Here is an 85,800-nt window from a genome sequence, read left to right as displayed (position 1 = left end):
CAGCCGCTTTTTCGCTTCCAGAGCGATCAGTAATCTGTGCCCATGTTGAACGAACAGCCCTTATCTCTCCTACCAACGAAAAGGATTTGAACATGAGCACAGCAACCTACAACCGCCTCAACAAAGACGACGCCCTGGTCCTGCTGGTCGACCACCAGACCGGCCTGATCTCTCTGGTCCAGGATTTCTCGCCCAACGAATTCAAGAACAACGTCCTGGCTCTGGCCGACCTCGCCAGATTCTTCGAGCTGCCGACCATCCTCACCACCAGCTTCGAACAAGGCCCCAACGGCCCGCTGGTCCCGGAGCTCAAGTCCATGTTCCCCGACGCGCCCTACATCGCCCGTCCCGGACAGATCAACGCCTGGGACAACGAAGACTTCGTCAAGGCCATCAAGGCCACCGGCCGCAAGCAGCTGATCATCGCCGGCGTGGTCACCGACGTCTGCGTCGCCTTCCCGACCCTCTCGGCCCTGGCCGAAGGCTTTGAAGTGTTCGTGGTCACCGACGCCTCCGGTACCTTCAACACCACCGTGCAGCAGGCCGCCTGGAACCGCATGACCCAGGCCGGCGCCCAGATGATGAACTGGTTCTCGGTCGCCTGTGAGCTGCACCGCGACTGGCGCAACGACATCGAAGGCCTGGGCAACCTGCTCTCCGAGCGCATCCCCAACTACCGCAACCTGATGAACAGCTACGCGGCGCTGACGTCGCGCTGAGTCCGGCCGGAAAGCAAAAAGCCCGCTTCGAAGCGGGCTTTTTTGATCATGGAGACTGTATTTAACCGCTCGTCGCCATCACCGCTTCACGCGGGAAATTTTCAGCAAGGCACTGGTTCATATCTTGTACACACAAAATGTAAGGCTGTTTTCGACAGCTTCAGATCGGGAAGAGTTGATCATGAGAAAGTTGACCAGAACACCCTTGTTTGTGCCAGGCGCTGCGATCTTCGTATTGGGCTGGGTGATGATTTTCAACAACCTTGTCAGCCTTGCCTGAACCGGACACAAACTCTTCTATCCGGTAAGCGTCTGCTACCGGCCTGTGTTGTATTGACGCTCGCTTGAAGCGAGCGTCATGAGCCGATCAATGACCGAACTTCATTTCGGTCTTGCGCGCAAAACCTGCACTGCCCTGTTCAACCGCTGCCAGCTCACTCTTGAGCTGTGCGACAAGTGAAGCAATGGCCCGGCTGGTTTCCAGACCCTCGACAGGAATGCCTTCGGCAATCACCGCGGCGTGACCTTTCATTGGGTGAAACAGCTCGACGGTCATCAGGCCGTCCGGATTGATCGAACAGACACTTTTCATGGGCAGAAAACCGGATTCAATAATCTGGCGTAATTCTAATTGCGACAGCATGGAGCACTCTCCTGACGCTTGGGCGCCTATTGCTCGGGACAACTTATCGGTGGATGCCCTCTGCACGCAGTCGTTCCCTGAGAATGACCAGGCGGTCGGAAAATTTCCCCAGGCTGCGCAAACGTCCCCGATTTGCTGTCAGGAAGAGTATTTCAGGATGTGACGAGAAATTTCAGCTGCCGCTTGAGGTCTGAATGATCAGGAACTTGCCAAGGTTGAACATCAATGAAGTTTGCGAAATTTGCCCAAGGTCTGTCCCGATGGGCAGGAAGCCCGAAAACATTCATGGCAGCCATTGTGCTCATCTGTCTGTGGGCATCGAGTGGTCCCTGGTTTCATTACAACGATACGTGGCAACTGATCATCAATACGTCAACCACCATCATCACTTTCCTGATGGTGTTTCTGATCCAGAACACCCAGAACCGCGACAATGATGTTCTGCATATCAAGATCGATGAATTGCTGCGTGTCACCAAGGACGCCCAAAACGCTTTGCTGAGCCTGGACAATCTGGATCAGAACGAACTTCGCGAGCTGCGCAAGAAGTACAAGGCTTTGGGCCAGAGCGAAATAGAACTGCCTGAAGAGCGTTAAGGCCTGCGGATATCAGGGGCTGTCCGTCAACAGCCGATCGATTTCTCCCGATACCTTGAGTTGTTCGAACGCGGCGCGAGCCCGGGTCACGACGTCATCCGGCGTATCCAGGCTGAATGCCATATAGATACTGGCTGGCAGCTGATCCAGGGTTCCGACCGCCTCGAGCCGGGTGAAATCCACTCGGGCTTCATCACTCAGCAGACGAGCCTCGCGTTCGGACATCGGCAATAGCTGGACCTGATGGTTGAGCAACTTCTGAAAGCTGTCACGATTGGTGGTCGAGACCACCAGCCGCGCAAAACCCTGGGCCTGAAGGTACAACTGCCTTGAATCGTCGCGTACCACGCCGACGCTGAAACGCCGTGCATCGATCAGGCTGGAAGGCGTTATGTCGCGCTCCTCACGAAGCCGATAAAGGCGGGTTTGCGCCTGCCCGATCTCACCGACCCATTTGAACAGGGATTCACGCGCCGAGGTGCGGATCATTGGGTAGATCAGTACGTTGGGTTCGCGCAGGGCTTTCTCATAAGCACGCGCCCACGGATAAAGCTGAATGCGATAGTCGTCGAATACGGCCTTTTTCAACACGCGCTCGACCACTTGCGTACCAGGCCCCGCGACCCGGCCTCCGCGCAGATACGCATAGGATGAGTCTTCGGTCACCACGATGATGCTGTCGGCGCGGCTGTGCAAAGCCAACAGAGCCAACACCAGGCATAGGCTGAGTTTCAGGCGAAGGTTCATGGGCGTGCTCGCTCGTTCAATTGGCCACCCGATCGCGCCCCTGACGCTTGGCGCGATACAGCGCCTGGTCCGCGCGCTGCAGCAACAGGTCGAAATGGTCCATGGTGTCGGGGTCCAGCTCGGCCACACCGATGCTCAAGGTCACATACGGCGACACCGAAGAGCTGCCATGAGGCAATTCGCGCTCCGCCAGAAAAGTACGCAACCGCTCGGCGGCCGCGTTGGCCTGGAGCAGATCGACGTTGGGCAGCATCACGACGAATTCCTCGCCACCCAGACGAGCCGTAACCTCTCCCGAGCGGCCGAACACACCACGCAAGGCTTCGGCCACCTGCTTGAGGCATTCATCGCCCAGCATGTGGCCGTGGGTGTCGTTGTAGAGCTTGAAGAAATCGACATCGCACATCAGCACCGCAAGCGGTGTCTTGTGGCGAACCGCACGGCGGAATTCGATTTCCTTGAGTTCGTCGAAATGTCGCCGGTTGGCAAGTCCCGTCAGGGGGTCGTGACGCGACAGGGCTTCGAGCGACTGGTTGGCCGCCTGCAATTCCGCAGTCCGGGCCTGGACCTGTTCGGCAAGCTGGTCGCGACTGGCGGCCAGCGCCAGTTCATCGCAGCGCTGGCGCTCCAGATGCGCGTAGAGATTGTCCTGCAACGCATTGACCTGGGTTTCGAGCAGGCTCAATTCGTCCTGGCGCGAGGCTGAGCGTTGCAGTTTCAAAGGCTGCTTGAGCGTCTGGGGAGCCAGTTTGCCCAGGTGCCTGGCAATGTGTTTTACATGCACGGTGACCAGCCGGTTGAACATCGTCATGATCAGTCCGGCCAGCAACAATGACTGGATGACCTGCGTGATGAAAATGCTGCGCGCCTCGCCCCAGAGACGCTCCCAGAGCAGGCCGGCATCGCCTTCGATGGTCAGTTGACCCACGGTCTCGCGCGCCCCGGCATAAGGCTCATTGATCAGTTCACGATGCAGCAATGGCGCGACGCTCGAGGGTTCCAGCCCCGGCCGCTTGATCTCGATCACTTCGGAAGACTGCCCCGGACGCACGATGCTCAACTTCACTCGCCCCACCGGCGCGGCCTGGGCGACACTGGCAAGCTGCTTGCCCAGCGACTCGCGATCCATCTCCCAGATCGCCTCGGACAGCGTGTTCTGAAAGACCTGATCGATCAGCGCCAACTCAGAATTCATCGATCTGAGGTTGCCTTCCCAGGCGAACCAGGTGCGCACGGTGACCATCGCCAGGGTGAAGACCAGGCAGAACAGCAGCGTGACCAATACCAGACGACGCCCCAGCGATCCGGAGGGTTTGGGCACGACAGCGTCCGAGGTCCGGAAACGGTCGTTCATGTCACAACCATTTGCGCGCGATGGCGTCGTACACGCCATTGCGACGAATCGTCTGCAAGCCTTCGCGAAATTTCTCGACCGTTTCGATCGGCGTCTTGCGGCTGAACGCCATGCTCAGTCCTTCTTCGCTGCTCAGTTCGGGCAACGGCAGCGAGCGGATCAGGACTTTGTTGGGGTCTTCACCATTTTGCCGGGTCAAGTACAGCGCGTTGAGTTCGTTGGATATCCAGAGCTCGACGTGATCGACCTTGAGTTTGCGATAGTTATGCTCGTACTTGTTGCTCGATTGAAGTTGCGCGCCAATGCGAAAGCCCTGGGACAACAGATACTGTTCGCCGACGTCCTGATTGACGGTCGCGATCTGATGGTTGCGGGCATCGGCCAGAGAGTCGAGGCGTACCGGACGCTCCGCCAGGGAGTATAGAAACCATTTGGTCGGCGCTATGGCGCCCACCCACTGGAACAACGGTTCGCGCGCCGGCGTGCGCACGATCGAGTAAATCAGTACGTTGCTGTCATTGAGCGCCAGTTCATAGGCGCGCGCCCAAGGCATGACCTGGATGGATGCCTGCAGGCCGACTTCCTTGAGCACCGCTTCGACCACTTCGGTACTCATGCCGGTCACTTTACCGTGACGGGTCATGTTGTAAGGCGGCAACTCTTCGGTGACGATACGCAGCGGCGCGTTTTCCGCGCGGCCCGGCAATGCCCAGAGAGCGGCCATGGCCAGCATAAAGCCCAGCATCAGAACACGACGAAGCGGCAGAACCATCGATGGGCACCTTGAGGCGACAATAAATGAGCGAACTGACTGGCTATCGGCTCATTCGATGTTCCCATGAGTGCTGCACGTCGGAGCACCGTACAGTTTTTTGCGACGGTCCTGCCCCTAATTGTTCATTCATATGGCGATTAAGCAAACAGATAGGGCTAGAATGCCGAATCATGATGCGGGCTCAATAATCGAAGTCGCAGAATTTCATTTTTCATTGTTATCAAGGCAGACCCTTTGGAAGAGCTTAATCGACTTGTAACCGGTATCCCCGGATTGGACGATCTTTTGAGAGGAGGTCTGATCGCAGGCGCTGCCTATATCGTTCAAGGTCGCCCGGGGTCGGGCAAGACGATATTTGCCAACCAACTGGCATTCAATCACGTTCACCGGGGCGGCCGTGCTCTGGTCGCCACATTGCTTGCCGAATCTCACGAGCGACTGTTCAAGTATCTGTCGACTTTCAGTTTTTACGACCCGCAGAAGATCGGGGCTGAAATACAATTCGTCAGCGCTTTCGATACGCTCGAGAACGAAGGTCTGGATGAAGTCGTGAAGCTGCTGCGCAGGGAAATCATGCGCCAGAAGGCTTCGGTGCTGGTCGTGGACGGGCTGCTCAATGCCAGGTCCCAGGCGGGCTCGACCATCGACACCAAGAAATTCATTGCCGAATTGCAAGGTCACGCTGCCTTTGCCGGCTGCACCGTGCTGTTCCTCACCAGCTCGAAGCTGGATGACGGCAGCCCTGAGCACACCATGGTCGACGGTGTCATCGAAATCGGCGAAGAACTGGTCGGTACGCGTTCGGTTCGCCAGATCCAGCTACGCAAGACCCGGGGCAGCGCAGCTCTGTCGGGCCTGCATGAATGCCTGATTGGCGACAACGGGTTTGTTATCCATCCCCGGCTAGAAGCCCTTTACAGTTGCCCGAGTGATACGCAAAGTTCCGACATCTCCGTTTTCAGCAGCGGATCCCCGGATCTGGACAAAGCCTTGGGCGGCGGTCTGATTCAATCCAGTGTCACGTTGGCCATCGGGCCATCAGGCGTCGGAAAAACGACCCTTGGCATCAGTTTTCTTGCTGCTTCGACCCCAGAGGAGCCCGGTCTGCATTTCGGCTTCTACGAGCCGCCGAACCGTTTGAAAATCAAGGCTGGGGTTTTGGGTTATGACTTCCAGAAGCTGGAAGAAAGCGGCGCGCTGCACATTGCCTGGCAACCCACGACATCCGGTCTGCTTGACAGTCTTGGCGCGCAACTGATCGCACTGGTGGACAAGCACAAGATCAAGCGTGTCCTGCTCGACAGTCTGGGGGGCATGGCCAAGCCCTGCAACAATCCTGACCGGTTAAGCGCCTTCTTCACCGCGTTGATGGGCGAAATGCGTGCCCGGGATGTGCTGGTTCTGGCGACCTGGGAAGTGCGCAGTCTGTTCGGTTCGGAGGTCAATGCGCCCAGCTCGGATCTGTCGAGTATTGCGGACAACATTCTGTTGATGCGATTCGTGGAACATGAGGCTGAACTTAAACGCCAGCTGTCCATTCTGAAAGTCAGGGACAGCGTTTATGACGCGTCCGTCATGGAACTCATCCTCAAGGATAATGGCGTGGGCCTCAAGAAAACTCCAAAAAATGCCCGATCAGCATCGTCTGGAAACGCGTCCACGACTATGAAGCCGTGATCAGCGATGGGGATTGAAATGCACACCATCCTGATCGTCGACGATGAGTACCTGATTGCGGATATCCTTGGCATGGCGCTCGAGGACGAAGGTTTCAATGTCGTGACGGCGAACAGTGCGCGCAAGGGACTGGACATTCTGGAAAGGGATCGCCCGTCTCTGGTGATTACCGACTACATGATGCCCGGCATGAACGGCGCGGAATTCGCTCGTGAAATCCTTTCACGCCCGGCATTCCAGGACACGCCGATCATTCTGATGACGGGAGCGCAAGGGCCTGAAGGTCGTTCCGCTCCCGAGCTCTTCAAAAGAGTGGTCGACAAGCCTTTTGAAATCCTCTCGATGCTCGATGTCATCAATGCCGTGCTGGCCGAGGCATACGAATAGACACAGCGCTACAGGGCGAGCCCGAAGGCTCGCCGCGGTCGGATCACTTCAACTGATTGGCGAATCGGCCGACCGCGCCGACCACCTGCTTGGCGCCTTCCTGGATTTCCACGATCACCGCGCCCGCTTCGTTGGCCAGCGCCAGTCCTTGTTCGGCCTGGACACGACTGTTGGCCATGCCACGCACGGCTTCATCGGCCAACGCCTGGTTCTGCTGCACGACATTGACGATCTCTTCGGTCGCGGCGCTGGTTCGACCGGCCAGCTGTCGCACCTCGTCGGCCACTACCGCGAAGCCGCGGCCCTGTTCGCCGGCACGCGCCGCCTCGATGGCAGCATTGAGGGCCAGCAGGTTGGTCTGTTGGGCGATTCCGCCGATGGTCTGCACGATCGAACTGATCAGCAATGACTGCTTGCCCAGCGCTTCGATGCCCGAGGACGCCGACTGCATTTCATCCGAGATCCTGCGCATGGTCTGCACCGTGTTCTGCACCACATCGGCGCCCCGTTGCGCGGTCACATCGGTTTGCTGGGAAATCTCGAAGGCCACGCCGGCCGCCTCGCTGACCTCTTCTTCCCGCGCGACCTGATCGGTGATCACGGTCGCGAACTTGACCACTTTATACAGCCTGCCCTGGGCATCGTGGACCGGGTTATAGGTCGCTTCCAGCCACACCACCCGGCCGTGTGCGTCGATACGCTTGAAGCGGTTGGCCACGAATTCGCCGCGGTTGAGGGTGGCCCAGAAATCCTTGTACTGACTGGATGACACTTCCTGCGGATCGCAGAACAGACTGTGATGCTTGCCCTTGATCTGCGCCAGGCTGTAACCCATGCCTCGCAGGAACTGATCGTTGGCCTTGAGCACATGCCCGCCGAGGTCGAACTCGATGACAGCGGTCGAGCGCAACAGCGCCTGGATGAAGGCGCTGTTCTCAGCCGCCACTTCAACGGATTCGGTAATGTCGGTGCCGTAGCACTTGAGGTTCTGCAGTTTTCCGTGCTCGTCCAGAATCGGCTGCCACATCGCATAGATCCAGGCCAGACTGCCATCGGCGCGCAGGAACCGGTACTTGTCGATCACCGATTCGCCTTTCTGGACGGCTATTCGAAGGTTGCGATAACAATCGAGTTGTTTGACGTAGGCCGGGACCATCTGGTCCATATTGCGGCCTTCCAGCTGCTGCGCGGTATAGCCCAGCATCCGGAGGAAATTGTCATTGGCGTGCACAATGCAGTAATTAGGATCGAGCACCAGCGACACCATCTGCGCGTCCATGCCCTTCTGCATCTGACGGAAAACGGACAGTTCCGCCTCTTGCGCCAGTAATTCCTTTTTCAAGCGGGTGTTGAACATGATGGCACCGAACCTTTAGAGATACCGGGTTATCGGCACGTCCCACCCTGACATGAAGTTCATTCGTCGAAAATCCGGCGGCCGCCGTGCACAGTCCAGGCTTCAACCGTTGACTCGGTTGCCCGGCAATCCCCGGATCGTCAAAGCGCCCCTGATTCGACTGATCGATCCTGGACTTGCAGGCCGTGCAAGGCTGACGTTTTAGAGTACGTCGGCTGGAAACGGTATCGATGAACAATTCATTTGAACACCTCCATGATCTTCGCCGAATGAAGTTATATTCTTGCGGATAGATAAAACCTGTCCGTTATCACTGAAGTTACAAATTCACCGATCTTGCGTACTTTTTTGTCCGTTCTTGCAGTACTTGAACAATAGCTGCCCACCGGACTTGTCTCGCCTTCTCGCTGTCCGCTGTCTATGCTGTAGCCATTCGTTATGATGACGAACCCGTGCACTGACAACCCCTTTCCTGTACCAGACCGTTATCATCTGTTCAATCCGGTCTACCCAACGGAGATCAACGGAGCGTATGAAAGCAATCATCACCGGTATCACGGGTCAAGACGGCGCTTATCTGGCCGAACTTCTGCTTGAAAAAGGCTATACCGTCTACGGCACCTTTCGCCGGACCAGCTCTGTCAATTTCTGGCGCATCGAAGAGCTCGGGATCCACAATCATCCCGATCTGCACCTGGTTGAATATGATCTGACCGATCTGTCCGCCAGTATTCGCCTTCTGCAAAAGACCGAAGCCACCGAGGTGTACAACCTCGCCGCCCAGAGTTTTGTGGGTGTGTCGTTCGACCAGCCCGTGACGACTGCAGAGATCACAGGCTTGGGCGCGGTCAATCTTCTGGAAGCGATCCGCATCGTCAATCCGCACATCCGTTTTTATCAAGCCTCCACGTCGGAAATGTTTGGCAAGGTGCAGGCTATTCCTCAGGTCGAAACTACGCCCTTCTATCCGCGTAGCCCTTATGGCGTCGCCAAGCTTTACGCCCACTGGATGACCATCAATTACCGGGAGTCCTACGGGATATTCGCGGCCAGCGGGATTTTGTTCAATCATGAATCACCCCTTCGCGGACGGGAATTCGTGACTCGCAAGATCACTGACTCGGTAGCCAAGATCAAACTGGGGCTTCTGGACTCATTCGAACTGGGCAACATGGATGCCAAACGAGACTGGGGATTTGCCAAGGAATATGTCGAAGGCATGTGGCGCATGCTGCAGACCGAGCAAGCCGATACCTTTCTTTTGGCCACGAACCGTACCGAAACCGTGCGCAGTTTTGTCAGCATGGCGTTCAAGGCAGTGGGTACCGTTATCGAGTGGGATGGCGAAGCCGAGGCCGAGCGCGGCATCGATGCCGCTACCGGAAAAGTGCTGGTGAGCGTCAATCCAAAGTTCTATCGCCCTACCGAAGTTGAACTCCTTATCGGCAACCCTGCCAAAGCCCGGGAAGTTCTGGGCTGGGAAGCCAAAACCGAACTCGAAGAACTGTGCCGCATTATGGTCCAGGCCGATTTGCGTCGTAATGAAAAGGGCTTTTCCTTCTGATGACTATTGCCGGCAAGCGCGCGCTGATCACAGGTATCCATGGTTTCACGGGCCGCTACATGGCGTCGGAACTTGCCGCCCAGGGCTGCGAAGTCCACGGTCTGGGCAGCCAGCCTTCGCAAGACTCGAACTATCATCAGGTGGATCTGGCAGACGTGGCGGGTCTGCAACGCTTGCTCAAGGAGATTCAACCAGATCTGATTGTGCACCTGGCCGCCGTAGCTTTCGTTGGGCACGGAGCAGCGCAGGCTTTTTACCAGGTCAACCTGATCGGGACACGCAATCTGCTCGAAGCGATCGGATCATGCAGCAAAGTGCCCGATTGCGTATTGCTGGCCAGCAGCGCCAATGTATACGGCAACGCTGCGACGGGCATGCTGGATGAAACCACCATGCCTGCCCCGGCCAACGATTACGCCGTCAGCAAACTGGCCATGGAACACATGGCCAGGCTGTGGCACGAGCGGCTGCCCATCGTCATTACGCGTCCGTTCAATTACACCGGAGTGGGTCAGGCCGATAATTTCCTGTTGCCCAAGATCGTTTCGCATTTTCTTAACAAGGCTGAAACGATCGAACTGGGCAATCTGGATGTCTGGCGAGACTTCAGCGATGTACGCTCCATCGTCAGCGCCTATAGAGGCCTGCTGGAAAGACAGCCTTCGGGACACACTATCAATGTGTGTTCCGGCATCACGCATTCGCTTCGCGAAGTGATCGATATATGTCGGCAGATTACCGGTCAGAATATCGAGGTTCAGGTGAACCCTGCCTTCGTTCGGACCAACGAGGTCAAGACGCTGTGTGGCAACAACGCACGTCTTCGTTCCTGGATACAGGACTGGAGCACTCCCCCGCTTCGGGAAACGCTGGAATGGATGCTGTCGAACGCTTGAAGGATCACTCTGTTTCCAAATGCCTGGAGCCTCAATTGTTTCTATCGACTACAAATTCCGGCTATGCATCAAAAATGAGACGCCGCCAAGATCAGGGCCGGTCGTATAGCTAGCTATATAGCTATCTGGACGTTTCAAAGCCGGATATCGGGACAAATAAGCGACTGCACAGCAGCATGCCTGCAGCTGGAGCCTGGTTGCCGCATCAGAATCCCGCCCCTTCAGCATCCTTTTCCTACGCTTCCAAAGTCTATCGACTACAAATTCCGGCTATCCAGAAATGAATCAAGTAGATATCTAGCTATCTATATAGCTAGATATCTATTAGCCAAGCCATTGATTTTACTAGTCTTTCAGGATTTCTAGTGGATTTTCGACGGGCTCGACCAGACCATCTCCGAGCGAAAGCCGCATTTGCGCGGCTTCATGGAAGCGGAAGATCAGACTTTTCACCGTCTTGCCTTCGGTGATGGTTTCGTAAGTGATGCAGATGCCCGATTTGGCCATGATCTCGTTGATGGAGGGGGCAATCACTCTTTGCCGCAAGTTGTTGAAACGTTTGTAGCTTTCGCCCAGGTCGAGAAGCGTACGCAGTCTCTCGACCTCGATCACCAGTACCCCGGTGCTTTTGAACTGCATCATGAGTTCGAACAACCTGAAACTGTGCATCGAATTCAGATTGGCCACGCGGCGCAGATCGTAAGACGTCAACTTGCTGTTGAGCATGGAGAGGTAGGGGATCACATCCACAGTGAAGTTCAGGGTCACCCGGCCTTCGCCCTCGGCGTAGGCCGCCTTGTAGACCCACCGGATGCGTGTGCGGTTCTTGCCATCGAATGTCTGGATATCCCGCTCGTAAAGCGAGTCTGCCGCTTCCTTGAGGTTGGTGTAGGCAAAGCGGATGGGCACGCCGTAGATATCCGCAAAACTGGCGGCCGTCACTGTGATCTTCGAAGGCATGGGCTTGCGCGGGTCGACCTGGGCGATTGCCGCCAGCAGCAATCGCTGCTCCTGAAGGGTCAAGCGGTATGAAGCACTGATGAGATCGTTGGCTTTGGTCACGAGCAACGATGAGGGTTCTTTGGCGGTCATCGACTATTCCTAGTGCGGCAAGGAGTCGATAGTAACAACGTTGCTCTCCAAGTTCTGCCTGTTTGAACACCCTGAAATGTATTGCTGCTGAGGGGGCAAAGGCTAGCCAGAATTTGTAGTCGATAGCCGAATGCCATAGCCGGAATTTGTAGTCGTTGCTTTTTCGTTGCCAGTGAAGAAGCGTGCAAGCCTCGGCGAGATGGGTAGCCGGAATTTGTAGTCGATGCAATAGCCGTTTGAATGCTTGTAGGAAAGGTATGTCAGAAAGCGGTAGTGGCTGAATGCCTTGTCTGGCAAGGCCTCGAGCCCTGCACTTGAGTTGAAAAGAGCCAGAAATCAGGCAGATGATTGGCTGGCGATCCAGGCAATGCGCCTGGATCGAGCCTATGTCGAAAAAAACGGTTCCAGGACCACAGATCTTCTCCACCAGGCCTGTGGATAACAGCCGGAATCTGTAGTCGTCATAGCTGAAATTTGTAGTCGATACAGCTGAAATTTGTAGTCGTCATAGCTGGAATTTGTAGTCGTATAGCCGGAATCTGTAGTCGATGCACCGCTGGAGGCCACGTAAATCAAGGGCTGCAGAGGTGCTAAAAACAAGCTTTAAAAACAAGCTTTAAAAACAAGAAAAAAAGATTTTAAAAACGCGAGCGAAAAGCAAATTTTCTTTTTCGAAAAAATCAAAAGCGAAAAAGCACCAAAGCGACAGTCTGATTCTCAATCCGGCCTTCTGAGCCGCTCAGGAAAGCCATCTGAATCTACCCCTTGGGGTATCACTACAAATCCCCTAAAAGCTCCACAAGAGACTCTGAGAGCCTTTAAGTGGTATTTACAACGGATATCTGTACATTCCTGTTCATAAAGCGCTTTACATTTGCGCCTGGCAGGCGCTGAAGGTCACCTTGATACTTCAAGCGGCTTTTTGACCCAGTTATCGATTCTGACACCTGTCTCAGGGAAACCCTACATGAGATGGACCACAAGCGCTCTAGGAGCGTTCTTCCATCTTACTTCGGGGTCAGACAGAAACTACTGACAGAGTAGCTCAGCGAAGAGTAAAAATACCTGAAAAATAATAGATAGCTATCTAGATAGATAGCTATAATGCCGTTTGAAGGGGTCCTACCGAATTGCTGGAAAACGGACAAGAGGGGTCAAAGTGACCATATTTGCATGTGTTAACACCAAGGGTGGCGTAGGAAAGACGACTACCGCGGTACATCTGGCAACGATGTTGGCAACTCGCGGTAACACCTTGCTTATCGACGGCGATCCGCAGGCCAGCGCAGCCAGCTGGGCCGCATGGCGTCGTGATAACCCTGAATACAGCCCAAGCCCTACGACTGTTTGCCTTCAGGGAAAAGCCATCAATTCAGAGGGGCGGCAATTGGCGGGGTCATACGCGCATGTCGTCGTGGACGCCGGCGGACGCGATTCTGTAGGTCTGCGTTCCGCTTTGCTGTTGGCAGAGGTCGTTATCGTGCCCGTCGGTGCGAGTTCATTTGACGCGGCCGCAATGACCGATCTGCTGACGGTGGTTGACCTGGCCCGCGACTATAACCCGGCGCTGGAAGTGAAAATGCTGCTGTCCAGAGTCGATGCACGCACCAAAGACACGGGCGAGATGTTGAGTTTCCTTGAAGAACAGTCCTTCTCTGTGTTCAAGACAAAGATCTGCGAGCGTGTGGCATTTCGACGTTGCATCAGCGAAGGAGCGATCGTTCATGAACTCAAGCGTGATCACGCTGCCATCCAGGAAATGAACGCGTTTATCGCCGAGGTATTGGGATGATCAAGGCAAAGCCGGATATCAAAAGCTTCAAGAAAGACCCTAATGAGTTCCTGGAGGGCGGCGAAGCTGATAAAGCAATGTTGAAAGCGAGCTCCGTGGACGCACAGAACAATGCCGACTCCATACAAGCGCAGGCGCAGATCGAAGCCTTGAAACCGGAGCCGACTGTGCAAAAGCTGTTCAGGCTTCGCTGGGACATTGCCAACGCGTTGAAATTGGGCGCTGCTCAGGAATCGGCCAGGACTGGCAAGCGTGTGACCGAGACAGACATCGTCCAACAATTACTGAAACAACACTATAGCTTGAAATAGTTAGCTAGATATCTAGCTATATATCTATCACTTAAAGCGCTGCTGCAGGAAAATCCCCGGCAGCGCGATAAGTCTGCTACGGTAAGTTTGAAGCCGAATCAATACCACCCCACCCATGAGTTAAGGCTTCCTGGCCTTTTCCCTGTACAGCCTGCCGGGGGAGAAGCAAAGCGGCGGCTCATATAGAAATTATATGAAGGGTGGTATTAACAGAGGTAATTAAATGTATAGCGATATCGTCACCACTCACAAGCTCTTGTGCAGCAAAATCCAGGCTTTCGCCAAGGTTTGGCCGGATCTGGTGGTCACAGGCAAAGTCTGGCGACTGCCGTTGCTGACCGAGCAGAAAAGTCTCGACTACATCGAGGTAGAACCTCTGGAGGGCGTCGAGGCAATCAATGCCACGCTTCAAGCCATGAGCGCTTTCGAACGGGCGCCAGGTCAGGCACCGGGGACAGTGATGCGTTTGCCCGGCTATTTCGCCATGCGTGAAAGTGTCTTGCCCTGGATCAGGGACATCAATCAGCTCAAGGACGACCTGATGGCGATGATCGAGCAGACTCGCCTGGAACTGAATCTGGCGCCGACGGCGCGCTCCAAGATTCTGCGTCAGGCGCTGGGACATCAGTTCAGCATGAAACAGCTGGGACGCCACACCCAGGCATTCGATGCCTGTCCTCGTCTGATCGTGTTCACTTGGGCCGGGCATACGACCGGGGGCGAGCGCGTCGAAGTTGGCAAGGTTCGAGAGCAGTTGATTAAAGCCGCCGAACAGCAGGCTCAGAAAGATGAGGTGAGCGAGGGAGAGACCCTTGCGGGCGCCGAGCTGCGCCGCATCGTCAATCTTTCGGATCAGGCGACGTTGATCAAATACAAGAAAGTAGCTCCCCATCCTCGCGCCATGACTTACTTTTCGGCTAGCACCCGTTATGACGCCATGATTCACAGCAACCTGCCAATGTTCGTGCTGGCAGGTTCAGAGCCGATCGACATCCATGAGCTGCGCAATTTCGACCGTCATGCTCGCCAGGCGGAACGGCCAGACAAGAAATCCCGTATCGAGGTCATTCCACGGATGAATCTGTATTTGAATCCGGATGACCTGGTTGGCCGCAAGAAAAGCGCTCAGCCCGCCAGCAAACCTCAGTCAGTGGCATCCACGTATTCAGTCCGGTCGGCCAGACCGTCGGCAACCAAAACGACTGATCAGCTCGGACTCGAATTTCCCGAGGACTGATTGGAGGCAGGACTTTCGCTCTGTAGAAAGCCGTACCAGGCGTCCATCAGGTGCCGCCGCTTCTCCAGCAGGTCGCCGCGGTTGTACGCCGCTTCGACTTTGTCATCCAGGGTGTGGGCCAACGCCATTTCGCACACGTCCCGGGCGAAATGGGTGCGCTCTGCGGCCCAGGTGCGGAAGGTCGAGCGAAAGCCATGAGGGACATAGTCGTCTGCCTGCAGTTCTTCCATGACCCGGCGAATGGCGTTACCCGGCAGGCTGCCGGTTCGCCGGGCGTTAGGGAACACAAAAACAGGATGTTGGCCTTGCTGCTGCTCAAGGACCTGCAAAGCACCGGGGGTCAGGGGGACACGGTGCGCCTTGCCGGCCTTCATACGGGTCGCGTCAATTGTCCATAATCGCGCATCGAGGTCGAACTCCTCCCAACGCGCGTCACAGACTTCGCCGCTGCGGCAGGCACTGTGGACGATCAGTTCGCAAGCCCGGGCAGCAGTGCTGTCGAGACTGTCCAGCTGGTACAGAAATCGTCCGACCTGATCAGCCGGCATGGCAGAGAAAGGGGCGCGACGCCGTATCTGGCGAGGCAGCAACTTGTCCAGGTGGCCACGCCATCGAGCCGGGTTTTCGCCCTCACGCAGTTGTCTGGCCTTGGCCGCATCCAGCACCAGTTCGATCCGATTGCGCAAGCGGAACGCGGTTTCCGGGATGTTGTTCCAGACAGGCATCAGCACGTTCAGTACGTCCTCGGTGTGGATCGTAGCCACCGGAAGATCACCGATCACAGGGTAGACATGATCGCGCAAGGAATGTGACCACTGCTGCGCATGGCGTGCATTTTTCCAGCTCTGTCGATGTGTCTGGATGTACCGCTCGGCTTCCAGCCGGAACGTGATGGTGGCCTCAACTTCGTGCACGGCATCGCGTTGCTCCAGCGGGTCATGCCCTTGGGAGAGCTGAAGACGATGGGTGTCGGCCGCCAGACGGGCAGCCTTGAGCGATAAGGCAGGATAAGGGCCAAGACCCATGTCGCGCCGGCGATGGTTGAACTGATAACGCAGCACCCAGCTTTTACCGCCACTGGCCGTGACACGCAGATGCAGACCACGCTCATCATGATAACGACCGGGCTTTACGACAGTTCGAACAAACGCTTGGGTCAATTTGCCCATTTTCAGTTCAAGCCTTCAGGTGGCAGGGAGCCTGAAATTCTACAACGAAATGTACGCGGAGGGTCCCTCCGCGTACAGTTTGGACTTGGATCAGCATTTACAGGGGATAAAAGAGGCTACCGGATTGTGATCCCACATCATGGCCCACACTTCGATGCCATGTGCCATACCGAGATCCTCGATCAGGATGGCCTGAGCTGGCCTTGGGTACTCATGAGCCAGATTGAACGGCAGGCGAAATATAGTGCTGATAAAAATCCAGTGCTGCCAGGTTCTTGTCTTTGGCTTCGAACATCATGTCGAACCGATCGAGAAACAATAGTGCGTATTCGTTAGTCCAGTGATTCCACATTCGGGCACTGTGTCCATAAAGATCACGTTTGGAAATAACCTGCAGAAGTTCATCCATTTTCAGTTTGCGGTCCGCAGTAAAGCCAAGTTCCTGAAGACGCTCGGGCGGCTGCGAATAATGCATCGCCGGGCGAACTCCGCGCCAGCTTTCCAGAATACGGTCTATGCGCTCATCCTCAGGCGATATGTAGTCATTTTCATTGATCCAGCAGTGATGTATGTCCAGCACTACGGGTGCGAGATCCGCCAGTTTCAGACAGTCATCCACACCATAAACCTTCTCTTCATTTTCAAACGTAATGCAGTTTCTGGCAACTTCGGACAAGCGTGGCCATATAGCCCGAATACCGTCACCGCCCAAGCGTCCGGCAATATGAACATTGCACTTGAAGTCCTGAAACTGGCGACCGTAACCCATCATGCGAATCATGTCGGCGTGGTATTCGAATTCGGCAATACTGTTTTCGACCACAACGGGTTTATCGGAACCCAGAACACAGTACTGCCCTGGATGCAATGAAAGACGTATATCGTTCTGGCGCGCCAGATCGCCAATCGTTTGAAAACACTCGGCAAGTCGCTGCTGGATGGCAGGGTCCTGATAGAAAGCGCTCACCTTGGGGTGGCTGTAGAACGGCAACAGATCGCTGCTCAAGCGCAGCATGCGTAAACCAGGCGGCAAACCGGTGACGTACTCAAGCAAACGCTGTTGCGCCTGCAGGTTGTGCTCGATGACCTGAACCAGCTTGTCTCGCGCCACCTGCGGCGTAACGCTGTCCATCCAGCGCAGTGTCGTGGTCTTGGGATTCAGGGCCGACTCCATCACCTTGAGTTCAGCGGCGGACAAGCTGCGTTCAGGGTGTCGATACTGGCAGGCAAAACCGATACGGCGGTGGGTCATAACACATCCTTCGAGGCTTCAAACGACTTCTCATGAAGCTATGACAACCCGCAAATCAATGTCTCTTCAATTCCTGCCTATCTTAGATTGTCCACTGAGAAGGGACAGTCAAACCCTTTCCAGCCGCTTTTTCGCTTCCAGAGCGATCAGTAATCTGTGCCCATGTTGAACGAACAGCCCTTATCTCTCCTACCAACGAAAAGGATTTGAACATGAGCACAGCAACCTACAACCGCCTCAACAAAGACGACGCCCTGGTCCTGCTGGTCGACCACCAGACCGGCCTGATCTCCCTGGTCCAGGATTTCTCGCCCAACGAATTCAAGAACAACGTCCTGGCTCTGGCCGACCTCGCCAGATTCTTCGAGCTGCCGACCATCCTCACCACCAGCTTCGAACAAGGCCCCAACGGCCCGCTGGTCCCGGAGCTCAAGTCCATGTTCCCCGACGCGCCCTACATCGCCCGTCCCGGACAAATCAACGCCTGGGACAACGAAGACTTCGTCAAGGCCATCAAGGCCACCGGCCGCAAGCAGCTGATCATCGCCGGCGTGGTCACCGACGTCTGCGTCGCCTTCCCGACCCTCTCGGCACTGGCCGAAGGCTTCGAAGTGTTCGTGGTCACCGACGCCTCCGGCACCTTCAACACCACCGTGCAGCAGGCCGCCTGGAACCGCATGACCCAGGCCGGCGCACAGATGATGAACTGGTTCTCCGTCGCCTGTGAGCTGCACCGCGACTGGCGCAACGACATCGAAGGCCTGGGCAACCTGCTCTCCGAGCGCATCCCCAACTACCGCAACCTGATGAACAGCTACGCGGCGCTGACGTCGCGCTGAGTCTGAAGCTGACCGAGAAGCCCGCCTTGAGCGGGCTTCTACGTACTCGCCAAACGCTGGCCTTGTGAAATCTCGTGAAATTTCGCCTTGGGTTGTGAAGCCAACGAACAGTGGCCATTTGCTCATGCTACCGTCGCGCAATTGGGCTGCTTCACTGTGAAGTGCCCTCAAACCGACCCAGGGAAGAGAGCCATGTCTAGCACCGTGACACCTACCAGCGGCAACATCACGCCCCAGAATTCCTCTACTTCCGTGTTCGATGACAAGCTGAACATCGCCAAATCCAGCAAGACCATTGCCGACTACCTGAAGCAGAACGGCAAGTCTTCCATCACCGGACAGGGGCTCAGCGACCTGGCCAACAACAAGTCGGGCAATGTGCCGCCGGACGTTTCCGCCGCTGCGGGCTACATCCAGCGTCACCCGGATGTGTTCACCGCTATCGAAACCCATGACGTGGCCGGTGCCGACAATCTGTCCGGCGTCTGGAATTTCGACTGGGCAGCCAGCGGTGGGCTTGATGGCACACCGACTGGCGCGATCGCACGGATGCAGGACACCTTCGACATGGCCATCGAAAAGTCGGCGAAGATCACCGAAATCAGTACCGGCAAGAAGGCTGAGCTGGACTCCACCAAGCAGCGTCCAAGCAACTGACGGCCTATGTCCGGCTGGCGAAATCAGTGCTCGCTTGCCGGGCAGCCTATGAACTCGGCGCTTTCGACCAGTCGGTCGCTACGCGCAACGGCCCAGCATCTCTCATTGTAATATCACATTAATATCACACTGCTAACGTGCAGGTTTCGATCACGTATCAGACCCGAACATGCAGGCAGAACATTTCACATTCATGCGCCCGACACTGCCCAGGGACCATCGCTGCGCCGGCGATCTGTGCAATGAAGTGCCCGGCATCGACTCGAACAGCAGCAACATACGGGTCATGGAGATCTTCACTGCTCAGAAAGACCTGGTGAGTCTGGCCGTGGTCGAAGGCGAGCGGCCGATAGGGCTCATCAACCGCAACATTTTCATGTCCCAGATGAGCAAGCCCTTTCATCGCGAGCTCTACGACAGAAAAAGCTGCATCGCTTTCATGGACAAAGAGCCACTTATGGTCGATGCCGCCATGAGCATAGAAGAGCTGACGTTCAAGACCGTCGAGTTTGGCGAAAAGGCCCTGGCGGACGGTTTCATCGTGACCCGCAACGGGCGTTTCGTCGGGCTTGGCAATGGCTTGCAGCTGATGGCGGTAGTGGCCGCCTTGCAGGCCGAAAAGAACCGCCAGATGATGCAGAGCATCGAATACGCCAGCGTTATCCAGCGCGCCATGCTACGCGCTTCGCGCGAAGCTCTGGCCTCGACCCTGCAGGACGCCGCGTTGTTGTGGGAACCGCGGGACGTGGTCGGCGGCGACTTCTATCATTTCTGTGCCCGGCCGGACGGCTGGTTCGGCGCCATCGCCGATTGCACTGGACATGGCGTGCCGGGGGCCTTCATGACGCTGATCGCGTCCTCGTCGCTGACCCAGGCCCTGGGCCAGTTCGGGCCCCGGGATCCAGGGCGGCTGCTTTCGGAAGTCAACCGGGGCGTCAAACGTCTGCTGGGACAGCTCGAAGGCTCGCAAGGCGCCTCCGAATCCAACGACGGTCTCGACGCGGCATTTTTCTGGTTTGACAACGCAACTCAGGTTCTGAGCTTCGCCGGCGCGCACTTGTCGCTTCACGTTCTGCAACCGGAGGCCGAGCAGCTCGATACCTTCGCCGGACAACGCACAGGCGTCGGCTACCTCGACAGCGACTTCGACCATGAATGGGGCGTGGCACGCGTCCAGCTGGCTCCTGACAGCATCCTGTTCATCGCCACTGACGGGCTGATCGACCAGATCGGCGGGCCGAAGAACATCGCCTTCGGCAAGCGCAAGGCATTCGCCACGCTCCTGGAACATCGCGCCGGGACTTCGAAAGACATTTGCGAGGCGATCAGAAACGCGCTTGCCCAATGGCAGGGAGACCAGCCCCGACGCGATGACATGACCCTATTCTGCGCCCGCCTTAGGAATGAACATGCCTGACACCTCGACCCAGCACCCGGATGCGACGTTTTTCGATCTGGCCCAGCAACGAAACGTCATCTTCTATCACATGGGTTATTTCTCCCACACCATCATCTCGACGATGGCGGAAGTGGTGAAACTGCAGCTGGAAATCTCCGGCGTCAGCGGGCCGACCCGGCGCAAGCTGTTTTCGTCCTTCGTCGAATTGGCGCAGAACATCATTCACTACTCGTCCGACTCGCTCAGCGCTGCCCAGGCCGAGAAAGCCGTGCTGGGGCAAGGCGCGGTATGCATCAGCGCCGAGGGCGAACGCCATCTGATGTTGTGCGCCAATCCCATTGCCACCACGGCGGTCGAGCGTTTGCGTGAAAAGCTGGAGCCTTTGCGCAGCATGTCGCTGGAAGAGATCAAGCAGGCCTATAAAGTCACGCTGCGCGCCGAGACGCCGCCTGACAGCAAAGGCGCCGGCCTGGGCTTTCTGACCATGGCCCGGGACGCCAGCGCACCCCTGGAGTTCGGCTTTTACCCACGGGCCGATGATCCGGACACGACGCTGTTCTGCATCAAAGCCATCATTTGAATCGAGCGCCGCCACTTATGGACAATCTCTACATCGAAGCCACCGCCACTTCACCGGAAATCGACTTCCGCTTCGACCAGCGCCTGCTGTCGATGAAAGGCGAATCCTATCCCGAGAACGCCGCGGCCTTTTACACGCCCATCGTCGAGCAATTGCGCCAGTTCCTTGCTTCCCAAAACGACGCCACCATCACCACGCACATCGCCCTGGCCTACTTCAACAGCTCCAGCACCAAGATGCTGTTCAGCATCTTCGACGCACTGGATCAGGCGGCGCAGGCCGGCAACAGGATCGAGGTGAACTGGTATCACGACGAAGAAGACGAAACCATTTTCGAGTTCGGCGAAGAGCTGAAAGCCGATTTCACCTCGATCACCTTCAACGACCATCCGGTCACCACCTGAAAAGGACTTCGGCCATGCAGGCTTCAGCGACATCCGGGTGCACGGCCAGCGGCGCGGCTCCAGACCTGTTCCAGAGCGAAACGGATGCGCTGGAACGGGCTCGATCGGTTCTGGAGCTACCTGAGGCGGACGCCCAGAAGTATCGGCAATCGCTGGCAGACCTCGCGACTCATTATGAACGGCTGATGCGTGAGACCCGCAGACTGATCGGTCGAAGCGATCGGGCCGAGCGCGATATGAACAGCCTCAACACCCAGCTTCAGAGCCTGGCGCGCCAGCTCGAATACCGCGCGACCCACGACGCCCTGACCGGGATATTGAATCGCGGAGCTGTCATAGAGCGCACTGTCCAGGCGCTGCGCAGTACAGGCGTGGTGATGATCGTGCTCGACATCGACCACTTCAAGCTCGTCAACGATGAGTTCGGTCATCCCGCGGGGGATGCGGTCATCCAGGGCATCGTCGGCTGCCTGCGCCGAATCGTCGGTGACGCCGGCGCGGTAGGCCGTGTCGGCGGTGAAGAGTTCACGGTGTTGCTGGCGGGCGGACAACTGGAAGAAGGCCTGAAACTGGCCCACACCATGCGTGAAGCCATTGCCGCGCATGTCTTCGAGCACCCGATCAACCGGTGCATCACCGCAAGCTTCGGCGTCAGCGCCAGCCCGCAGGGAACCAGTTTCGATGTCGTCTACGGGCTGGCCGACGCGGCGCTCTACTTGGCCAAGCGCGCGGGGCGCAACCGGGTTGAAGTGGCTGAAGACTCGGCCGGCTGAGCGGCGAGGGCGGTCACTCGAGCAGCTGTATCAAACTCGGCTTGAGCGCGCTTTCGCTTGCCTCCAGCACCACCAGCGTCACCGGCAACTTGAAACGCCGGCGCCCGGCGCTGCCGGGGTTCAGGTAAAGCCGCTCGCCGCGCCATTCGATGAGCGGCTTGTGGGAATGCCCGGTGATAACCAGTCGCACCTGCTCATCGAGCAAGGCCGGAACATCGGCGATGTCATGGACCAGCAGCGTCGACCAGCCTTCAAGATCGAAGCGCAAATGATCGGCCAGGTGGCCGGACCAGGCCAGGTTCAGGTCGTTGTTACCGCGTACCACGCGCAACGGTGCAATCTCTGACAACTGCTCAAGAATGTCGGCCGTGCCGATATCACCCGCGTGGATGATCAGCTCGCAGCCTTGCAGCGCTTCTACGGCCTGCGGCCGGAGCAGACCGTGGGTATCGGAGATGATGCCGATTTTCATGTGAGCCTCTTCAATAGTCTTCAGGCGGTTCGAAGTAGGACCGGCCTGCCAGCCATGGAGTGACTATTTCATGGTCAAGCGTGCGCAAATAGCTCTGGAACTCAGGTGCCCTGTGGGCGTTGGGTCCGAACACATCAAGCATCAAATAATGATTGTTGAGATCATCGGCCGCATACAGGAGCCAAAAATCAAAGTCAGCTTCAGTCTGCTTGACCTTTCGATAGAAGGGATCGCTGATCGTGCTCCATCGAGCAAGAATGAGAGGGCTATTGGTCAACTGGATATGACCAAACGGCCTTTGCCACAGATCAGCGTCCCGGCCCCATTCAGGAGGATGAATGCAGCAAACCTTCAGGTTATAAAAATCAACGTAGAGGTCATGCCAGTCAGGTAATTCCATAAACTCAGGGGTGACAAAAACGCGAGCTGACAACAGGCTTTCTCACTCGGAACGTAGAAGTTTCCCGGTCTCGACATAGTGCTGAAATCGAGCATTTCCGACCCGAGCAGCTTCCTGGACCACAACGATAGCGTCACGCGGAGTTTTCTTGACGCGAGGCTTGGGTTTGACCTGATTGGCTGACGAGGCATTACAGCGGGATACAGTAGGCATTGAAATCCCTCCTTGGTGGGTTTCAGCCTGAATAGTACGCCTTCGGCGGATGGTGGATCAACGAGGCTCATCCCTGAGCTGTTAATCCTCGCGCTGGATCAAGGAATCAACCGCTCCTTGCGCAGCTGTTCGAACACCTTGAAAAACGCATCATCACTGGCCTCGAACACCGTAAAGCCCAGCTTGCGGCTCTTGGACATGTCGGTGACCACCTCGATCGGGCGCCCCAGGTCGGCGTCGGTGTGCCAAGGGGAAACAAGCCGGGAAATATCGCTTTCCTTGAGTTGATGCTCGCTGGCGATCTTCGACCAGGCCTGCTGATCGTTGGCCATCTGGGTTTCCAGCGGCGCGGGCGTTTCGGGGAAGGCAGCGGGTTCCAGGTCGAAGTATTCGGCAATCCGGCCCCACATCCAGCTCCAGCGAAACACATCGCCGTTGGTGATGTTGAAGGCCTGATTGGCCGCCGCTGGCGTGGTCGCGGCCCAGAGTTGCTGCTTGGCCAGCTGGCGCGCGTCGGTCATGTCCGTGAGGCTGTCCCATTGCACGCGCGAGCCGGGGAACACGAAAGGCCGGCCGGTGGCCTTGCATATCGTGGCGTAGACGGCCAGCGTGGTCGCCATGTTCATGGCGTTGCCAACGGCTACGCCGGTGACGGTGTGCGGACGATGAACGCTCCAGGAGAAACCGTCCTTCTGCGCGGCAGCGAACACTTCGTCTTCCTGAGCGTAATAGAAGTTCTCGACGTCCAGGCGCCCCTGATCTTCCCGGAAGGGCGTTTTCGGCAGGGTTCCCTTGCCATATGCCTCGAACGGGCCAAGATAGTGCTTGAGGCCGGTGACCAGCGCGACATGCTGTACGCTTGCGGCAGGGCGCACGGCATCGAGCACGTTGCGCACCATGGCGGCATTGACGCGGATGTTCTCGGCTTCGGTGGCCTGACGCGACCAGGTCGTAATGAACACATGAGTCGGCTTGAGGTCGGCCAGAGCCGCATCGAGCGAAGCGGGGTCCTGCAGATCCGCGGCGACCGCAATGACGCCGGGCAGCGTCGAAGGCTTGCGGGAAAGGGCAGCGACCTGCCAGTTGTTTTCCAGCAGCAGCTGGGTGGTTGCGCTGCCGACGATACCGCTGGCGCCGACGACCAGAGCAGTCTGAGTCATGAGAGTCTCCTGAGAAAGGTTGAACAGGCGGTCATGCTGTTTCTGAACCGCGTGACCGCGCACCGTTCAACCCGATTGCCTGCAAGAGTCCAGGCACCGCACCTGTCCATTGGGAGCAATCGCCGGAACCCGGCTCGCGAGGCGCAGTCGACCGGGGAAGACAAAATCCGCTCCTGCCCAGAGCCTAACCTGACACGGGAATCACCATGACCGAAACCGATAAAGAAAGGGAACTGATGGCCTGGCAACTGTTGCTCGAGGACGATGCCTATCGTCTGGACAAGCCAGACGATTACCACCGCACGCTGATCAAGCGCGCCGACGAGCTGGTCCTGCGCGGCGTCATCGACCTGCCCGAATGGCAGAAACTCAAGGACACGGCGGACTCGGTGCACACCCAGACCACCGAAAGCCTGGCGCAGGATCAACGCGACTGCGTGAACAGAATGCTGATCGAGCTGCAGCACAACAGATAAGCCGCCGGGCCCATTGCAGGCTCGGCGGTCTGTTCGTCAGATCTTGAAGCTGGCGACCAGTTGCTTGAGGCGTCCGGCCTGCTGGGAAAGCGCGGCGCAATCCTTGAGGGTTTCGTTCAGGTTGGCGACGCCCTGCTGATTGAGCGTGTTGATCTGGCTGATATCCACGTTCAGGGTTTCGACCACGGCAGTCTGCTCTTCGGTGGCCGCGGCAACCGACTGGTTCATGCCATCGATGTCGCTGATGCGGCGAGTCACGTCGCGCAGACGCCCGCCCGCCTGATTGGCGACCTCCACGCTGTCCTGGCTGGAGGCCTGGCTCTGGTTCATGTTCTGTACGGCGTCCTGGGAGCCGGTCTGCAACTCGCCGATCATTTTATGGATCTCGTCGGCCGACACCTGGGTGCGGTGTGCCAGGTTGCGCACCTCATCGGCGACCACGGCAAAGCCGCGACCGGCTTCACCAGCCCGGGCCGCTTCGATGGCGGCGTTGAGCGCCAACAGGTTGGTCTGCTGCGAAATGCCTTTGATCACGTCCAGGATGTGCCCGATGTTGTCAGTACTGGCGTTGAGCTGCTCGATCTGGGTGCAGGAAGCGCTGATTTTGGTCGACAGTTCGCTCATGGACTGGATCGTTTTCTCGACCACGACCTGACCGTCCTGGGCTTGCGCCCGGGCTTCGCTGGCCTGGATGGAAGCATCCGACGCATTGCGGGCAATTTCTTGAGTCGCGGCGCCCAGTTGATTGATCGCCGCCGCCACGCTGTTGGTGCGGGCACTCTGCTCATCGAAACCGATGATCGACGAATTGGACGACTCGACGACACGCTGCGACAGGTCATGAACCTGCAAAGTGGCCGAAGAAACTTCCACAATCGAGGCGTGCACGCGCTCCACGAACTGGTTGAACGAGCCGCCCAGCTGGGCGAATTCGTCATTGCCCTGAATGCTCAGGCGACGGGTCAGATCGCCTTCACCCTGAGCGATGTCCTGCATGGCACGACCCATGGCGGTCAGCGGTTGCATCAGCGCACGAATGAGCAGGCTGAGCAGCAAGGCAATCAAGCCTACGGCAATCAGCACCGCCACCATCGCCGAGCTGCGGAACTGGCTCAAAGGCGCATACGCCTTGTTCTTGTCGATCGACAGACCGATGTACCAGTCGGCCGACGGCAGGCCGATGATCGGTGTGAAAGACAGGAACCGCTCTTCGCCATCCAGGGTGACTTCGCGAAGCTTCTTGTCCAGCGTCAGCGTCTGGCCCGGATAGACCTCCTTGAGGTTTTTCATGACCCGTTCCTTGTTCGGGCTGACGATGATCTGTCCGTCGCCGCTGACCAGGAACGCATAGCCGATACCGCCGAAATCTACCGAATTGACGATCTTGACCAGGGTATCGAGGCTCAGATCACCGCCAGCCACACCGGACACCTTGCCGGCGGTCTTGATCGGGCTGGCGACGGTCACCACCAGGCCGCCTACCGAGGCCTGATAAGGCGCGCTCAGGATGGTCTTGCCGGCTTCCACGGTGGATTTGTACCAGGGCCGCTGACGCGGGTCGTAGCCGGCCGGCATCTCGGCGTTGGGGCGCTGGGTGAAGGTACCGTTGCTGTCGCCCACGTAGGTGAACTGGAAGGTGGACGTCAGCGAAGGCTGCGAAACCAGACCGCCAAGATCGCTGCTCACCCCCTGGAAAGCCACATCCTGGGCCAGGTTTTCCAGCACCAGAATGCGCCCGTCCAGCCAGTTCTGGATGCTGCTGGCTGTCAGCTCGCCCGCCTGGGCAACGGACGATTCCAGGTTCTGGCGAATGGTCGTGCGTTGCAGGTAATCGTTATAAAACGTGAATAACGCGAACGCCACGACAACGACAGTCGAGGCGGCCAAGAGGATTTTGTGACGAAACTTCAATGACATTACAACTTATCTCTAAAATGGATCAGCGATGGATCAACCTCGATCCAAGTTGATTAACCAGAAAACTTAACTTGCTCCAGGAATGTGTTTCAAAAACGGTACACGCATTTGGTCACTCGGTCTTACCCAGCGCACACGCGGTAACACGGTGTCAATGTTCATGACGCCGCAGGAATGAGCCAAATCCGTTGGGCGCCTTTATAACCGGGGTCTGCGGCGAATGAAAGCCCCGCGACCGTGTGGAAAAAATTTTCAGTTTTCAGCTGTTTTTTTGTTACAGCTTGGCGAACGGCGGCCGATAGTGTCTGTACTCAAACCCTTGCCGCTGGCCACTACAACAACTCCTCCAGAGGCCGCACTCACATCAGACATTCCTGGAGAACGTCAATGAACAGCTGGTTCGCCAATATCAGCGTGAATATGAAACTGGGCCTCGGATTCGGCCTGGTACTCGTTTTTACTGCCATTCTCGCTCTGACCGGCTGGACCAGCTTGGGCAGCCTTATCGATCGCAGCAACTGGATGAGCGACATCACTTCGCTCAACTCCCAGCTGACCAAGTTGCGCGTGACGCGCCTGCAGTACATGGTCGCCGACGGCGACGACAAGGTTGCCGAAACCGTGCAGGTGTCGCTCGACGGCTTCAAGAGCTACCAGCAAAAGCTGGTCACGACCTTCAAGGCGCCTGAAAACGTCAAAATGCTCGAAGAGCTGGGTCGCGTGATCGCCGACTACCAGAAATCCCTCAACGACATGCGCAACGGCTACCGCAGCAGCAATGCCGCGCGTCAGGAAATGACTGTGCATGCCGCCAAGGGCGAAGCGCTGATCGAAGAGATCCTGGGCGATGTGAACGCTAACCCGATGGACCTGGGCCGTTTCGAGCAATACGAAACCATCGTTGGCGCGCGTGAAGACCTGATGCGTGTTCGCTACGAAGTGCGCGGCTATCTGGCCGACGGCACCGTCGAGAGCGAGCAGAAAGCCACCTCCCAGATCAGCGCTGCCATCAAGGGCATGGATTCGCTGAGAACCGCATTCAGCAGCACCCAAGCGACCCGTATCGGCCAACTGGATACTGCGCTGAACAGCTACAAAACGTCTCTGGAGACCATGCGCAGCGCGAACGCCGCCATCGCTCAGGCTCGCAAGGAAATGACCGTTCAGGGCCAGGACATCGTCAAACTCAGCGAAAACCTCTACCAGTTCCAGCTGGACCGCCGTGACGAAGAAAGTGCACAAGCGCGTACTCTGCAGATCACCTGCACGCTGCTGGCGCTGATTCTGGGCGTACTGGCTGCCGTACTGATCACTCGCCAGATCACCCGCCCTCTGCGTGACACCCTGAACGTGGTGGAGCGTATCGCCTCGGGCGATCTGACCCAGGACGTCATGGTGACCCGTCGCGACGAGCTGGGCGTGCTGCAACAAGGCATCCAGCGCATGGGCGCCACCCTGCGCGACCTGATCACCGGCATTCGCGACGGCGTGACCCAAATCGCCAGCGCGGCCGAAGAGCTGTCGGCGGTGACAGAGCAGACCAGCGCGGGTGTAAACAGTCAGAAGGTGGAGACCGATCAGGTGGCCACCGCCATGCACGAAATGACCGCCACCGTGCAGGAAGTGGCGCGCAATGCCGAGCAGGCTTCCCACGCGGCGTCCAACGCCGACAATGAAGCACGTGACGGAGACCGGGTAGTCGGCGAAGCCATTGCCCAGATCGAGCGTCTGGCCACCGAAGTCGGCCGCTCGGCCGATGCCATGACCCAGCTGGAACAGGAAAGCGACAAGATCGGCAAGGTCATGGATGTGATCAAGGCCGTTGCCGAACAGACCAACCTGCTGGCCCTCAACGCCGCCATCGAAGCTGCACGCGCAGGCGAAGCCGGACGCGGCTTTGCCGTGGTGGCGGACGAAGTCCGCGGTCTGGCGCAACGCACCCAGCAGTCGACCGAAGAGATCGAAAACCTGGTCGCCGGCTTGCAGAACGGTACTCGCCAGGTGTCCAGCATGATGCTCAGCAGTCGTGACCTGACCGCCAGCAGCGTGCAGTTGAGCCGCAAGGCCGGGACCTCGTTGAACAGCATCACCCAGACGGTTTCCAGCATTCAGGCCATGAACCAGCAGATCGCGGCTGCCGCCGAACAGCAAAGCGCCGTGGCCGAGGAAATCAGCCGCAGCATCATCAACGTGCGTGATGTGTCCGAGCAGACCGCTTCGGCCAGCGAAGAAACCGCCGCTTCCAGCGTCGAGCTGGCCCGCCTGGGCGGCCAGTTGCAGATGATGGTCAGCCACTTCCGCGTGTGACCCGAAAGCCCCTGGAGCCGCCCGGCTCCAGGGGCTTTGCGCGTCTCTTCCAACTATCAATTTCAGCGATGTTCGGTACTAACCGCATTGACTTCTTAATACGCACCAGCGGCGTAGCATTGCCCCCATACCGAGTCACCCACGACTCGACCGAACTGGAGCAATGACCATGAAAACTTCCAAACTGATTTTCGGCCTGGCTTTCTCTGTACTGACTTCCAGCGCTTTCGCTCTTCCTGCCGTGACCGACATTCACACCCTGCAAACTCCGGTCATCGCTGCCGATGGGGCCGATCACGTTGGCACAAACCGCGTAGCCGCCGATGGTGCTGATCGCGTTGGTGCAAACCGTGTAGCCGCCGATGGTGCCGATCGCGTTGGCGCAAACCGTGTAGCCGCTGACGGTGCTGACCGCGTTGGCGCAAACCGCGTAGCCGCTGACGGTGCCGATCGCGTTGGTGCAAACCGTGTAGCCGCTGACGGTGCTGACCGCGTTGGTGCAAACCGTGTAGCCGCTGACGGTGCTGACCGCGTTGGTGCAAACCGCCTCGGATAATACCTTATTATCAATTCCCAGCCCGGCTTGTGCCGGGCTTGATCTATTCCAGTGTCAATCCGCTGTACAACAGCTTGTTTATAGCCACCGAACAACTGATACAGTCTGACTGCATCTCCAGAATTACAGCTAGAAAGTGTAACTTCATTGAAACGGCTGCTATTGACTTCAGCGCCCTACTTTATGGGTAAGGCTTTCTACATACTCCGCAACCGCAATCTGGTCGGCTTTACGTTTGCCAGCCACCAAAAAAGCCTTGAGGCATTCGCTTTCAAGTAACCGGTCGATGTCCTGACGGATTGTTTTCTGTGTCGCATAGGAAATAGTCGCTCCAGGATGATGCATTTCGTAGGCACTTTCCAGAACGTCCACCAGTTTGGCGCGAAACTTCTCCATGCCCCGGCCGCTGGCAACGCGCTTGTACGTCGAGAGAAAGAAGGTTTCCCCTCTGCCCGGTCCCTTGCTCGCCACATAAGCCACGGCGCACAGGCCTACGCCGCTGCGCTTGCGCCAATGCGCCGTGGCACTGTCGCTCAGTTGCAGAACATCGTCACGCAGCCAGGCATGGCCGCTATGAATCAGGTGAATGATCGCCGCATCCAGCGCGCGACGCGTACCGCCGAAGCGCAGATCGGTAAAGCGGGCGGACACTTGGACTTGCTTGTTTTTCAGGACCCTGACAATCCAGACGCGCCCCCTGGCCTCACGGGTAATACCTCGAGGAACGCTGTAGGTGACATCATCGACAATCTTGTCGTAACACCTGAGGCCTGAAACATCGATTTCAGACGGTGTATTCATGATGATTAGGTGCTTTCGTTATTGAATGTAAAACGCAAGGGGGGGAGGTAGCCTCCAGACGCTAAAGTCGAGCATCCTTGCGTCGTCGCTTGAGTTGACCCTGTTTCAAAACACGAACTTTCAAACTGTATTGCAAAGTGACACTTGCCAGTCTGGAATATTTCAGTGGCTGTATTGAACTGTAGCGCAGCGTCTGTAGTTCCACCTTGCTTTAAAGTAAGAAAGCATGAATCGTAGGTTATTCTGGATATCGAGCAACTGGCGGTCGTATTTATGCAGCAGACGGGTGCTGCCCCGCAGGTCAGGTTATCAGGTGAGAAATCATTGTCTGGAGCGGCACGCTTTATCTACCGACAGTAGGCAGTCATTACGCTGCCCGTGCGTGAAGAAGAGAGGATTGCAGCGGTGTGAGTCAGGCATGCCTTGTTTCAAAACTGAAACGATGGCATGCCTGAACTCAAAGATGTCTGACACCTACGGCAACGGATTACCGCCCGTTACGCCGAACACTTCGCCGGTGATGTAGCTGGACTCCTGATTGGCGAGCAGCACATAGATCGGGGCGCATTCGGCCGGTTGGCCGGGACGGCCCATGGGCGTTTCCGAGCCAAACGACGGGATCTTTTCCTGAGGCTGGCCGCCGCTGGGTTGCAGCGGGGTCCAGAACGGACCGGGCGCCACGGCGTTGACCCGGATGCCCTTGCCGATCACCTGCTTGGCCAGGGCCTTGGTGAAGGCGACGATGGCCGATTTGGTCGGCGCATAGTCGAGCAGGGTTTCGGAGGGTTGGTAAGCCTGGATCGAGGCGGTGTTGATGATGGTCGCGCCCGGCTTGAGCAGCGGCACCGCAGCCTTGCAGATCCAGAACATCGCGTAGACGTTGGTCTTGAAGGTGGCGTCGAACTGCTCGGTGGTGATGTCGGCGATGTCCATCTGCGCCGTCTGCTTGCCCGCCACGTTGACCAGCACGTCCAGACCACCCAGTGCCTGAGCGGCCTTGCTGACCAGTTCCTGGCAGAAGGTTTCGCGGGTCAGGTCGCCTGGAATGCAGACGGCCTTGCGGCCTTCGGCCTCGATCAGCGCCACGACTTCCTGCGCATCGGCCTCTTCTTCGGGCAAATAATTGAGCACGATATCCGCGCCTTCACGCGCGTAGGCGATGGCCGCGGCACGGCCGATCCCCGAATCGGCACCGGTGATCAGCGCCTTGCGACCGGCCATTCGGCCAAAGCCCTTGTAGCTGGTTTCGCCGTGGTCGGCCTTGGGTTGCAACTCGTGCACGGTGCCCGGCGGCGTCTGCGGCTGTTTGGGGAATTCAGGTTGCGGGTACTGGGTCAGCGGGTTCTGCATCGCATATTGATTTTCGGTCGCCATGTCGGCTTCTCCTGCTCTGGTTCAAGGGTTTGCGGGGTTGCACCCCGCATTCGCAAGTCATGAGTTGGGAGGCCGGAACGATGCGGATCGTTCAGTCTTTTTGACTATTCGTTGGCGCGTGCCTTGGCCATCTGATCGTTGAACTGCTTGAAAAAGCCTGGGTAATCGCCGTTGACCTCGGCAAAGCGCAGCGGCTTGACGCGCTCCACCAGGATCTCTTCGGCATCCGGGGCGCTCCGGAAAATCGCCATGACTTCGTCGATGAATGCCTGCAACGGCATGGCGTGCGGGTCATTGGCCTGGCGTTCGCCCATCAGGCTAGTCTGCACGTAGGGCGGCACCAGTTCGTGGACTTTCACGGCGGTGTCCTTGAGCTGGTAACGCAACGACTGGCTATAGGAGTGCACCGCGGCCTTGGTCGCGCAATAGCTGGGCGTCATCGCCAGCGGCACGAAAGCCAGTCCTGACGAAACCGTGACGATGGCGGCATGGGGCTGCTTGAGCAGATGCGGCAACAGCAAGGCATCCAGGCGGATCGGGCCTGTCAGGTTGGTCGCAATGGTGTCTTCCAGCTCGGATTTCCCAGCCAGCAGCTTCTCGTTACGCATGATCCCGGCGCAATGGATGACGGTGTTGAGCGTCGGGTGATCGACTAGCAGCGCGGCGACCACCTTTTCCATATCGGCGGTATCGGTGGTATCGAGCACCACATGATGCAGGCCAGGATTCTGCTCGCAGACCTCCCGGAGCAGCGCCTCACGCCGGCCGGCGATGATGACCTGATTGCCCAGCGCCAGAAAGGCTTCGGCCAGCCCCCGGCCGATGCCGCTGCCGCCGCCGGTGATCAACAGGGTGTTGTCTGTGCATTGCATCGCGGTTTCCTCATGGTCGGATTGACCGGAGCTACGATAGGATCCTCGGGTGCCTGCGGGAAGTAGGCGCGCAAAAGTGCATGACTTACCCGATGGAAACCATGTGATGAAAAGCCCTCTTCAGCCCGCCGAACGCACACCGCAATGGCCCCATGACGCGCATTCGAGCGATCCGGCGCTGGAACATCTGGTGCGGGAAATCATCGGCCGGGTGGCCGACAAGTGGACCATGCTGGTCATCGAGGCGCTAGCCGAGAACGGCTGTCTGCGCTTCAAGCAACTGGCGACGCAGGTCGGTAATGTCAGCCAGAAAATGCTGACCAAGACTGTTCGCCAGATGGAAGCCGATGGCCTGTTGATCAGAACCGTTTACCCGGTGGTTCCGCCACGGGTCGAATACCGTCTGACCGAAATGGGCATGAGCCTGGGCGAGGCCTTCTGTGGTGTATGGCTATGGGCCGAACGGCATCGCGAGGTCATTGAAACGTCGCGGCGTCGATATCTGGAAGCGCTGAACGCTGCCGGGCACGATCAGCCAGCGGATCATTGAGTCGCCTTGCGAATCGCCTCGGCCTCTTCGTCGGTCAGATCGGCGGCATCGGGGGTTGGCGCAGAGGGGCGGTGCATCGAGCGCGGGCTGTCCGGGTCGGTGGCCGATGTATCGCCATCGTTTTTCCGGTTTTCCTCGGTCTGCTTTGTCATCGGCGCAGGCGCCGTCAGTGACCGGGAGGCATCGTCAGCGTTGTTCTTGCCGTGATTGGAAGATGAGTCCGCAGATGCCGCCAGGCAGACGGAAACCGACAACGCCGCCAACATCGTGCCCAAGCGCCAGGTATTCATGGTCGTACACCTACTTCGAATAGCTACTTCAAGTGTGGCCCCGCAGGCAGGAGGTTGTAACCTTTGCGACCGATGGCGCGGTGTCTCACACTGTGGGAGGGACCTTGGTCGCGACGGCCTTTACACGGTGAATCAGGCCCACCACGTCATCGTTCGTCGCCAGCAAGCTGCCTCCCACGATGCACTTGCGCAGTCGGTAGGAGCCAGCTTGCTGGCGATCTGCCGCGAAGCGGCAGTAAAACCAGGCAACGCGGTATTCCAGATGAACCGCGTCGTTCCCATCGCCAGCAAGCTGGCTCCTACAAATCACACGTGCACCGATCTTGTGGGAGTGAGCTTGCTCGCGATCTGCCGCACAGCGGCAGTAAAACCGGGCAACGCGGTATTCCTGATGAACCGCGTCGTTCCCATCGCCAGCAAGACGGATCGCCGCCCGCTGGCTCCTACAACGCGTTCAACGCCCGGGCGGGCCGTTCATCTGCAAGGTCTGCAGATCGAGGAAGGTGAAATAGCCGCTGCCGTCGGCTTTCCAGCCGCCGGTGTCGATGTGGAACACGTTGCCCAGCACCCGAGCTCGTGGCAGCGGTGTATGCCCCACCACCAGCGCGCGCAGGTCGGGGATGCCTTCGCTGTTCTGGGCTCGCAAGCGCTCGCGGGACCACTGGCAAGGCTCCTGAACACGTGCCAATCCTTCGTAGCGGCCGAGCATCACCGAGCGCAGCAGATCCCAGGTCGCCAGCGGGCAATCGGCATGCAACAGGCCGATCAGACCATGGGCCGTTTCGATCTCCATGGCGATAGGCATGCGCATGAAGCGCTCCGCAAACTGTTGCTGTTGCTCGACAGGCAATTCCAGAAACCAGGCGCCGCCACTGGCGACGTACATCCGGTAATCCACTTGCCGACTGCGCACATGACTGATGGCCAGCGCTTCATGATTACCCTGCACGGCAAAGAACCAGGGCTGGTCCAGCCATTCCAGCGCCTGTCGACTGTCCGGCCCGCGATCCACCAGATCACCGACGCAGAACAGCCGGTCTCGCCCAGGCTCGAAGCCCATCGCGTCCAGGTCACGCTGCAGACGAACGAAATGCCCATGAATGTCGCCTACCGCCAGATCGCGACCCAGTGGGTTGGCGTCGACATGCTGAAAGCTGTTCATGGGCTCGCCCTCTTCGCTTGTCTTTGGTCGCTTGCCTCAGGCTTGTGGCGGCTGCCCATTGGAAGCCGACAGCCCGCCATCGACCGGCAGATTCACGCCGGTGATGAACCGCGCGTCATCGCTGGCCAGAAAGGCGATTACATCGCCGACTTCCTCAGGCTCGGCCGGACGTCCCAGCGCAATACGTTCTCTGAACTTGGCCATCAGCGGCTCGTTGCCGAGCATATCTTCAGTTAGCTCGCTGCGGGTGAGCGACGGGCAGACGGCATTGACCCGCACGCCGTCCGGCCCGTGGTCCATCGCCAGCGCGCGGGTGAAGTTGGTGATTGCGCCCTTGGCGGCATTGTAGAAACTCATGCCCCAGTCGCCGCCCATTCCCGAAACAGAGGACACGTTGATGATGGTGCCCTTGCTGGCGATCAGTGCCGGCATGGCGGTGCGGGTGCAATAGAACACGCCGTCCAGGTCGATGGACATCAGCTCTTTCCAGTCCTTGACCTCAAGTTCGGTGATCTTGCCGGACGTGGCGGTACCGGCATTGTTCACCAGCACGTCGAGGCGACCGAAGCGGCTCGCCACTTCCTTGAACAACTTCTCGACAGCGTCCAGGTCCGCAACATCGGCTGCGTGGACCAGATGCCCTTCGCCCTCCAGTTGCCCGGCCACTCGCGAGAGTTTCTCTTCATTACGCCCTACCAGCACGACTTTCGCGCCTTCGCGAGCGAAGCGTTTGGCCGTGGCTTCGCCGATTCCCGAACCCGCGCCGGTGATGACCACGACTTTCTGGGTGAAACGATTCATTCCCTATTCTCCTTGCACATGACTGAGATACAGGGTGGACGCCGCAGCGTACGTAGCGTTCAGTCGCATTCGCGGGTCGGTCGAGAATGACGTTAGACCTTCGCCTAACTGCGTTGACAAACTTATTGCGGACTGCAAATAATCCGCGCAGTCGTAGGACAACCTATAACGTCCATCAAAATAACAACAACATCGGGGCCTCATCGCATGACCACTCGCGTCCGTGCTGCTACGCGGCAACCCTTGCCGTCCAGACCTCAGTTCCTCATACCACCCGGATACGCCGTACATAGCTGACGCATTCGCCGCCACGGCATTCGGCACTCGCCGGCTGCCGCGCGGGTCATGCCTCGCAAACGAGGCATCTCACATCCTCCTGGGGGTCGGCCGTCGCACAGGCGTGCCAGAGGAGTGGAAGGTTTCGACAAAAGGGAGCACAACAATAATGAAATCTCACAACACTCGTTCACAGATCGTGCTGGGGCTTGGCATCGGCAGCCTTGGCATGGCGTTCCCGCTGCTGGGCATGGCCGAAGGATTCGTCGACGACGCCAAGGCCACGCTCAACCTGCGCAACGCCTATTTCAACCGTAACTTCACCAACCCGTCCTACCCCAGCAGCGCCGCACCGCAGGGCAAGGCAGAGGAATGGACCCAGAACTTCATCCTCGACGCCAAATCCGGTTTCACGCCGGGCCTGGTCGGCTTTGGGGTCGACGTACTGGGTATGTACTCGGTCAAGCTCGATGGCGGCCGTGGCACCGGTGGCACCCAATTGCTGCCGATCCACAGCGACGGCCGTCCGGCCGATGACTTCGGGCGCCTGGGCGTCGCGGGCAAGGCGCTGATTTCCAAGACTGAAGTGAAAGTCGGCGAGTGGATGCCGGTGCTGCCGATCCTGCGCTCTGACGATGGTCGATCCCTGCCGCAGACCTTCCGCGGCGGGCAGGTCACGTCTAAGGAAATCGACGGTCTGACGCTGTATGGCGGCCAGTTCCGTGGCAACAGCCCGCGCAACGACGCGAGCATGGAAGACATGTCGATGAACGGCCGGGGTGCCTTCCTGTCCGACCGCTTCAACTTCGCCGGTGGCGAGTACGTGTTCAATGAAAAACGCACTCAGATCGGCCTGTGGCACGCCGAGCTCAAGGACATCTACCAGCAACACTTCATCAACGTCCTGCATAGCCAGCCCCTGGGTGACTGGACGCTGGGCGCCAACCTGGGCTATTTCACCGGCAAGGAAGACGGCAACAAGCTGGCTGGCGATCTGGACAACAAGACGGCCTACGCCTTGCTGTCGGCCAAATATGGCGGCCATACGTTCTATGTCGGTTTGCAGAAACTCAGCGGCGACAGCGCCTGGATGCGCGTCAACGGCACCAGCGGCGGCACTCTGGCCAACGACAGCTACAACTCCAGCTATGACAATGCCAAGGAAAAATCCTGGCAGCTGCGCCATGACTACAATTTCGTCGCCCTCGGCATCCCGGGTCTGACCCTGATGAACCGCTATATCAGCGGCGACAACGTGCACACCGGCGCAATCACCGACGGCAAGGAGTGGGGCCGCGAGTCGGAACTGGCTTACACAGTGCAGAGCGGCACCTTCAAGAATCTGAACCTGAAATGGCGCAACTCCACCATGCGTCGTGATTTCAGCACCAACGAATTCGATGAAAACCGGATTTTCATCAGCTACCCGATTTCGTTGCTCTGATCACAGATCGCGAGCCCGCCCCGTGGCGGGCTTCTTCGGCGAAAAGGCGCTGTGTACAAGGTTTTCGGCGCGGAAAAACTTTATATCTGGATGCGTTGACAATCCGCCTGACGGATACCAATAATCCAAACAGTCATACGACAACAGATGACAAAATAATAACAATCGGGGCCTTTCCATGACATCGGATCAAATCACCCAAAATCCCTTCAATCGCCTCCTGCTTACAGGTGCGGCAGGGGGTCTGGGCAAAGTACTGCGCAAGACACTGCGCCCTTACGCAACTACGCTGCGGCTGTCCGATATTGCTGAAATGGAACCTGCCGAAAGCGGCGAGGAAGTCCAGGTCTGCGATCTTTCCGACAAGGCTGCCGTGCATCGGCTGGTCGAAGGCGTCGATGCCATCCTGCACTTCGGCGGTGTCTCGGTCGAAAGGCCATTCGAAGAAATCCTTGGCGCCAATATCTGCGGCGTCTTCCATATCTATGAAGCGGCGCGCCGTCACGGTGTGAAGCGCGTCGTGTTCGCCAGCTCCAACCATGTGATCGGCTTCTACAAGCAGGATCAGCACCTGGACGCCCACTCCCCGCGTCGTCCGGATGGTTACTACGGGCTGTCCAAGTCCTACGGCGAAGATATGGCCAGCTTCTATTTCGATCGCTACGGCATCGAAACCGTCAGCATCCGCATCGGCTCATCGTTTCCCGAGCCCCAGAACCGCCGGATGATGAGCACCTGGCTGAGCTATGACGATCTGACCCAACTGATCGAGCGCGCCCTGTACGCGCAGAACGTCGGCCATACCGTGGTCTACGGCATGTCGGACAACAAGAACGTGTGGTGGGACAACCACCTGGCCAGTCACTTGGGCTACACCGCCAAGGACAGTTCGGAAGTGTTCCGCGACAAGGTCGACGCCCAGCCGATGCCGGCGGCCGACGATCCGGCGATGGTTTACCAGGGCGGCGCCTTCGTCGCGGCCGGCCCGTTCGGCGACGAATAAAGACCGCTTCCTGCACCGATAAAAACAACAGAGACGCATGACGCCATGGATGCTGAACTGATTCTCGATGCCCGCAATGCCACCGGCGAAAGCCCTGTCTGGAACACGCGCGAACAAGCGCTGTACTGGGTGGACATTCCTGCGGGCCGCTTGCACCGCTGGACGCTGGATGGCCAGACCCGCAGCTGGCAGGCCCCGCAAATGCTGGCCTGCATTGCCGCGCACGACCAAGGCGGCTGGATTGCCGGCCTGGAAACCGGGCTGTTTCATCTGCAGCCCGGCGATGACGAGCAACTGAGCGCCACACCCTTGATCGACGTGAAGCACGCTCGGGCCGGCATGCGTTTCAACGACGGCCGCTGCGACCGTCAGGGTCGTTTCTGGGCGGGCACCATGTTGCTGGACATGGCCGCCGGCGCGCCGGTCGGAGCCTTGTACCGCTATCAGCGCGGACAACAGGACCTCGACCCGCAACTGGACGGTTTCATCGTGCCCAACGGGTTGGGATTCAGTCCGGACGGCAAAGTCATGTACCTGTCCGATTCGCACCCCAGCGTGCAGAAGATCTGGGCTTTCGATTACGACACCGACACGGGCACGCCGCACAACCGCCGCCTGTTCGTGGACATGAACGAACATCCGGGCCGTCCCGATGGCGCCGCGGTCGATGCCGACGGCTGCTACTGGATCTGTGGCAACGATGCCGGACTGATTCACCGCTTCACCCCTGAAGGCAGACTCGACCGCTCGCTGGCCGTGCCGGTGAAGAAACCGACCATGTGCGCCTTTGGCGGGCCGGACTTGGACACCCTCTTCGTCGCCTCGATCCGTCCGGGCGGCGATCTGGCCGACCAGCCTCTGGCTGGCGGCGTGTTCGCCTTGAAGCCCGGCGTCAAAGGTCTGGAGGAGCCTGTGTTCCGGGGCTGATTGCGCCCACCGCAATGAAATTCCCTGCTGTGAAACCCTTATCGACACCGACCAAGAACAACAACATCGGAGCTACCCATGGATTTCAAACGCAAGTTACTCATCGCCGCGCTTCCGCTGGCCTTCTGTTTCTCCAATGCCGCCTGGGCGGACGTCAAGATCAAGTTTGCCGAGGTTCACCCCAAGGGCTATCCGCCGGTGGTGGCCGAGGAAAACATGGGCAAGAAACTCGAAGAGCAGACCAAGGGCGACATCAGCTTCAAGATGTTCGCCGGCGGCGTGCTGGGCTCGGAAAAGGAAGTCGTCGAACAGGTACAGAGCGGCGCCGTGCAGATGACCCGCGTCAGCCTGGGCATCGTCGGTCCGGTCGTACCGGACGTCAACGTCTTCAACCTGCCATTCATCTTCCGTGATCATGCGCACATGCGCAAAATCATCGACGGCGAGATCGGTCAGGAAATCCTCGACAAGATCACTAACTCCAACTTCAACATGGTCGCTTTGGCCTGGATGGATGGTGGTACCCGCAACCTCTACACCAAGAAGCCGGTGCGTGACATCTCCGACCTCAAGGGCATGAAGATTCGCGTGCAGGGCAACCCGCTGTTCATCGACACCATCAACGCCATGGGCGGCAACGGCATCGCCATGGCCACCGGGGAAATCTTCAGCGCCCTGCAGACCGGCGTGATCGACGGCGCTGAAAACAACCCGCCGACCATGCTGGAGCACAACCACTACCAGAACGCCAAGTTCTACACCCTGACCGAGCACCTGATCCTGCCTGAGCCTGTGGTGATGGCCAAGACCACCTGGGAAAAGCTCACCCCCGAGCAGCAGGCCCTGGTGAAAAAACTGGCCAAGGAAGCCCAGGCCGAAGAGCGCGTGCTGTGGGACAAGAAGTCCGCCGACAGCGAAGCCAAGCTCAAGGCCGGCGGTGTGGAGTTCATCTCTCTCACGCCTGAACAGAAAAAGGCTTTCTACGATGCCACCGCTCCGGTACGCGCCAAGTACGGCGCGCCGTATGCGGACCTGATCAAGCGCATCGAAGCGGTCAATTGATCCTGTAGGAGCGGTCGGGCGGCGTTCCGCTTTAGCCGCGATCGGTTGCACAGACAAGCACTTGAGAGCGATTCAACGCCGTGCTGTCGAGTGCAGCCATTTGTAAACACCTCTCATAACTGGGCGGCGGCAGGCACACCTGTCCGCCGTTGCCTTGGTAGACCTTCATGAAAAACACGGTATTGCGCTTCAACGACATGCTGTATCGGGTCAGCATCGGCATCGCCGGGCTGTCGGTGCTGATCATGACCCTGATCATCCCCTGGGGGATTTTTGCCCGTTACGTCCTGGGTACCGGCTCCAGCTGGCCGGAGCCCACTGCGATTCTGCTGATGGTGGTGTTCACCTTTTTCGGCGCGGCGGCCAGTTATCGGGCCGGCGCGCACATGGCGGTATCCATGGCCGTGGACCGCATGCCCCCGGCCATTCGCCAAGGCGCGGCAGTCCTGGTGCAAATCCTGATGGCGATCGTGTGCATCTTCATGGCCGTCAAAGGCTGGAAACTGTGCATGACCACCTGGAACCAGTTTCTGGGCGAAATGCCGTCGGTGCGGGTGGGTATCTCCTACCTGCCAATTCCCATCGGTGGCGTCATCACCCTGATCTTCGTGCTTGAAAAACTGTTTTTGGGCGATCAAAGCCACCGCCGCGCCGTGCGTTTCGATCTGGTTGAAGAAAGTGAAGGTGCCGCATAAATGGACGCATTCGTACTGTTGGGCAGCTTTATCGCACTGATCCTGATCGGCATGCCCGTGGCCTATGCCCTGGGCCTGGCCGCACTGATCGGTGCCTGGTGGATCGAGATCCCCTTCGATGCACTGATGATTCAGGTCGCGGGCGGCGTGAACAAATTCTCTTTGCTGGCGATCCCGTTCTTCGTGCTGGCCGGCGCAATCATGGCCGAGGGCGGCATGTCGCGCAGGCTGGTGGCCTTTGCCGGGGTGCTGGTGGGCTTCGTGCGCGGCGGGCTGTCGCTGGTGAACATCACCGCGTCGACCTTCTTCGGCGCCATTTCCGGCTCGTCCGTGGCCGACACCGCGTCGGTGGGTTCGGTGCTGATTCCGGAAATGGAACGCAACGGCTACCCGCGCGACTTCTCCACGGCGGTGACCGTCAGCGGATCGGTGCAGGCGCTTCTGACTCCGCCGAGCCACAACTCGGTTCTGTACTCGCTGGCCGCTGGCGGCACCGTGTCCATCGCTTCGCTGTTCATGGCCGGGATCATGCCGGGCCTGCTGCTCAGCGCGGTGATGATGGGCCTGTGCATGATCTTCGCCCGCAAGCGCAACTACCCCAAGGGTGAAGTGATTCCGCTGCGCCAGGCGCTGAAAATCGCCGGCGAGGCGCTCTGGGGCCTGATGGCGATGGTCATCATCCTGGGCGGCATCCTGAGCGGCGTGTTCACCGCGACCGAGTCGGCGGCCATCGCCGTGGTCTGGTCGTTCTTCGTCACCATGTTCATCTACCGCGACTACAAATGGCGCGACCTGCCCAAACTGATGCACCGCACAGTACGCACCATTTCCATCGTGATGATCCTCATCGGCTTCGCCGCCAGCTTCGGTTACATCCTGACGCTGATGGAAATCCCGACCAAGATCACTACTGCGTTCCTGACCCTGTCGGATAACCGCTACGTGATCCTGATGTGCATCAACGTCATGCTGCTGATGCTGGGCACCGTGATGGACATGGCGCCGCTGATCCTGATCCTCACCCCGATCCTGATGCCGGTCATCACCGGTATCGGCGTCGACCCGGTGCACTTCGGCATGATCATGCTGGTCAACCTGGGCATCGGCCTGATCACACCGCCCGTGGGCGCGGTGCTGTTCGTCGGCGCCGCGGTAGGCAAAGTGACCATCGAGGCCACGGTCAAGGCGCTGCTGCCGTTCTACGTGGCGCTGTTCGCGGTGCTGCTGCTGGTGACCTACGTTCCTGCCATTTCCCTGTGGCTGCCAAGCGTCGTGCTGTAAATCGTTCACTGCTCCATGCCATCGCCGCCCTCGTTGGCGGCGATGTCGTTTTCCAGCCAAGGAGGCTGGTCGCTCATGTCTGTTCCTGCACTGTTTCCCCGTCACATCGCGGTATTGATCCTGGCCTTGCTGGCCTGCGCCTTCGCCGGCAATCACATCGCGGCGCGCATCGCCTTCGATAACGACACCGGCTTGCTGCTGGCGATTCTCTGTCGCTCCGGCGTCACCCTGCTGGTGCTCATCGGCCTGGTGGTCTGGCAAGGTGAGAAGCTGCAATTCAGCGGCCGGATCTGGCGCTGGCAGATCGTGCTGGGCCTGCTGATCGCGACCCAGAGTTTCTGCATCTATTCGGCGGTGGCGCGGATTCCCGTCGCCCTCGCCTTGCTGGTGGTCAATGTCGCGCCCATTCTGCTGGCGCTGTTGACCTGGGCCTTGGGCGGCGCGGCGCCGACACGTCGGGCCGCCTTGCTGATGGGCTTCATCCTGTTCGGGCTGGTGTTTGCGCTGGACGTCCCCCATCGCCTGTCGAACCCGGGCAGCAGCGAGCCGCAATGGCTGGAAGGCATCGCCTTCGGCTTCACGGCCGCCGTGGTGTTCGCCTTTGCCTTGTGGATCACCGATAACAAGCTGGCCAGCATGCGCGGCACGGTGCGCAGCATGCTGACCATGGTCGTGGTGTTCAGCGCTGCTGCCCTGGCCGGTATCAGCGGCGTATTGCCCGGCGGGGTGGACCTGCCTGCCACGCCTACGGGCTGGACCGCACTGGCCAGCCTGGTCGTGCTGTATGGGCTGGGCTTCTCGTTGCTGTTCATCTGCATGACGCGCCTGGACATGCCGCGCAATGCGCCGGTAATGAACATCGAGCCGGTCGCCAGCCTGCTGTTCGGCTGGCTGATCCTCGATCAGCTGCTCAGCAGCAGCCAGGTCATCGGCGGGCTGATCGTGGTCAGCGGCATCGTGCTGCTGACCATGCGCCGCAACCCGCCTTCTTCAAGCCCACACAAGAACGCAGCCCATGCCAAACATTCTGACACTTGACGATGGTCTGACCTGCCTGAGCGTGGCGCCGGACATCGGCGGCAGCATCGCCAACTGGAGCGTGTCGAGCAGCGGCCAGCCGCTGTTGCGCGCCAATGACGACGACGCTCTGGCGGCAGGAACGCCGCGGCGATTGGGTTGCTATCCGCTGGCGCCCTGGTCGAACCGCATCGGCCAGGGCGGTTTCGACACGCCGGACGGCTGGCTGGCGCTGGAACCCAACAGCGCCAACGACCCGCTGCCGATCCACGGCAGCGCCTGGCAACAGGTCTGGGATGTCGTCGATCACACAGCGCACGAGATCCGCCTGCAACTCGACTGCCGGATCCCCTTCGCCTATCGCGCGCAACTGCGCTACACCCTGCGCGACGGCCTGCTGAGCATCAAGCTGAGCACCACTCACCTGGACAGCCGCGCGGCCTGGCACGGCCTGGGCTTGCATCCCTACCTGCCACGCACCGCGAACACGCGATTGCACGCCCAGGCCGAACATGTCTGGATGTGCGATGAGAAGGGCTTGCCAACCCACCTCGCGGATCTGCCCGAAGCATGGGATTTCAGCACTTCGCGCGAGCTGCCGGCGACACGCCTGGACAACGGCTTCACTGAATGGAACGGCCGCTGCGTCATCAGCCAGCCCGACCTGGGTTACGAACTGATCGGCCAGGCGACCGGCAGCGAGTACTTTCTGGTCTTCTGCCCGCCGGACCTGCCGTTCTTCTGCTTCGAACCGGTCAGCCACCCGGTCAACGCCCATCACCTGCCGGACAAGCCGGGATTGCGGTTGTTGAGGCAGGGGGAGTGTGTGGAGATGGGGTTTGGTTTGCAGTACAGAGCTATAGATCCTTCCATGCAACGGTAATGCGCTGGGGGTTGGCCAGTCGATCGCGGGCTTTGGCAACCAAGGCCTCATCGTCTTCCGCAATGCAGGATTCGTCGAGCTTTCTCATAGTAGCCTTGTCGATGGCGCCAATCTCCAATAGCGCGCTGGCTGAAGTTTGCATCGACTTGAAAGCCTCACTTTCGGTTTTTTTTACCACCATCCTGCTCCTTGCCCATATCCACAATGACAGGACGCGTGTCTGGCACCAGGCTGCGCTGTATACCACGCTCCCACTCGTTCAGCATTCTGGTGCCAATAAGCTCGAACGATGCATGGTCGCGCAGGTACTCCAGAAGCTCGCCACGGGCTTTGGATATGCCCTCAGCCACTTGTTCCACTAGATCACGACAGCGGTTTTCGCTGATCTGACACGAGCGTCTGCCGAACTCGAACAGCAGTTTATGCTTGGGCCAATTCTTCGATCCGGCGAGAAACATTGCCATGATGTCTTTCGGTTTATAGGGAGTGGTCGACACAATGTCATACGTTGGCGCCATCCAGACCTGCGCGTCCTCGTCGCAATCCTGGTACATGACTCCGAAGTTCTTCAGATGGGCATCGCCATTTCGTACACCTGTAGATAACGCGACAGTGAGAAACAACGACTCCAGACCTTCTTGTATCCGCTCCGGCGACAGAAAGGTCATGAGCTGCTTTGCCGCGCCCTCGGCAGAGCCATCGTATTTTTTGTGTGGCGGCCAGCCATTGAGCACACACAGATCTTCGAAGCCCAGGCAGCCCGAACTTGTTACGTCGAATCGTTCAACGACGAGTAACTTGCCGTTGGCACTGAGGCTGATATTCGGGACCGTCAAGCCGGCGTGTTTTGCTGCTCGCATGCAGAAGAATTCGTTGGCGGCCAGTTCTGGATAGTCTTCTTCCCGCCAGCTTTTTATGATGTGCGTCGAACCTCGGTGGGTGAGCCTGTCCAGCTCGTTGCCCGCTTCATCTCGCACCAGTACCTTGGCCTGCACGCCCGAAATCCCGCTGTACTTTGCATACCGCTGCAACAGATCTTCGAATAGGCCACGCGCCGAATCGTGGATCAGCAGATCATCTACCGATAGATCCGGAAGTTGGTCATCGTTCAAATGTCCTGCCGATACCCGGCCTAGCTGATAAGGACCGACGATTCCAAGCAAATCGATCTCATCAAAGCCTTTTTTTGTCTTTGAGAACATGTTTTGCAGTTCAGACCTGAGTATGCCTTCGGGCATGTTCATCGACAGGACTGGAATCATGCTGTCCCGCCACTCATAGGCGTCCCAACGCACAGGCATGACGAGTGAGATCGCATCGCGAGGGGCCACGTTTTCGCGATATCGAAAACTGGTACCGCCCTTGCGGACGTCGCTACGACCGACGCTTCCGACTGGCTGTCTTCCGACCCTTACGGGGAGCGACCGGGATTTATCATCAGTCATGGAAATTCCGGTCCTTCAAATCATCGAGAGTCGGACGGCGCGATCTGGGCACAACGGCAAGCGTATGACCCAGCAGGTTGAGGATCGCCTCCACTTTGCGAATGCCGATTTCCGACACTGTTCCGTTCTCGATCCCCGAGATCGTGGCGCGGCTCATCCGCAGACGAGCCGCGACGTCAGCCTGGGTATAGCGCTTGGCCTTGCGAAGTTCGCGTATGGTCTTGCCGATGTGATCCATGTCACCCCTGAATGCATCGTATGCAGTGCAAATCGCGTATTAAATTGCAAAAAGCATTATATACAGTGCATTTCAAGCGGCTGCTACAGGGCGTCAGGAAACTCAACGCTGTACCTGCACCCCCAACGACGCCAGCGCATCCCAGTAACCCGGGTACGTCTTGCCCACGCAATCCGGATCGAGAATCCGGATGCCGGCGACCTTGAGGCCCGCCAGGGCGAAGCACATGGCGATGCGATGGTCGGCGTGAGTGTCGATCAGGGCGTCGACGGTGCGACCGGCCAAGTCCGGGTTGGCGTGCACCAACAGGTCGTCGCCCTCTTCCACCGCCAGATCGGCTGCGATGGCGTTCAGACCGTGGGACAGCGCCGAGATGCGGTCGCATTCCTTGACCCGCAGGTTGGCGATGCCGACGAAACGCACTGGCTGGTTGTTGAACGCTGCGAGTACGGCCAAGGTCGGTACCGCATCCTGCATTTGCGAGCCGTCGATGACCGCCGGCATGTCCGGGAAGCGGGCGATGATCTGGCTGGCCAGCGCATCGGGCTGGGTAAAGGCATCGCTGGCCACACCCAGGTCGATGCTGCCTCCGGTCAGGGCCTGGGCGGCCCACAGGTAAGTGGCGGCCGAGGCATCGGGTTCGATGTGGAAGTCGGTGGCTCGGTAGCCGGTGGCTTCGACGCGCCAAGTGGTGTCGTTCAGTTGCTGAACCTGGGCACCGAAGGCGCGCATGGCCGCCAGCGTCAGGTCCACATAGCCACGGGCGCCGATTTCACTGCCGGTCAGGGCCACTTCCAGAGGTCCCTGGCCACAGGCACCGGCCATCAGCAGTGCCGAAACATACTGGCTGGACAGATTGCCGTCGATCTCGATGCGTCCGGCCGCCAGGCCGCCTTTGCCCTTGATCGCCACCGGCGGGCAGCCGGTCGGCGCGCTGACTTCCACGCCCATGCGCTGCAAGGCATCGACCAGCGGACCGATCGGGCGCTTGCGCATGTATTCGTCGCCATCGACCACGAAGTTGCCTTCGAAGTTGGCCAGCGCCGCGGTCAGAAAGCGCGTGGCAGTGCCGGCATTGCCCAGGAACAGGGCCTGCTGCGGAGCCTGCCAGTGGCCGGAACTGGTCACCACAAAGGTGCTGTCATCCGGCTCGTCGACCTGCACGCCCATCAGGCGCAGCGCCTCGGACATCACACGGGTGTCGTCACTCTTGAGCGCGCCGGTCAGGCGGCTGGTGCCCTTCGCCAGTCCGGCCAACAGCAGCGCGCGGTTGGTGATCGACTTGGAACCGGGCGGGCTGACGCGCCCGACCAGTGGACGATCGACAGGCATAACGGTAAGAGTGTCTTGAGGTCGCATGATGTCCCTGGGCGTCAGCGGAAAAATCGCGATCCTAGCACGAGCGGGCGCGGCCCCGCAGGGTCGCGTTCATCCGTGGACGGTCAGCCGGTTGCGACCGGATTTCTTGGACACATACATCGCCTGATCGGCCTGTTCGATCAATTGCTTGTATTCGGTGTTCGTGTCGTCGATGCCGGCCACGCCGAGACTGATCGTGCAGCGGATCGGCAGACCCTCGTGGATGACTTCGCTTTCCTCCACCGCCTTGCGCAAGCGTTCGGCGAAAATTGCAGCACCTTCGCATCCAGTGTCCGGCAGAAGCACAGCGAACTCTTCCCCGTCGTAGCGTCCGGCGATATCCACCGCCCGAATCAGTCCTCGAACCCTGTCGGCGACGGAGCGCAGCACCTTGTCGCCGACCTGATGGCCGTAGGTATCATTGATGTACTTGAAATGATCGATGTCGAACATTACCAGCGAAGCAAAGGAGTCGTAACGTACATGGCGGGCATACTCAGCCTTGATCGCCTCTTCCCAGTGTCCACGGTTGTAGAGCCCGGTCAGGCGGTCGACGCTCGACAATTGCTGGAGTTCGGCGTTGGCGGCCTGTAGTTGATGACTGTGGCTGGCCACGTCCGTGACGTCATAGATGACCAGGCAGATCTGGCTGATCTCGCCATTCGTGGAGCGCAACCCGAACATCGTGGTGTTCTGGTACATGAAGGCTTGCTGGCCGGTGATTGGCTGGTAGCTCTTGAAGCGCACCAGATAGGGCCGCTGCTCCCAGACGGTAAAGGCCGGTGTACCCAGCGTGACCACGTTGTCGACCTTCTTGCTGAACCACTGCCGGTTCACTTCCGGGAACAGTTCGAAAAAACTCCTGCCGATGGCTTCATACGGCACTACGCCCGAGCGGTTCTCCATGAAGGTGTTCCAGACCAGCACCTGATACTGACGGTCCAGCACCACAATGCCCACGTCAATGTTCTGCGTCACGGCCAGTAACCAGTGAAGCTCTTTTATGTCGATCGAGTGGTTCATGGCTCAATTCATCATGTAGGCGAGTTTGCGGGTCAGCCGTTCTACCGAGTCTTCAGTGAACAGCATCAAAAGATCGAAATGAATGGCGTGGCCTTCCACGCTGTAACCGATCTCCACGGCCAATGTCTTTTTCCAATGCTGACGGTTGTCGCGAATCAGCGTTTCGATATCGCTGCGACTGTCGAGCACTTGTGGATGGCTCTGGGAAAACGCGATATCGATCTGCTCGGCAATTCCGCTCAGGCAAGCCCCGATCAGGATCGACGACAGGTCCAGGAGCATTTCCATGTCCGAGCCGTCCGCTGGATCGTGCCCCATCAAACGGGCCATGTCGGTGATTTCCGAGTCATAGAACATCAACAGCGCCTCACCGGCGATCCCGCCGCCGATGTAGCCCTGACAGACCGCCGTAATCTTTTCAGCGCGCTGAGCGTCGGCCAGCGCCATGTGCAATTCGCCGGCTTCGAGCAAGTTCACATTGGGCACCGGCAGCCGCACGAAGACACCCAGCACCTTGGCCAGCAGGGCCGCGGCCTGGCCCATGGCGACGTTGATGGTTTCCCGGAATGCGTCCTGAAAATCGATTGCCTCAGTACGCGTCCGCTGGGCCAGGGTCGGGCTCGCCGATACAGGCGCATCCATGACATCGGGCTGCATCAGCCCCAATCGTGTCAGCGTGCTCGCCAGCTCATCTGGATCGGCCGGCTTCTTCAGGAAAGCCAGCGCGCCCAGTTCCATGACGCGGCGAACGGCCTCCTCCTGAACATCGGCAGACACCACGATCACTTTCGCATCGAGCCGCTCATTGCCGATGGCGGCAAGGGTCTGGTAACCGTCCATGACCGGCATGGTCAGGTCCAGCAGCACCACTTGCCCCAGGCCTGCGCGAATGGCCTCCAGACCTTCCAGGCCATTTGTGGCAAAGGTGACAGACACGTTCCAGGGTGATGGCAAGGCACGTGACATCTGTTTGCGGGCCATATTCGAGTCATCGCAAATCAGTAATGCAATTGGGGACATCGGTACTCTCGCTGCAATTAATAACGTCAATCAGCCTTGAACGAACCGCCCCGCTCACCAGAAAAGAGTGTTGAAGCTATGGGATTTCAGGTTTATCCAGAAAATGACTATAGCTCGCGCCGACACAGCTGTTTCCAGACAACGAAAAATGGCGGCCTCGGGGTTGCCGGGGTCCGCCATTTTACGTGTACGTGAATTCGATTCAGTTCATCGGTACCAGGGCAGTTCGAGCTGCCTGGTCAGGCCGAGAGAATCAGCTGTTGCGGCCACCGCTGCTTGAGCCGCCTTTTTTGCCGGCCTCCGAAGCTTTCTGCCGGTCATTGGCAAAGTTGCCACCCGACCCCGAGCCTTTGCTAGTGGAGCCGCTGGAACCTTTGCTGCTCGAGCCTTGTCCGCTTCCGCTGGATTGTCCGCCTTTCTTGCCGGCTTCCGACGCTTTCTGTGGATCGTTAGCGAAATTGCCAGGGTTTGAATTTCCTGTCTTAGCCATTTCATTCACCTTTATCCAGAATTTAAGACGCGCTCATGTGAGCGTCACTGAGTATGAATAGCGAGCCGCTTGAGAGTTTAAGATTTCATGGCGTTACAGGACGAACGGTCAATTTCGCGGAGTTTCATAGAAGACTTGAATCAAGCATCACCTCTTGAAAATAAGAAATAATTAACCATCTGAAAAGCCCTGATTTTTCAAAGACAAAGCAATACGCCATCAATGCTAATGACTAAAAATAACAAATCGAGATATGCTTATAACTAGGCAAAATATTAATCTATATAAATCATTGGCTTACGCCGTTAACGCCACATGGATAACCCCACAATCATTGGCCTTTCGCCGCTTCGCTTACTCCCGGAATCGCCTTGCAAGATGCCCGAGAGAGCTCATATTCAATATGCGCTACAGGCCCCAGCGGTCCTTGCCTACCGTTCATCGGACAGGGCAGAGAATGCTGAATACATCGCGTCCTTGCTAATCTCCCAATAGTGGACCTGCTTATTAAGCGGCCGGGTTAAAGCTCCATCAGAAGATGGTCGATGCATAGGTGACAGCCGGTTCAATCCCGCTGTCAGCGTTCATCAGTCTAGAGGCGCTTCCATGACTACTCACCTCATCAATTTCACCGCCCCCATCAACTCCGCCACTTGCGGGCAACTCATCGAAAAGTGTTCGCAAGCCGTCCAGCAGGACGCCTCTTGCGTCATCGTCAATATCGCCACCATGGGAGGTGAATGCAGCTACGGCTTCACGATGTACAACTTTCTGCTGACCTTACCCATCCCGGTGCATACCCATAATCTGGGAACGGTGGAATCGATGGGCAATGTCGTGTTTTTGGCCGGCGAACGCCGAACGGCCTGCTCGCACAGCAAGTTTCTGTTCCACCCATTTCACTGGCACCTGAACGGCTCGGTCGATCACGCGCGCATGGCCGAATATGCCATGAGCCTGGATCACGACCTGGAGATGTACGTCCGCATCGTCGCGGAGCGGACCGAGAACGCCGAAGAGACGCTGGAGACGGAGAAATACCTGATTGCCGCGCCGCGCATTCTCGACCCGGCGCAAGCCTTGAGGACCGGGCTGATCCATGCCGTCGAAGAACCCAAGATCGAAACCGGCTTTGTGTTCAGCCACATTCATTCCTGACGCCATGCGCCGGAAAACTATTTGCCGCGCCGATGTCGAATGCGGGTAATCGTCCCAGCTTGAGTCGGTCGGCAGGTAGCCATGAACGAACAGGAAGAATTTGTCAGTCGCAAGTACCCTATCGAGGAGGACATGGATGAGCAGCGCAGGGCCTGGCGCTTCGAGCGCATCGGCATCGGCGCGCTGGTCGTTCTGATCGGGCTGACGCTGGGTGGCCTTTTCTCCAAAGGGCCGCTGAGCCATGTCCAGTTGCAGACCCCTGACGGTCGCCTGAGCGTCGAGTACGAGCGCTTCAGCCGAAACGGCGCTCAGGACGACGTCATCGTGTCGTCGTCCGGCGCGCCGGGCGAGATGCGCTACCTGGTACTCGGCCATGAATGGCTCGAAGGGATGTCCATCGAAAGCCTCAATCCGCAGCCGGCGAACCTGACCAGCGACGAGCGGGATCTGATGATTCCCATGCGGGCGGACGCCCGAGGCACGGCGACGCTCTACCTGAGCCTGCGCAGCAACGGCGTCGGTCTCTACCGGGGCCATATCCGGCTCAAGGACGGACCGCAGCTGGACCTTCCCAAATTCATCTACCCCTGAGAGGGTGTTTACAAAATGGCTGCACCGGCTCGCCTATTTTTGTAAACACCCTCTGACAGGAAAGCCCGACAATGGACTCCGTACTGCGCGCAGCGGTGATGTACCTGATGCTGATGATCCTGTTCAAGATCGCCGGCCGCAGGTCGCTGGCCGATCTGAACACGTTCGATTTCGTGCTGCTGCTGATCATCGGCGAAGCCACCCAGCAAGCCTTGCTGGGCGACGATTTCTCCATCACCAATTCGGTGCTGATCATCGCCACGCTGATCGCCATCGACGTCGGTTTCTCCCAGCTCAAGCAACGCTCCAAACGCCTCGCACTGCTGCTGGATGGCGGTCCGACCATCATCGTCGAGAACGGCCAGCCGCTGCTGCGCCGAATGAAAAAGGCACGCATCACCGAAGCCGACATCATGGAAGCAGCCCGCTCCAATCAGGGCATCGCCAGTATGAGCGACATTCGCTACGCAATCATCGAGCGCAACGGGACGATTTCGATCATTCCCGAGAAGGATTGACTGCAGCTCGTCGCCTACCCCTTGCAAAATCCGCCCTGAAGACGCCCACCCATCAATTTCCTTGAACTCATGGCGCATGTCCCCGTCATCCATTCAAGTGTGTTTGAAACGTTGTTCGAACATGCACGCGAGCTGGCCATGTGCCGCTCGGCGGTTTTCCAAACGAAGGAGTGAATGGCAATGACGAACGACCCAGCCCAAGGCACCCGTACACCGGGAGCATCCGAGGCCACCCAGGAACATCTGCACAAGCTGAGCGAAACGGCGGGCGCTGCGTTGAGTGACGCGAAGCAACAGGGGGCCGAGCAGTACGAACACTATCGTGACCTAGCCGCGGACCAGCTCGACTCACTGGTCGAAGGCGCGCAATCGGCAGCTTCAGCTCTGGAAGGCAAGGATACGCTGGGGATCTCCCAGTACCTGTCGCAACTGGCCAGCGGACTGGGTTCGTTTGCCGATCAGGTACGTGACAAGAGCGCCGAGGACCTGCTGCACAGCGGCGCGCGCCTGGCACGTGAAAACCCGGCGCTGTTTCTGGCCGGCAGTGTCGCCATTGGCGTAGGCCTGTCGCGTTTTCTGCGCGCCAGCCAGGATCACAGCTCTGCCTCGACCGCAACTTCCACCCCGACTTCGACCTCGACGCCGCAGCCTGACTTTGGCGCCCGCGCGCCTTATGAAACCGGTGTTGCGCCGCTTTCCGACGATCTGCCTTCGACTTCATCGGTACAGCGCCCCGCCAGTTCCGGCATCGATCCTTTGGGTGAAGCCGCCATCTATCCCGACCGCGACACGACCGCCCCGCAGGGCAGTGGCGCCACTCACGGCAGTCTGAAAGGAGATCTGTAATGACCACCGATCCGTTCGACACTCAGAAGCCGGCTGAACCCGGCTTGCAGGACAACGCCTCCATTGGCGGTCTGCTGCGTCAGCTGACCCGCGAAGTGCCTGAGCTGTTCACCAAGGAACTGGCGCTGGCCAAGGCCGAGCTGCAGGAAAGCCTCACCACGCTCAAGGCGGGTATCGCAGCCGTGGCCGGTGGCGCCATCGTGTTGCTCGCGGGCCTGATCATTCTGCTGATGGCCGCGGTGTACGGCCTGGGCACCATGATGCAGCTGTGGCTGGCCGCCTTGATCGTCGGCGTCATCACGCTGGTAATCGGCTTCATCATGCTGCAGTCGGGCAAGAAGCAGTTCGAGCCGTCGCACTTCACGCCTGATCGCACCATCAATGCCATGCAACAGGACAAGGACACCCTGAAGAGGAAAATTTCATGAGCACCTCATTCGAAGCTGAATCCCATAAGAGCCCTGAAGAGCTGGAACAGGAAATCGACGCCAAGCGCGCCAGTATCAGCAACATCGTCGACTCGCTGGAAAGCCGCTTCACGCCCGGGCAACTGTTCGACCAGGTGCTGACCTACACCAAAGGTAACGGCGGCGAGTTCTTCCAGAACCTGGGCACCACGCTCAAGAACAACCCGGTACCCACCGTGCTCACCGGTATCGGCCTGACCTGGCTGGCGATGAACCAGAACAAGCCGTTCCCTGGTTACACCGTGACCTCCGGCAGCACCGGCCCGGGCCTTGGCGACAAGCTGAGCAACATGGCCAGTCAGGTGGCCGGCGCCTTCGGCCAGGTCAGTGATCGTGTCAGCAGCGCCACTTCGGCAGTCGGCGACCGCGTCAGCAGCGCCACCTCCGCCGTCAGCGACAAGGCGCACGCCCTGACCGACAAGGCCTATGCCCTGAAGGACAAAGCTAGCGGCATGCACCATAGCGCCAGCGACTCGTTCGGCTCCTCGGCCGATCACGCCAAGCAAATGGCCTACAACGCCAATGAGCAGTTGCATGCTCAAGGCGCTCAGCTCAAGGATCAGTTCAGCACCTTGATGAAGGAGCAGCCTCTGATGCTGGCGGCAATCGGTATCGCGCTGGGCGCGGCACTGGGTGCGGCACTGCCTTCGACCCGCAAGGAAGACGAGCTGATGGGCAGCACCAGCGACAAGCTGGCTTCCACGCTCAAATCCAAAGGCCAGGAGGCTTATACCGGCGTCAAGGAAACCGTCAAACAGACGGCCGAAGACGTGAAGCAGAGCGCGGCAAACGCGGCAAACAAGGACAGCGACAAGAACAAGGACACGCCCGCCAGCGGCACGGATATTTCCCCTGGCGTTGTTTCGGATACGGGTGTCGGCATTGGCATCGGCAGTACCGAGTCCGGCAGCACGTCGGGCACCACCACCGGCGTACCTCCCAAGCCGATCGTATAAGCCTGGGAAGGAACGCACTTGCCCGCGACAGTCACCGACCGTCGCGGGCAAGTGCGTTTATACAAGAGAAAAATGATGTCCGGTCTCTCGTAGGAGCCAACGGGCGGCGATCCGTCTTGCTGGCGATGGAACGACGCGATTCACCTGAAATATCGCGCTGCCTGTTTTTACTGCCGCTATGCGGCAGATCGCGAGCAAGCTCACTCCTACGGGGCAGGACCATCCCGATTTGCACCGTCGCAAGCCAACGCGTTTTGTAGGAGCGGATTTATCCGCGAGGCGTTGGTTGGCCCTGCAAAGATGTGTCGCCTGACCCAAAGCTTCGCGGATGAATCCGCTCCTACTGGTCGTGCGGGGCAAACAGGTTTAGTATCACTTGATAGATGTTTTTAATATCAAGCGATAAACGGAGCCTGTTCATGTCCCTGGCGATTCGTGATTATCACCCTGCCCCTGTCCAGGCTGAAGATTTCTGGCAGCATCTGGGCGTTCCGCCTCGGGGTGCGCGTTTGTATACGGCGCTACGAGAAGGGTTGCCTTATGAGGTGTTCGAACGCTTGGCGCAGTACACCGACCTGAACCGTTCGACCCTGGCCGAATACCTGGGCATCGCCCCGGCCACGCTGCAACGCCGGCTGAAAGTCCGGCAGTTCAATGCCGAGGAAAGCGACCGGCTGTTTCGCTTGGCCGCGGTCTACAAAGGCGCGCTCGACCTGTTCGAAGACGATGCACAAGCCACGCGACGCTGGCTGGCCAACCCGGTATATGGCCTGGGCAATCGCAAACCGCTGGAGATGCTCACCACCTCGGCCGAGGCCCAGGCGGTGCTGGATCTGATCGGCCGGCTTGAGCATGGTGTCGTGGCGTGATTGCTGTCTACCGTCTGGTCAAGCGCAAATGGCTTGCCCAGGCTTTCGACGGCGAAGGCGCCAGGCTCTACGGCGGACGCTGGAACAGCAAAGGCAATGCCTGCGTGTATTGCGCCGGCAGCGAATCGCTGGCCCTGCTGGAAGTACTGGTGCACGTGAGCGATGCCGGGCTGGCCCGGCATTTCGTCATGCTCGAATTGCAGATACCCGAAGAACACATTCTCAATGCGCAGCCCGGCACGCTGCCTGCCGACTGGCGCGACGAGCCGGCGCCGCCCTCGACCGCCTCGTTCGGGGATGCATGGCTGACGTCGGGCCAGAGCCTGGCGCTGGCGGTGCCCAGCGTGATCATTCCGCGTGAAGCCAATTACCTGCTCAACGTGCAGCATCCGGCCTTCCATGCCGTCGTAGCGCTGGCAAAGGAGCTGGAATTCGCTGTCGACCCACGCCTTGGCTAGCTAGATATACAGCTAGCACCAAGAGCCTGGGCTGGAATACGCCCATTGTGGGAGGGAGCTTGCTCGCGACCCGAACGGCGCGGTGTTTCAGACGCAGCGCGTGAGGGCCGTCGCGAGCAAGGTCCCTCCCACTAAAAGCCTTTCCGCTCTCGATCACTTTATTGCTAGATAGATATCTATATATCTAGCTAAATAGCTAGAAACTCGTCTTGAATCGATCGGCATAGGGCGTCTGTAGATCGCGCTCCGGAATTTCCCAGATCACCAGCGCAGGTGGCGTCTGCTTGAATGCGGGGTTATCGAAATAACTCTTAGCCGCGCCGGAAAACTCGCCGCCGTCCTTGGCGAAGTTGCCAATGGGCGCACCCAGCGCGCGTTGCAGGAAGCCCGCGAAATTCGAGTTGCGCGAGAACGATGTGCCGATCAGCGCGACATTGGGCAGGTTGCTGTCGCCGAACAGATCATCGAGGCTGTCGCCGCCTGCGGGTGCCGCCTGCGCCTGCTCGGTGATCTGCGTGGCGGCCACGCGTTCCGCTGGCGGCTGCAGCGAGAGCGGCAACCAGTCGATGCCGGCAAGCCGCACCAGGTCACCCGGGCGCATAGCTTCCGGGGTCGATTGCGTGTCGAACGGCCGGGCCGGTGTCGCCTCGATACCCATCTGTCGAACGCGCGCCGCCACTGCCCTGGCCGCTGCATCGGCGCCGGACTCGCTCCAATGGGTATCAGTGCGCAGATAAGCCTGCGCGCCCAGCGGCTGCAAGGTGGAGGTCAAATCCAGTGCCTTAACACCCGCATTCGTCAGTGCTTGCGTCCAGTCGGCCACTCTTCCTTGCAAACCGGCCGGGCGATACACCGGGCACAGCTCGGCCGATGCAATCCGGCTCTTGTCCGGCACCACCGCCACCAGCAGCTCGATGCCCCGCTTGCGCAAGCTCTGTTGCAGTTCGATAACGGCCTGCGCCTTGGTGTCTGCATGGGCCTGGGCATGACGATTGAGCCGCAGCTCGTCCGTCAGAAACAGCCAGCCCGGACAGCCCTGGCGTACACGCGGGCCGGTGTCGGCGAGTATCAGCCAGCTGGCGCCCCGCTCCAGATCGGCCATCTGTTTTGCCAGAAAGCTGTCCGAGAGCTGTTTGGCCAAGGCATGGGTCACCTCGCCATGCAGCACGCTGTCGAGCGTGGTATCGGCCGGTAGCCACTGGACCTTGCCGCTGGCCATCAAGGCGCCGGTGGCGACCAGTCCCGCGGCCATGAACACGGCCAGCGTCAGTCCCGCGGCCTTGCTGACCCGAACGGCCAGCGCGGAGGGCGGCGGCGGAAAACCGGAGGAAGAAGTCATCGGGCGTCGTCCTCAGAACTGGAAGTACAGGAAGGGAACCGTCTCGCGGCTGGCGATCAGCGCAAAGGACAGCAGGAAACCGGCGACCGGCCACAGCGCCGCGCCCGCCACGTACAGCGGCCGTGCGCCGAAGCGCTGTTCCCAGCGGGCGAGAAACACCGGCGCGACCACACACACCACGCCCAACAGCGCTGCAATGCCGTGGGCCGGACGCAAGGTCACGGCCAGCGCATCGCCCAGACCCAGGCCGTGCAGGCCGAACTGGCCGGCGTACATGGTCATCGCGGTGTGGAAGTCCGGGGCGCGGAACAGCGTCCAGGCCAGGCACACGAACAACAGGGTCAGCGCATGCGCCAGCGGCCTGGGCACTGCGGGCAGGCTTGAGCGCGACCAGGCCCGGTCGACGCACAACGCCACCCCGTGAGCCGCGCCCCACAGCAGGTAGTTCCAGCTGTCGCCGCCATGCCAGAGACCGGCGATGGCCATGGTCAGGAACAGGTTGCGGTAGGTATTCCACACCCCGCGACGGTTACCGCCCAGGGCGATGTACAGGTAATCGCGCAGCCAGCTGGACAACGACAAGTGCCAGCGCCGCCAGAAGTCCTGGATGCTGCTGGCCAGATACGGCCGATTGAAGTTTTCTGGAAAGTGGAAGCCCAGCATCAGGCCCAGGCCGATGGCCATGGCGCTGTAGCCGGCGAAGTCGAAGAACAGTTGCAGCGAGTAGGCCAGGCAACCGATCCAGGCGTCCACCAGCGAAGGGTTTTCCAGATGGAACGCCACATCCACCAACGGCGACAGGGTGTCGGCCACCAACACTTTCATGCTCATGCCGACCATGAAGCGCCGCGCGCCCAGCGCAAAGTTCTCACGGTTGAAATGCCGCTCGACCAGCTCGCGCCTTACCCAGTCGTAACGGATGATGGGCCCTGCGATCGAATGGCCGAACATCGAAATGTAAGTCGCGTAATTGATGAAGCTGCGCTCCACCGGCACGGTATGGCGATGCACATCCACCAGATAGGAAATGGCCTGTAGCACGATGAACGACAGGCCGGCCGGCAGGGCCACGCGCTGCCACTCCATCGGCATCGCGCCGTACCAGGTGATCAGCTCGTTCCAGTTGGTGGCCAGGATATTGGCGTACTTGTACCAGCACAGCACCGCGGTATTGAGCACGATCAGGCCGATCAGCAGACGCACCCGCCCGCTTGAGCCTTCCCGGGCGCGATCCACCAGCAGGCCGCCGACCCAGGCGACGATCGTCAGCACCACGTGCAGCGCCAGAAAGGTCGGGCTCAGCCAGCCGTAGAACAGCCAGCTGCCGATCAGCAGAATGACGTTGCGCCAGGCCGGCCGCGCCAGGGCGTAGATCGCCAGGAACGCGGGCAGGAACAACATCAAAAACTCAAGGGACGCAAATACCATAACGACGACTACGCCATTCGATCAGTTGGACAAGGTATCCGTCGCCGACAACAGGGTCGGTCCGCCGGCGGACGGCACCAGCAGCACGCTGTAGCGCTCGCCGGCCTTGAGTTCGCCCAGATCCAGAGGCGCGCCGACATTGGCGCCGCCGCACACCAGTTGCACCGACAGGCTCACCGGGTTGATCGCGCGACGCTGCAGGCTGCCGGTCGGCACGGCCTTGAACAGGTCCGCGTTGCGCCCGGCCGGACGCAGCGAGGCATCGGCGCAGCCGGCATCGACGCTGTAGAACGCCAGCGACGCTTTCAGGCCATTGAAGTCATCCGGTTGCTCACGCACCGTGACCTGCTTGAGCGCGCCATCGGCTTGTGGCAGGGCCACGACCGTGACGAACTCGCCCGGCTCGATACCTACATCCACCGCCAGCCTGTGTTCACCGCTGCTCAGCGTGCCCTTGATCGAAGGGCTGGCCTGCACAGGGAAATACAGCGACGCCGGCTGTTTTGCATCCAGACGCAGCGGCTGGCCCTGGGCTGCGCTCACGTCCAGTGGCGCGGCAGTGGCGTTGACGAAGCGGATGAATGCCGAATCCTGGGCGGGACCTGTGGGGTACAGCGCAAAATCGGCGGCCTGCGCCTGCGCGCTCGCCAACAGTGCCGCGCAGCTGCCCGCGGCCAGGCGCCAGGCCGTCATGGCTTGGCTCCGTTGGCGCTGACGCTGGTCACCGGCAGTTTGCCCAGCGCATCGCCGATCGCCGTGCCCCAGGATTTATACCCGGCCACGGTGAAATGCTGGCCGTCGGTGGTGATCCACTGGCCTGGCTTGGAAAAGCTCAGCGAATCGATGTAGGTGCAGGGCGCGACGTTGCTGGCCAGAAATTGCGACATCAGCTGAGTGCGGGCGTCGTTCTTCTGGTACATGCCGCCGGCCTTGCCCCAGGCCGGTCCCACCCAGGCGCATTTGGTGCCGGTGGCGGCGATGGCCTTGGTCAGGCCGGTGACGCTCTGCCAGGCCCAGGCCTTGGGAAACGCAGGCTTGTCGTAGGACGCCATGGTGTCGCCGATGACGATCACCACCAGATCCGGCTTGTCGGCGGCGATCAGCTCACCGATAGGCGTGGTGGTCGCGTCGCGGCCCTTGATTTCGATCTTGCCCTTGCCTTTCTGCTCGGCGCCGCAATCGACTTTCTTGGTAATCAGCCAGTCGCCGGCGCTGGCGCCGCAGGCGCCGATCGAGTGGACGATGGCGCCTTGCTTGGTCAGGTTGTCGTGCAGCGGCTCCATCAAGTGGTCCGCAAGGCTCATGTGGCTTTCGCCCAGAACCAGAAGGGTCATGCCGGCGAGAACGGAAGACATCGGATTCTCCAGAAATCAGTTGGAATAAGGGGAACGGTAAGGGCTGACCGGCAACGCCATCGGGCCGGTCATGTCCTCGAACATGTAACGCAAATAAAGCGCGCCGCTGAACTGGCGATAGTCCCGGGCGTTGTCCAGGCCCAGATTGGCGCCCATGAACAGGCTCGAGCCGAGCTTGTATTCGCCCGCCGCGCTCAGGTTGTAGCCAATGCCGGTCTTGCTCTGTCCGGCATGGCGCTGCCCGGAGGCGGCCTGCAGGGCTTTGTCGTCGGGGAAGTAATCGGCGCCGTCCTGCTCGAAGTGCTGAACGCCCACCGAAGACTTGATCTGGTAGCTGAAGCGCTCGGTGCGCTGCGACCACATGACCGGAATACCCAGCGCGTAGAACGTTTGTGGGCTGAAGTAGCCGCCATGGCCGTAGGTGAAATAGCTCTGGTCGTTGTCGTAGCTCATGCCCATGGCGCTCAAGCCGGCGGTGAGCTGGGTGTCGTCTTCGTTTTTCAGGTACCAGTAGATGCCGCCGCCCACTTCGCCGCGGGTGTTGGACTTGACGTTGTTGCCCACCAGCTTGTGCCACGAGCCGTAGCCGTAGCCGCCGATGGTCTGGTCGTCATAACTGATCTGCCCGCGCCCGCCGTTGGCGGTCACGCCGCCCCAGGACCTGCCGGTGCGATCGTCGGTGGACCCGGCGAACGAGGTCACGCTGTCGGTGACCGGACGACGCGAGACGTTCAGGCCGTAACGCAGGTTGGGGTTATCGTTCAGCGGCCGGTCGACGCTCACGCCGCCCGCGACCGTGCTGTACTTGAAGCCCATGGGCGTGGTGCCGATGTCGGCTTTCAGGCCTTCTTCGGGACGTTCGAACGCCAGCGCCAGACCGACGCCCTGCTCGCGCTGCGAGCCGGCCGAACCCGTGCCGCCGGTGCCGAAGCGCGCACCGGCCTCGGACTTCACGCTACCGGCATTGAGCGATACCGGCGTGACCTGCACCGCGACGCGGTTGTCGCCGGCCGGAATATTGATCTGCAACGGCGCTTCCACCGCCGTCATCTTGCCCAGGCCCGATTCGCTGTTGTTGCTGCGTATCGACAGGCCCTGGCTGACGTAGCCGCTGCGCTGTTCGAGGATGCGGTTCAAGGCACGCTGGGCATTGCTCTGCTGCTCCCGCGCCGAGGCGGCCGCGAACGGATTGTCACGCACTGTCGGCGCACGTCCGGCCGCCAGTGGCTGCTGCGCCAGGTTCTGTCCCGGATTCTGCCCAGGATAGGCGTCGCTGAACGGATTGCCGGCCGGCTCGCCGCCCGCCAGCGCAATCTGTGCAGGCGTCGGGATCGCGGCGTCGGTACTGGCCGCCAGGCTGCGTGGGCCGCTGGCGGCGAACGGGTTGGACGAAGGGGTGCCCGGCACGGCCTGCGCCGCCGCGAAGCGCTGCTTCTCGCTCTGCTCGATGCCGACTGCCTTGCGCAACAGCTCGGTCGCGGTGCCGGTCTTGCCCATGCTCTGGTAGATACGCGCGGCTTCGGTCAGCGACTGCGGATCGTAACGTTCAAGCTTGAGGAACTGCCCCAGCGCCTTGTCGGCGAACGCGTGGTCGTGCGCCTTGACCGCCGCATCGGCCGCGCCCAGCAACACTTGTGGGTCGTCGGGCTGGCGTTGCAGCAACGGCTTGTAGAGTTCGAAAGCCTTGGCCGCGTCGCCATTGGCCGTGTACATCCGGGCGAACGCCGACACCGCCTGAACGTCGCCCGGCCGCTGGGCCAGCGCCGGTGCCAGCGTGTCGTAGGCGCCGGCCAGGTCGCCGCCTTCACGCAAGAGGTCGGCCTGACGGATGCGGTACTGGTAGACCAGGTCGTCGAAACGCTTGCGGGTCTGGATGCTCATCGGCTGGCCTTGCGCATTGCGCAGGATCGAGCTGACCTGCACGTCGTCGCCCGCCGCCAGCAGCAGGCCGGCGTATTGCAGCATCAGGTCGACCGACGGCGTGGAAGTCTGCGCCATCGCGCTCTGGGCCAAGGCCTTGCCGCGCTCGGCGTCGCCAGCATCGAGATAGGCGCTGGCCAGCGTCAGTTGCCGCTCCGGGCTGCCGCTGGCGACCGGTTGCAGGCGATCGAGCAGCACCAGCGCTTCCTGACGCTGGCCACGCAAGGCCATGCGGGTCGCCAGGTTGATCTGCACGGTCATGGTGACTTCGTCGGCCAGCGCGTTCATGTCCGCCGTGCGCCGGTCGACCGGGATACGCGCGAAGGTCGCCTGCGCGTCCTGCCAGCGGCCCATTTCCACCGCCAGCAGCGCGCTGGTGTAGAGCGCATCGATGTCGTTGGGATGGGTCTTGAGCAGATCGTCGATCAGGGCGCGGGCCTTGGGCGCCTCGTCGGTCTTGAGGTACAGCCGCGCCAGGTCGAAGCGTGTCCAGACGCTGTCCGGATCGGCTTTCACCGCATCCTTCAAGGCGTTCTGGGCCGCGCGCACGTCGCCGCGCGACTCGGCCAGACGCGCAACCTGGGTGGCGCGCAGCGCCTTGAAACGACCGCTGTCGCCCAGCTTGGCCTGTTCGGCGGCAGACAAGGTGTCGAGCAGGCGCAGGGCTTCGTCGGCCTGACCGCTCTGGGCCAGCACATTGACCAGCCCGCGAATCGCTTGCGGGTTGTTGCGCTGGGTTGCCAGCACCTGGCGGTAGCCGGCCTGGGCGGCATCGAGCTGGCCGGCCTGGGCCTGAAGGTCGGCGCGGGTCAGACGCACGTCGACACTGGACGGGCTGCGGCGCTCGGCCTGGGCCAACATGTCCTGGGCTTTGGCGGTCTGGCCTTTGTCCTGCAGGTCACGCGCCTGTTGCAAAAGACTCCAGAGCTGCACGCTGTCCAGCGCGCTTTTCCAGCGTGCACCGCCGTTCTGGCGAGTGGCGCGGGTCAACAGTTGTTCGGCTTCGGCGAGACGGTTCTGCTGTTGACGCACCACACCCAGGCCGCCCAGGGCGTCGGCATCGTCGGCCTTGATGTTCAAACGCGCGGAAAACGCCTGCTCGGCGTCCGCAGTGTCACCCTTGTCCAGCGCCTTGAGGCCGCGGGCCACCAGCGGATCCTGCTGCCAGCCTGCGCCTTTGGCGCCGGCCTGCTGCTGGCGTCCCTTGTTCAGCTGGTCGCGGATTTCCTGATCGTCGGGGTGAGCCTTGAGGAAATCTTCGAACAACGGGGCCTGCGCGGCATTCGGCGGGCCGAGCCAGACCAGCGCCATGCGCCAGCTCTGATCGGCGTCACCGGCGATATCGACCCGCTGGGTCAGGCGCTCGAGCGCCTTGATGCCTTCGACCCGGCTGTCTTCACGACGGGCCAGGTGCTTGGCGAAGAACAGCGCCAGGATCGAGTCGTCCGGGTTCTGCCGGATCAGCCGTTCGAAGCCCTTGCGCGCCTCGGGCCAGTCCGCGCTGTTGAAGCCCAGGTTGGTGTAGTACTCGCGACCGATGCTGCCTTCGGGCGAACGACCGGCGAAGAACTGGCGAAACACTGCCGTGGCTTTGTCGCGCTCGCCGGCATCGGCCAGCCGCCGGGCTTCGTCGAGCAGGGCCTGGTTCTGCGGCTGGGCGAGGGCGATGTCCTGTTCGAGCTGCACCGCCAGCCAGGGCACCGGCGAAAGCGCTTTGAGGCGGGCCAGATAGGTCTGCGCCTGCTGCGGCTTGTTCTGCTTCACGCCGATCAGGCCCATGCCATACAGCGCGTCGACCTGGTTGGGGTCGATCTGCAGCACTTTCTGCCAGACCTCGGCCGCGCGCGTGGCGTTGTCACGGGCCTGCCAGTATTGCCCCTGCTCCACCAGTTGGGTTTCTACAGAACTGGCAGCGTGGACCACGTTGGCTGAGATCGCCGCCGCGAGCAGCCCGATGACTAAGGTGTTACGGCGCGCGGGCATGACGTCTCCCAGGACAATTTGAGGGTCCCGTCAGTGCGGAACTGGTAGCGTTGTTCGGTCCAGCCCAGCGCGAACAGGCTGAGCATGAGGTTGTAATAGGCAGGTTCGGTACGGTCCTTGGGATCGCGGGCCATGACCCTGGCGATGCCCTGCTCGACCTTGCGGCGTTGCTGCTCGACCAGCCAGCTCTGGCCCTTGGCCTGAAAGTACGGCAGCAGCGCCGCCGAAAAGCCGAACGGCGCCTGGCCTTCGGTGGCCCCGTTGATGACCTGGACTTTCTCCGGCGGCACGCCGGTCGAGGCGGTGCTGACCGCCATGCCGTCGAGCCGGGTCAGCAGAGACGCGGCCAGCGGATCGGCGGCAGGCGTCATGCCGGCCCACAGATAAACGCGGATCGCGTCGTAGCTGCCCAGCTCGCCGGTGACCGGGTCGGCGACGAACAGGCCGGAAGTCGGTGAGGTTCCGCGATAGCCGATCCAGTCGGCAATGAACCCCTTGGGGCTCGACGCCTCGATCATCCGGCCGGTGTTGGCGGCAATCTGCGCCCAGGGACCTTTCGGGGCTTCCTTGGCCAGACGGCGCAGCAAGGGCACCGGCAGATAGCTGGGATTGAGGCGCCACAAGTGCTCGGGCTGCACGAAACCTTCAGGTCCGGGCAATACCATCTTGCCAAGGCCAGGCAGATCGACCACCAGCCGCGCTTCGAGGGTCTTGAGCACTGCCAGCGCATCGTTGCGGTACGCCGGATGCTTCCAGACCCGCGCCGCTTCGAGCAGCGCATAGACGATCCACAGATCGGCGTCGGACGCCGAGTTGGCGTCCTGCAACGTCCAGCTGCCGTCCTGCCCGCGGCCCCACAGCCAGCCCGGCAGCCGGGTCGCCAGATCCGAGCCCATCATGTTGGCGGCGGTCCAGCTCCACAGCTTGTCGAAACGCGCGCGATCATTGGCGACCAGCGCGAACAGCATGCCGTAGGACTGACCCTCGGAGGTGCTGTGGTCGGGCTTGATGCTCGATTCGAGCATGCGGCCGTCGTCCTGCACGTAGCGTTCGGCATAGCTCTGCCACAGCGGCCATGCCGGCTTGTCACAGCTGTCGGCGGCCAGCGCATGAGGCAGTATCGCCGACGCCAGCAGCCCGGCCATCCAGCCGGCCGCGCGTCGCAGCTTCATCGCCATGGCTTATTCGCTCTCCAGACGACGGTTGGCGATCGAGCGCAGGGTGACGTAGGCGACGCCGGTCACCAGCGCCACGGCGACGCCGACGATCACCAGCAGCCACAGCACGTTGCGCGACATCAGCCATTGCACGTAGCGGATCGGACCCAGTTCGCCGACCCAGTACTGCTGGTCGGCGACCAGTGCTTCGACCGACTTGCCGCGCACCACCACCAGGCTGCCCTGGACCTTGTCGCTGGTGCTCAGCGCCTGGGTCACGTTGGCCAGGCCATCGGCTTCGCCGCTGGAAATCAGCACCACGCTGCGCCCATTCTTGAGCGGCGATTCGAAACCGGTCAAAAAGGTGCTGCGCTTGTCGCTGGAGAACGCCATCGCGACCCGCGCGCGGCGCTGGTTTTCTTCAGGATCGGGACTGATCCAGTCACGCAGGCGGAACGACAGGTCCGAGAACTGGAAGCCCTGCTGATCGCCGCCTGCGACCGGCAGACGGTCGGCCCACTGCTTGAGCAGTGGCTGGTTGTCGCCCGAACCCAGAACCAGAATGTCCTTGTCGGCGGCGCTGGCGATCTGTTCGGCCTGGACGACCGAGACACCGGTGGCCGGATAACCGGTGGACTCGCCGAAGCGGCCCAGCACGTTCAGGTAAGCACTGGCTTCGCTGGCGGACACGCGAGTGGGCATGACCACGGCAGTCTGCGACAGGTCCGCCATGCGCGTGAACGGGAAGCCCGAGTCCTTGAACACGCCCAGGTTAGGCATGGCGATGAAGTGTTCGTAGTCGCGCAGATCCACGGTCGACTCAGGGTCGATGCTGCCGCGCATGTTGTCGATGATGATGTCGCCACATTCGCCCTGCTTGAGGTAATCGAACATGTAGCGCAGTTGCAGGCGTGACTGGAGCGCCGCCGCATTGAGCGGCAGGTACATGCGCGCCTCGCGGCTGATGCTGTCGTTGCCACCGGTCAGTTTGGCGACCAGGCCGCTTTCCAGGTTCTTGATCGACGGCAACGGCTCGGCCTTGATCAGGCTGTCGTTGAAAGTGACCATCAGCGACGAATTGTTGGAGCGCTCCTGCGGCGTGTAGCGGTACTTGAGCTTGAGCGGCACGCCTTCTTCACGCCAGCTGAACAGATCCGGCGGCAGGTTCAGGGGGACGGTGATGTCACCCGGATCGTAGCCGGCCACGTTCAGTTTCTTGGCATCGATCAGCTCGCCGAGCTTGACCGGACGGTCGCTGGGCAACCAATTGGGCGCGTCATAGGGCTTGCGTGGCTTGAGCGTTTCGACGCGATCGATCAGCACGCTGCTGCCCACCAGACTCTGGCCGCCGATCACCAGCGCGTTGACCGCCTGCTTAAGCTCGGCCGAATCGCGACCGCTGATCACCAGCAGCTTGCTGTTGGGGTCGTTCGGATGGGTCACCATGCTCAGGGTCGGGCCCTTGGCGGCCGGCATCGACAGGGCGCCGAGCTGCAGCGGGCCTTCGCCCTTGAGCAGGACCAGCGCGTTGCCGCTGGCCGGCAGATCGTCGAAATGCGCCGGGAAATTCGCGGTGCGCGAGCGGGTCTTGGCCGCGCCGATCCAGGAGGCCAGCGCGCCGGCGGCTTCCAGCGTGGTGTTGTCGGGCGCGGCGCCCAGCACCACGGGCAAGGTCAGGTTGCGGTCGTCACGCCGGTCGAAGAACGGCAGCGGCAGGATCGACAGATCGTTGGGCAACACGAACGGCGAAACGCGGATGTCCAGGCGCGTGTCATTGTTGATGCGTGCCCAGAGGCTGGAATGCTTGGGGTCTTCGCAGGCCATCGTGTAGTGCCCGATGAACTGCAGGCTCAGCCGGTTGAACTCGGTGATCATCTGCGGCGGCAGTTCGATCACTTGGGTCTGCGGCTTGCCGGCGTCTTCCTTGGGCAGCGGCAGGGTCGCGGCCACCTGGTCGTTGATCAGCACGTTGATCTGCGACAGGTCCGCCAGCAACGCCGGCGAGTAGCTGTAGCTCAGGCTCAGGCTGGCGCCGGTCACGACCTGGTCAGCGCGCACGTTGAAGTTGACGCTGTCGGTGGCTTCCACCCCGCGCAGGTTCATCGGGTAATTGCGACCCAGTTGCTGCAGCGTCACGCTGTAACCGTCGCCGGCCCCCACTGTCTCGCTGGCCGTCGCGCCGCCCGCGCAGGAGAGCATCGATATCGCACAGGCCAACAGAGCCCACGAGCGGCGAACGGCGAAGCGCTCGGCGCCAGGAAAATACCGTGTAGTCATTACAACTTATCCATCAGTTTGGTGTGGGGGAAGCAGCGCGCTTGCGAAACGGCAGCCATCTGCCGATGTCTTTGCGGGTGGCCTTGAGCAATTCGATGACGCCGCTCAGGCCGATCTTGCAGACCTCGCGCAGCGCAACCAGCGGCGTATCCGGCCGACGATTGCCCCAGCTCGAGGCCCAGTTGTCGGCACGGGCGAAGGTCAGCCGCACCAGTTCGCTCTGCTGGCGCAGGGTCAGGCCCTCGAAGCGGGTACCCAGGTAACCGCCGCGGCTGAACATCACGCGGGCAGGGAAATCGTAAGTCTGCGTGCCCCGGTACAGCGAAACCGTGAGGCTGTCGCCGCTCTCGATGCCGGCGTCCACCGGCAATCGCAGGCCCAGGCCGGTCTGCGAGAAGTCCTGGGTGACGCCGTCGATCAACACGCCGTCGGTGCGTTTGACGCGGATCGGCAACTCGGCCAGGACCCGTGGCTCGGCGCGTACCTGACGCACTTCACTGGCCACCGCGATGGCGGCGCTGGTGATAATGATGTTGTAGATCGTCCAGGCCAGGTTGATCAGGATCGTCAGGGTGATCGCGTCGTTGTTCCAGCCCAGCTCGTAGAGACTCGCCACGCCGATGCCGAAGACCACCACGTTGAGGGTCAGCAGCACGATGTAGGGTCGCGCCAGGGTCCAGTCGAAGAATTTTTCCTCGACCACGCCACCCTTGTCGGTGACGTTGAAGCCGCCGAATTTCGGGTTGATCATCGCCATCAGCACCGGCCCCATGATGTACCAGGCCAGCACCGCCTCGTAGACCTCATTCCAGAACGAATGGCGGAAGCGTCCTTGAATCGCGGAGTTGGTCAGGCTGGCGTGCAGGATGTGCGGGATCACATAGGCGGTGATCATCAGTGCCGAGGCATGCATGATCTCGGCGCCGAACAGCAGGTAGGCCAGCGGCGCGGTGAGGAACACCAGGCGCGGCAACCCGTAGAAGAAGTGCAGCATGGCGTTGGCGTAGCACAGCCGCTGGCCGATCGACAGGCCCTTGCCCAGCAGCGGGTTGTCGGTGCGGAAGATCTGCGCCATGCCCCGCGCCCAGCGAATCCGCTGCGCCACGTGGCGCGACAGGCTCTCGGTCGCCAGCCCCGCGGCCTGCGGAATCGCCAGATAGGCGGTGTTATAGCCGGCGCGGTTGAGCTTGAGGGCGGTGTGGGCGTCTTCGGTCACGGTTTCGGTGGCGACGCCGCCGATTTCCAGCAGCGACGAGCGCCGCAGCACTGCGCACGAGCCGCAGAAGAAGGTCGCGTTCCACAGGTCGTTGCCGTCCTGCAGCAGGCCGTAGAACAGCTCGCCTTCGTTGGGAACCGAACGGAAAGTGTCCAGGTTCTTTTCGAAAGGATCGGGCGAGAAGAAGAAATGCGGCGTCTGCAGCATCGCAAGCTTGGGGTCCTTGAGGAACCAGCCCATGGCGATCTGCAGGAAGGAGCGGGTCGGCACGTGGTCGGCGTCGAACATGGCGATGTACTCGCCATCAGTGACCTTGAGCGCTTCGTTCAGGTTGCCGGCCTTGGCGTGACGGTTGTTGTCGCGGGTGACATAGCCCACGCCGATCTGCTCGCAGAACTCGCGAAAATCCTCGCGACGACCGTCGTCGAGCACGTAGACGCGCAGCTTGTCCGCCGGCCAGTCGATGGCCTGGGCCGCGAAAATGCTCAGTTTGACGATGCTCAGGGCTTCGTTGTACGAGGGAATGAACACATCCACCGTCGGCCAGGTGCTGGTGTCCCTGGGCAGGATCACCGGCTTGCGCTGCAGCGGCCAGGCGGTCTGCACGTAACCCAGCACGATGACGATCAAGGTGTAGAACTCGGCCACCACCAACCCGTAGCCCAGCAGGCTGTCGAGCCAGTTCTCGAAATCCAGCGTCTCGGTCAGGCGCCAGTACATGTAGCGCAGCGACGCCAGCAACGAGAGCACGACCAGCGTCAGCACCGGGATGCGACCCGGAATCCGGCGAATCACCAGCATCGCGCCAAAGCACACCAGCGCGAAGGTGCACTGGGCGTAGAGATCCAGCGGCACGCTGATGATCAGCGCCATCAGCACCAGCCCCACTGTCGCAGCCGTGCCCTTGAGCACTCGGCGCGATGTGGCGGACAAACCGGCGAACCAGGACGACAGGTGCTTGAGGCACCGCGCGGCGCGTGTCGGCGCGCGGGACACGTCAACGGACAGATAGGTCATGGTTGTACGGACTCTTCAGCGCTCTGGGCAACGAGGCGGGAAACCAGCGTGTCGGCCAGTGTGCGCAGATCCTGAACGCCACGACCGGCGCCCGGTGCCTGCAACGGGTTGTGACCAAAGGCCAGCGCCTCATCGAGGGCTGGGTCCTGGTGCACGACGCCGAGGACGTGGTCACCCAGGCGGCGCGTGATGACCTGCGCCATGTCGCACGAGAAACTGCGCGACTCATCGAACCGGTTGATCACGAAGTCCCAGGCAGGCGTCGGCTCATCGCTGGCAGTCGACGCCAGTCGGGCATCCAGCTGATCGAGCGTCAGGTAACAGGCTGCGTCCGCGGTCACGACCGCCAGCACCTGGGTCGCGGCATTGAGCGCCTGCGCCAGCATGCGTTCGTCACCGCCGGGCACGTCGAGAATTACCACGTCATTGGTGCCAAGCTCCATGCGAGCGATCTGACGCACCAGCCACTGCGGATCATTGTCCAGGTAGCGCTCCAGCGCACGGCGCTCGTCCGGCGTCTGCGCGCCATGACGCAACAGGCTGGTGTTTCGGGATCCGGCGGCCAGCAGCGTGCGCCAGTTGTCCCCGGTCAGGCTCGCGGCGGCCATGCCGGCGACGTCCGGGCTGACGTTCAGCAGATGCTGCAGCGCGTTCTGTGGGTCCAGGTCGATGGCGACGGTCAGACCGTCCGGCAGTCGGATCGCGGTCGCCAGGGCCGCGCTCAAGGTGCTCTTGCCCACTCCCCCCTTGGCCGAGATCACTGCGATCACATGCGCATCGATCCGGGCCGAAGGTGTCTTGGGCAAGGCCTGAACCAAGGCTTCAGTATTGCGCGCGGCCGCTTCGGCCTGACGAGCCCGTGCGGCTTCGGTCAACAGATGCCCCAAGGGACTGGAGCTGGCAGCGATGGTTGCGGGTTCAGGCTCATCGGATGTCGCGAGAGCAGGCGGCTTGACCTCGACGATGGCGGGCGTCATGGGTTGCGCGTGGGCGATGGGCTTGGTTGCCGGAGGTTCGCGGTAGTCGAACCTGTTGTCTATTTCCAGATAACCGTCGGAGTTCGCACCAAAGCGCTGAAACAGACTGGCGACATCATCGGTACGACTCATCCTTACAACCTCAACAAGGGCTGTGATTGAGCCCGTCCATAGATTTGGGGCATAGCGTGTAATATCAAAATGACAGTGTCAATATTTTGATAGAACTCACCGGTCATTATCGATGGGCGGTTGGCGGGATTTCTGACGACGTATTTCTGGCGCAGGGGCGCTGTGCGATTCATTTGCGCTTCAAGCGCTACTAGCCCGATAGATATCTATATAGCTAGATAACTAGCTATATAGATATCTTGGGTGTTCGCGAATCCTTGGATCCGGTTTTGCAGGTTTGCGATTTGTGGGAGCCAGCTTGCTGGCGATGAACGATAACGCGGTCGGTCCAAAACACCGCGTCGCTCGGTTTTGCTGCCGCTTCGCGGCAGATCGCGAGCAAGCTCACTCCTACAGGCGAGATGTAGAACGCGTGTTGTAGGAGCCAGCGGGCGGCGATCCGTCTTGCTGGCGATGGAAACGACGCGGTTATCGCGAAGGGGTCGGGGCGGCGTCCGGCAGCGCCATGCCCTTGGGCCATAGCAGCCAGATATTGCCCTTCTGTTTCATGTCGCCAGCCAGCCTGCCGGCTTCATCGCCGGTGCCCCAGAACAGGTCCGCGCGCACTTCGCCCGCGATGGCTCCGCCGGTGTCCTGTGCGGCAACCGGGCGCACCACGGGGCTGCCGTCCGGACGTGTCGTGGACAGCCACAGCAAACTACCCAGCGGGATGACCTTGCGATCGATCGCCACGCTGTAGCCTGCCGTCAAAGGCACATTGAGCGAGCCACGGGGGCCTTCGTTGCTGTCGGGGTTGCGTGCGAAAAACACGTAGCTGGGGTTGCTGGCCAGCAGTTCCGGAACCCGTTGCGGATTGGCCTTGGCCCAGGCGGCGATGCTGCCCATGGTCACCTCTTCTTTCTTGAGCGCGCCCTGCTCCACCAGCCAGCGACCGATGGCCCGGTAGGGACGACCGTTCTGATCGGCATAGCCCAGACGCAGCTGCGAGCCGTCGCCCAGGCTTACCCGCCCTGAACCCTGGATTTGCAGAAACTGCAGGTCCATCGGGTCGGTCAGCCAGGCAACGACCGGCGCATCCAGCCCCTTGGCACCAATGGTGGCGGCATCGTCATAAGGCTTGAGCACGCGCCCTTCGAGGCGACCCCGCAGGCGCTTGCCCTTGAGTTCGGGGTAGACGCTGTCCAGATTGACCACGATCAGATCGTTCGGCACGCCATAGACCGGCACTTTGGCGGTGGCGGTCTGCGTCAGGCTGCCGGGGTAGACCGGCTCGTAATAACCGGTGATCAGCCCGTCCGGGCTGCCGCCATCGGCCCGCAGGCTGTAGACCTGCAACTGCGCCTGCAAAAAGGCACGAATCTCCCCCGCCGTCGGCGCAGGCGCCAGCGCCGCGGCCGCCGCGCAGGTCGCGTCCCAGACCGCATCGGCCTTCAGTCGCGTACAGGCGCTGCGCCAGGCCGCGAAACCGGCTTGCAGATCGGCTTCGGCAACGGCCGGCAAGGCATTCCAGTCGGCCTGGGTATAGGTCGTATGAGGCGGCGCCTTGGGCGGTTGAGGTTTATCGGACGTATCGCATGCCGTGAGCACCACGGTCGTGGGCAATGCCAGTGCGAGCGCGCGTGCCCATGGCTTGAAGGAAAACATCATCAGCGTGAATCCTTTTTCAGCCGCAGCGGGCCGTCGCGAAAAAAGCGCCATTGTGGCGCAAGCACAGCGCCGGTCAAACCTTCGCGATGCGCCAGCGGGGAACACAGCCCAATGAACCCGAACAATATCAATGTGCTACCATCGGCAGAACCCGATCGTCAGGAGCCGCTCTAAACCGGACTTCCCGGTCACAAACCCGCCAGGCCTGCCGCTATGCTGTTGACTGAAAAATCCGATCTCATGTACCGCTTGCTGGTTCAGAGCGTGGTCGATTACGCCATTTACATGCTGACCCCCGAAGGTATCGTCGCCAACTGGAACCCTGGCGCGCAACGCTTCAAGGGCTACGCGGCGAACGAGATCATCGGGCAGCATTTTTCAGTGTTCTATACGGCTGAAGACCGCGCCGCCGGCCTGCCGGAAAAAGGCCTGGAGACCGCCCGCCGCGAAGGCCGCTTCCAGGCCGAGGGGCAGCGTCAGCGGCGCGATGGGTCATTGTTCTGGACCAGCGTCGTCATCGACCCCATCTACGATGAACAGGACGGCCGGCTGCTGGGCTACGCCAAGGTTACCCGCGACATTACCGAACGTCGCCAATACGAACTGGAGCTGCTGCGCGCCAAGGAGCTGGCCGAGCAATACAGTCAGGAAATGGCGTCATTGTCGCGCTTTCTCGACTCGGTCATCGCCAACATTCCGGCCAGTGTCGTGGTGCAGGACGTAGAAACGCAAAAGATACTGCTGGCCAACCAGCAAGCCGAGCGCCTGTTCAACGGCCAGCGCGAAAGCATGATCGATCACAGCCTCAGCGAGCGCCTGCCGCCTGCCACGGCCCAGTACCTTGAGCAACAGTTCGCCAGCGTGCGCGCCAATACCGGCGTGCGGGTTTCCGAAACCCTGGTCGAAACCGCGGCCGGCCTGCGCACTCTGCGCAGCCGGGTATTGTTGAGTCAGAGCACCGACGCGCAACCCAGCTACGTGTTGTTCGTGGCCGAAGACGTGACCGATGAACTGGCCGCCCATGCGCAGATTCATCACATGGCCCATCACGATACCCTGACCGGCCTGCCCAACCGCGTGCTGTTCAACGAACGGCTGAGTCAGGCGCTCAGACAGGGCCGCGAAAACGGTCGCATGACCGCCACGCTGTGCCTGGATCTGGACAACTTCAAGAACATCAACGATGCGCTGGGACATGCCTTTGGCGACAAACTGCTGCGCGCCCTGGGCAAACGCCTGAGCCGCCAGTTGCGCGACGAAGACACACTTGCGCGTCTGGGCGGCGACGAATTCGCGATCATCCTGCCCGGCCTGGAGCGCGCGGACGGCGCTCTGGCGACCGCACAGCGCCTGATCGACGCGATCACCCAGCCCTTCCTGCTCGATGGCCACAGCTTTTCGGTGGGCGCAAGCATCGGTATCGCCCTGGCGCCGCAGGATCACGACACGGCCGAGCACCTGCTGGGGTTCGCCGACATGGCGCTCTACGAAGCCAAGCGTAACGGCCGCAATCGCTACGAATGCTTCCGCGACGAGCTCAACGAGGCGGCGCGCAAAAGGCGCGCGATAGAAACCGACCTGCGCACGGCCCTGCACATGGGCCAGTTGCACCTGCACTATCAGCCGATCGTCGAAACCGGCACCCGACGGATTTCCGGTTACGAGGCGCTCATGCGCTGGGAGCATCCCGGCAAAGGCATGATCATGCCCAACGATTTCATTCCGATTGCCGAAGACACCGGCCTGATTCATGAAGTGGGCAGTCGCGCCCTCAATCTGGCATGTCAGGAAGCGGCCAGCTGGACGACCGAACAGTCGGTGGCGGTCAACCTGTCGCCGGTGCAGTTCAAGAAAGACGGCCTGGTCGACACGGTTCGCCTGGCGCTGGAAGACTCAGGGCTTGCGCCTCATCGTCTGGAGCTGGAAATCACCGAATCGGTGCTGCTGGACAACAGCGAAGACAATCTGCGCGTCCTGCGGGCCTTGAAGGCGCTGGGCGTAGGCATCTCGCTGGACGATTTCGGCACCGGCTATTCATCGCTGGGCTATTTGCGCTCCTTCCCCTTCGACCGGATCAAGATCGACAGATCCTTCATACGCGACATGGGCGAAAGCCGTGAGGCAATGTCCATCGTCCGGGCCATTACGGGCATGAGCAAGAGTCTGTTGATCAAGACCACCGCCGAAGGCGTTGAAACCCGAGAGCAACAAGCCCAACTGGAAGCCGAAGGATGTTCACACTTTCAGGGTTATCTGTTTGGTCGGCCGGTCGCCGCGAAAGATCGACTCAAGATAATCGGTTGAACTTGAACTCGATTATCGGCCTGAAATAAGTATCGATATATCGACCTGTCATCCGCCTTGTCATCGACAGGCGGAAAACTGACGTCAGAAAAACATGATTCGGACGACCGGCACCGGTATGTCCCGGCAAAGCGGATCGCCAGACAATCGAATAAAGCGCCCGGCACCCTGAGAATTCTCTCTTATCACCCACAAACTGATGATTCATAAGGATAAATTTTTCTAACCCGCACGACTCTCAATATTGAGTCTGAACTTCGATAACCCAAGGTTGACCGCTGTGTTTTTTAGAAGTTTCAAATTATTTGATGATGTCAAAATAATAAAAAATAACTTTGCACTCCTCTATTTCCTTTGCTAATAATCCCACCCGCTCCTGAGACAAGTACCTCTTGTCAGCTTGTTCAGCTCATGAGCACTCAGCCAATACCGCTGTATATGCCTGACCCGATATCAATTCATCAGTGACTTGAGTCTATTGCCTCGAGGACGCTGCGGCGGCGCATGAAATAAATGCGTGGGAGTAATCAATGGCTCAAGTCAGACCTCGACTCAAAGTACTTTCGATTTTCGGAACGCGTCCCGAAGCCATCAAGATGGCACCGCTGGTCAAGGCGCTGGCTGCCGAACCTGGCATCGACTCGCGCGTCTGCATCACCGGCCAGCATCAGAGCATGTTGCAGCAGGTGCTGGAACTGTTCGAACTCAAGGCCGATTACAGCCTGAACGTGATGACGCCCGGACAGACCCTGAACACCCTGACCGCCGCCCTGTACGCGGCCATCGATCCGGTGCTGGAGCAGATGCAGCCCGACCGCGTGCTGGTCCATGGCGACACCACCTCGGCCATGGTCGCGGCCATGTCGGCGTTCCATCGACGCATTCCGGTCGGTCATGTCGAAGCCGGGTTGCGCACGGGCGATATCTATCAGCCGTGGCCTGAAGAAATGAACCGGCGCAGCATCGACCTGATCTCCGATCAGCTGTTCGTCCCCACCGACGGATCGCGGCGCAATGTTCTGGGAGAGCGCCTGCAGGGCACCTCCTTCGTGACCGGCAATACCGTGATCGACGCCCTGCAGATGACCGCCCGGCGTATCGACGATAACCCCCGCCTGCGCCATGCGCTGGATCGCCAGTTCGGTTTCCTGATGCCCGGACGCAAGGTGTTGCTGGTCACCGGACATCGCCGGGAAAACTTCGGCGACGGTTTCCTGAATATCTGCAAGGCCCTGAGCCTGCTGGCCAAGCGCGAGGACCTGCAGATCGTCTACCCCGTGCACCTCAATCCCAACGTGAAAGAGCCGGTGACCCGCCTGCTGGGCGATCTGCCCAACGTGCATCTGATCGAGCCGCTCGACTACCTGTCGTTCGTGCGCCTGATGCAACTGGCCCACGTGATCCTCACCGACTCGGGCGGCGTGCAGGAAGAAGCGCCGTCGCTGGGCAAACCGGTGCTGGTCATGCGAGAAGTCACCGAGCGCCCCGAGGCCGTGGCGGCCGGGACGGTGCGCCTGGTCGGCGCCGACACCGATGGCATCGTGCACGGCGTCTGCGCCCTGTTCGACGACGAGTTCCTGTGGCGCAGGACCTCCAGAGCCGCCAATCCGTATGGCGACGGCCGGGCCTGCGAGCGCATCGTCAATGCGCTGATGGGCCGCGAGGTGGACGAGTTCGTCGCTCATCCGCCGGCCGGCCGGGGCTCGCTCCAGGCCACCGCCAATACCCGATTTCATTAGAACGGCGCTCCGCAGCCTTGCTGCGGCAACCACGTCGCGATTGATCCCCTGATACCTGTATTGACCGAGAATTAACCCCACATGACGTCTTCCGTTACCGTAAACACGGCCGCGCTGAGCGCCTTCGTCTGCGCGCTGGGCCTGGTGCCCGCCTGCGCCTTCGCCATCGAGACTCCGCTGAGCCAGGCGATCAGCCGGCTGAATGCCGATACGTCCCAGCAGCGTGTGGTCGCGCTCAAGGATCTGGGCATCGATCGGCCGATCATCCTCGATGCCAGCGATGCGCGCCGCGAGCTGTACCTGCCGGTTCCGGCCGACGTCCCGTTGACCGACGCAACCCTGAATTTCGACGCCAGCTACCTGAACGGCGAGTCGGCGCGCAATACCTTGCTGCTGTCGCTGGACGGTTACCCGGTGCGCGCGCTGGGGCTCAACGAGCCGCAGGGCAACGCCAACGTCGAAGTGGGCGTGGACAAGGCTGCGCGCGCCAATGGCTCGTTGCGCCTGGGCGTGGCCTGGTCGTCGATTGCGCCGCGGGTGTTGTGCGAAGAGCAGCGCGCGATCGGCAACGTGCTGCGCATCGACCCGCAGACCCGGCTGAGCTACAGCTACGACGCACGCTATCTGAACAACGTGGGCGCCGCCTGGAACGCCTTGCCGGGTAAACCGGGCATCCTGGTCGCGCCCGGCGCGCTGTCCAGCGCCAGTTACGACGCGGCCTGGCGACTGGGCGTGGCGCTGCAGCGCATCGGCAAACAGGCGCGAATTCTGCCGTTCCCGACGCCGCAGACCCGCATCGATCTGAGTGAGGTGCGCATCCCGGCCGAACTCAAGCAGATCCCGGCCTTCGCCAGCCTGGATCATCAGGGCCAGCACACCCTCAAGGACGCCGCTGAAATCGGCGCTCTGCTGGTCCTGGGCCAGACACCGGCGCTCAACGCCGACCTGGCCATCCATGATCCGCAACTGGCGAAAGCGATCAACGATTCGCTGGATGCGCTGCAAAGTCAGGTCCAGAGTCTGGATCCTGAAGCGGCCAAAGCCTTGGGCCAGTGGCGCGCCAGCCGCATCAACGCGACCCTCGACAACAGCGCCAGCGTGCGCCTGGGCATGCTCGGCGCCCATCCGCTGTTGATGGTCAATCATGACGCGGTCGACAAGGCCATTGGCGTGTTCGGCTCTGCGTGGAACGCACTGGCCCGCGAGCGTCAATTGACCCTGGGCGAAGAAGTCGCGATGCCGTTGAGCGAAGACGGCCGCATCGCCCTGTCACGCCTGGGCGGCAAGCCGGGCAACCTCGACGTGCTGGCCCGCAGCGACTGGAGCACTTCGTTCCCGCTGGGCAGCATCGCCTATGACGGTCGGGTCCCGGTCAATGCCGTGATCGACGTGGCCGCCGCGCCCGGCGCAACCAGCACCCCGCCGGTCGCGACGGTGTTTTTCAACGATTACCTGATCGGCGCGACGCAGCTCAATGCCAACGGCAAGAAAGAGCGCATCGAAGCGCGCATTCCGCGCTACGCCCTGGCGGCGCAGAACACCTTGCGGGTGTCGTTCCAGCGTCAGCCGGTGAGCAATGAATGCCGGGAAACTCCGCAGCCGTTCCCGGTTTCGGTGCAGCCCACCAGCCATATCACCCTGGACAAGGTCGACGTGGGGAATGATTTCTCCGGCATGGCCGCGCGCTTCGCCCAGAACACCCAGGTGCTGGTGCCGCAGGGTTACCTGGAGCATCCGGCCGACAGCCTGCCGCGGGTGATCCACATCGCCAGCGCCACTGGCGTCTCGCCCCTGCGCGCAACGCTTGCGGTCAGCGCCGATGGCAATGCCGCCGTCACGCCGGAACGCGCATTCCTGGCTTTCGAGCTGCCGGTCAAGGACAGCACCGAGGCGGTGCAGGTCAGCGCCGACGGCCACCTGTTGATCCACCACAAGGATCAGGCCCTGCTGGACCTCAAGAGCCTCAATCACATGGCCTCGCTGCAAGTGGTCGAATCGGCGAGCCAGCATGGCATCGTCTACCGCACCCTGGGCGGCCAGCCGCCGGTCTTCGAACAGCCATTGGTGCTGGAGCGCGGCAACGTCAGCCTGCTGGGCAATGAAGGCGCGATCAGCACCTTCGATGCCAAGGATCCGACCGGCAGCCTGATGATCGACAGTGAAGAGCCCAAGGGACTGGATGCCTGGCGCACGCCATCGTGGCTGTGGCTGATTCCGGCCGGCGTCATCTTCTTCCTTGTGCTCCTGCTGGCCGGCCGTCGCGCCCGTCGCAATCGCCAGTAACGGGACGCCTCGATGACCTCGCTCTATTGGCCTTACTGGCTGGCCCACTACTACAGCGTGCTGGAGGTCGCGACCATCGTGGTCGGGACCATCATCCTGATTTCGAGTCTGGACGATCTGGTCATCGACCTGTGGTACTGGGCCCGGCGCCTGTACCGCAAATTCACCGCCGAGCGCCGTTACCGGCCGCTGACCGTGCAGCAATTGACCGAACGGGACCAGCAGCCGCTGGCGATCATGGTCCCGGCCTGGCTGGAATACGACGTCATCGCGCCGATGATCGAGAACATGGTGTCGACCCTCGACTACCAGAACTATGTCGTGTTCGTCGGCACCTACATCAACGACCAGCGCACCATCGACGAGGTGGAGCGCATGCGGCGGCGCTACAAGCAGCTGCATCGCGTCGAGGTGCCACATGCCGGCCCGACCTGCAAGGCCGACTGCCTGAACTGGGTCATCCAGGCGATCTTCCTGTATGAGCAGACCCACTCGCTCAGCTTCGCGGGCGTGGTGCTGCACGACAGCGAAGACGTCCTGCACCCGCTGGAGCTGCGCCTGTTCAACTACCTGTTGCCGCGCAAGGACATGATCCAGCTGCCGGTGGTGTCGCTGGAGCGCAACTGGTACGAGTGGGTCGCCGGCACTTACATGGACGAGTTCGCCGAATGGCACGGCAAGGATCTGGTGGTGCGCGAAAGCATGACCGACAGCGTGCCGTCGGCGGGCGTCGGCACCTGTTTCTCGCGACGCGCCTTGCAGGTGCTGGTCGATGAAAACCAGAACCAGCCGTTCAACACCGACAGTCTCACCGAAGACTACGACGTGGGCGCGCGTCTCTATCGCTACGGCATGACCTCGATCTTCGTACGCTTCCCGGTGCAGTTTCGCGTGATGCGCAAGTCGTGGTTCCGCCCCGCCTACGAGTCGACGCTGAACATGCCGCTGTGCGTGCGCGAGTTCTTTCCCGATACTTTCCGCACCGCTTTTCGCCAGAAAGCCCGCTGGACACTGGGCATCGGCCTGCAAGGCTGGGAGCAGATGGGCTGGACCGGCTCGCTGGCCAACCGCTACCTGCTGTTTCGTGACCGCAAGAGCGTGGTGACTTCATTCGTCAGCATCATTGCCTATCTGATCCTGATCCAGCTGGTGGCCTTGATCGTGCTGCGCGCCAGTGGCCTGTGGGACACCAGCTTCCCGACGCCTTTCGAAACCACCGGCCTGATCCAGTACCTGCTGATCGCCAACGGCTTCGCGCTGCTGTGGCGGATCATCCACCGCTGCTATTTCACCTCGGTGCTGTACGGCTGGCAGCATGGCCTGCTGTCGATTCCGCGCATGGTGGTGGGCAACTTCGTCAACTTCATGGCCGCGGCCCGGGCCTGGCGCATGTTTCTGGTGGGCAAGCTGCTCAATCGCAAGCTGGTCTGGGACAAGACCATGCATGATTTCCCGTCCGCCGACCTGGTGGCCCATGCGCCGCGCAAACTGGGCAGCGTGCTGGTGTCGTGGCGGGCCATTGAAGACCACGAATTGCAGAGCGCCCTGGATGAGCAGCAGACCCGCCAGCTGCCGCTGGGACGCATTCTGCTCAGCCACGGCTGGCTCGACGATGAAACCCTGGCCGAAGCCATCGCCTTTCAAAGCGGGCTGCCACGGGTGTTCGATGTGGCGAGCAAAGCGCAGCCTTCCTCGGTACTGGATAACGAATTCGCACTGCGCTGGCGTGCCATTCCGCTGGCGGCCGATCAGCAGGGCCGTGCGCAAATCGCCGTCGCCAGCCCGCTGCCCGATGAAGGTCGCCGGCAACTGACCGAACACTTCGGTATGGAACCTGTGCAGCTGATTGCCCGGGAAAACGAGATCGTCGAGCAACTGCGCCAACGGGGCATCGTTCGCGGCCAGCCGCTGTCTTCCAGCGCGCCGTTGCTGGGCGACTTGCTGATCGAGGAAGGTTTGCTGGATCGCCAGACCTTCGCCCGCGCCATGCTCCATTACCGTCCGCAAAAGCATGGCCGGATCGGCGACTACCTGGTGGATACCGGCGTATTGCCGCGCGAAACCATCGAACAGGCCGTGGCGCGACAGCACAGTCGCGTCTCGCTAGAACCGGCGGGAGGCCAGCCGCAATGAAGCGCGCTTTCTCATTGAGCTTCGCCGCGGCCCTGGTGCTGACACCTTTGCTCGGCCAGGCCGAGGTGCTGCCGCTGCCGTTGAGCGGTCCGGCCTACATCCTCGCCAACCAGGCGTATGCCGCCTACGACCGCAAGGATTACGACCTGGCGATCGCCAAGGCCACGGAAGCACTGCGCCAGCGCAGCGATGCCACGCAATTGCGCACGCTGATCGCCCTGGCCGAGCGCGACAAGCAACGCCGCGATCATCCCCAGCGCTACCAGCCGTCACGCCCCGGCCCGGGTTTCGCCGCGGCGGCGCAAGCTTTCAAGGCTTACGATCGGGACGATTTCGACCTGGCGGCCCGCCAGGCGCGCAAGGCCATTGCCCAGGCGCCCGGACGCATGGACTACCGGATGCTGTTGATCGAGTCCTTGCAGCGTCAGCAACGACTGGAGGAGGCTGATCAGGCCACCGCTCAAGCGTTGCAGGCGTTTCTCGATGACGACGCGCTGTTGATGCGCCGCGAAGCCATTCGCCGGCAACTGGCCGCGCCGCTGGCCATCGAAGGCTACCGTGCGCTGGAACAGGGAAATCTGACACTGGCCGAAGACCGAGCCCGCAAGGCCGTAGGCTGGGCGCCGGAAATCGGCGCCAATCAACAGCTGCTGATCAGCACCCTGCTGGCCGCGCAACAGTATCCTGCCGCCGAACAGGCGGCGACCGGCGCGCTGGCCCAGGACGATGAAGAGATCGCCCCGTGGATTCTGCGCAGCTATGCCTTGAATCGCCAGGGCAAGACCCGGGCGGCCCGCGACGATCTGCGTCAGGCGCTGGCCATCAGAGGTTTGCTGGATTCGGAAGTCCGCGAGATTCGTTTCTTCGCCGCCGATCTGGCGCTGGCCAATGGCGATCCGCAACAGGCGCTGGAGCAGTTGCAGGCATTGCCGCCCGATGACAGCGGCGAACTGGCACGGCGCCGGGCGGCGGCGCAGGTCGCGTTGCGCAGGCAAGGCGAAGGGCTCGACACCGCCGCACGCTTTGCGGCGCCGTCGCTCAACTGCCAGGAAAGCGCCTTCGGCCTGATCTGCGATATCTGGCCGGGCAATCAGCGTGACAACGGCACCGATCTGGCGATCCAGGCGTACGCGGCACTGGCGAACAAGGATGCGGCTTCGGCGCAATCGCTGGCCGAAGAAGCCATTCGCCGCGCGCCGCGCAACCCGGCTTATCGCAGCCTGTTGGTCAGCACGCTGACCGAACAGAAGCAGGTGCCTCAGGCTATCGAGGCTGCCAGTCAAGGCTTGCAGGCCAATGGCGACGATGCCCGATTGCTGGCCCAGCGCGGCCGCCTGCGCCAGCAGACCGGCGACGACGCCGGCGCTCGCCGGGATTTCACCCAGGCCCTGGCATTGGGCAGCCTGCCGTCTTACGAAGAAGCCAGCCTGTATGCCGCCCTCGGCCAGCGCCGCACTGCCCGCGAACGCTTGCAGCAAGCGCGTGACGCCGGCGAGCTGCAGGCCATGAGTGACTTGCAGGTGGCGTATGTCTCGGTTCAGGCCGGCGACGATGAAGCCGCTCATGAAGCCTTCGCTAAAGCGGACGCCGATACCGGCCTGACTCCGACCGCGACCCAGGACGCGGCCTACAACGCCATGCGGGTCAATGACGACCAGCAGGCGGTGGGCTATTTCAAACGGGTCATCGATGCCGAAAAGGCCGGCGAGCTGGACCTGTCCGACAGGCAACTGTTCGATACCCGTCGCGCCGTGGCCGATGTGTCGCGGACCTGGGGGCTGATCAGCACTACCAGCTATCGCGGCAACACCTCCAGCAGCGGGCTGAGCGCCGCGCCGTCCACCGGCGGCTCGGACAACGGCCGACGCGGCGACAGCAGCAACGACAGCCTGCAGAACAGCACCGAACTGTCGTGGCGTCCGCTGGGTTATCGCAATGCGCGGTTCGTCGAACTCTACGGGCGTGTCACCGATACGCTGTGGAGCAAGAACAACGATTCGGACACCGGCCTGGATGCGCTGCAAGGCGCCGTCGGGGTGCGGGCCAAGCCGTTCTCGTCGCTCAATATCATGACCGCGCTGGAGCGTACCTTTCCGCTGGGGTCCTCCGATGTCGATGGCGACTGGCTGGTGCGCCTGGGGTATGGGTCGAGCATCGGCACCGACCTGCGGGTCGACACCGACAGCTGGTGGACGTCGCAGCTGTTCGCCGAGGCAGGACGCTACCTGGAGGACTCGCGCAATTACTTCAACAGCGAGTGGCAAGGCGGGCGCAGCTACGCCATCGGCGGGGCGGGTTCGCGCTGGGTGAGCTTTCCCCATGTGGTGGCCGCGTTCGATTACGACTCGAAAATGGACAGCCGCAGCCGCGCCGATGGCGGCACCGATTATTCGTCCGGCACCGCCGCGGGAATCGGGGTGGGGCATAACCTGCGCTACTGGTTCCGCGAGGACGCCTACAACGCCCCGCGCTCCTACGTGGACTTTTCTCTGCAATATCGCGTGAAGCTGTCAGGCGATGACCGCGCCAAAGGCGTGTTCGCGCGGATGACTTTCTCTTGGTGAGGACCTTTATGCACCTTCGTATCTGCCTGGGACTGAGCCTTGGTCTGGCTTCGGCCATGGCTTGCGCCGCCCCTGAAATCGCTCAGCTGTACGCCTCGAAACTGCCGGAAGGCTCGGCGCTGGTGCGGGTGGTCAACCCTTCCGACACCCCGGCGCAAGTGCGCTTGAATCAGGGCACGGATTTTACGTTGTCGGCCACCGCGACCGTGGCCAGTGCGTTCCAGGTCGTGGACTCGCGCCGGCCTTTGCACCTGACGGTCAATGGACGCGAAATCAAAGAGCTGAACGCCCCGAAAAACGCCTGGGTGACGCTGATCCTCGGCCAGGACCCGAGCGCCGCGCCGCGCATGGTCATCGACCCGCCATCCAGGGGCAAGGATCTGCGCGCCGAGCTGAACATCTACAACCTCGCCGCCGGCTGCGCCAAGGCCGATGTCCAGCTGGCCAATGGCGCCAGTGTGTTCAACGCCCTGCCGCTGGACGGCCAGGCGCAGCGCACCATCAACCCGGTGCAGGCGACCCTGACTGCCAGTTGCGGCCAGCGCAAGAGCCTGCCGTTCAAGCTTGCGCCTTTCAAGGCAGGCGATCGCTACAGCCTGTTCCTGGTCGGTTCGGCCCAGGCGCCACGCCTGGTCGGCCACGTTGACCAGAGCGCGCCATGAAGACTCGCCTTCTGCCTTTGGGCGCGTTGATTGCCGGCGCCTTGCTGAGCCTGTCGAGCACGGTTCACGCCGCCTCGGCGGTCATTACCGGCCAGGATGGCTGGCTGTTTCCCGCCTGGGAGAGCCTGAGCACCGTCGACAATCCCGGCATCACGCGCACGGTCGCGCTGCTCAAGGATGTCCGCCAGCAACTGGAGCGCAAACACATCAATCTGGTGGTGCTGGTCGTTCCCATGAAAGCGCCGCTCTACACAGGGCGCCTGCCGGCGGACAAGCCGTTGAGTCCGGCCGTGGCCCAGCGCTATGACCGCTTGCAGGCCGACCTGAACAAGGCCGGGCTGACGACGCTGGATCTCAAGCCAATCCTGCGCAACACCGAGACCGGCCAGCAGACCGCGTTCTACCGCGCCGATTACCACTGGACGGCCTGGAGCGCGGAAAACACCGCCGATGCCGTGGCCGGCCTGATCGGCGAACGCTACCGGCTGCAAGGCGAACCCGGTGGCGGGGCGGTGCTGGGCGAGTGGTTCGACAAGCGCGCATTCGGCGACCTGGCGGCCAATTTCCTGCCGGCCGTCAAGCGCAAGGCGATCGGCCGGGATATCTATACCGTTCGCCATCAGGTCGAGGAACACGACTTGCTGATCGACGATGCGCCCGCTCCGGTCCAGGTGATCGGCAACAGTTTCGTGCAGCCTTACCTGGGCTTCACCCAGAAACTGTCCAATGCGCTGGATCGTCCGGTTTCCCTGACCTGGAACCCCGGCGACGTAGGGCCTTGGGCAACGATGCTGCAATACCTGGAGTCGCCGGATTTCGCCGCGCACGCACCGCAAGTCATTGTCTGGCAATTCAACGAGGGCCAGTTCCATCAGGGTCCTGACGCCGCTGCCAACTGGAACCCCAAGGGCGTGATTACGACCGCGCAATGGCGAAAGCGTGTCGCCGAGGCGCTGCGTTGAGCCTGCCCGGCAAAAAATGGGGGCGTGCTACCGTCAGGGTTCTGCTGCTTGCAGCGACTTTGGGGATGGGCACTGCCATGTTGTATGTCACTGCATCGAAACCACTCAAGCCGGGCATCGTCGGAATGGTCTGGCAGCCGGATAACCTGACGGTCGGCATCAAGGGAGACTGGGAAAAACTGGGCGCACGCGAACTGCTGGTGCAATGGACAGTGGTGGACGGGCTGTCCTTCGTGCCGGGTTCCGGTTTGCCGCAAGTGCCCGTGCTGCCCGACTGGTCGCGCATCGCCAAGGAGCCCTGGGCGCAGGACGTGATCCTGGGCCTGGCCGGTTTTTTCAGCGAAAACCGCTCCCGGGACAACATCGAAGAACTGGCGGCGTTGTCTGAACGCATCGCCAAGGTCAAGACGCCGCTGAACGTGACAGGCTGGTACTTCCCCGCTGAAGTCGACCCCAGCTGGAGCCGGGCCAGGGAGCTGCCCGCCCTGCTCGCCAAGCTGCCCAGACCGCTGTGGATCAGCGTCTATGACGGCGGCAATATCGGGCCGCAGGCAACTGCGGACTGGCTGAAAAGCTGGTTACCGGATGATATCGGCGTGTTCTTTCAGGACGGTGTCGGGGTCTATACCCGCACCGCGCCGGTAGCTCGCAAATATGCCGATGCCTTGCGCGATACCCTGGGCGCCAGCCGTGTCAGGATCATCGCCGAAGCCTTCCGCCCGCAATACGGCGGCGGGTTCCGCTCCGCGACCGCCGAGGAGCTCAAGCCTCAACTCGCCGAGTACGACGGCTATCCCCTCTATCTTTTCGACGGCCCACATTATGTGACGCCGGAGCTGGTAAAGGCTTTGACGGATAAGCCTTGATTGAAGCTGTTACTTCTATCGCCAGCAAGCTGGCTCCTACGGTTCGCGGCGACGTAGGAGCCAGCTTGCTGGCGATTTGCATTGTCCACCTATGATGGACAGTCAAACCCTTTACAGCCGCTTTTTCGCTTCCAGAGCGATCAGTAATCTGTGCCCATGTTGAACGAACAGCCCTTATCTCTCCTACCAACGAAAAGGATTTGAACATGAGCACAGCAACCTACAACCGCCTCAACAAAGA

General features: G+C 60.6%; 77 protein-coding genes and 5 pseudogenes. 45 read left to right on the top strand and 37 right to left on the bottom strand.

The annotated features are described in order from the left end of the window. Nucleotides 1-92 precede the first annotated feature (92 nt). A complete protein-coding gene (gene ycaC / locus TRP66_RS21735) occupies nucleotides 93-719 on the top strand; it encodes an isochorismate family cysteine hydrolase YcaC (RefSeq protein WP_333406968.1) in 627 nt (208 codons plus the stop codon). A 367-nt stretch (nucleotides 720-1,086) separates the two neighbouring features. Here the strand turns inward: ycaC (TRP66_RS21735) and TRP66_RS21730 are convergent, their stop codons facing one another. Next, a complete protein-coding gene (locus tag TRP66_RS21730; protein WP_333407063.1) occupies nucleotides 1,087-1,362 on the bottom strand; it encodes a DUF1652 domain-containing protein in 276 nt (91 codons plus the stop codon). Between the two features lie 225 nt (nucleotides 1,363-1,587). Here TRP66_RS21730 and TRP66_RS21725 point away from each other — a divergent pair, with 225 nt between their 5' ends. Beyond that, nucleotides 1,588-1,959: a low affinity iron permease family protein gene (locus TRP66_RS21725; protein ID WP_333407061.1), complete on the top strand. Its 372-nt coding sequence runs from the start codon at nucleotides 1,588-1,590 to the stop codon at nucleotides 1,957-1,959. 12 nt (nucleotides 1,960-1,971) lie between these two features. Here the strand turns inward: TRP66_RS21725 and TRP66_RS21720 are convergent, their stop codons facing one another. The 3 genes from TRP66_RS21720 to TRP66_RS21710 are packed head-to-tail and all read right to left on the bottom strand — an operon-like array spanning nucleotide 1,972 to nucleotide 4,832. Then, nucleotides 1,972-2,706 carry a substrate-binding periplasmic protein gene (locus TRP66_RS21720; RefSeq protein WP_333407059.1) on the bottom strand — a complete coding sequence of 245 codons (735 nt, stop codon included), beginning with the start codon at nucleotides 2,704-2,706 and terminating at the stop codon, nucleotides 1,972-1,974. Between the two features lie 16 nt (nucleotides 2,707-2,722). After that, nucleotides 2,723-4,060 (bottom strand): GGDEF domain-containing protein, encoded by a 1,338-nt coding sequence (locus TRP66_RS21715; RefSeq protein WP_333407057.1) that lies wholly within the window; start codon nucleotides 4,058-4,060, stop codon nucleotides 2,723-2,725. Nucleotide 4,061: 1 nt separating this feature from the next. Continuing rightward, nucleotides 4,062-4,832 carry a substrate-binding periplasmic protein gene (locus TRP66_RS21710; RefSeq protein ID WP_333407054.1) on the bottom strand — a complete coding sequence of 257 codons (771 nt, stop codon included), beginning with the start codon at nucleotides 4,830-4,832 and terminating at the stop codon, nucleotides 4,062-4,064. 237 nt (nucleotides 4,833-5,069) lie between these two features. Between TRP66_RS21710 and TRP66_RS21705 the strand changes: the two genes are divergently transcribed. Continuing rightward, on the top strand, nucleotides 5,070-6,512 hold the full coding sequence (locus tag TRP66_RS21705; protein WP_333407052.1) for an ATPase domain-containing protein: 1,443 nt from the start codon (nucleotides 5,070-5,072) through the stop codon (nucleotides 6,510-6,512). Between the two features lie 18 nt (nucleotides 6,513-6,530). Beyond that, the gene (locus tag TRP66_RS21700; RefSeq protein ID WP_333407051.1) at nucleotides 6,531-6,899 is read left to right on the top strand and encodes a response regulator; all 369 of its coding nucleotides are present in this window, start codon (nucleotides 6,531-6,533) and stop codon (nucleotides 6,897-6,899) included. A gap of 43 nt (nucleotides 6,900-6,942) precedes the next feature. Here TRP66_RS21700 and TRP66_RS23750 read toward each other — a convergent pair. Together TRP66_RS23750 and TRP66_RS23745 are read right to left on the bottom strand one after the other, a co-directional pair. After that, nucleotides 6,943-7,377, bottom strand: a pseudogene (locus TRP66_RS23750) (methyl-accepting chemotaxis protein); the annotation flags it as partial. Nucleotides 7,378-7,479: 102 nt separating this feature from the next. Then, nucleotides 7,480-8,166 (bottom strand): annotated as a pseudogene (locus TRP66_RS23745) (PAS domain-containing protein); the annotation flags it as partial. Nucleotides 8,167-8,788: 622 nt separating this feature from the next. On the opposite strand from TRP66_RS23745, the gene gmd reads away from it, so the two are divergent. Together gmd and TRP66_RS21685 are read left to right on the top strand one after the other, a co-directional pair. Continuing rightward, nucleotides 8,789-9,820, top strand: coding sequence for a GDP-mannose 4,6-dehydratase (gene gmd / locus TRP66_RS21690; protein ID WP_333406984.1), 1,032 nt, complete (start codon nucleotides 8,789-8,791; stop codon nucleotides 9,818-9,820). Continuing rightward, entirely contained in the window at nucleotides 9,820-10,716 is an 897-nt protein-coding gene (locus TRP66_RS21685; protein WP_333406982.1) for a GDP-mannose 4,6-dehydratase, read from the top strand. The genes gmd and TRP66_RS21685 overlap by 1 nt, the downstream gene beginning before the upstream one ends. A 345-nt stretch (nucleotides 10,717-11,061) precedes the next feature. Here TRP66_RS21685 and TRP66_RS21680 read toward each other — a convergent pair whose 3' ends face one another. Further along, nucleotides 11,062-11,808 (bottom strand): replication initiation protein, encoded by a 747-nt coding sequence (locus TRP66_RS21680; protein WP_333406980.1) that lies wholly within the window; start codon nucleotides 11,806-11,808, stop codon nucleotides 11,062-11,064. A 1,159-nt stretch (nucleotides 11,809-12,967) separates the two neighbouring features. Here TRP66_RS21680 and TRP66_RS21675 point away from each other — a divergent pair. From TRP66_RS21675 to TRP66_RS21665, 3 genes are all read left to right on the top strand, one after another. Then, on the top strand, nucleotides 12,968-13,600 hold the full coding sequence (locus TRP66_RS21675; protein WP_333406978.1) for a ParA family protein: 633 nt from the start codon (nucleotides 12,968-12,970) through the stop codon (nucleotides 13,598-13,600). Further along, nucleotides 13,597-13,911 carry a hypothetical protein gene (locus TRP66_RS21670; RefSeq protein ID WP_333406976.1) on the top strand — a complete coding sequence of 105 codons (315 nt, stop codon included), beginning with the start codon at nucleotides 13,597-13,599 and terminating at the stop codon, nucleotides 13,909-13,911. Before TRP66_RS21675 ends, TRP66_RS21670 begins: the two co-directional genes overlap by 4 nt. Nucleotides 13,912-14,134: 223 nt before the next feature. Further along, entirely contained in the window at nucleotides 14,135-15,148 is a 1,014-nt protein-coding gene (locus tag TRP66_RS21665) for a DNA replication terminus site-binding protein (protein ID WP_333406974.1), read from the top strand. On the opposite strand, the gene TRP66_RS21660 is transcribed toward TRP66_RS21665, so the two are convergent. After that, nucleotides 15,118-16,317, bottom strand: coding sequence for a tyrosine-type recombinase/integrase (locus tag TRP66_RS21660; RefSeq protein WP_333406972.1), 1,200 nt, complete (start codon nucleotides 16,315-16,317; stop codon nucleotides 15,118-15,120). The genes TRP66_RS21665 and TRP66_RS21660 overlap by 31 nt on opposite strands. 211 nt (nucleotides 16,318-16,528) lie before the next feature. Continuing rightward, nucleotides 16,529-17,569 carry a UV DNA damage repair endonuclease UvsE gene (uvsE, locus tag TRP66_RS21655; protein WP_333406970.1) on the bottom strand — a complete coding sequence of 347 codons (1,041 nt, stop codon included), beginning with the start codon at nucleotides 17,567-17,569 and terminating at the stop codon, nucleotides 16,529-16,531. A gap of 212 nt (nucleotides 17,570-17,781) precedes the next feature. Here uvsE and ycaC (TRP66_RS21650) point away from each other — a divergent pair, with 212 nt between their 5' ends. The 6 genes from ycaC (TRP66_RS21650) (at nucleotide 17,782) to TRP66_RS21625 (ending at nucleotide 22,221) form a co-directional block, all read left to right on the top strand. Beyond that, nucleotides 17,782-18,408: an isochorismate family cysteine hydrolase YcaC gene (ycaC, locus tag TRP66_RS21650; protein WP_333406968.1), complete on the top strand. Its 627-nt coding sequence runs from the start codon at nucleotides 17,782-17,784 to the stop codon at nucleotides 18,406-18,408. A 192-nt stretch (nucleotides 18,409-18,600) separates the two neighbouring features. Next, complete coding sequence (locus TRP66_RS21645) at nucleotides 18,601-19,065, top strand: hypothetical protein (protein ID WP_333407068.1); 465 nt, start codon at nucleotides 18,601-18,603, stop codon at nucleotides 19,063-19,065. Between the two features lie 193 nt (nucleotides 19,066-19,258). Continuing rightward, complete coding sequence (locus TRP66_RS21640; protein ID WP_333406966.1) at nucleotides 19,259-20,482, top strand: SpoIIE family protein phosphatase; 1,224 nt, start codon at nucleotides 19,259-19,261, stop codon at nucleotides 20,480-20,482. Continuing rightward, entirely contained in the window at nucleotides 20,475-21,044 is a 570-nt protein-coding gene (locus tag TRP66_RS21635) for a SiaB family protein kinase (RefSeq protein WP_333406964.1), read from the top strand. The genes TRP66_RS21640 and TRP66_RS21635 overlap by 8 nt, the downstream gene beginning before the upstream one ends. Before the next feature lie 17 nt (nucleotides 21,045-21,061). Further along, entirely contained in the window at nucleotides 21,062-21,448 is a 387-nt protein-coding gene (locus TRP66_RS21630) for a DUF1987 domain-containing protein (RefSeq protein WP_333406962.1), read from the top strand. A 14-nt stretch (nucleotides 21,449-21,462) separates the two neighbouring features. Continuing rightward, nucleotides 21,463-22,221, top strand: a complete 759-nt coding sequence (locus TRP66_RS21625; protein WP_333406960.1) for a GGDEF domain-containing protein — start codon at nucleotides 21,463-21,465, stop codon at nucleotides 22,219-22,221. 13 nt (nucleotides 22,222-22,234) lie between these two features. Here the strand turns inward: TRP66_RS21625 and TRP66_RS21620 are convergent, their stop codons facing one another. The 3 genes from TRP66_RS21620 to TRP66_RS21610 all read right to left on the bottom strand — a co-directional run bounded on the left by TRP66_RS21620 (nucleotide 22,235) and on the right by TRP66_RS21610 (nucleotide 24,466). Then, the gene (locus TRP66_RS21620) at nucleotides 22,235-22,693 is read right to left on the bottom strand and encodes a metallophosphoesterase family protein (RefSeq protein ID WP_333406958.1); all 459 of its coding nucleotides are present in this window, start codon (nucleotides 22,691-22,693) and stop codon (nucleotides 22,235-22,237) included. A 10-nt stretch (nucleotides 22,694-22,703) separates the two neighbouring features. Further along, entirely contained in the window at nucleotides 22,704-23,126 is a 423-nt protein-coding gene (locus TRP66_RS21615) for a hypothetical protein (protein ID WP_333406956.1), read from the bottom strand. Nucleotides 23,127-23,404: 278 nt separating this feature from the next. Continuing rightward, a complete protein-coding gene (locus TRP66_RS21610; protein ID WP_333406954.1) occupies nucleotides 23,405-24,466 on the bottom strand; it encodes an SDR family oxidoreductase in 1,062 nt (353 codons plus the stop codon). A 206-nt stretch (nucleotides 24,467-24,672) separates the two neighbouring features. On the opposite strand from TRP66_RS21610, the gene TRP66_RS21605 reads away from it, so the two are divergent. Then, on the top strand, nucleotides 24,673-24,942 hold the full coding sequence (locus TRP66_RS21605; RefSeq protein ID WP_333406952.1) for a hypothetical protein: 270 nt from the start codon (nucleotides 24,673-24,675) through the stop codon (nucleotides 24,940-24,942). Between the two features lie 36 nt (nucleotides 24,943-24,978). On the opposite strand, the gene TRP66_RS23740 is transcribed toward TRP66_RS21605, so the two are convergent. Together TRP66_RS23740 and TRP66_RS23735 are read right to left on the bottom strand one after the other, a co-directional pair. After that, nucleotides 24,979-25,704, bottom strand: a complete 726-nt coding sequence (locus TRP66_RS23740; protein WP_442965244.1) for a methyl-accepting chemotaxis protein — start codon at nucleotides 25,702-25,704, stop codon at nucleotides 24,979-24,981. 180 nt (nucleotides 25,705-25,884) lie between these two features. Then, a pseudogene (locus tag TRP66_RS23735) lies at nucleotides 25,885-26,859 on the bottom strand (cache domain-containing protein); the annotation flags it as partial. A gap of 387 nt (nucleotides 26,860-27,246) precedes the next feature. On the opposite strand from TRP66_RS23735, the pseudogene TRP66_RS23730 reads away from it, so the two are divergent. The 4 genes and pseudogenes from TRP66_RS23730 to TRP66_RS21590 form a co-directional block, all read left to right on the top strand. Next, nucleotides 27,247-28,044: pseudogene (locus TRP66_RS23730) on the top strand (methyl-accepting chemotaxis protein); the annotation flags it as partial. Between the two features lie 165 nt (nucleotides 28,045-28,209). Beyond that, nucleotides 28,210-28,263, top strand: a pseudogene (locus tag TRP66_RS23725) (hypothetical protein); the annotation flags it as partial. Further along, on the top strand, nucleotides 28,252-29,166 hold the full coding sequence (locus TRP66_RS23720) for a methyl-accepting chemotaxis protein (RefSeq protein ID WP_442965243.1): 915 nt from the start codon (nucleotides 28,252-28,254) through the stop codon (nucleotides 29,164-29,166). The pseudogene TRP66_RS23725 and the gene TRP66_RS23720, both read left to right, overlap by 12 nt. Nucleotides 29,167-29,335: 169 nt before the next feature. After that, nucleotides 29,336-29,722, top strand: a complete 387-nt coding sequence (locus tag TRP66_RS21590) for a hypothetical protein (RefSeq protein ID WP_333406947.1) — start codon at nucleotides 29,336-29,338, stop codon at nucleotides 29,720-29,722. Between the two features lie 168 nt (nucleotides 29,723-29,890). Here the strand turns inward: TRP66_RS21590 and TRP66_RS21585 are convergent, their stop codons facing one another. From TRP66_RS21585 to TRP66_RS21575, 3 genes are all read right to left on the bottom strand, one after another. Continuing rightward, nucleotides 29,891-30,523, bottom strand: coding sequence for a hypothetical protein (locus TRP66_RS21585; protein ID WP_333406946.1), 633 nt, complete (start codon nucleotides 30,521-30,523; stop codon nucleotides 29,891-29,893). Between the two features lie 474 nt (nucleotides 30,524-30,997). Then, nucleotides 30,998-31,897 carry an SDR family oxidoreductase gene (locus TRP66_RS21580; RefSeq protein WP_333406945.1) on the bottom strand — a complete coding sequence of 300 codons (900 nt, stop codon included), beginning with the start codon at nucleotides 31,895-31,897 and terminating at the stop codon, nucleotides 30,998-31,000. 104 nt (nucleotides 31,898-32,001) lie between these two features. Continuing rightward, on the bottom strand, nucleotides 32,002-32,769 hold the full coding sequence (locus tag TRP66_RS21575; protein WP_333406944.1) for an SDR family oxidoreductase: 768 nt from the start codon (nucleotides 32,767-32,769) through the stop codon (nucleotides 32,002-32,004). 106 nt (nucleotides 32,770-32,875) lie between these two features. Between TRP66_RS21575 and TRP66_RS21570 the strand changes: the two genes are divergently transcribed. Continuing rightward, nucleotides 32,876-33,319, top strand: coding sequence for a winged helix-turn-helix transcriptional regulator (locus TRP66_RS21570; protein ID WP_333406943.1), 444 nt, complete (start codon nucleotides 32,876-32,878; stop codon nucleotides 33,317-33,319). On the opposite strand, the gene TRP66_RS21565 is transcribed toward TRP66_RS21570, so the two are convergent. The 3 genes from TRP66_RS21565 to TRP66_RS21555 form a co-directional block, all read right to left on the bottom strand. Further along, the gene (locus TRP66_RS21565) at nucleotides 33,313-33,609 is read right to left on the bottom strand and encodes a hypothetical protein (RefSeq protein WP_333406942.1); all 297 of its coding nucleotides are present in this window, start codon (nucleotides 33,607-33,609) and stop codon (nucleotides 33,313-33,315) included. The genes TRP66_RS21570 and TRP66_RS21565 overlap by 7 nt on opposite strands. 454 nt (nucleotides 33,610-34,063) lie before the next feature. Beyond that, nucleotides 34,064-34,771: a metallophosphoesterase gene (locus TRP66_RS21560; RefSeq protein WP_333406941.1), complete on the bottom strand. Its 708-nt coding sequence runs from the start codon at nucleotides 34,769-34,771 to the stop codon at nucleotides 34,064-34,066. Between the two features lie 36 nt (nucleotides 34,772-34,807). Next, nucleotides 34,808-35,572 (bottom strand): SDR family NAD(P)-dependent oxidoreductase, encoded by a 765-nt coding sequence (locus TRP66_RS21555; RefSeq protein ID WP_333406940.1) that lies wholly within the window; start codon nucleotides 35,570-35,572, stop codon nucleotides 34,808-34,810. A 445-nt stretch (nucleotides 35,573-36,017) separates the two neighbouring features. On the opposite strand from TRP66_RS21555, the gene TRP66_RS21550 reads away from it, so the two are divergent. The 8 genes from TRP66_RS21550 (at nucleotide 36,018) to TRP66_RS21515 (ending at nucleotide 44,160) form a co-directional block, all read left to right on the top strand. Further along, the gene (locus tag TRP66_RS21550; RefSeq protein ID WP_333406939.1) at nucleotides 36,018-37,292 is read left to right on the top strand and encodes an OprD family porin; all 1,275 of its coding nucleotides are present in this window, start codon (nucleotides 36,018-36,020) and stop codon (nucleotides 37,290-37,292) included. Between the two features lie 178 nt (nucleotides 37,293-37,470). After that, nucleotides 37,471-38,295, top strand: a complete 825-nt coding sequence (locus tag TRP66_RS21545) for an NAD-dependent epimerase/dehydratase family protein (RefSeq protein WP_333406938.1) — start codon at nucleotides 37,471-37,473, stop codon at nucleotides 38,293-38,295. Between the two features lie 45 nt (nucleotides 38,296-38,340). Then, complete coding sequence (locus TRP66_RS21540; protein ID WP_333406937.1) at nucleotides 38,341-39,222, top strand: glucurono-1,5-lactonase; 882 nt, start codon at nucleotides 38,341-38,343, stop codon at nucleotides 39,220-39,222. Between the two features lie 78 nt (nucleotides 39,223-39,300). Next, entirely contained in the window at nucleotides 39,301-40,284 is a 984-nt protein-coding gene (locus TRP66_RS21535; protein ID WP_333406936.1) for a TRAP transporter substrate-binding protein, read from the top strand. A 167-nt stretch (nucleotides 40,285-40,451) separates the two neighbouring features. Continuing rightward, nucleotides 40,452-40,979 carry a TRAP transporter small permease gene (locus tag TRP66_RS21530; protein ID WP_333406935.1) on the top strand — a complete coding sequence of 176 codons (528 nt, stop codon included), beginning with the start codon at nucleotides 40,452-40,454 and terminating at the stop codon, nucleotides 40,977-40,979. Beyond that, nucleotides 40,980-42,260, top strand: coding sequence for a TRAP transporter large permease (locus TRP66_RS21525; protein ID WP_333406934.1), 1,281 nt, complete (start codon nucleotides 40,980-40,982; stop codon nucleotides 42,258-42,260). A 75-nt stretch (nucleotides 42,261-42,335) separates the two neighbouring features. Continuing rightward, the gene (locus tag TRP66_RS21520; protein WP_333406933.1) at nucleotides 42,336-43,298 is read left to right on the top strand and encodes an EamA family transporter; all 963 of its coding nucleotides are present in this window, start codon (nucleotides 42,336-42,338) and stop codon (nucleotides 43,296-43,298) included. After that, nucleotides 43,276-44,160: an aldose 1-epimerase gene (locus TRP66_RS21515; protein ID WP_333406932.1), complete on the top strand. Its 885-nt coding sequence runs from the start codon at nucleotides 43,276-43,278 to the stop codon at nucleotides 44,158-44,160. Before TRP66_RS21520 ends, TRP66_RS21515 begins: the two co-directional genes overlap by 23 nt. Here TRP66_RS21515 and TRP66_RS21510 read toward each other — a convergent pair. From TRP66_RS21510 to TRP66_RS21480, 7 genes are all read right to left on the bottom strand, one after another. Beyond that, complete coding sequence (locus TRP66_RS21510) at nucleotides 44,135-44,341, bottom strand: hypothetical protein (protein ID WP_333406931.1); 207 nt, start codon at nucleotides 44,339-44,341, stop codon at nucleotides 44,135-44,137. The two genes, TRP66_RS21515 and TRP66_RS21510, sit on opposite strands and share 26 nt — an antisense overlap. Then, a complete protein-coding gene (locus TRP66_RS21505) occupies nucleotides 44,316-45,605 on the bottom strand; it encodes a type II toxin-antitoxin system HipA family toxin (protein WP_333406930.1) in 1,290 nt (429 codons plus the stop codon). The genes TRP66_RS21510 and TRP66_RS21505 overlap by 26 nt, the downstream gene beginning before the upstream one ends. Beyond that, nucleotides 45,598-45,843 (bottom strand): helix-turn-helix domain-containing protein, encoded by a 246-nt coding sequence (locus tag TRP66_RS21500; protein ID WP_333406929.1) that lies wholly within the window; start codon nucleotides 45,841-45,843, stop codon nucleotides 45,598-45,600. The genes TRP66_RS21505 and TRP66_RS21500 overlap by 8 nt, the downstream gene beginning before the upstream one ends. A gap of 102 nt (nucleotides 45,844-45,945) precedes the next feature. Then, a complete protein-coding gene (gene aroA / locus TRP66_RS21495; RefSeq protein WP_333406928.1) occupies nucleotides 45,946-47,202 on the bottom strand; it encodes a 3-phosphoshikimate 1-carboxyvinyltransferase in 1,257 nt (418 codons plus the stop codon). Nucleotides 47,203-47,271: 69 nt separating this feature from the next. Next, a complete protein-coding gene (locus TRP66_RS21490) occupies nucleotides 47,272-48,225 on the bottom strand; it encodes a GGDEF domain-containing protein (protein WP_333406927.1) in 954 nt (317 codons plus the stop codon). A 3-nt stretch (nucleotides 48,226-48,228) separates the two neighbouring features. Continuing rightward, the gene (locus tag TRP66_RS21485) at nucleotides 48,229-49,245 is read right to left on the bottom strand and encodes a response regulator (RefSeq protein ID WP_333406926.1); all 1,017 of its coding nucleotides are present in this window, start codon (nucleotides 49,243-49,245) and stop codon (nucleotides 48,229-48,231) included. Between the two features lie 253 nt (nucleotides 49,246-49,498). Then, nucleotides 49,499-49,735 carry a KGG domain-containing protein gene (locus TRP66_RS21480; RefSeq protein ID WP_333407065.1) on the bottom strand — a complete coding sequence of 79 codons (237 nt, stop codon included), beginning with the start codon at nucleotides 49,733-49,735 and terminating at the stop codon, nucleotides 49,499-49,501. A 606-nt stretch (nucleotides 49,736-50,341) separates the two neighbouring features. Here TRP66_RS21480 and TRP66_RS21475 point away from each other — a divergent pair. The 8 genes from TRP66_RS21475 (at nucleotide 50,342) to TRP66_RS21440 (ending at nucleotide 55,598) form a co-directional block, all read left to right on the top strand. Then, on the top strand, nucleotides 50,342-50,893 hold the full coding sequence (locus tag TRP66_RS21475; RefSeq protein WP_333406925.1) for an ATP-dependent Clp protease proteolytic subunit: 552 nt from the start codon (nucleotides 50,342-50,344) through the stop codon (nucleotides 50,891-50,893). 81 nt (nucleotides 50,894-50,974) lie between these two features. After that, nucleotides 50,975-51,484 (top strand): hypothetical protein, encoded by a 510-nt coding sequence (locus TRP66_RS21470; protein ID WP_333406924.1) that lies wholly within the window; start codon nucleotides 50,975-50,977, stop codon nucleotides 51,482-51,484. Nucleotides 51,485-51,555: 71 nt separating this feature from the next. Further along, nucleotides 51,556-52,002 carry a DUF421 domain-containing protein gene (locus TRP66_RS21465; protein ID WP_333406923.1) on the top strand — a complete coding sequence of 149 codons (447 nt, stop codon included), beginning with the start codon at nucleotides 51,556-51,558 and terminating at the stop codon, nucleotides 52,000-52,002. A 180-nt stretch (nucleotides 52,003-52,182) separates the two neighbouring features. After that, nucleotides 52,183-52,848: a hypothetical protein gene (locus TRP66_RS21460; RefSeq protein WP_333406922.1), complete on the top strand. Its 666-nt coding sequence runs from the start codon at nucleotides 52,183-52,185 to the stop codon at nucleotides 52,846-52,848. Further along, the gene (locus TRP66_RS21455) at nucleotides 52,848-53,276 is read left to right on the top strand and encodes a phage holin family protein (RefSeq protein WP_333406921.1); all 429 of its coding nucleotides are present in this window, start codon (nucleotides 52,848-52,850) and stop codon (nucleotides 53,274-53,276) included. Before TRP66_RS21460 ends, TRP66_RS21455 begins: the two co-directional genes overlap by 1 nt. Further along, nucleotides 53,273-54,271, top strand: coding sequence for a DUF3618 domain-containing protein (locus TRP66_RS21450; protein ID WP_333406920.1), 999 nt, complete (start codon nucleotides 53,273-53,275; stop codon nucleotides 54,269-54,271). Before TRP66_RS21455 ends, TRP66_RS21450 begins: the two co-directional genes overlap by 4 nt. Before the next feature lie 419 nt (nucleotides 54,272-54,690). After that, on the top strand, nucleotides 54,691-55,140 hold the full coding sequence (gene parS / locus TRP66_RS21445; protein ID WP_333406919.1) for a type II RES/Xre toxin-antitoxin system antitoxin: 450 nt from the start codon (nucleotides 54,691-54,693) through the stop codon (nucleotides 55,138-55,140). After that, the gene (locus TRP66_RS21440; protein ID WP_333406918.1) at nucleotides 55,137-55,598 is read left to right on the top strand and encodes an RES family NAD+ phosphorylase; all 462 of its coding nucleotides are present in this window, start codon (nucleotides 55,137-55,139) and stop codon (nucleotides 55,596-55,598) included. The genes parS and TRP66_RS21440 overlap by 4 nt, the downstream gene beginning before the upstream one ends. A 196-nt stretch (nucleotides 55,599-55,794) precedes the next feature. Here the strand turns inward: TRP66_RS21440 and TRP66_RS21435 are convergent, their stop codons facing one another. The 10 genes from TRP66_RS21435 to mltA form a co-directional block, all read right to left on the bottom strand. Beyond that, nucleotides 55,795-56,937: an alginate O-acetyltransferase AlgX-related protein gene (locus TRP66_RS21435; protein ID WP_333406917.1), complete on the bottom strand. Its 1,143-nt coding sequence runs from the start codon at nucleotides 56,935-56,937 to the stop codon at nucleotides 55,795-55,797. Nucleotides 56,938-56,949: 12 nt separating this feature from the next. Beyond that, complete coding sequence (locus TRP66_RS21430) at nucleotides 56,950-58,365, bottom strand: MBOAT family O-acyltransferase (protein ID WP_333406916.1); 1,416 nt, start codon at nucleotides 58,363-58,365, stop codon at nucleotides 56,950-56,952. Nucleotides 58,366-58,386: 21 nt separating this feature from the next. Next, nucleotides 58,387-59,058, bottom strand: a complete 672-nt coding sequence (locus tag TRP66_RS21425) for an alginate O-acetyltransferase AlgF (RefSeq protein ID WP_333406915.1) — start codon at nucleotides 59,056-59,058, stop codon at nucleotides 58,387-58,389. After that, on the bottom strand, nucleotides 59,055-59,720 hold the full coding sequence (locus TRP66_RS21420; RefSeq protein ID WP_333406914.1) for an SGNH/GDSL hydrolase family protein: 666 nt from the start codon (nucleotides 59,718-59,720) through the stop codon (nucleotides 59,055-59,057). The genes TRP66_RS21425 and TRP66_RS21420 overlap by 4 nt, the downstream gene beginning before the upstream one ends. Nucleotides 59,721-59,735: 15 nt before the next feature. Continuing rightward, nucleotides 59,736-63,623, bottom strand: coding sequence for a cellulose biosynthesis protein BcsC (locus TRP66_RS21415; protein ID WP_333406913.1), 3,888 nt, complete (start codon nucleotides 63,621-63,623; stop codon nucleotides 59,736-59,738). Next, the gene (gene bcsZ / locus TRP66_RS21410; protein WP_333406912.1) at nucleotides 63,599-64,801 is read right to left on the bottom strand and encodes a cellulose synthase complex periplasmic endoglucanase BcsZ; all 1,203 of its coding nucleotides are present in this window, start codon (nucleotides 64,799-64,801) and stop codon (nucleotides 63,599-63,601) included. The genes TRP66_RS21415 and bcsZ overlap by 25 nt, the downstream gene beginning before the upstream one ends. Nucleotides 64,802-64,804: 3 nt before the next feature. Further along, nucleotides 64,805-67,057, bottom strand: coding sequence for a cellulose biosynthesis cyclic di-GMP-binding regulatory protein BcsB (gene bcsB / locus TRP66_RS21405; RefSeq protein WP_333406911.1), 2,253 nt, complete (start codon nucleotides 67,055-67,057; stop codon nucleotides 64,805-64,807). A 13-nt stretch (nucleotides 67,058-67,070) separates the two neighbouring features. Continuing rightward, a complete protein-coding gene (bcsA, locus tag TRP66_RS21400; protein WP_333406910.1) occupies nucleotides 67,071-69,290 on the bottom strand; it encodes a UDP-forming cellulose synthase catalytic subunit in 2,220 nt (739 codons plus the stop codon). Next, the gene (gene bcsQ, locus TRP66_RS21395) at nucleotides 69,287-70,399 is read right to left on the bottom strand and encodes a cellulose biosynthesis protein BcsQ (RefSeq protein WP_333406909.1); all 1,113 of its coding nucleotides are present in this window, start codon (nucleotides 70,397-70,399) and stop codon (nucleotides 69,287-69,289) included. Before bcsQ ends, bcsA begins: the two co-directional genes overlap by 4 nt. A 468-nt stretch (nucleotides 70,400-70,867) precedes the next feature. After that, nucleotides 70,868-72,046 carry a murein transglycosylase A gene (mltA, locus tag TRP66_RS21390; protein WP_333406908.1) on the bottom strand — a complete coding sequence of 393 codons (1,179 nt, stop codon included), beginning with the start codon at nucleotides 72,044-72,046 and terminating at the stop codon, nucleotides 70,868-70,870. 213 nt (nucleotides 72,047-72,259) lie between these two features. Between mltA and TRP66_RS21385 the strand changes: the two genes are divergently transcribed. The 8 genes from TRP66_RS21385 to TRP66_RS21350 all read left to right on the top strand — a co-directional run bounded on the left by TRP66_RS21385 (nucleotide 72,260) and on the right by TRP66_RS21350 (nucleotide 85,559). Beyond that, nucleotides 72,260-74,350, top strand: coding sequence for a putative bifunctional diguanylate cyclase/phosphodiesterase (locus TRP66_RS21385; protein ID WP_333406907.1), 2,091 nt, complete (start codon nucleotides 72,260-72,262; stop codon nucleotides 74,348-74,350). Nucleotides 74,351-74,880: 530 nt separating this feature from the next. After that, nucleotides 74,881-76,089, top strand: coding sequence for a non-hydrolyzing UDP-N-acetylglucosamine 2-epimerase (gene wecB, locus TRP66_RS21380; RefSeq protein WP_333406906.1), 1,209 nt, complete (start codon nucleotides 74,881-74,883; stop codon nucleotides 76,087-76,089). An 81-nt stretch (nucleotides 76,090-76,170) separates the two neighbouring features. Then, entirely contained in the window at nucleotides 76,171-78,372 is a 2,202-nt protein-coding gene (locus tag TRP66_RS21375; RefSeq protein ID WP_333406904.1) for a cellulose biosynthesis cyclic di-GMP-binding regulatory protein BcsB, read from the top strand. A gap of 12 nt (nucleotides 78,373-78,384) precedes the next feature. Continuing rightward, nucleotides 78,385-80,505 carry a glycosyl transferase family protein gene (locus TRP66_RS21370; protein WP_333406902.1) on the top strand — a complete coding sequence of 707 codons (2,121 nt, stop codon included), beginning with the start codon at nucleotides 78,385-78,387 and terminating at the stop codon, nucleotides 80,503-80,505. Continuing rightward, entirely contained in the window at nucleotides 80,502-83,069 is a 2,568-nt protein-coding gene (locus tag TRP66_RS21365) for an NfrA family protein (RefSeq protein WP_333406900.1), read from the top strand. Before TRP66_RS21370 ends, TRP66_RS21365 begins: the two co-directional genes overlap by 4 nt. Before the next feature lie 8 nt (nucleotides 83,070-83,077). Continuing rightward, on the top strand, nucleotides 83,078-83,731 hold the full coding sequence (locus TRP66_RS21360) for an alginate O-acetyltransferase AlgF (protein WP_333406898.1): 654 nt from the start codon (nucleotides 83,078-83,080) through the stop codon (nucleotides 83,729-83,731). Next, nucleotides 83,728-84,693 (top strand): alginate O-acetyltransferase AlgX-related protein, encoded by a 966-nt coding sequence (locus TRP66_RS21355; RefSeq protein ID WP_333406896.1) that lies wholly within the window; start codon nucleotides 83,728-83,730, stop codon nucleotides 84,691-84,693. The genes TRP66_RS21360 and TRP66_RS21355 overlap by 4 nt, the downstream gene beginning before the upstream one ends. A 65-nt stretch (nucleotides 84,694-84,758) precedes the next feature. After that, entirely contained in the window at nucleotides 84,759-85,559 is an 801-nt protein-coding gene (locus TRP66_RS21350; protein WP_333406894.1) for a hypothetical protein, read from the top strand. Nucleotides 85,560-85,800: the final 241 nt, after the last annotated feature.

The sequence above is a fragment of the Pseudomonas sp. JDS28PS106 genome (assembly GCF_036706555.1).
Taxonomy (GTDB): Bacteria; Pseudomonadota; Gammaproteobacteria; order Pseudomonadales; family Pseudomonadaceae; genus Aquipseudomonas.
This window is presented reverse-complemented; position numbering and strand designations above follow the sequence as displayed.

Excerpts from the sequence above, each read along its gene's own strand:
- ycaC (WP_333406968.1), top strand. The coding sequence starts at position 93 with ATGAGCACAGCAACCTACAACCGCCTCAACAAAGACGACGCCCTGGTC.
- TRP66_RS21730 (WP_333407063.1), bottom strand. The coding sequence starts at position 1,362 with ATGCTGTCGCAATTAGAATTACGCCAGATTATTGAATCCGGTTTTCTG.
- TRP66_RS21725 (WP_333407061.1), top strand. The coding sequence starts at position 1,588 with ATGAAGTTTGCGAAATTTGCCCAAGGTCTGTCCCGATGGGCAGGAAGC.
- TRP66_RS21720 (WP_333407059.1), bottom strand. The coding sequence starts at position 2,706 with ATGAACCTTCGCCTGAAACTCAGCCTATGCCTGGTGTTGGCTCTGTTG.
- TRP66_RS21715 (WP_333407057.1), bottom strand. The coding sequence starts at position 4,060 with ATGAACGACCGTTTCCGGACCTCGGACGCTGTCGTGCCCAAACCCTCC.
- TRP66_RS21710 (WP_333407054.1), bottom strand. The coding sequence starts at position 4,832 with ATGGTTCTGCCGCTTCGTCGTGTTCTGATGCTGGGCTTTATGCTGGCC.
- TRP66_RS21700 (WP_333407051.1), top strand. The coding sequence starts at position 6,531 with ATGCACACCATCCTGATCGTCGACGATGAGTACCTGATTGCGGATATC.
- gmd (WP_333406984.1), top strand. The coding sequence starts at position 8,789 with ATGAAAGCAATCATCACCGGTATCACGGGTCAAGACGGCGCTTATCTG.
- TRP66_RS21685 (WP_333406982.1), top strand. The coding sequence starts at position 9,820 with ATGACTATTGCCGGCAAGCGCGCGCTGATCACAGGTATCCATGGTTTC.
- TRP66_RS21680 (WP_333406980.1), bottom strand. The coding sequence starts at position 11,808 with ATGACCGCCAAAGAACCCTCATCGTTGCTCGTGACCAAAGCCAACGAT.
- TRP66_RS21670 (WP_333406976.1), top strand. The coding sequence starts at position 13,597 with ATGATCAAGGCAAAGCCGGATATCAAAAGCTTCAAGAAAGACCCTAAT.
- TRP66_RS21665 (WP_333406974.1), top strand. The coding sequence starts at position 14,135 with ATGTATAGCGATATCGTCACCACTCACAAGCTCTTGTGCAGCAAAATC.
- TRP66_RS21660 (WP_333406972.1), bottom strand. The coding sequence starts at position 16,317 with ATGGGCAAATTGACCCAAGCGTTTGTTCGAACTGTCGTAAAGCCCGGT.
- uvsE (WP_333406970.1), bottom strand. The coding sequence starts at position 17,569 with ATGACCCACCGCCGTATCGGTTTTGCCTGCCAGTATCGACACCCTGAA.
- ycaC (WP_333406968.1), top strand. The coding sequence starts at position 17,782 with ATGAGCACAGCAACCTACAACCGCCTCAACAAAGACGACGCCCTGGTC.
- TRP66_RS21645 (WP_333407068.1), top strand. The coding sequence starts at position 18,601 with ATGTCTAGCACCGTGACACCTACCAGCGGCAACATCACGCCCCAGAAT.
- TRP66_RS21640 (WP_333406966.1), top strand. The coding sequence starts at position 19,259 with ATGCGCCCGACACTGCCCAGGGACCATCGCTGCGCCGGCGATCTGTGC.
- TRP66_RS21635 (WP_333406964.1), top strand. The coding sequence starts at position 20,475 with ATGCCTGACACCTCGACCCAGCACCCGGATGCGACGTTTTTCGATCTG.
- TRP66_RS21630 (WP_333406962.1), top strand. The coding sequence starts at position 21,062 with ATGGACAATCTCTACATCGAAGCCACCGCCACTTCACCGGAAATCGAC.
- TRP66_RS21625 (WP_333406960.1), top strand. The coding sequence starts at position 21,463 with ATGCAGGCTTCAGCGACATCCGGGTGCACGGCCAGCGGCGCGGCTCCA.
- TRP66_RS21620 (WP_333406958.1), bottom strand. The coding sequence starts at position 22,693 with ATGAAAATCGGCATCATCTCCGATACCCACGGTCTGCTCCGGCCGCAG.
- TRP66_RS21610 (WP_333406954.1), bottom strand. The coding sequence starts at position 24,466 with ATGACTCAGACTGCTCTGGTCGTCGGCGCCAGCGGTATCGTCGGCAGC.
- TRP66_RS21605 (WP_333406952.1), top strand. The coding sequence starts at position 24,673 with ATGACCGAAACCGATAAAGAAAGGGAACTGATGGCCTGGCAACTGTTG.
- TRP66_RS23720 (WP_442965243.1), top strand. The coding sequence starts at position 28,252 with ATGGTGACCCGTCGCGACGAGCTGGGCGTGCTGCAACAAGGCATCCAG.
- TRP66_RS21590 (WP_333406947.1), top strand. The coding sequence starts at position 29,336 with ATGAAAACTTCCAAACTGATTTTCGGCCTGGCTTTCTCTGTACTGACT.
- TRP66_RS21585 (WP_333406946.1), bottom strand. The coding sequence starts at position 30,523 with ATGAATACACCGTCTGAAATCGATGTTTCAGGCCTCAGGTGTTACGAC.
- TRP66_RS21580 (WP_333406945.1), bottom strand. The coding sequence starts at position 31,897 with ATGGCGACCGAAAATCAATATGCGATGCAGAACCCGCTGACCCAGTAC.
- TRP66_RS21575 (WP_333406944.1), bottom strand. The coding sequence starts at position 32,769 with ATGCAATGCACAGACAACACCCTGTTGATCACCGGCGGCGGCAGCGGC.
- TRP66_RS21570 (WP_333406943.1), top strand. The coding sequence starts at position 32,876 with ATGAAAAGCCCTCTTCAGCCCGCCGAACGCACACCGCAATGGCCCCAT.
- TRP66_RS21565 (WP_333406942.1), bottom strand. The coding sequence starts at position 33,609 with ATGAATACCTGGCGCTTGGGCACGATGTTGGCGGCGTTGTCGGTTTCC.
- TRP66_RS21560 (WP_333406941.1), bottom strand. The coding sequence starts at position 34,771 with ATGAACAGCTTTCAGCATGTCGACGCCAACCCACTGGGTCGCGATCTG.
- TRP66_RS21555 (WP_333406940.1), bottom strand. The coding sequence starts at position 35,572 with ATGAATCGTTTCACCCAGAAAGTCGTGGTCATCACCGGCGCGGGTTCG.
- TRP66_RS21550 (WP_333406939.1), top strand. The coding sequence starts at position 36,018 with ATGAAATCTCACAACACTCGTTCACAGATCGTGCTGGGGCTTGGCATC.
- TRP66_RS21545 (WP_333406938.1), top strand. The coding sequence starts at position 37,471 with ATGACATCGGATCAAATCACCCAAAATCCCTTCAATCGCCTCCTGCTT.
- TRP66_RS21540 (WP_333406937.1), top strand. The coding sequence starts at position 38,341 with ATGGATGCTGAACTGATTCTCGATGCCCGCAATGCCACCGGCGAAAGC.
- TRP66_RS21535 (WP_333406936.1), top strand. The coding sequence starts at position 39,301 with ATGGATTTCAAACGCAAGTTACTCATCGCCGCGCTTCCGCTGGCCTTC.
- TRP66_RS21530 (WP_333406935.1), top strand. The coding sequence starts at position 40,452 with ATGAAAAACACGGTATTGCGCTTCAACGACATGCTGTATCGGGTCAGC.
- TRP66_RS21525 (WP_333406934.1), top strand. The coding sequence starts at position 40,980 with ATGGACGCATTCGTACTGTTGGGCAGCTTTATCGCACTGATCCTGATC.
- TRP66_RS21520 (WP_333406933.1), top strand. The coding sequence starts at position 42,336 with ATGTCTGTTCCTGCACTGTTTCCCCGTCACATCGCGGTATTGATCCTG.
- TRP66_RS21515 (WP_333406932.1), top strand. The coding sequence starts at position 43,276 with ATGCCAAACATTCTGACACTTGACGATGGTCTGACCTGCCTGAGCGTG.
- TRP66_RS21510 (WP_333406931.1), bottom strand. The coding sequence starts at position 44,341 with ATGGTGGTAAAAAAAACCGAAAGTGAGGCTTTCAAGTCGATGCAAACT.
- TRP66_RS21505 (WP_333406930.1), bottom strand. The coding sequence starts at position 45,605 with ATGACTGATGATAAATCCCGGTCGCTCCCCGTAAGGGTCGGAAGACAG.
- TRP66_RS21500 (WP_333406929.1), bottom strand. The coding sequence starts at position 45,843 with ATGGATCACATCGGCAAGACCATACGCGAACTTCGCAAGGCCAAGCGC.
- aroA (WP_333406928.1), bottom strand. The coding sequence starts at position 47,202 with ATGCGACCTCAAGACACTCTTACCGTTATGCCTGTCGATCGTCCACTG.
- TRP66_RS21490 (WP_333406927.1), bottom strand. The coding sequence starts at position 48,225 with ATGAACCACTCGATCGACATAAAAGAGCTTCACTGGTTACTGGCCGTG.
- TRP66_RS21485 (WP_333406926.1), bottom strand. The coding sequence starts at position 49,245 with ATGTCCCCAATTGCATTACTGATTTGCGATGACTCGAATATGGCCCGC.
- TRP66_RS21480 (WP_333407065.1), bottom strand. The coding sequence starts at position 49,735 with ATGGCTAAGACAGGAAATTCAAACCCTGGCAATTTCGCTAACGATCCA.
- TRP66_RS21475 (WP_333406925.1), top strand. The coding sequence starts at position 50,342 with ATGACTACTCACCTCATCAATTTCACCGCCCCCATCAACTCCGCCACT.
- TRP66_RS21470 (WP_333406924.1), top strand. The coding sequence starts at position 50,975 with ATGAACGAACAGGAAGAATTTGTCAGTCGCAAGTACCCTATCGAGGAG.
- TRP66_RS21465 (WP_333406923.1), top strand. The coding sequence starts at position 51,556 with ATGGACTCCGTACTGCGCGCAGCGGTGATGTACCTGATGCTGATGATC.
- TRP66_RS21460 (WP_333406922.1), top strand. The coding sequence starts at position 52,183 with ATGACGAACGACCCAGCCCAAGGCACCCGTACACCGGGAGCATCCGAG.
- TRP66_RS21455 (WP_333406921.1), top strand. The coding sequence starts at position 52,848 with ATGACCACCGATCCGTTCGACACTCAGAAGCCGGCTGAACCCGGCTTG.
- TRP66_RS21450 (WP_333406920.1), top strand. The coding sequence starts at position 53,273 with ATGAGCACCTCATTCGAAGCTGAATCCCATAAGAGCCCTGAAGAGCTG.
- parS (WP_333406919.1), top strand. The coding sequence starts at position 54,691 with ATGTCCCTGGCGATTCGTGATTATCACCCTGCCCCTGTCCAGGCTGAA.
- TRP66_RS21435 (WP_333406917.1), bottom strand. The coding sequence starts at position 56,937 with ATGACTTCTTCCTCCGGTTTTCCGCCGCCGCCCTCCGCGCTGGCCGTT.
- TRP66_RS21430 (WP_333406916.1), bottom strand. The coding sequence starts at position 58,365 with ATGGTATTTGCGTCCCTTGAGTTTTTGATGTTGTTCCTGCCCGCGTTC.
- TRP66_RS21425 (WP_333406915.1), bottom strand. The coding sequence starts at position 59,058 with ATGACGGCCTGGCGCCTGGCCGCGGGCAGCTGCGCGGCACTGTTGGCG.
- TRP66_RS21420 (WP_333406914.1), bottom strand. The coding sequence starts at position 59,720 with ATGTCTTCCGTTCTCGCCGGCATGACCCTTCTGGTTCTGGGCGAAAGC.
- TRP66_RS21415 (WP_333406913.1), bottom strand. The coding sequence starts at position 63,623 with ATGCCCGCGCGCCGTAACACCTTAGTCATCGGGCTGCTCGCGGCGGCG.
- bcsZ (WP_333406912.1), bottom strand. The coding sequence starts at position 64,801 with ATGGCGATGAAGCTGCGACGCGCGGCCGGCTGGATGGCCGGGCTGCTG.
- bcsB (WP_333406911.1), bottom strand. The coding sequence starts at position 67,057 with ATGACTACACGGTATTTTCCTGGCGCCGAGCGCTTCGCCGTTCGCCGC.
- bcsA (WP_333406910.1), bottom strand. The coding sequence starts at position 69,290 with ATGACCTATCTGTCCGTTGACGTGTCCCGCGCGCCGACACGCGCCGCG.
- bcsQ (WP_333406909.1), bottom strand. The coding sequence starts at position 70,399 with ATGAGTCGTACCGATGATGTCGCCAGTCTGTTTCAGCGCTTTGGTGCG.
- mltA (WP_333406908.1), bottom strand. The coding sequence starts at position 72,046 with ATGATGTTTTCCTTCAAGCCATGGGCACGCGCGCTCGCACTGGCATTG.
- TRP66_RS21385 (WP_333406907.1), top strand. The coding sequence starts at position 72,260 with ATGCTGTTGACTGAAAAATCCGATCTCATGTACCGCTTGCTGGTTCAG.
- wecB (WP_333406906.1), top strand. The coding sequence starts at position 74,881 with ATGGCTCAAGTCAGACCTCGACTCAAAGTACTTTCGATTTTCGGAACG.
- TRP66_RS21375 (WP_333406904.1), top strand. The coding sequence starts at position 76,171 with ATGACGTCTTCCGTTACCGTAAACACGGCCGCGCTGAGCGCCTTCGTC.
- TRP66_RS21370 (WP_333406902.1), top strand. The coding sequence starts at position 78,385 with ATGACCTCGCTCTATTGGCCTTACTGGCTGGCCCACTACTACAGCGTG.
- TRP66_RS21365 (WP_333406900.1), top strand. The coding sequence starts at position 80,502 with ATGAAGCGCGCTTTCTCATTGAGCTTCGCCGCGGCCCTGGTGCTGACA.
- TRP66_RS21360 (WP_333406898.1), top strand. The coding sequence starts at position 83,078 with ATGCACCTTCGTATCTGCCTGGGACTGAGCCTTGGTCTGGCTTCGGCC.
- TRP66_RS21355 (WP_333406896.1), top strand. The coding sequence starts at position 83,728 with ATGAAGACTCGCCTTCTGCCTTTGGGCGCGTTGATTGCCGGCGCCTTG.
- TRP66_RS21350 (WP_333406894.1), top strand. The coding sequence starts at position 84,759 with ATGGGCACTGCCATGTTGTATGTCACTGCATCGAAACCACTCAAGCCG.